The organism is Streptomyces sp. NPDC088766 (genome assembly GCF_044750845.1).
Taxonomy (GTDB): Bacteria; Actinomycetota; Actinomycetes; order Streptomycetales; family Streptomycetaceae; genus Streptomyces.
In genome coordinates, this window is the sequence record NZ_JBIVKQ010000014.1 from 1 (window position 1) to 113,592 (window position 113,592).

At 72.3% G+C, this 113,592-nt stretch carries 98 protein-coding genes, 3 tRNA genes, 1 pseudogene and 1 riboswitch (1 of these 103 only partly in view); of the genes and pseudogenes, 45 read left to right on the plus strand and 57 right to left on the minus strand.

What is annotated here, in order from left to right; genetic code table 11:
* Positions 1-146: 146 nt before the first annotated feature.
* Genes ACIP5W_RS20265 through ACIP5W_RS20275 form a run of 3 tightly spaced genes read right to left on the minus strand, consistent with a single transcriptional unit; the run spans position 147 to position 3,089 of the window.
* Complete coding sequence (locus ACIP5W_RS20265; protein ID WP_401475062.1) at positions 147-1,622, minus strand: hypothetical protein; 1,476 nt, start codon at positions 1,620-1,622, stop codon at positions 147-149.
* Entirely contained in the window at positions 1,597-2,412 is an 816-nt protein-coding gene (locus ACIP5W_RS20270) for a hypothetical protein (RefSeq protein WP_401475065.1), read from the minus strand. Before ACIP5W_RS20270 ends, ACIP5W_RS20265 begins: the two co-directional genes overlap by 26 nt.
* The gene (locus ACIP5W_RS20275) at positions 2,409-3,089 is read right to left on the minus strand and encodes a hypothetical protein (RefSeq protein WP_401475068.1); all 681 of its coding nucleotides are present in this window, start codon (positions 3,087-3,089) and stop codon (positions 2,409-2,411) included. Before ACIP5W_RS20275 ends, ACIP5W_RS20270 begins: the two co-directional genes overlap by 4 nt.
* 378 nt (positions 3,090-3,467) lie before the next feature.
* On the opposite strand from ACIP5W_RS20275, the gene ACIP5W_RS20280 reads away from it, so the two are divergent.
* On the plus strand, positions 3,468-4,151 hold the full coding sequence (locus tag ACIP5W_RS20280) for a 4Fe-4S single cluster domain-containing protein (RefSeq protein ID WP_401475071.1): 684 nt from the start codon (positions 3,468-3,470) through the stop codon (positions 4,149-4,151).
* 68 nt (positions 4,152-4,219) lie between these two features.
* On the opposite strand, the gene ACIP5W_RS20285 is transcribed toward ACIP5W_RS20280, so the two are convergent.
* Positions 4,220-5,326, minus strand: a complete 1,107-nt coding sequence (locus ACIP5W_RS20285; protein ID WP_401475074.1) for a macro domain-containing protein — start codon at positions 5,324-5,326, stop codon at positions 4,220-4,222.
* A gap of 367 nt (positions 5,327-5,693) precedes the next feature.
* On the opposite strand from ACIP5W_RS20285, the gene ACIP5W_RS20290 reads away from it, so the two are divergent.
* The 4 genes from ACIP5W_RS20290 to ACIP5W_RS20305 are packed head-to-tail and all read left to right on the plus strand — an operon-like array spanning position 5,694 to position 12,704.
* A complete protein-coding gene (locus ACIP5W_RS20290; protein ID WP_401475077.1) occupies positions 5,694-8,324 on the plus strand; it encodes a serine/threonine protein kinase in 2,631 nt (876 codons plus the stop codon).
* Positions 8,321-9,943 (plus strand): hypothetical protein, encoded by a 1,623-nt coding sequence (locus ACIP5W_RS20295; protein WP_401475080.1) that lies wholly within the window; start codon positions 8,321-8,323, stop codon positions 9,941-9,943. Before ACIP5W_RS20290 ends, ACIP5W_RS20295 begins: the two co-directional genes overlap by 4 nt.
* A gap of 35 nt (positions 9,944-9,978) precedes the next feature.
* Positions 9,979-12,048, plus strand: a complete 2,070-nt coding sequence (locus ACIP5W_RS20300) for an AAA family ATPase (protein WP_401475083.1) — start codon at positions 9,979-9,981, stop codon at positions 12,046-12,048.
* Positions 12,042-12,704: an FHA domain-containing protein gene (locus tag ACIP5W_RS20305; RefSeq protein WP_401475086.1), complete on the plus strand. Its 663-nt coding sequence runs from the start codon at positions 12,042-12,044 to the stop codon at positions 12,702-12,704. Before ACIP5W_RS20300 ends, ACIP5W_RS20305 begins: the two co-directional genes overlap by 7 nt.
* A 110-nt stretch (positions 12,705-12,814) precedes the next feature.
* On the opposite strand, the gene ACIP5W_RS20310 is transcribed toward ACIP5W_RS20305, so the two are convergent.
* From ACIP5W_RS20310 to ACIP5W_RS20350, 9 genes are all read right to left on the minus strand, one after another.
* Positions 12,815-13,477, minus strand: a complete 663-nt coding sequence (locus ACIP5W_RS20310; RefSeq protein WP_401475089.1) for an RES family NAD+ phosphorylase — start codon at positions 13,475-13,477, stop codon at positions 12,815-12,817.
* A complete protein-coding gene (locus ACIP5W_RS20315) occupies positions 13,474-14,280 on the minus strand; it encodes a hypothetical protein (protein WP_401475092.1) in 807 nt (268 codons plus the stop codon). Before ACIP5W_RS20315 ends, ACIP5W_RS20310 begins: the two co-directional genes overlap by 4 nt.
* Entirely contained in the window at positions 14,267-17,785 is a 3,519-nt protein-coding gene (locus tag ACIP5W_RS20320) for a CHAT domain-containing protein (protein WP_401475095.1), read from the minus strand. The genes ACIP5W_RS20315 and ACIP5W_RS20320 overlap by 14 nt, the downstream gene beginning before the upstream one ends.
* A 255-nt stretch (positions 17,786-18,040) precedes the next feature.
* Entirely contained in the window at positions 18,041-19,096 is a 1,056-nt protein-coding gene (locus ACIP5W_RS20325; RefSeq protein ID WP_401475098.1) for a UDP-N-acetylmuramate dehydrogenase, read from the minus strand.
* Between the two features lie 181 nt (positions 19,097-19,277).
* Complete coding sequence (locus ACIP5W_RS20330; protein ID WP_401475100.1) at positions 19,278-19,706, minus strand: MaoC family dehydratase; 429 nt, start codon at positions 19,704-19,706, stop codon at positions 19,278-19,280.
* Between the two features lies 1 nt (position 19,707).
* Positions 19,708-20,160, minus strand: a complete 453-nt coding sequence (locus ACIP5W_RS20335; protein WP_382794890.1) for a MaoC family dehydratase N-terminal domain-containing protein — start codon at positions 20,158-20,160, stop codon at positions 19,708-19,710.
* Positions 20,161-20,274: 114 nt separating this feature from the next.
* Positions 20,275-20,439, minus strand: coding sequence for a 50S ribosomal protein L33 (gene rpmG, locus ACIP5W_RS20340; RefSeq protein ID WP_003948671.1), 165 nt, complete (start codon positions 20,437-20,439; stop codon positions 20,275-20,277).
* Positions 20,440-20,528: 89 nt separating this feature from the next.
* A tRNA-Met gene (locus ACIP5W_RS20345) sits at positions 20,529-20,601 on the minus strand.
* Positions 20,602-20,647: 46 nt separating this feature from the next.
* Positions 20,648-20,720, minus strand: a tRNA-Thr gene (locus ACIP5W_RS20350).
* A 250-nt stretch (positions 20,721-20,970) separates the two neighbouring features.
* Between ACIP5W_RS20350 and ACIP5W_RS20355 the strand changes: the two genes are divergently transcribed.
* Positions 20,971-22,239 (plus strand): amidohydrolase family protein, encoded by a 1,269-nt coding sequence (locus ACIP5W_RS20355; protein ID WP_401475104.1) that lies wholly within the window; start codon positions 20,971-20,973, stop codon positions 22,237-22,239.
* Between the two features lie 130 nt (positions 22,240-22,369).
* Positions 22,370-23,026, plus strand: a complete 657-nt coding sequence (locus ACIP5W_RS20360) for an SDR family oxidoreductase (RefSeq protein WP_401475107.1) — start codon at positions 22,370-22,372, stop codon at positions 23,024-23,026.
* A gap of 18 nt (positions 23,027-23,044) precedes the next feature.
* Here ACIP5W_RS20360 and ACIP5W_RS20365 read toward each other — a convergent pair whose 3' ends face one another.
* Positions 23,045-23,257 (minus strand): hypothetical protein, encoded by a 213-nt coding sequence (locus ACIP5W_RS20365; protein WP_382795854.1) that lies wholly within the window; start codon positions 23,255-23,257, stop codon positions 23,045-23,047.
* A 98-nt stretch (positions 23,258-23,355) separates the two neighbouring features.
* Here ACIP5W_RS20365 and ACIP5W_RS20370 point away from each other — a divergent pair, with 98 nt between their 5' ends.
* On the plus strand, positions 23,356-23,679 hold the full coding sequence (locus ACIP5W_RS20370; RefSeq protein ID WP_401475112.1) for a hypothetical protein: 324 nt from the start codon (positions 23,356-23,358) through the stop codon (positions 23,677-23,679).
* Between the two features lie 348 nt (positions 23,680-24,027).
* On the opposite strand, the gene ACIP5W_RS20375 is transcribed toward ACIP5W_RS20370, so the two are convergent.
* Positions 24,028-25,332, minus strand: a complete 1,305-nt coding sequence (locus tag ACIP5W_RS20375; protein WP_401475115.1) for a hypothetical protein — start codon at positions 25,330-25,332, stop codon at positions 24,028-24,030.
* A gap of 431 nt (positions 25,333-25,763) precedes the next feature.
* Here ACIP5W_RS20375 and ACIP5W_RS20380 point away from each other — a divergent pair, with 431 nt between their 5' ends.
* Complete coding sequence (locus tag ACIP5W_RS20380) at positions 25,764-26,462, plus strand: hypothetical protein (protein WP_401475118.1); 699 nt, start codon at positions 25,764-25,766, stop codon at positions 26,460-26,462.
* Here ACIP5W_RS20380 and ACIP5W_RS20385 read toward each other — a convergent pair.
* Positions 26,420-27,658, minus strand: coding sequence for a DNA cytosine methyltransferase (locus ACIP5W_RS20385; RefSeq protein ID WP_401475121.1), 1,239 nt, complete (start codon positions 27,656-27,658; stop codon positions 26,420-26,422). The genes ACIP5W_RS20380 and ACIP5W_RS20385 overlap by 43 nt on opposite strands.
* A gap of 376 nt (positions 27,659-28,034) precedes the next feature.
* Between ACIP5W_RS20385 and ACIP5W_RS20390 the strand changes: the two genes are divergently transcribed.
* Both ACIP5W_RS20390 and ACIP5W_RS20395 read left to right on the plus strand, forming a co-directional pair.
* Positions 28,035-28,496: a GntR family transcriptional regulator gene (locus ACIP5W_RS20390; RefSeq protein ID WP_401475124.1), complete on the plus strand. Its 462-nt coding sequence runs from the start codon at positions 28,035-28,037 to the stop codon at positions 28,494-28,496.
* A gap of 1 nt (position 28,497) precedes the next feature.
* Positions 28,498-29,064: an HD domain-containing protein gene (locus tag ACIP5W_RS20395; RefSeq protein ID WP_401475127.1), complete on the plus strand. Its 567-nt coding sequence runs from the start codon at positions 28,498-28,500 to the stop codon at positions 29,062-29,064.
* On the opposite strand, the gene ACIP5W_RS20400 is transcribed toward ACIP5W_RS20395, so the two are convergent.
* Complete coding sequence (locus tag ACIP5W_RS20400) at positions 29,052-29,525, minus strand: NUDIX domain-containing protein (protein ID WP_401475130.1); 474 nt, start codon at positions 29,523-29,525, stop codon at positions 29,052-29,054. The two genes, ACIP5W_RS20395 and ACIP5W_RS20400, sit on opposite strands and share 13 nt — an antisense overlap.
* A 1-nt stretch (position 29,526) precedes the next feature.
* A complete protein-coding gene (locus tag ACIP5W_RS20405; RefSeq protein ID WP_401475133.1) occupies positions 29,527-30,294 on the minus strand; it encodes an XRE family transcriptional regulator in 768 nt (255 codons plus the stop codon).
* Between the two features lie 819 nt (positions 30,295-31,113).
* Here ACIP5W_RS20405 and ACIP5W_RS20410 point away from each other — a divergent pair.
* The 13 genes from ACIP5W_RS20410 to ACIP5W_RS20470 all read left to right on the plus strand — a co-directional run bounded on the left by ACIP5W_RS20410 (position 31,114) and on the right by ACIP5W_RS20470 (position 43,127).
* Positions 31,114-31,377, plus strand: coding sequence for a DUF6284 family protein (locus ACIP5W_RS20410; protein ID WP_401475136.1), 264 nt, complete (start codon positions 31,114-31,116; stop codon positions 31,375-31,377).
* Positions 31,377-31,664, plus strand: coding sequence for a DUF6303 family protein (locus ACIP5W_RS20415; protein ID WP_401475139.1), 288 nt, complete (start codon positions 31,377-31,379; stop codon positions 31,662-31,664). The genes ACIP5W_RS20410 and ACIP5W_RS20415 overlap by 1 nt, the downstream gene beginning before the upstream one ends.
* Positions 31,661-32,668 (plus strand): DUF2637 domain-containing protein, encoded by a 1,008-nt coding sequence (locus tag ACIP5W_RS20420; protein WP_401475552.1) that lies wholly within the window; start codon positions 31,661-31,663, stop codon positions 32,666-32,668. The genes ACIP5W_RS20415 and ACIP5W_RS20420 overlap by 4 nt, the downstream gene beginning before the upstream one ends.
* Positions 32,668-33,009 (plus strand): RRQRL motif-containing zinc-binding protein, encoded by a 342-nt coding sequence (locus ACIP5W_RS20425; RefSeq protein ID WP_401475142.1) that lies wholly within the window; start codon positions 32,668-32,670, stop codon positions 33,007-33,009. The genes ACIP5W_RS20420 and ACIP5W_RS20425 overlap by 1 nt, the downstream gene beginning before the upstream one ends.
* 79 nt (positions 33,010-33,088) lie before the next feature.
* Positions 33,089-34,648: a hypothetical protein gene (locus ACIP5W_RS20430; RefSeq protein WP_401475145.1), complete on the plus strand. Its 1,560-nt coding sequence runs from the start codon at positions 33,089-33,091 to the stop codon at positions 34,646-34,648.
* Position 34,649: 1 nt separating this feature from the next.
* Positions 34,650-36,761, plus strand: coding sequence for a hypothetical protein (locus ACIP5W_RS20435; RefSeq protein ID WP_401475148.1), 2,112 nt, complete (start codon positions 34,650-34,652; stop codon positions 36,759-36,761).
* Between the two features lie 221 nt (positions 36,762-36,982).
* Complete coding sequence (locus ACIP5W_RS20440; protein WP_401475151.1) at positions 36,983-37,297, plus strand: hypothetical protein; 315 nt, start codon at positions 36,983-36,985, stop codon at positions 37,295-37,297.
* A 90-nt stretch (positions 37,298-37,387) separates the two neighbouring features.
* Complete coding sequence (locus ACIP5W_RS20445; protein WP_401475154.1) at positions 37,388-38,665, plus strand: DNA cytosine methyltransferase; 1,278 nt, start codon at positions 37,388-37,390, stop codon at positions 38,663-38,665.
* A 90-nt stretch (positions 38,666-38,755) separates the two neighbouring features.
* Positions 38,756-39,661 carry a bifunctional DNA primase/polymerase gene (locus tag ACIP5W_RS20450; protein WP_401475157.1) on the plus strand — a complete coding sequence of 302 codons (906 nt, stop codon included), beginning with the start codon at positions 38,756-38,758 and terminating at the stop codon, positions 39,659-39,661.
* The gene (locus ACIP5W_RS20455) at positions 39,658-40,092 is read left to right on the plus strand and encodes a hypothetical protein (RefSeq protein WP_401475160.1); all 435 of its coding nucleotides are present in this window, start codon (positions 39,658-39,660) and stop codon (positions 40,090-40,092) included. Before ACIP5W_RS20450 ends, ACIP5W_RS20455 begins: the two co-directional genes overlap by 4 nt.
* The gene (locus tag ACIP5W_RS20460; RefSeq protein WP_401475163.1) at positions 40,089-41,342 is read left to right on the plus strand and encodes a DUF3631 domain-containing protein; all 1,254 of its coding nucleotides are present in this window, start codon (positions 40,089-40,091) and stop codon (positions 41,340-41,342) included. The genes ACIP5W_RS20455 and ACIP5W_RS20460 overlap by 4 nt, the downstream gene beginning before the upstream one ends.
* 157 nt (positions 41,343-41,499) lie before the next feature.
* Complete coding sequence (locus ACIP5W_RS20465) at positions 41,500-41,688, plus strand: helix-turn-helix domain-containing protein (RefSeq protein WP_366059640.1); 189 nt, start codon at positions 41,500-41,502, stop codon at positions 41,686-41,688.
* Positions 41,689-41,747: 59 nt separating this feature from the next.
* Positions 41,748-43,127: a tyrosine-type recombinase/integrase gene (locus ACIP5W_RS20470; RefSeq protein WP_401475166.1), complete on the plus strand. Its 1,380-nt coding sequence runs from the start codon at positions 41,748-41,750 to the stop codon at positions 43,125-43,127.
* Between the two features lie 174 nt (positions 43,128-43,301).
* Here the strand turns inward: ACIP5W_RS20470 and ACIP5W_RS20475 are convergent.
* Positions 43,302-43,383: transfer RNA gene (locus tag ACIP5W_RS20475), tRNA-Tyr, on the minus strand.
* Between the two features lie 225 nt (positions 43,384-43,608).
* Here ACIP5W_RS20475 and ACIP5W_RS20480 point away from each other — a divergent pair.
* Positions 43,609-44,097, plus strand: coding sequence for a YajQ family cyclic di-GMP-binding protein (locus ACIP5W_RS20480; RefSeq protein ID WP_401475169.1), 489 nt, complete (start codon positions 43,609-43,611; stop codon positions 44,095-44,097).
* A 176-nt stretch (positions 44,098-44,273) separates the two neighbouring features.
* Here the strand turns inward: ACIP5W_RS20480 and ACIP5W_RS20485 are convergent, their stop codons facing one another.
* Positions 44,274-44,540 carry a GlsB/YeaQ/YmgE family stress response membrane protein gene (locus tag ACIP5W_RS20485; RefSeq protein WP_401475172.1) on the minus strand — a complete coding sequence of 89 codons (267 nt, stop codon included), beginning with the start codon at positions 44,538-44,540 and terminating at the stop codon, positions 44,274-44,276.
* A gap of 176 nt (positions 44,541-44,716) precedes the next feature.
* Between ACIP5W_RS20485 and ACIP5W_RS20490 the strand changes: the two genes are divergently transcribed.
* On the plus strand, positions 44,717-45,988 hold the full coding sequence (locus ACIP5W_RS20490) for an APC family permease (protein ID WP_401475175.1): 1,272 nt from the start codon (positions 44,717-44,719) through the stop codon (positions 45,986-45,988).
* Positions 45,989-46,344: 356 nt separating this feature from the next.
* Here the strand turns inward: ACIP5W_RS20490 and ACIP5W_RS20495 are convergent, their stop codons facing one another.
* The 9 genes from ACIP5W_RS20495 to ACIP5W_RS20535 form a co-directional block, all read right to left on the minus strand.
* A complete protein-coding gene (locus ACIP5W_RS20495; protein ID WP_401475178.1) occupies positions 46,345-46,737 on the minus strand; it encodes a YccF domain-containing protein in 393 nt (130 codons plus the stop codon).
* Positions 46,734-47,594: a zinc metalloprotease HtpX gene (htpX, locus tag ACIP5W_RS20500; RefSeq protein WP_401475181.1), complete on the minus strand. Its 861-nt coding sequence runs from the start codon at positions 47,592-47,594 to the stop codon at positions 46,734-46,736. The genes ACIP5W_RS20495 and htpX overlap by 4 nt, the downstream gene beginning before the upstream one ends.
* Before the next feature lie 183 nt (positions 47,595-47,777).
* Entirely contained in the window at positions 47,778-49,295 is a 1,518-nt protein-coding gene (locus tag ACIP5W_RS20505) for an NADH-quinone oxidoreductase subunit N (RefSeq protein ID WP_401475184.1), read from the minus strand.
* A complete protein-coding gene (locus ACIP5W_RS20510; protein WP_401475187.1) occupies positions 49,292-50,866 on the minus strand; it encodes a NuoM family protein in 1,575 nt (524 codons plus the stop codon). The genes ACIP5W_RS20505 and ACIP5W_RS20510 overlap by 4 nt, the downstream gene beginning before the upstream one ends.
* Positions 50,867-50,872: 6 nt before the next feature.
* Positions 50,873-52,867 (minus strand): NADH-quinone oxidoreductase subunit L, encoded by a 1,995-nt coding sequence (locus tag ACIP5W_RS20515; RefSeq protein ID WP_401475190.1) that lies wholly within the window; start codon positions 52,865-52,867, stop codon positions 50,873-50,875.
* A complete protein-coding gene (gene nuoK / locus ACIP5W_RS20520) occupies positions 52,864-53,262 on the minus strand; it encodes an NADH-quinone oxidoreductase subunit NuoK (protein ID WP_401475193.1) in 399 nt (132 codons plus the stop codon). Before nuoK (ACIP5W_RS20520) ends, ACIP5W_RS20515 begins: the two co-directional genes overlap by 4 nt.
* A complete protein-coding gene (locus tag ACIP5W_RS20525) occupies positions 53,262-53,900 on the minus strand; it encodes an NADH-quinone oxidoreductase subunit J (protein WP_401475196.1) in 639 nt (212 codons plus the stop codon). The genes nuoK (ACIP5W_RS20520) and ACIP5W_RS20525 overlap by 1 nt, the downstream gene beginning before the upstream one ends.
* On the minus strand, positions 53,897-54,469 hold the full coding sequence (locus tag ACIP5W_RS20530) for a 4Fe-4S binding protein (protein ID WP_401475555.1): 573 nt from the start codon (positions 54,467-54,469) through the stop codon (positions 53,897-53,899). The genes ACIP5W_RS20525 and ACIP5W_RS20530 overlap by 4 nt, the downstream gene beginning before the upstream one ends.
* A gap of 110 nt (positions 54,470-54,579) precedes the next feature.
* Positions 54,580-55,524 carry an NADH-quinone oxidoreductase subunit H gene (locus ACIP5W_RS20535; protein ID WP_401475558.1) on the minus strand — a complete coding sequence of 315 codons (945 nt, stop codon included), beginning with the start codon at positions 55,522-55,524 and terminating at the stop codon, positions 54,580-54,582.
* On the opposite strand from ACIP5W_RS20535, the pseudogene ACIP5W_RS20540 reads away from it, so the two are divergent.
* Positions 55,459-55,626, plus strand: a pseudogene (locus ACIP5W_RS20540) (hypothetical protein); the annotation flags it as partial. The gene ACIP5W_RS20535 and the pseudogene ACIP5W_RS20540 sit on opposite strands and share 66 nt — an antisense overlap.
* Here the strand turns inward: ACIP5W_RS20540 and ACIP5W_RS20545 are convergent.
* From ACIP5W_RS20545 to ndhC, 3 genes are read right to left on the minus strand one after another with little or no spacing between them, the layout of a single operon-like run.
* On the minus strand, positions 55,545-57,176 hold the full coding sequence (locus ACIP5W_RS20545; protein ID WP_401475199.1) for an NADH-quinone oxidoreductase subunit C: 1,632 nt from the start codon (positions 57,174-57,176) through the stop codon (positions 55,545-55,547). The pseudogene ACIP5W_RS20540 and the gene ACIP5W_RS20545 sit on opposite strands and share 82 nt — an antisense overlap.
* Positions 57,173-57,832, minus strand: a complete 660-nt coding sequence (locus ACIP5W_RS20550; RefSeq protein WP_401475202.1) for an NADH-quinone oxidoreductase subunit B — start codon at positions 57,830-57,832, stop codon at positions 57,173-57,175. Before ACIP5W_RS20550 ends, ACIP5W_RS20545 begins: the two co-directional genes overlap by 4 nt.
* Entirely contained in the window at positions 57,823-58,218 is a 396-nt protein-coding gene (gene ndhC / locus ACIP5W_RS20555; protein WP_388710380.1) for an NADH-quinone oxidoreductase subunit A, read from the minus strand. Before ndhC ends, ACIP5W_RS20550 begins: the two co-directional genes overlap by 10 nt.
* A gap of 212 nt (positions 58,219-58,430) precedes the next feature.
* On the opposite strand from ndhC, the gene ACIP5W_RS20560 reads away from it, so the two are divergent.
* From ACIP5W_RS20560 to rarD, 7 genes are all read left to right on the plus strand, one after another.
* Positions 58,431-59,687, plus strand: coding sequence for a sensor histidine kinase (locus ACIP5W_RS20560; protein ID WP_401475205.1), 1,257 nt, complete (start codon positions 58,431-58,433; stop codon positions 59,685-59,687).
* Positions 59,688-59,882: 195 nt separating this feature from the next.
* Positions 59,883-61,301, plus strand: coding sequence for a sensor histidine kinase (locus ACIP5W_RS20565; protein ID WP_401475208.1), 1,419 nt, complete (start codon positions 59,883-59,885; stop codon positions 61,299-61,301).
* Between the two features lie 550 nt (positions 61,302-61,851).
* Positions 61,852-62,511 (plus strand): LuxR C-terminal-related transcriptional regulator, encoded by a 660-nt coding sequence (locus ACIP5W_RS20570; RefSeq protein ID WP_401475211.1) that lies wholly within the window; start codon positions 61,852-61,854, stop codon positions 62,509-62,511.
* 213 nt (positions 62,512-62,724) lie between these two features.
* A complete protein-coding gene (locus ACIP5W_RS20575) occupies positions 62,725-64,671 on the plus strand; it encodes a 2-oxoacid:acceptor oxidoreductase subunit alpha (RefSeq protein WP_401475213.1) in 1,947 nt (648 codons plus the stop codon).
* The gene (locus ACIP5W_RS20580; RefSeq protein WP_401475216.1) at positions 64,664-65,743 is read left to right on the plus strand and encodes a 2-oxoacid:ferredoxin oxidoreductase subunit beta; all 1,080 of its coding nucleotides are present in this window, start codon (positions 64,664-64,666) and stop codon (positions 65,741-65,743) included. Before ACIP5W_RS20575 ends, ACIP5W_RS20580 begins: the two co-directional genes overlap by 8 nt.
* Positions 65,744-65,988: 245 nt before the next feature.
* Positions 65,989-66,843 carry an NAD(P)H-binding protein gene (locus ACIP5W_RS20585; protein WP_401475219.1) on the plus strand — a complete coding sequence of 285 codons (855 nt, stop codon included), beginning with the start codon at positions 65,989-65,991 and terminating at the stop codon, positions 66,841-66,843.
* A gap of 115 nt (positions 66,844-66,958) precedes the next feature.
* Positions 66,959-68,053 carry an EamA family transporter RarD gene (gene rarD / locus ACIP5W_RS20590; RefSeq protein ID WP_401475222.1) on the plus strand — a complete coding sequence of 365 codons (1,095 nt, stop codon included), beginning with the start codon at positions 66,959-66,961 and terminating at the stop codon, positions 68,051-68,053.
* Positions 68,054-68,163: 110 nt separating this feature from the next.
* Here rarD and ACIP5W_RS20595 read toward each other — a convergent pair whose 3' ends face one another.
* Positions 68,164-68,820 (minus strand): CGNR zinc finger domain-containing protein, encoded by a 657-nt coding sequence (locus ACIP5W_RS20595; protein ID WP_401475225.1) that lies wholly within the window; start codon positions 68,818-68,820, stop codon positions 68,164-68,166.
* 21 nt (positions 68,821-68,841) lie between these two features.
* Here ACIP5W_RS20595 and ACIP5W_RS20600 point away from each other — a divergent pair, with 21 nt between their 5' ends.
* Both ACIP5W_RS20600 and ACIP5W_RS20605 read left to right on the plus strand, forming a co-directional pair.
* The gene (locus ACIP5W_RS20600) at positions 68,842-69,318 is read left to right on the plus strand and encodes a VOC family protein (protein ID WP_401475228.1); all 477 of its coding nucleotides are present in this window, start codon (positions 68,842-68,844) and stop codon (positions 69,316-69,318) included.
* A 160-nt stretch (positions 69,319-69,478) separates the two neighbouring features.
* Positions 69,479-70,432: a M28 family metallopeptidase gene (locus ACIP5W_RS20605; RefSeq protein ID WP_401475231.1), complete on the plus strand. Its 954-nt coding sequence runs from the start codon at positions 69,479-69,481 to the stop codon at positions 70,430-70,432.
* 109 nt (positions 70,433-70,541) lie between these two features.
* On the opposite strand, the gene ACIP5W_RS20610 is transcribed toward ACIP5W_RS20605, so the two are convergent.
* On the minus strand, positions 70,542-71,996 hold the full coding sequence (locus ACIP5W_RS20610; protein ID WP_401475234.1) for a tetratricopeptide repeat protein: 1,455 nt from the start codon (positions 71,994-71,996) through the stop codon (positions 70,542-70,544).
* 207 nt (positions 71,997-72,203) lie between these two features.
* Here ACIP5W_RS20610 and ACIP5W_RS20615 point away from each other — a divergent pair, with 207 nt between their 5' ends.
* From ACIP5W_RS20615 to ACIP5W_RS20625, 3 genes are all read left to right on the plus strand, one after another.
* On the plus strand, positions 72,204-72,725 hold the full coding sequence (locus tag ACIP5W_RS20615) for a DUF6668 family protein (RefSeq protein ID WP_401475237.1): 522 nt from the start codon (positions 72,204-72,206) through the stop codon (positions 72,723-72,725).
* Between the two features lie 107 nt (positions 72,726-72,832).
* Positions 72,833-73,930, plus strand: coding sequence for an amidase family protein (locus tag ACIP5W_RS20620; protein WP_401475240.1), 1,098 nt, complete (start codon positions 72,833-72,835; stop codon positions 73,928-73,930).
* Between the two features lie 44 nt (positions 73,931-73,974).
* Positions 73,975-74,562: a flavodoxin family protein gene (locus tag ACIP5W_RS20625; RefSeq protein WP_401475243.1), complete on the plus strand. Its 588-nt coding sequence runs from the start codon at positions 73,975-73,977 to the stop codon at positions 74,560-74,562.
* 68 nt (positions 74,563-74,630) lie between these two features.
* Here the strand turns inward: ACIP5W_RS20625 and ACIP5W_RS20630 are convergent, their stop codons facing one another.
* The 4 genes from ACIP5W_RS20630 to ACIP5W_RS20645 form a co-directional block, all read right to left on the minus strand.
* Positions 74,631-75,575: an ABC transporter permease gene (locus tag ACIP5W_RS20630; RefSeq protein WP_401475246.1), complete on the minus strand. Its 945-nt coding sequence runs from the start codon at positions 75,573-75,575 to the stop codon at positions 74,631-74,633.
* Positions 75,562-76,635: an ABC transporter ATP-binding protein gene (locus tag ACIP5W_RS20635; protein ID WP_401475566.1), complete on the minus strand. Its 1,074-nt coding sequence runs from the start codon at positions 76,633-76,635 to the stop codon at positions 75,562-75,564. Before ACIP5W_RS20635 ends, ACIP5W_RS20630 begins: the two co-directional genes overlap by 14 nt.
* A 34-nt stretch (positions 76,636-76,669) precedes the next feature.
* Positions 76,670-77,878, minus strand: a complete 1,209-nt coding sequence (locus tag ACIP5W_RS20640) for an outer membrane lipoprotein carrier protein LolA (protein ID WP_401475249.1) — start codon at positions 77,876-77,878, stop codon at positions 76,670-76,672.
* A 375-nt stretch (positions 77,879-78,253) separates the two neighbouring features.
* Complete coding sequence (locus ACIP5W_RS20645) at positions 78,254-79,264, minus strand: polyprenyl synthetase family protein (RefSeq protein WP_401475252.1); 1,011 nt, start codon at positions 79,262-79,264, stop codon at positions 78,254-78,256.
* 985 nt (positions 79,265-80,249) lie between these two features.
* Positions 80,250-80,430: riboswitch (cyclic di-AMP (ydaO/yuaA leader) on the plus strand.
* A 5-nt stretch (positions 80,431-80,435) separates the two neighbouring features.
* On the opposite strand from ACIP5W_RS20645, the gene ACIP5W_RS20650 reads away from it, so the two are divergent.
* Positions 80,436-80,918, plus strand: a complete 483-nt coding sequence (locus ACIP5W_RS20650) for a transglycosylase SLT domain-containing protein (protein WP_401475255.1) — start codon at positions 80,436-80,438, stop codon at positions 80,916-80,918.
* 67 nt (positions 80,919-80,985) lie between these two features.
* Here ACIP5W_RS20650 and ACIP5W_RS20655 read toward each other — a convergent pair whose 3' ends face one another.
* Entirely contained in the window at positions 80,986-81,810 is an 825-nt protein-coding gene (locus ACIP5W_RS20655; protein WP_401475258.1) for an HAD family hydrolase, read from the minus strand.
* A gap of 353 nt (positions 81,811-82,163) precedes the next feature.
* Between ACIP5W_RS20655 and ACIP5W_RS20660 the strand changes: the two genes are divergently transcribed.
* From ACIP5W_RS20660 to ACIP5W_RS20670, 3 genes are all read left to right on the plus strand, one after another.
* A complete protein-coding gene (locus ACIP5W_RS20660; protein WP_401475569.1) occupies positions 82,164-83,237 on the plus strand; it encodes a GNAT family N-acetyltransferase in 1,074 nt (357 codons plus the stop codon).
* 89 nt (positions 83,238-83,326) lie between these two features.
* A complete protein-coding gene (locus tag ACIP5W_RS20665) occupies positions 83,327-84,754 on the plus strand; it encodes a glycosyltransferase (RefSeq protein ID WP_401475261.1) in 1,428 nt (475 codons plus the stop codon).
* 47 nt (positions 84,755-84,801) lie between these two features.
* A complete protein-coding gene (locus ACIP5W_RS20670) occupies positions 84,802-85,557 on the plus strand; it encodes a polysaccharide deacetylase family protein (protein WP_401475264.1) in 756 nt (251 codons plus the stop codon).
* 28 nt (positions 85,558-85,585) lie between these two features.
* On the opposite strand, the gene ACIP5W_RS20675 is transcribed toward ACIP5W_RS20670, so the two are convergent.
* From ACIP5W_RS20675 to ACIP5W_RS20695, 5 genes are all read right to left on the minus strand, one after another.
* Positions 85,586-86,941, minus strand: a complete 1,356-nt coding sequence (locus tag ACIP5W_RS20675) for a glycosyl hydrolase (RefSeq protein WP_401475267.1) — start codon at positions 86,939-86,941, stop codon at positions 85,586-85,588.
* Positions 86,938-87,363 (minus strand): hypothetical protein, encoded by a 426-nt coding sequence (locus ACIP5W_RS20680; protein WP_401475270.1) that lies wholly within the window; start codon positions 87,361-87,363, stop codon positions 86,938-86,940. Before ACIP5W_RS20680 ends, ACIP5W_RS20675 begins: the two co-directional genes overlap by 4 nt.
* Entirely contained in the window at positions 87,360-89,132 is a 1,773-nt protein-coding gene (locus ACIP5W_RS20685; protein ID WP_401475273.1) for a glycosyltransferase, read from the minus strand. Before ACIP5W_RS20685 ends, ACIP5W_RS20680 begins: the two co-directional genes overlap by 4 nt.
* Positions 89,133-89,255: 123 nt before the next feature.
* On the minus strand, positions 89,256-91,853 hold the full coding sequence (locus ACIP5W_RS20690; RefSeq protein ID WP_401475572.1) for a lipopolysaccharide biosynthesis protein: 2,598 nt from the start codon (positions 91,851-91,853) through the stop codon (positions 89,256-89,258).
* Positions 91,854-91,929: 76 nt separating this feature from the next.
* Positions 91,930-93,309 carry a DegT/DnrJ/EryC1/StrS family aminotransferase gene (locus ACIP5W_RS20695; protein WP_401475276.1) on the minus strand — a complete coding sequence of 460 codons (1,380 nt, stop codon included), beginning with the start codon at positions 93,307-93,309 and terminating at the stop codon, positions 91,930-91,932.
* A 358-nt stretch (positions 93,310-93,667) separates the two neighbouring features.
* Here ACIP5W_RS20695 and fahA point away from each other — a divergent pair, with 358 nt between their 5' ends.
* Both fahA and ACIP5W_RS20705 read left to right on the plus strand, forming a co-directional pair.
* Positions 93,668-94,969, plus strand: coding sequence for a fumarylacetoacetase (fahA, locus tag ACIP5W_RS20700; RefSeq protein WP_401475575.1), 1,302 nt, complete (start codon positions 93,668-93,670; stop codon positions 94,967-94,969).
* Positions 94,970-95,105: 136 nt separating this feature from the next.
* On the plus strand, positions 95,106-96,044 hold the full coding sequence (locus ACIP5W_RS20705; RefSeq protein WP_401475578.1) for a M56 family metallopeptidase: 939 nt from the start codon (positions 95,106-95,108) through the stop codon (positions 96,042-96,044).
* Between the two features lie 54 nt (positions 96,045-96,098).
* Here the strand turns inward: ACIP5W_RS20705 and recQ are convergent, their stop codons facing one another.
* From recQ to ACIP5W_RS20770, 13 genes are all read right to left on the minus strand, one after another.
* Positions 96,099-98,210, minus strand: a complete 2,112-nt coding sequence (recQ, locus tag ACIP5W_RS20710; protein ID WP_401475279.1) for a DNA helicase RecQ — start codon at positions 98,208-98,210, stop codon at positions 96,099-96,101.
* A 260-nt stretch (positions 98,211-98,470) separates the two neighbouring features.
* On the minus strand, positions 98,471-100,120 hold the full coding sequence (gene nuoN, locus ACIP5W_RS20715) for an NADH-quinone oxidoreductase subunit NuoN (protein WP_401475282.1): 1,650 nt from the start codon (positions 100,118-100,120) through the stop codon (positions 98,471-98,473).
* On the minus strand, positions 100,117-101,688 hold the full coding sequence (locus tag ACIP5W_RS20720) for an NADH-quinone oxidoreductase subunit M (protein WP_401475285.1): 1,572 nt from the start codon (positions 101,686-101,688) through the stop codon (positions 100,117-100,119). Before ACIP5W_RS20720 ends, nuoN begins: the two co-directional genes overlap by 4 nt.
* Positions 101,689-101,693: 5 nt before the next feature.
* Complete coding sequence (gene nuoL, locus ACIP5W_RS20725) at positions 101,694-103,685, minus strand: NADH-quinone oxidoreductase subunit L (RefSeq protein ID WP_401475288.1); 1,992 nt, start codon at positions 103,683-103,685, stop codon at positions 101,694-101,696.
* A gap of 15 nt (positions 103,686-103,700) precedes the next feature.
* Positions 103,701-104,000 (minus strand): NADH-quinone oxidoreductase subunit NuoK, encoded by a 300-nt coding sequence (gene nuoK, locus ACIP5W_RS20730; RefSeq protein WP_003974374.1) that lies wholly within the window; start codon positions 103,998-104,000, stop codon positions 103,701-103,703.
* Entirely contained in the window at positions 103,997-104,839 is an 843-nt protein-coding gene (locus ACIP5W_RS20735) for an NADH-quinone oxidoreductase subunit J (protein WP_401475291.1), read from the minus strand. The genes nuoK (ACIP5W_RS20730) and ACIP5W_RS20735 overlap by 4 nt, the downstream gene beginning before the upstream one ends.
* On the minus strand, positions 104,836-105,486 hold the full coding sequence (gene nuoI, locus ACIP5W_RS20740; protein WP_401475294.1) for an NADH-quinone oxidoreductase subunit NuoI: 651 nt from the start codon (positions 105,484-105,486) through the stop codon (positions 104,836-104,838). Before nuoI ends, ACIP5W_RS20735 begins: the two co-directional genes overlap by 4 nt.
* Positions 105,479-106,840: an NADH-quinone oxidoreductase subunit NuoH gene (gene nuoH / locus ACIP5W_RS20745; RefSeq protein WP_401475297.1), complete on the minus strand. Its 1,362-nt coding sequence runs from the start codon at positions 106,838-106,840 to the stop codon at positions 105,479-105,481. Before nuoH ends, nuoI begins: the two co-directional genes overlap by 8 nt.
* Positions 106,837-109,344, minus strand: a complete 2,508-nt coding sequence (locus ACIP5W_RS20750; protein WP_401475300.1) for an NADH-quinone oxidoreductase subunit G — start codon at positions 109,342-109,344, stop codon at positions 106,837-106,839. Before ACIP5W_RS20750 ends, nuoH begins: the two co-directional genes overlap by 4 nt.
* Positions 109,341-110,687, minus strand: a complete 1,347-nt coding sequence (gene nuoF / locus ACIP5W_RS20755) for an NADH-quinone oxidoreductase subunit NuoF (RefSeq protein WP_382787252.1) — start codon at positions 110,685-110,687, stop codon at positions 109,341-109,343. The genes ACIP5W_RS20750 and nuoF overlap by 4 nt, the downstream gene beginning before the upstream one ends.
* Positions 110,687-111,559 carry an NADH-quinone oxidoreductase subunit NuoE gene (gene nuoE, locus ACIP5W_RS20760; RefSeq protein ID WP_401475304.1) on the minus strand — a complete coding sequence of 291 codons (873 nt, stop codon included), beginning with the start codon at positions 111,557-111,559 and terminating at the stop codon, positions 110,687-110,689. Before nuoE ends, nuoF begins: the two co-directional genes overlap by 1 nt.
* Positions 111,556-112,932: an NADH-quinone oxidoreductase subunit D gene (locus tag ACIP5W_RS20765; RefSeq protein WP_401475307.1), complete on the minus strand. Its 1,377-nt coding sequence runs from the start codon at positions 112,930-112,932 to the stop codon at positions 111,556-111,558. Before ACIP5W_RS20765 ends, nuoE begins: the two co-directional genes overlap by 4 nt.
* Positions 112,929-113,592 carry the 3' portion of an NADH-quinone oxidoreductase subunit C gene (locus tag ACIP5W_RS20770; protein ID WP_401475310.1) on the minus strand. The gene runs 92 nt beyond the window's last position, so the window shows 664 of its 756 coding nt (coding positions 93-756); its start codon lies beyond the right edge, outside the window — the gene reads right to left on this strand; its stop codon occupies positions 112,929-112,931. Before ACIP5W_RS20770 ends, ACIP5W_RS20765 begins: the two co-directional genes overlap by 4 nt.

Genomic DNA, 113,592 nt, shown 5'->3' on the forward strand with positions numbered 1-113,592 from the left:
GGGGGGGGGGGGGGGGGGGGGGGGGGGGGGGGGGGGGGGGGGGGGGGGGGGGGGGGGGGGGGGGGGGGGGGGGGGGGGGGGGGGGGGGGGGGGGGCCCCCCCCCCCCCCCCCCCCCCCCCCCCGCGCCCGGCGCCCGCCGGCCGGCTCAGAGTCCGGCCCGCGCCCGGGTGGGAACGGGTTCCGGCAGCAGCGGATAGCGGGCCGACAGCCGCATCGCGCCCTCGGTGACCGCCGGATCGTGCGAGGCCGCCTGCACACCGTCGAGGTAGGCGTGCGCGGCCGCCTCGAACACGGCGTCCACCGCGGCCAGTTCGGCGGCCAGTGCCTCGCCGCGCTCCCGGGCCCGTTCCGCCTGCGTCTCCTGCTCACGCCGGGCCCCCGCCGCCGCGGCCACGGCCCGCGAGAGTGCCGTCTCGGCCTTCTCGAGGTTGCGGTGGTGGTGGCGGTAGGCGGCGACGAAGGGATGTTCCTCGGACAGGGCCAGCAGGAAGGCGATCCCGCCGGAGAGCAGCAGCAGCGAGATGAAGGTGACGGCGACCGTGTGCTGGTCCAGGTGGAGCTGCTCCAGCACGGTGGGCGCCGGGGGCAGGTCGACGCCCATCTGGCGGGCTAGGTCCTCCATGCCCCCGTCGGGGGCATCCCGGAACACGATCCGTGCCCGCAGATCGCCCAGGTACCAGGCGGCCCAGCCCCACACCGACGCCAGCGCCGCCGCCACCGGCAGCACCACCCACAGCGAGGCGGTGGCCCCGCGCCGGCGCCACTGCCGGCCGGCCTGGAAGGGTCCGGCCGTCATGACGACCCCGACGGCGGCCGACAGCAGGTAGGCGCTCAGCCTGCCCTCCGGCGTCCCGTCGTGGATCGCCAGGAACAGCGTGACGTACACCGGGAGTTCGACGAGGACCAGCAGCGCGGCGAGGGCCAACCGGGGCCGGCGGGCCATGGCCGCGGTCTCGGTCAGGCCCTCCCAGTGCGCCGCCGGCGGCACGGCGACGGGCACGGGTTCCGGCTCGAAGTCGTCGTCCGGGTCGGAGGCGTACGGCGAGGCGGGCTCCGCGGCCGGGTCCCGGCCAAGGTCGCGGTCGGGGCCGCCGGGGGCGATGCGTCCCGCCAGCCGGGGCAGCACGCGGTCGCGGCTGTCCTCGCGGGCGGCGATCCGGGCGGCCGCCCGGTCCAGCCGGCCGGCGGCCGCGAGCCGGCGGCGCGTCTCCTCCGCCTGGGCGTCACGGGCCCGGCGGGCGTCCTCCTCGCGGGCCGCGGTGTCGGCGTACAGGCGTGCCGAGTCGCGCAGTTCGCGTTCCTCGCGCTCGTGGTGGCGGGCCACGGTCCGGTCCCGGGCGTGGCCGCGCAGTCCGGTCAGCCGGCCGAAGTAGGGCAGGCGGTGGACGGAGCCGAGGACGTACGGGTTGAGGGTGCCGTCGCCGGCGGCGCGGCGGCCGGCGTTCTCGGCCTGCGCGAGGAGCTGTCTGGCCTCTTTGGTCTCGGTCGGCGGGACGGGCCCGCGCGGTGCGGTGGCGCCGCCGGTACGGCCGAGGCCGGGGGCGCGGCCCCGGCCGCGCCGGAAGGGCAGGCCGTACCTGAGCCTGCGGGGCTCCTCAGGCCCCGTATCCGTCGTCGACACCGACCTTCACCTCCTTCTCCAGGACCTGCTGCCAGAACTGGCTCATCTGCTCGACGCGTTCGGGTGTGGTCCGGCCGCCGCGCATGGCGAAGCCGACGCGGTGGACGGTGGTGTCGGGCAGCTCGGGCAGTCCGCGTACGGCGACCAGGGCGGCGACGGCCTCGTCCCGCTGGGCGGGTGTCTCCAGCTCGAACCTGGAGAGCCGGAAGTCGGGGTCGGACTGGTCGAAGTCGCTGATCACCAGGACGTGGTAGGTGCCGTCGCCGTCGCGGGGCACCTTGGCGGCGCGTTCGAGTCCGCCGAGGACGTCCGAGCCGGGCTGGCGCCGGCGGGCGCAGTCCAGCATCTTCTCGGCGCCCGCCTCGGCGAGGACGCGGGTCTGTTCCCACAGGCTCTTGCGGTCGGAGCGCTGGTCGTCGTCCGGGTCGAGGTCCATCCGCGGCACCTGGCAGGAGGAGGCGGTGGAGGCCGCGGTGATGGGCGCGTAGGAGACGTAGCGGCATTTCTGGTCGGCCAGGAAGCCGGGCACGGTCGCCTTGAGTTTCTCCTTGGCGCGGAAGCCGTTCTCGCTGTCTGCTCCGGAGCCGGAGCCGTCGACGACGACCGTGCAGTCGGCGGAGAGCCGGTCGGGTCCGTCGAGCACCCCGCACCCCGTCAGCAGCAGGGCCGCGGCGCCCAGGGCGGCGGTCACCCGTGCGGTGCGCGTGGCGGCGTGGTGGGCGGTGCGGTGTGCGGCGTGGCCGGTGGCCTGCCGGGCCGTACGGCGTGCGGCGTGCTGTGCGGTGCTCATCGGGTCCCCCGTTCTCCCCGGCCGGCCGCCGCGGCCGCCGGCCCGATCCTCTGCTCCAGGATGTGCAGGGCCCTGCGGACCAGGGCGTCGTCGAGCATCCAGTCCGGTGCTCCCGTCCATATCTCGTCGGGTGCCGCCAGGGCCGGGCCGGCCGTGGCCCACTCGGGTGGGCCGGGCGGCTCGGGCACGTCGGGCGGCTCGGTCCGGTGGTCGCCGCGCGCGCGGGCCAGGCGTTCGGCGCGGCGCTCGGCCCGGCGACGGGCGCGTGCCCGGGCGCGCGTGTGGGCGGCTTCGTAGTGGGCGAGTTCCTGGTCGGCGCAGGCGGCGAGGGCCAGGCCGCGCTGCTGGCAGGCCGTCACCTCCGTGCGCCACTGCGACACCCAGCCGCCGAAGCGGGCCAGGGCCGCGGGCACGTCCTCGCGCCGGTGGTCGTACTCCGTCACGATCCGCGCGGACTCCGCGTGGACGCGGTCGATGTGGGCCGCGTGCCGTGTGACGAACCGGGACCGCAGGTCCTCCAGTGCCATCCGCAGCCCGTGTTCGAGCTGGCGGGCGTAGTGCTCGGGGCCGACGCCGGCCCGTCCGTCCCGCTTGCCGCGACGGGTGGCCCGCCAGCGGGTGCGCGCGGTGAGGCGGCTGCGGCCGTAGTCCGTCGGGACGGACTTCACCTCGCTCATGGGATCCCCCTCGTCGATGACCCGGATCGCCCCTGTGGGCCGCGTGCGGGCACGGCGACGGTGCCCTGGCCGGGGCGAAGGCCCCGCCGGAATCCGGGATTTGGCGCAGCCTAGGGGAAAAAAGAACGCCGGAGGGAGGGATTTCCGACACCGGATTTCCGGCCGTCCGGGAATCGACCGGAGATCGACCGGAGGGCGACCGGAGTGGTGTCGGCGTTCCTGGAAAACTTCCGAAAACACCGGTGGGGCGGGCGGGAACCGGAATAGTCTTCGCTTCCGCTTCGGGCCGCGGAGACCCGTACAAGCGAATAGATCTTCGAATGCATGCCGGTGCGCGCCGGATGCGTTCAGGGAGTACAGGGGCGCAAGGGGGGGCGCATGGCCGAGTACGACGCCGACACGGCGCGCGAGGTGCGGATCGCCGACGGGTACTTCCCCGTCGAGACGCTCGGCCCCGGCCGCCGGCTGGCCCTGTGGTTCCAGGGCTGCGCCCTCGCCTGCCCCGGCTGCATGTCCCGGCACACCTGGGACCCGGCGGGCGGGCGGACGGTCACCGTGGGCGAACTTCTCCGGCTGTGGCAGGCCGCGCTGGACCGTGGCGCGCAGGGCCTGACGGTCAGCGGCGGGGAGCCGCTGGCCCAGCCGGCCGCGCTGGCCGCGCTGCTGAGGGGCGCCGACCGGCTGCGCCGCCGCGGCGACGGCCCGCGCGCGGACCTGCTGGTCTACACCGGCCACGAACCGGGCGAGGTACCGGCGCGGGTGTGGTCGGCGCTGGCGGGCGCGGACGCGGTGGTGACGGGGCGGTTCCGGGTCGCCGAGCCGACCGACCTGGTCTGGCGCGGCTCGGCCAACCAGCGTCTGGTCCCCCGCACCCGCCTGGGCACCGCCCGCTACGGCCCTCACCTCACCCGCGCGTACGCCCCCGGCCCCCGGGTGACGCTGCGCGCCGACGGTACGGCCACCCGCCTGTACGGCGTCCCGGCCCGCGGTGAACTGCGCCGGCTGGAGCTGCGCCTGGCGGCGTCGGGCGTACGGCTGAGGGGGCCGAGTTGGCGGGGGTGAGGGAGCGGGCGGCGGTCGGCGCGCCCTTCGGCGGCACCGGTCCCCGCCCCGTGGGCCGGCTGCGTCTCCTACGCCCCCGGTGTCTGCGGAACCTTCGCGTCGAAGTGGCTCGCCGCATCCGGATACCGGGTCACGATGTGCACGGACCAGTCGGGGTCCGCGGTGAGGGCGTCCTCTATGGACCAGCGCAACCACTCGGCGCTGGTGCGGCGGTCCAGGCCGCCACGGCCCGCGCCCAGCAGGGGGAAACAGATCGAACGCAGGCCGGCGGCGCGTTCCTGGCGGGCCCTGGCGAAGCAGGCCGCGACCGCGGTGGCGATGTCCTGCGGGTCGACGCGGTAGCCGAGGCCGTCGGGTATCGCGAGGGCCGCGTGGTAGACGCGGCGCACCCCTCGCTCGGCGAGGGCACCGGGCCCGGTGGGCACCACGGTGCCGGGCCGCAGGGGCAGGACACCGGGCCTGGCGCGTACCCAGGCGGCGAGTTCCTCGGCCAGGACGTCGGTCGCCGGCCCCTCGGGGCTGCGGCCGACGACCGCCGACCGGCGCAGCGCCCCCGAGACGGTGGGCCGGAACGACTTGGACATCTCCAGGTGGATGTTCTCCGAGGAGACGAGGACATCGATGTCCCGCAGCAGTTCGATGGGCGAGACGTGCACGGTGACCGGCCGGCTCCCGGCCCGTCCCGGCAGCCCGGTGTGCGGCACCGGCGCGGGGCGTGCCCCGGCCGGGCGGGCGGCGGGGCGGGGGCCGGGCGCGGCGGGCCGGGGTGCGCGGACGACCGGTTCGCGGGCCTCGGCGAGGATGGCCCCCGCCATCTGCTCGACGACCCGCCGCTCCTGGCTGTGCCGGTAGCGCTCGTCGCTCACCCCGTACACCTGGGCCGCCGCCCGGCGCCGGTCCGCGGCCGGGTCGCCCCGGTGACCGGGCAGCAGACCGAAGGTGCACTGGGCGGCGCGGCCGATGAGGTCGTCGGTGCCGAGCCTCTCGGCGGCGGCGCGGACGAGCCGTTCCGCCCCGTCGGCCAGGTCGTCCTCGCCCTCGGCGTATCCGGCGTGCAGGGTGACCGCGCGCAGCCCTCGGGGCACCAGCGACTGCAGCGCGGGCAGGCCGCCACGGCGCAGGTTCCGCAGTTCCCGTTCGAGGTCGGCACGGTCCGGCAGACCGTCAGGGTTCATGCCGGTCAACATATCGGCGCCGGTGCCGCGACCGCCGGGTGTTCGGCAAGCGCGGGCGGTGCCGGAGCGGGGGCGGTACGGCGGTCGTGTTTCCGTTCCGGCGCGCTCCCCGGGACGCCTTCGCCCTGCCACGGAATTCCCCGTGGTCCGCACCGGCGACGAAATCGCATATCCATCCGAATTCTTTTTCGTCACGCCCGCACCGGCCGCCCTTCGCTTCCCGTTCTCACCGCACCAGCCGTTCTCACCGCACCAGCCGTTCTCACCGTGCCCGCCGTTCTCACCGTGCCCGCCGTTGCGCCTGTTCCGCCCGTTCCACCCGTCCGCACCCGGACCGCTCGGTCCTTTTAGTCCGCAGGTGAATTCCATGACGTTTCCTGCTGATCCCGGTGGCCCCGGCGAGGACCTCGTCCCGCCGACGCTCTACGAGCCGGAACCGGCGCCCGGCGGCCTGCCCGCGCCCGACCCGCGAGGTGATCCGGGCACACTGCCGCCCACCCTGGCCGCCCGCTTCGTGGCGCGCGAGCGCCTGCCGAGGCGCGGTGAGCAGACCGTGCACCGGGCCGGGGAGGAGGGCCGCTCCGCCGAGCTGCGCGCGGCCGTGTTCCGGGTGCTCGACCAAAGGGCCGCGGGCCCCGACACCGAGCGGGTGCTGAAGTGGTTCCACCCCGACGCGGCCCCCGACGACGAGGTGACCGCCCTGCTGTCCGAGCCGCTGCACGACGGGCTGTCGTACGTCCTGGAACGGGGCACGGCCGACGGGGCTCCCTTCCATGTGCTGCCCTCGCACGGGAGCACCGACTTCGCCACCTTTCTGCGCGACCGCGGAAAACTGTCGTCCGAGGAGATCCGCGGGCTGGTCGGCCGGCTGCACGGCGCCCTGACCGCGCTGCACGCGGCCGGCGTGGTGCACCGGGACGTGAAACCGTCCAACCTGGTCCTCGGCGACTACGCCCGGCCCACCGAGGACCTCGTCCTGATCGACTTCGGCATCTCGCTCGTCGCCCGCTCCCCGCGCGAGGCGTCCGGCGCCTGGGCCGCGACCCCGCGCTACGCCTCGCCGCAGGCGCTGCTGCGCAAGCCGATCGTGCGCGCGGCCGACGACTGGTGGTCGCTGGGCGTCCTGGTCGCCGAGGCCGCCCGCGGCCGGCACCCGGTCGAGAGGCACCACGAGCCGGCCTCGGTGATGGACGCGGTGCAGGCGGGCGCACTCGACCTCGGCGGCATCACCGACGGGCGGGTCCGGCTGCTGTGCCGGGGCCTGCTGGCCCACCATCCGCAGGACCGCTGGGGCTCGGCGCAGGTCGCCGAGTGGCTGGCCGGGCGCAGTCCCCGGGCCGTGTCCCGGCTGGGACCCGCCCCGCGCACGGCCGACGGCACCGCCGACGGCACGGCGGACCGGCCGGGCGCCGGGGCCGGTCCCGCCCCGGACCTGCCCCGTTTCGAGCACGCGGGCCGCACGTTCACCGATCCGGCACGGCTGGGCGAGGAGTTCGACGCCGACTGGCCCGCCATGGTGCGCCGGCTGGCCCGCGGCAGGGAGCGGGAACGGCTCGGCCGCTGGCTCGGCGAGTTCCGCCCCGAACGGGACCCCGTCCGCGCCGAGGCCCTCGACGGCCTGCTGCGGGAGGGGCTGCGGCACAGGCCGGACGCGGGCACGCTGATCGACCTGATCGGCTGGATGGCCCCGCAGCAGGAACCCGGCTACCGGGGCATCCCGCTCGGCGTCGGCGACCTGCCGGCCTTCGCGGGACGCGCGGCGGCCGGTGACCGGCAGTGCGTGGACGTGATGGGTGAGCTGCACCGGCACCGGCTGCTCGGCCGGCTGGCCGCGCGGCGCGGCGGCGAGGAGCTGGCCCACGTCGACCAGCGCTGGCAGGACCATCACGACCAGTGGGACGCGGCCGTCGCCCGGCTGTCCGCGATACCCGAGGTCGGCGACGACCGCGACGGCCTGCGCGCCGCGACCGGCACCGGACCGGCCCTGAGCGCCGAGCTCCTCCACCTGGCCGCCGCTCCGGCCCCGGCCACCCGCAGACTCCGCGCCGACCTGGAGCGGGCGGTGCACAGCCTGCCCGCCCACGTGTCCTGGTTCGTCCGGCTGGCCGAGGACGCCCGCGAGCCGGTGCCGCTGCTGCTCGCGCTGCGCCTGCATCCGCTGGCCCTGGAGCAGGCGCGGGCGATCCGGCGGGAACGGGAGCGCAACCGGCAGCTCGCGGCGACGGACGCCGCCTCGCGGCACTTCCGGCTGGTGCAGCGGCGGCTGGAGCTGCCGGTGGTGCTGGGCAGGGCCGCGGGCGGCGCGCTCCTGCTGTTCTTCCCGCACGCCTTCGTGGTCGGCCTGGCCGACGTCACCGGCCGCGCGCCGCAGCCGACCGTGCTGACGGCCTGGCTGCTGAGCGTCCCCTCGCTGGCGGCGCTGCTGGCCGTGGAGTGCTGGACGGCCTGGTACATCGGGCCGCGCTACCACCCCGACCACTCGCTGATGGGCCTGCTCACCCGCCGGTCCCTGCCGGTGACCCGCCGCATCACGCGCCGGGGGTGGCGGGGCCGGCTGTGGGCGGCGCTCGCCCTGGCCGCCGTGGCGGGGACGGTGGTCGGCACGTTCCTGCTCGCGGTGTGGATCTGGCCCGCGGCGACCGTGCTGGCCCTGCTGGTCTCGTCGGTGCTGCGGGTACGGGCCTGGAACGCCCGGCTCGCGGCGGCACGCGGGGCCGGGCGACCGCTCACGGGGGTGGCCGGGACGGGAGGCGGTACGGGCGGTGCCGGCGATACGGGCGGTGCCGGCGATACGGGCGGTGGGACGGTACCGGGCGCCAGGCGGCCCCTGCGCTCGCCGGAGCCCGGGGTGCCCTCCGGGGCCGGGACGCCCTCCGAACCGGGCCCGCCACCGCGGCCCGGCTCCGTTTCCGGACCCGGCTCCCCGTCCGACCCTCGTACCGGCTCCCGCGCCGGTACCCCTTCTGGTTCTGGTTCCCCCTCTGGAGGAGTGGCGTGAGCAGCGCGTTCGCCGGTACCGATCTGCTGACCGTGATGCCGGACGTCTCGGCGTACGGCTACCCGCTCGACCCGGCGGCCCTGCCCCTGGACACCGGCGTCCCGGACGTGACCGAGGTGACGGACACGGCGGCCGGGCACCTGACCGGTGCCGTCTCCGACCATGCCGGCGACGCCGCCGCGCATCTCGGCGACGCCGTCGGGCACGTCGCGGACCAGCTCCACGACATGATCGTGCCCGCCGTCCTCGGCCTGGCCGACCTCAGCGGGGCGCTGCTCGTCACGCGGCTGGCACTGCGGGGCACGGTGGCCCTGGCTGCGTTCAACAACAAGGTCGCCGCCGAACAGGAGGCCCTCTCCAGGCGCCAGGCGTCGCTGGAGACGGCCGGCGAGTGCTGGCGGCGCGCGGCGGAGGCCGCGGCCGGGCTCAACGCGCGGATCACCGTCCTGGGCCTGGACCCCTCGGGGCCCGGCGACCCACCGCTGCCCGCCCCGGTGCAGCCCGTCGGCGTCCCTCTCGACGTGCTGTGGAAGCGGCTGGCCGAGACGGAGTGCGCGCTGCGCCGCGCGGAGGCCCAGCGCGCGTCCCGGGCGACCGCCCGGCTGCCCTTCGACCACGCGCAGGACCCGGAGCACGCCGACTGGTACGACCGGCTGCGCGAGCGCCGTCGGCAGGCCCTGATCCGGTACGCGGAGGGCGGCCCCGAGCCCGAGGTGACGGCCGCGCGGCGCACCGGGGACACCGCGGCCGCCGAGGACACCGCGCCCACCGCACCCACCGCACCCACCGAGGACGACGTCCTGCGCGAGGGCGCCGAACTGCTGGCCGGGCTGCCGCTGGCGTTCACCTCCGCCGGCCGGGACCTGATCGACGACTGCCTGCGGGAGGCCCGCCGGGCGGTGGGACGGCGGCCCACGGCCGTACGGCGCTACCTCGACGAGGCCGCGCTGATCGCCCACAAGGAGTCGGAGCGGGCCCTGCTCGCCGAGCGGGCCCGCCGGGACGCGGCCCTGCGCCTCGGCGCGCTGCGGGCCCCGGCGCCCGAGGGGGTGGACCGGCTGCCGGACGCGTCGGAGGCCGTCGAGGTGCTCGAACGTGCCCTGCGGGACGGTGTCGCGCCCTCGGGGGCGGACGAACGCACCGTCCGGCAGGCCCTGGTGGCCCGCTCGGCAGCCCTCCAGCGGGCGTACCTGGTGGCGGCGCTGCGCCGGGCGACCGAACGGTGGGGCGAGGGCTCGGTGCACGCCCGGATGGACTCCGAGCACTGGGACTTCGCACCGGCGGCCTGGGGCGGCCGGTACTGGCTGCGGGTCCGGCTCACCTCGACGGGCCAGGCCCGTGTCTTCACCATGCGCCGGCCGCTGACTCCCCAGGAGGAGGCCGACCCGGCCACGGTGGCCCGCTGGGCGGCCTGGGACGAGGAGCGGTGTGCCGAGAGCTCCGGATACGTCGGGGAACTGGGCCGGCTCACCGAAGCGGAGGGCGTCCGCGCGGAGTTCACCTGGTCGCGGAGCCAGGTCCGCACGGGCGAACCGGCGCCCGGCCTGACCGAGTCCCGCCACAGGCCGGCGCGGCGGCAGGCCCCGCGCCGGCCCCTGCAACGCCACCACGACCACTGACCGGCGCCCGCGTCGCCGCCTTCCCCGGAGGACCCTTGACCAGCTTTCCCCTCCAGTCGCCGCCCCTGACCAAGGCGGCCGTCACCCGTACCGTCCAACCGCCCTTCGCCGCCGAGCTGTTCGCCACGCTCAGCGTCCACTCCCAGTACGTCCTGCACGGCAACGTCCGCGACGACCACCTGGTCGCCGACGTACGGGACGACGGCACCCGCCGCAACCGCGCGCTGTGCCTGGACGACCTCCTGTGGGAGGGCCTGCGACGGGCCGGCTACAAGTGCCTGCTGCGCTACGACCAGGTGGCCGGATTCACCGTCGCCCGCAGCGAGGACGGCCTCGACATGAACACCCTCCTCCAGCGCAACACCCGTCGGATTCCCGGCCGTCCGGACGAGGAGGACGGCAGCCAGGCGGCGCGGGTCTTCGAGTCCTTCGCCCGCGGCTGGGCAGGTGAGCGGCCCGGCCCCCCGAAGGACAATCCGCGCTACGACGACTACCAGAAACCGGTGCACGCGGCGCTGCTCGTCGACTTCGCCTCTCGCATCCCCACCCAGGCCAACCAGCTCAGCGACGAGGAACGGACCTTCTTCCTGCGCTGTCTGAAGATCGCAGAGGAGGCCCGGCCCTTCCCCCGTACCAAGACCGGACGTGCCCTGTTCAACCCGGTCATCTGGCTCGCCGACGGCGAACGGGACCTGCCCGCCTGGCTGGTGACCAGCAGCGTACGGGTGCGCAGCATCGGGGTACCGATGCCGGACCTGGGCCAGCGTCGCCGTATGGCGGAACTGCTCGCCGGGCAGGCCGGCGTCCCCGAGACCGCCACCGGGCTCGACGTGGGGCCGCTGCTGAAGGGGGCCGAGCGGGAGGAGCCGACGGACGAGGACGTCGTGCGGTTTGCGCGGGCCGCCGGCGGGCTCACGCTGCGCGCCATGCGGGAGAGCATGCGGCTGGCCCGGGCCCGCCGGCTGTCGTTCGCCGAGATGGACCAGGCGGTCCGCCTCTACGAACTGGGCGTCAGCCGCAATCCGTGGACCGGCGGCGCGGTCGCCGACAGCATCCGGGACGGTGAGACCGTCATCGGCGAGCGGGTGCGCGGCCAGGAGAAGGCGGTCACGCAGACCCTCGACGTGCTCAAGAGGGCGGCGCTCGGCCTCTCCGGCGCGCAGGCCGCCTCGACGTCCGTGCACCGGCCGCGCGGTGTGCTGTTCTTCGCCGGACCGACCGGTACCGGCAAGACGGAGCTGGCGCGGGCGGTGGCGACGACCCTGTTCGGCTCGGAGGACGCCTGTCTGCGCTTCGACATGAGCGAGTTCTCCGCCCCGCACTCGGCCGACCGCCTGGTGGGCGCCCCGCCCGGATACGTCGGCTACGAGGCGGGCGGCGAGCTGACCCGCGCGGTCCGCGAGGACCCGTTCCGGGTGGTGCTGTTCGACGAGATCGACAAGGCCGACAAGGGCGTCCTGGACAAGTTCCTCCAGGTCCTGGAGGACGGCCGGCTCACCGACGGCCAGGGCGTGACGACGTACTTCAGCGAGTGCGTCCTCATCTTCACGTCCAACCTGGGCGTGCACGGCCCGTCGGGCCCGGACGGGCGGCCCCTGTCCGCCCCGGCCGGGCGGGACCGGCTGCCCGAGACACCGGCGGAGCGGGCCGCGTTCGAGGAGGAGATCCTCGGCAACGTCCGCCACCACTTCGAGCACACCCTGAAGCGGCCCGAACTGCTGAACCGGCTCGGCGGGAACGTCGTCGTCTTCCAGTACATCGACGAGCCCACCGCCCACCTCATCTTCAAGGGACAGCTGCGCAACATCGCCGAGCACATGCGGCGCCAGGGCGGCCTGCGCCTGAAGGTCCTCCCCGAAGCCGAGAAGGTCCTCGCCGACGAGTGCACGCGCGACCGGCACAACGGCGGCCGGGGCATCGGCATGAAACTGGAGACCCACCTCATCAACCCGCTGGCCCGCGCGATGTTCGACCTCGGCGTGGAGCTGACGCCCGGCACGGTCGTCACCGTCTCGCGGGTCGCCGTCCAGCCGGACGGCGGCATCCGCCTGGACATCGACGCCGTACCGGGCGAACGGGCCCGGGACCGGCGGCCGCCGTGGTGACGGACGAGGAGGCACGCCCTCCGCGGTACGTCGACAAGGCCCTCGCGGAGGACGTGTTCCTCGACGACGAGCGGGAGGAGGGGGAGGAGGCGCAGACACCGCCCTGGCGGGACCGGGGGAGCGGGGACGGGGGCAACGGGGACGGAGGGGACGAAGAGGGCGACGAGGAGGACGAGGCCGGGGAGGAACGGGACGAACCGCCTCCCTGGCCGTCCGGCCCGCGGACCTCCGTCGTGCCCCGGACCCACCCCTGCTGGTCCTGCGCGGCGGACGTCCCCTCCGGTACGTCCGCCTGTCCGGAGTGCCAGGAGTCGGTACGCCATCTGCGGCTGATCAGCACCCGGCCGCCGGTCGACCTGCGGCACGGCAGCTGCGGTCCGCTGAACCTGGGCCGGCATCCGTCCTGGGCGGCACCCGCCGTGGCCGCCGCCCTCGACGGCGAGCGGGGGGTCTCGCGCCGCCACGCGAGCATCGAGATGACCCCGGACGGCGGCCTCTGGCTGACCGAACACCCGGCCGGCACTATGAACGGCACCTTCGTCAACGGCGAGCGCGTGCCGCCGGGCGACCGGGTCCCCGTGGCGGACGGGGACACGGTACGGCTCGGCACGTACTGCGCGTTCACGGTGCTGGTGGTGGAGGAGCCGCCCGCGTAGGACGGCCCCGCGCCGGCGCCGGCAGGCGTGATTGACCGTCGTGGAGCCAGCCGCCCGCGGGACGGCCCCGCACCGGCCGCCGTGGGAGCTGACCGGCGCGGGGGACGCCGTCAGTCCGCGGGCTCCGGCGGGACGATCACCGCGCGCAGCGGGGCCAGCAGCCGGTTCGCCGCGTCCACCCCGGCGAGCGTGGCGAGGTCGTGGGAGACCAGCGGCTCGTCGTGGAAGGGCACACCGTCGCAGCGGTCCCCGAACAGCACCAGCGCCTCGCGCGGCCGGTGCCGCCGGGACTGCCAGAGCAGGCCGTGGGCCTCCTTGGCCTGGCGCCGCAGCTCCCTCGCCCAGTACCGGGTGCGCGGGTAGTCGTCGGGCTCGGAGTCGAGCAGCCAGCTCGTCTGGCAGACGGCCGCCAGGTCCTCCTCGGTGCGCAGCGACACGAAGGTCAGATCGGTGTCGGTGACGACCTGGGCGAGCGTGTACCGGCTGGCCTGCGCCCACGGCACCAGCCGGGCGCCGACCACCGGGTCGAAGTCCATGGACCTCAGCAGGACCTCGGCCAGTGCGGTGGCGGGTTCACGGGTGGCGTACAGGTAGGGGTAGGGGTCCTCGGCCGTGCAGTCGAAGCGGCTGCCGCCGAACAGTGTGTGTGCCTCGACCGACTTGAAGCCGGTCGCCGGGTAGCGGCTGCGGTGGCAGCGCCAGAGCGCGGTGCCGGCGGGGAGCATCGTGACCCGGGGGACCATGGTGATCTCCGGGGGGATCTGCCGCGTCATCGGCCGCCCTCCTCGACGAGGGCCAGGGCGGCGTCCGCCAGCCGGTCGTCCGGCACCCGGCCGAGCAGCGAGGCCGGTGGCCCGCCCAGCCAGGAGTTGCGGCCCAGCCACCAGTCGGCGGCACCCCAGGGGTCGCGGTCGGCGAGCAGGATGCGGTTGATCCGTACGACGATGTCCCGGGGCCGCCCGGTGTCCGGGTCGAACTGGAAATCGGGGCTGCGCGGCCCGTCCTGCGGGTCGGCCAGCACGATGACGTCGGCGGGGCCCTCCCCCGCGGCCGTACTCCCGGCGGGCGCGGCGGCCCGGCACGGCACGGCGAGCAACCGCCGCCGCGCGGCGGCGAGGACGGCGGCGACCGGATCGGGGTCGACCGGATCAGGGGCGACCGGGCCGGGCTCGACCGGGCCGGGGTGAGCGGGCTCGACCGCGACGGGGTCGAGCCGGGTGGCGCGGTCCGCGCCCGCGCCCGTCGCGCCGGGGCGGTCCGCCTCCCCCGCCGCCGGTGCCGCGTACAGCTCCTCCAGGGCCGCGAGCACCGCCTCCGGCGCCGGTACGGTCGTCGCCGTGGCGATCGAGCGGCGGTCGGCGTGGAGCAACTCGGCCAGTACGCCCGCCTCGTCCGGGACGGGCCACAGGGAACGGACGATCGCCATCACGGCCATGCCGGCCCGCGCGGGGTCGTCGCCGACCTCGCGCAGCAGTTCCGTCATGGCCAGGAAGTGCCGGTACTGGTCCTCGTCCAGCCATTGCCGGAGCTCTCGCCGGTGTCTGACCAGAAGGGCCAGCAGTTCATTCGTGTCCAACGGTGTTCCCTTCGGGTCGGACCGGTCCGGGGTTGCCCTGATGGATGAAGGGGGCCCAGGCGTCCGCGGGCAGGGCCGGCTTGCCCTTGATCCGGGCGGCCAGCGGCCCGGGGAGGCCGGGCAGCGCGGGCCGGGCGGCGTCCAGTGCCCACAACTGGGCCCGCCGCAACGCCTGCGCGGGGTCCGCGCCCTCGGCGAGGAAGTGGTGCAGGGCGTACATGAGGACGGCCGAACTGGCGTCGGCTACCGACCACTTGGAGCCGATGACGTCGGCGGCCCCGCGTGCGACGAACGCGGTGGTGAGCGTGAGCGTCTCGTCGTGGTCCCGGGTGCTGAGGTCGGTCTCGCAGGCGCTGAGCACCACCAGCGGCCCGGCACCGCCGCCCCCGTCCGCGGCGGGCGCCCCGAGCAGCCGCCGTACGGTGAGCAGGCCCGCGGCATCGTCGACGGCGCCGCCGCGCGGCCGGTGCAGCAGCAGCCTCGACACGGTGGGCAGGTCTCCGGCGATCCCGTGGACGGCGAACTCGACCAGGGTGGCGGGGCGTTCGGCGGTGCCGCCGGGCAGCAGCGGCAGCAGTTCGTCGGGGGTGCCGTCGACGTCGAAGCCGTTCCGGCTGAGGAAGCCGAAGCAGCGGGCCCTCGGATAGAAGGCGGCGCGCAACGCCTCGACCTCGTGTTCCGCGTACGCCAGCGTGGCGCGCGGGTCGGCGACGAGGACCGGAGCCTCGGCCAGGGGCAGCCGGGGCCGGGCGGCGGACCGCACGAACTCCGCCCCGGACGCGGCGTAGCTGAGGACGGCGTGGTCCACGGCGTACACGGGCCGCTCCCCCGCCCGCGGTCCCGCACCGAGCCGGGCCGCGTGCCAGGGCACGACGCCGAGGTTCCCGGCGGGCAGCAGCACCAGCCGCACGGGATCGCCGGGGCGGGCCGGGCGGCCGGGCCGGGCCACGTCCAGGACGGGCCCCATCACGGCGGGCCCCGCCCAGTCGCACAGCTCCTCCAGGGCCGCCTCCCAGGCCGCCACCGCCGCCGCCCGGCCGGGCGCCGAGGACGGTACGTCGGGTGCGGTGAGGGCGGAACGGTCGTGTGCCGCGTCCAGATACCGGTCCAGGGGCGCGCGTCCGGCTGCCCCGAGTCCGGTCAGCTCCAGCGCGAGCGGCGCCAGTCCGGGCCGTACCACCAGCGCCCGGCCGGGCCCGTCGCCCTGTCCGACGAGCAGATGCACCACGGCGTCGACCCCGGCGGCCTCCGCCGCGTCGGACACCTCCTGCCATCCGGGCCCGGCCGCGATCCCGGCGGTGCGCAGCGCCCGCAGGGCCCGGCGCCGCAGGGTGCTGGGGATGAGGGTGCCGGCGTCCTTGCGTGCGGCGTCCGCACCGGCATCCGCACCCGCGCCAGCGTCCGCACCCGCGCGGGCGGCCTCGCGCCACTGGGCGGCGAGGTCCGTCTCGCCGTGCGCCTCCAGCTGTTCCGGCACGCTCGCCGAGGCCGCGACCGCGCGCAGGACGAGCGCGCGGCCCGCCTCGAGGACGCGCAGCGCGGTGGCGGCGTCGCCGTTCTCCGCCGCCCAGACGGCGGCCGTGACCCCGCGGTCGGCGGCCGCCCGGGCCGCCTCGAGACCGTGCTCGGCACCGATCTGGAGCAGCACGTCCTCGGCGACCCTCTCCAGCAGCCGTTCGGTCGCCTCCAGCGCGCGCCCGGTGTCGCCGGGGCCGCCGCGGCGGCGGTACTGCTCGGCCAGCTTGCGGTACACGTCCTGCGCGGTGCCGCTCCCGGTGTGGTCGCCGATCTCGGCGCGGGCCGCCTCCAGTTCGCGCAGTGCCGCCGCGAGGGCGGCCGGATCACCGCGCCGGTCGTACTCGACGTCGAGGACGAGGGCCATGCCGAGGCGCGCGCGGATGTCCTGGTCGGCGGCGACGCGGGGGCCGCCGAGCGCGGCCCGCAGCTCCTCCACGTCGTCCAGGAGGCTGGCGGCGGAGGGCTCGATGTACTGCTCCAGCGCCTTGCACAGGGCCGCGACGGGCGCCAGGACCCCCCGCAGCGCGATCGGCATGCCGGGGTGCTCCTTCGATTCGCGCAGGTACATCAGCGCCCGCCGCAGCGGCGGGGCCACCGCTCCGCCGGCCCGGCCGATGGCCATGGTCCGGCGCAGTTGCAGGAAGCCGAGGACGAAGAGGACGACGCTCGCCGAGCCGCTGTCCGCGGACAGTTCCTGGCGCATCGCCAGCAGGCGTTCGCCGATGTCGTCGAACGCGTCGAGGTCGTCCTCGGGCGCGTCGCAGACCCGCTGGTACTCCAGGAGGGCGCGGCCGGTCTCCAGGAAGTCCCGGCCTGCCGTGCCCGGGGTCATGCCGCCGGCGAGCGCCGCCAGGTCGATGTTCTCGGTGAGCAGGCGCTGCGCGGCTTTGGCGTCCTCGATGTTGCCGCCGTTGAGGGCGGCGCCGGACAGCAGCGCCGCCTGGAGGACGGCCGCCACACCGGCGGGGACGTCCTCGTCCTGTCCGGCCCGCAGCAGCGGCTCGGCCGCCTCCACCAGGTCCTCCGGGTCGCCCGAGCGCATCGCCATGCCGAAGCGGGCCAGGCCGGCGGTGACCTGTTCCTGCCAGGAGCCGCGCGGCAGGCCGTCGACCGCCTGCTCCAGTTCCTCCGGGCGCAGGATGCCGGGCGCGAACAGTTCCAGCAGCGGCAGCATGTCGTCCGCCGCGAGTTCCACCTGCTCGCGGATCTCCTGCCGCGAGCCGCCCAGGGGTGCGGGCGGGACGTCGGGCAGGTCCTTGAGCATCTCCAGCGCGGCGCCCATGAACATCCCGAGCTGCGGCGGCATCGCGCCGGTCGAGGTGGCGTAGTTCCCCAGTTCGAGCAGCGAGTCCCGGTCCCGGGCGGTCTGCAGCAGCCGCAGCAGCGTCGTCCAGTGTTCGAGGTCGGGACGGTCGGCCGGGTCGGCGGTCTCCGCGAGTTCCGCCAGCAGGGCGCCGACCTCGGCGAGATCCTCGCGCAGCACGCCGCCGTCGGGTGCCATGAAGGTGGCGCCGACCGTCAGTACGTCGATCATGTCCTGCCTGCCCCGGAAGGCGAGGTCCGGCAACTGCGGCACCAGCAGCCGGATCAGGAGTTTGGTGACGGCCGTCCGGGACTGCGTCTCCCGCTCGGTGACGGGTTCCGGCTCGCGGGCCTCCCGCAGCAGGACCAGGGCCTCGGCGCGGTCCCCCGCCGGGTCGGCGGCCCCGCCGTGCGTGGCGTCGGCCAGGTGGCGGACGGCGAGCAGTGTGCCGCGCGCCATCCGTAACGCCCGCCGTGCGGCCCCGTCCCTCTCCTGCTCGGCGTCCGCTAGTTCGCGCAGCATCCGTTCGGTCGCGGGACCGTCCGGCAGTCCGCCGCCCTCTCCGGCGCGGGCCCACTCCTGGCTGACGGCGGTAGCCCGCCGGAACAGCTCCCGTGTCCGGGCCTCCTGTTCGGCCCCGGCCTGTTCCGCCCCGGCCGCCCCCTGCGTCCCGCTCACCGTCACGCGCGCCTCCCCGGATCCCTTTCACCCACATGGTGGCGGCGCCGCAGGACCCGCGCGGGGGTTTCGGCCGTATTTCAGCCGCACCGACCGGGAAACAACCGTGCTGCGGGGGAGTCAGGAGATGTCCGGAGGGCCACCATCGAGTCAGGGGGCGTCCGCGGCGGCCGGGGCTACGGATCGGGGGAGGCCCTTGGCCCGCGGCCGCCCCCTGCCCACCGGCACCGCACCGCACCGCACCCGCGGCGGGCTCGGCTCCTACAGCCCGACCCCCACCATCACCGGCTCGTTGACCAGCGTGACGCCGAACGCCTCCCGCACCCCTGCCACGACCTCCCGGGCCAGTGCCAGCAGGTCCTCCGTGGTGGCCTCGCCCCGGTTGGTGAGGGCGAGGGTGTGCTTGGTGGAGATACGGGCGGGCCCGCCGCCGTAGCCCTTGGTGAAGCCGGCCTTGTCGATCAGCCAGGCCGCGGAGGTCTTGGTGCGCCCCTCCCCCGCCGGGTAGGCGGGCGGTACGGCGTCCTCGCCGAGCCGCTCCCTCACGCGCGCGTGGAACACCGCGAAGTCGGCGTCGGTGAGGATCGGGTTGGTGAAGAAGGACCCGGCGGACCAGGTGTCGTGGTCCTCGGCGTCCAGGACCATCCCCTTGCCCGCGCGCAGCTTCAGCACGGTCTCGCGGGCCTGCTGCAGCGGCACCCGGTCGCCGGGCGCCACGCCCAGGGCGCGTGCCGTCTCGGCGTACCTGAGCGGCGCGGACAGCCCGTCGGCGTCCTCCAGGGCGAAGCGGACGCGCAGGACGACGTAGCGCTCGGGGTCGGCCTTGAAGCGGCTGTGCCGGTAGGAGAAGGCGCACTCCTCGTTGCCGAGGGTGACCGTCTCGCCGGTGCGGCGGTCGTAGGCGATCACCTCGGAGATCGTGGCGGACACCTCCTGGCCGTACGCCCCCACGTTCTGGATCGGGGTCGCGCCGGCCGAGCCGGGGATGCCGGCCAGGCATTCGACGCCGGCCAGTCCGGCCTCGACGGTGCGGGCGACGGCGTCGGTCCACACCTCACCGGCGGCCAGCTCCAGGGCCGTGCCGGCGAGGTCGAAGCCGCTGGTGGCGATGCGCAGGGCGGTGCCCGCGAAACCCTTGTCGCCGATGACGAGGTTGGAGCCGCCGCCGATGACGAGCAGCGGCGTGCCGTCGGCGTCGGCCTCGCGCACGGCGGCGACCACCTCGGCGTCGGTCGTCGCGGTCACCAGCCGGGTGGCGGGGCCGCCCAGCCGGAAGGTGGTCAGCGGGGCGAGCGGGGCGTCGTGGAGTTCCAGCACGCGCCCAAGCCTACGAGACGGCACCGACAGCCCCGGCCGCGCACTCACCACGGGTAAGGGCTCCCCACGAGGGAGGACGCTCCTTACCCCAGCGGTGCCGGTGAGGACGTCTCCGGCTCCGGGCGGGCCTCGCCCGGAGCCGGCCACGCTCGCGCCGGCGGTCGTACGACCGGGTCCGGGCTCAGGCCAGTCGTACGACCGCCCGGGACATCCCCAGCACCTTCTGTCCGCCGCTGGTCGCGGTCAGGTCCACGCGGACCGTGTTGTCGTCGAGCTTGGCGCCGATCTTGCCGCTGACCTCGATGGTCGCGCCCTCGTCGTCGTTCGGGACGACGACGGGCCGGGTGAAGCGGACGCCGTACTCGACGACGGCGCCCGGGTCGCCGGTCCAGTCGGTGACGACCCGGACCGCCTCGGCCATGGTGAACATGCCGTGCGCGATGACGTCCGGCAGGCCCACCTCCTTGGCGAACTTCTCGTTCCAGTGGATCGGGTTGAAGTCCCCGGAGGCACCCGCGTACTGGACGAGGGTGGCCCGGGTCACACCGAACGACTGCGCCGGCAGCTCGGTGCCGACCTCGACGTCGTCGTAGGAGATCTTCGCGGTCATGTCAGCCCTCCTCCGCCGCGCGGGCGACGAGCTTGGTCCAGGCGGTCACGACGTGCTCGCCGGCCTCGTCGTGGACCTCGCCCCGGACGTCCACGATGTCGTTGCCCGCCATGGACTTGATCGCCTCGATGGTGGAGGTCACGGTGAGCCGGTCACCGGCCCGCACCGGGCGCCGGTAGGCGAACTTCTGGTCGCCGTGCACCACCCGGCTGTAGTCGAGACCGAGCTGCGGGTCCCGGACGACCTGGCCCGCGGCCTTGAACGTGATGGAGAACACGAAGGTCGGCGGGGCGATCACGTCGGGATGCCCGAGCGCCTTGGCGGCCTCCGGGTCGGTGTAGGCCGGGTTGGTGTCCCCCACGGCCTCCGCGAACTCACGGATCTTCTCCCGGCCGACCTCATAGGGATCGGTGGGCGGGTAGGTCCGCCCCACGAAGGACTGGTCGAGCGCCATCGGCTCGGCACCTCCTGCTGCTTGCTCTGCGTCGCTCTACTGACCGGTACTGGTCGCTCAACGACGCGAGGCCGCCCCCGATCACTCGGGGACGGCCTCGCGTACGAGCCTGAATTATCGCGTTTCGCGGTGCGCGGTGTGCGCGTTGCAACGCGGGCAGTGCTTCTTCATCTCCAGTCGATCCGGGTTGTTACGCCGGTTCTTCTTGGTGATGTAGTTCCGCTCCTTGCACTCCACGCAGGCCAGCGTGATCTTCGGGCGGACGTCGGTGGCAGCCACGTGAGTGCTCCTTGACGAACGGATGGGACATATATACGCAAGAAAGAGTAGCCGATCGAAGGACCGACCCCACAATCGGCTACTGTCAGTAGCGGTGACCGGACTTGAACCGGTGACACAGCGATTATGAGCCGCTTGCTCTACCGACTGAGCTACACCGCTTTGATGGGATCAGGTCCCGCCTCGCGACGGGAACCTCACCCACCAGAGCCCCAATACGGAATCGAACCGTAGACCTTCTCCTTACCATGGAGACGCTCTACCGACTGAGCTATTGGGGCGAGCGATGAAGACATTACACGGTCCGCAGCCGTTCACCCAAATCCGTTTGCCCGACCCCGCCGGCCCCCGTTCCGCCCAGGCGGCGCACCGCTCCTGAGCCCCTCCGGCCCACCGGACCACACCGGTACGACTATTGCGCTCCTCCCCGACAGCGCCGGACGGCAGCCCTAGGCTCGACTCACTCTGCGTGATCTTGCCCGAGCCCCCGGGCAGCGAGCCCCCCACTCTCTGCCGAGCCCCTGGAGCGCGATGCCCGACAGCCAGCCGCAGCCGCCCCCGCCGTCCGGGACGTCGGCTTCCCCGGACGGGCAGCCGGACCCCGGCACCCTCCTGCTGTGCGGCGCCCGCCTCACGGACGGCCGGACCGTGGACGTACGGCTGGGCCGCGGGCGCATCGAGGCGGTCGGCACCGCCGGCAGCCTGACGGCCGGCCCCGCTCCCGCCCCCGGCACCCGCGTGGACCTCGGCGGGTACCTCCTGCTGCCCGCCCCCGCCGAACCCCACGCCCACGCCGACACCGCCCTCTCCGCGGACACCGAAGGACCCGTCTCGTACGCCCCCGAGGACGTCCAGCGCCGGGCCACCGAGGCCGCCCTGCTGCAACTCGGCCACGGGGCGACGGCGTCCCGCGCGCACGTGCGCGTCGGCGACGTCCAGGGGCTCGGCTCGCTGGCGGCCGTCCTCCAGGCCCGGCGCTCGCTGCGCGGGCTGGCCGAGGTGACGACGGTGGCGATGCCCCGGCTGCTGACCGGGGCGGCGGGCGCGGACGGGCTCGCGATGCTGCGGGACGCCCTGAAGATGGGCGCCTCGGTGGTGGGCGGCTGCCCGGACCTCGACCCCGACCCGACCGGCTACGTGGAGGCCGTCCTGGAGGTCGCCTCCGAACACGGCTGCCCCGTCGACCTGCACACCGACGCCGCCGACCCGGCCCGTCTGGCCCGCCTGGCCGCGATGGCCGGCGGACTGCGCCCCGGCGTCACCCTCGGCCCGTGCGCCGCCCTCGCCCGCCTCCCCGCCGAGTCCGCGGCCCGCACCGCCGACCAACTCGCCGCGGCGGGCGTGACGGTGGTGTGCCTCCCGCAGGGCGGCTGCGGCGCCACCGACCGCCGCGACACGCCTCCGGTACGGCTGCTGCGCGCGGCCGGCGTCCGGGTCGCGGCCGGCAGCGGCACCCTCCGGGACGTCTCCAACCCGGTCGGCCGGGGCGACCCGCTGGAGGCGGCGTACCTCCTGGCCTCCCGCCACGGCCTGCGCCCCGAGGAGGCGTACGACGCCGTCAGCACGTCCGCGCGGGCGGCCCTGGGACTGCCCGAGGTGCGGGTGGAGGCGGGCTTCCCCGCCGACCTGCTGGCCGTCCGCGGCGACCGCCTGGCGGGCGCGCTGTCGCTGGCGTACAGCCGGATCGTGATCCACCGGGGGCGGGTGGTGGCCCGCACCAGCGCGGTGCGCGAGTACTGCGACTCGGCGGCGGCGGAGGAGCTGGGACTGCCACGACAGGGGCGGAGCACGTCGCCGTAGGCCGGGATCCGGCGTCCGCGGGACACGGCGTCCGCGGGACACGGCGTCCGTCGGGATCCGGCGTCCGCGGGACACGGCGTCCGGCACCGGTGACGCGCCGTACGGCCCGGCCGGGCGTACCGTCGAAGGCATGCGCATTGTCATCGCCGGAGGTCATGGTCAGATCGCGCTGCGGCTGGAGCGTCTGCTCACCGCACGCGGAGTCGAGGTCGCGGGCATCGTCCGCAAGGCCGAGCAGAGCGACGACCTGCGGGCCGTCGGCGCCGAACCGGTCGTGCTGGACCTGGAGTCGGCGTCGGAGCCGGAGGTCGCGGACGTCCTGCGGGGCGCGGACGCGGCGGTGTTCGCCGCGGGCGCCGGCCCGGGCAGCGGAACGTCCCGCAAGGAGAGCGTCGACAAGGGCGCGGCGGTCCTGTTCGCGGACGCGGCGGTCCGCGCGGGCGTACGCCGCTTCCTCGTCGTGTCCTCCTACGGTGCCGACCCCGACCGCCGGGGCGACGAGGTCTTCGACGTCTACCTGCGCGCCAAGGGTGAGGCCGACGCGCACGTCCAGGGGCTGGACGGTCTCGACTGGACGATTCTGCGCCCCGGTTCCCTCACGGACGACCCGGGCAAGGGCCTCGTCCGGCTGGAGGCGCAGACCGGGCGCGGGTCGATCCCGCGCGACGACGTGGCCGCCGTCCTCGCGGAACTGCTGGACACCCCGGCGACGGCCGGCCTGACCCTGGAGCTGGTCTCCGGGTCGACGCCGGTACCGGTGGCGGTGAGGTCGGTCGCGGGCAACTGAGCGCGCCGCCGGGCGCGTTCAGAACAAGGGCAGCTGACCGGGAATGTCGGACACCACGTACCCGTCCAACGATGGCTGGACGGCACCCAGTTGTGCCGCGCTGCGCGAGCCGGGGCAGGACGTCAGCCGGCCGTTCTCGCGCGCGCCGGGCGGGTCGTGCCGGGCGAACCGTCCGGCGACGACGGCGATCTCCCGACGGCACTCGGGGCAGGTTCTGCGACGGCTGGACATGCGCTCAGTCTGCCCCAGTGCGCCACGCGAGTACCGCACGGCAACGCACGCCCCGTTCGCCGCGCGCGACCGGCGTCCTCTCCCTAGCATCGCTACATATGGCACATACCTTCGAGGAACTCGTGGCGAAACAGCGAGCGGCCGACGAGGCGCACGCGAGGGTCCTGCACCTGCGGGACACCTACGGCGCACCCACGGCGGCCCCTTGGTCCCAGGCCCAGACCGACACCTACGAGACCGCCTGGCGCGCCTGGCGCGACCTCGCCCGCGACGCCCAGGCCGCGCTCACGGAGTACGCCAAGGACGAGAGCAGACCTCGTAACGACGTCGAGGAGGACGTGCGGAAAGCGACCAGGGCACGGGAACGGGAGGAGGCGTCGGGACCGGCAGCGGGGCCGCCGTCCGGGCCCGCAGCGGGGTAGGCAAGCGGAGCCGCCGTCCAGGCCCGCAGCGGGGGTGGCATCGGGGCCGTCGTCCATGCTCGGCCCATCGGTGGAATCGCTGTCCGGCGACCGATGAGCCGGGCGCCGTCCCCTACCGCCCGTCCGGACTGGAGAAAGCGGCCGGAAACGAAGCAGACCCCCTCCGCCCTGCGTTTCCGCAGTTCGGAGGGGGTCTTACTCAGCGTGGCGGCGCCAGGATTCGAACCTGGGAAGGCTGAGCCGGCAGATTTACAGCGGGCTCCATCTACCCTCTGCGACCAGCGAGTTCCCTGGCAGCTAGCGCCGCCGGGGGACGCCTGGGGGAACAGAAGGGTCAACGATCTCCAGCTACGAGAGCAGGAAATTGACAGCGCAGTTGATGCGCCGCGCCAGGTCACTATGCGTGTATGGCGCACTTACTTGAAGAGCGGAGACGCTCTTCCCCAGGCCGTACTGGACCCGTCGATGGTGAGCACCGACGCCTTGGAAGACCATCGGGACCATCTTGAGCATGCGAACATCGGTCCACCCAGGTGTGACGAACCAGTCGCCCGCTATCGGGAAGAAGCGGTCGAAGGCCTCGAGCGCCGTAGGGATCTCATCGGCTGGGATGCCGGAGTACGTGGACATCCACTCGAACTCCTCGTCCTTCCTATCTTCGAGGTAGAACCCTCCCCATCCCCAGAGAAACTGCTGCCAGAAGGTCGCGTAGCGTCGGAAGTTGGGCTGCTCCCGCAGCCAGTCCATGCCGATCTGGAACGATGCCGGAAGCGTGTGATACATCAGCCCTCGGAAGAAGAACCACTTCCCATCTTCCGACACTGGTTCTGGTGGCCCGTCCGGGTTCGCGAGTGCGTAGTCCACTGCAGCCTTGAGGATTGCGAGCCGGGCACGCTGCTCGAAGTACATACAGGCTTGCAGCTCCGGGTACTCGCCCTCTCGCAGGGCGGCCTGGTAACTCGAACTCTGAATCGTCGGCGTGTGGGGGTCGAAGGTTCCTCCATCGAGCTCAAGCGCGTAACCAAGCGTCAGCTTCGGGTGTTCCCTGTATGCCTCGTACAGCATCGCCAGAGACTCCTCTGGAGTCCTAGCGAAGAATGTGCCATTGTTGATCTGACGGTAGTAGGTCTTCGCTGACCGGGCGCCCTGAGCCCCAGCCTTGGCCCGGGCGAGGATGGTCTTGAAGAATTTGCGCTCGACCCCGTACGAGTGCCGCCACAGGTCAATGAGCTTAGGTTCCACAAAGGATCCAAAACCCTTGTTCTCGAAGTGTTGCGGAGCAGTGGTGAAGTCCTCAAAGCAGACAACGTCCAGGCCGAGCGGCTCCATACGGCCGGGCGCAGTCTCGCGGTCATCCCACTTCGTAACGAAAAAGGCCCCACGCTGAAGCTCAAGGTACTTCATCCAGCCGACTACCTTGAATAGGTCGGTGTACCCCCAGTTCCCGCCCTTTACCTCAATGAGCCGCTGCACCGTCTCCTCGGGCCCATAGTCGGTAGTGAAAATGTCGAGCTCAAGCACATCCGCTGGGTCGGACTCCACGATCTGCTTTTCCACGAAATGACCTGAGGCCTGAAATAGCGCCGCAATATAGTCCTCAAGTTCGTCACCCGCCTTGGGGATTTCCTGCAGCGTTACGACCTTTCCAGCCATCAGCAGCCTCCTTCAATGCAGCAGCGAATCAACCACCTACACGGACGGCGCGTCTTGGCCATGATGGCTGCACAACCTCTGCCGTCGCCCTTGTCAGCCTCTCGTCTTTAGTGGGCTGTGACCCTACCCCGGCGCATCGTGACCTCATGCACTTTCAGGTCATGGAAAGCCAGCGGCCGGGTAACGGCTCCGGAGGTCATAGCTGGACCGGCGAACCTGCCAGCAAGGGGGATGTCGCGCCCTGGCGAGGACGCCCTGTCCACCAATGGTCCACGCGCCTGTCAAGGCAGAGCCACTGCATGATCCGTCGAAGGCTAGACGACCCTTTTCACATCACGCCACGCCAATCACCCAAAAGAGCACAAATAGGTAATGTGGGGCGTATATGCAACCTGGCCTCATCAGGCTGCATAGGGTGCCATCATGCGATCATGAGCGTTCAGGACGACCAGCGCGAGAACCAGATGATCGACCGGTTCAACCTTGAGGTACCGGAGGACCGGAAGAGGTCAGACATCGATGCCTATCTGACCATTGACGGCCAGACAGTGGCTTTTGAGCTTAAGTCGGCCACGAGTAAGGGCGTATCGACTGTGCGCGATCTCGGGCCCAATCACTTTGCCAAGTGGAAGAACATCCACTGGATTTTCGGCGTATACAACCGAACTGGCACTCGCCTCCTGCACAGCTACTATGCGTCACCGGATGACATGGCTCCTTGGATTTCCAGCAAGGAAAGGTACGTTCGTCCGGACGTCGAGCTGGCTGAGCACGCCATGCGCGGTATTTCCGTCGACTCAGTGACCAACCTCTTCGGTGAGAAAGATTTCTACACCAAAGAAGAGGCCAAATTGATTATGAAGAATCAGTGGACAGCAGCACAATATGTGGAAGCTGCGGATCTGTCAGTAGGTAGGGAGCTGCGTTACTCACTGGATCGCATGGTCGAAATAATGCGATCGCGCTCCTACTACGTCATGTCTCGTGGCGCCACACTCAACAACCCGCACATCCCACTGTCCTATATCGAGAAGCTTCCGAGAATCACGACAGAGCCAGCAATCACCTTGCGTAATCTTGTGCGCGCCTACTTGGAGAGCACGTCGAGCACGGATGAGGCCACAGCGTAAGCAAGTGGCGGTGGCACGGCGTTGCCGATCTGGCCTAGGGCCATGTATGTGGCCCCAACAAAGGGCCAATCTTCAGGGAAGCCCTGGATCAGCGCAACATCAGGAACCGACAGGCGAAAGTGGCCATTCTTGGCCACGAAGGCTCGTGCGGAAGCACGATCGGCAGCGACCCCGTTAGGCCAAATCTGCAGGCTTTCAAACTTGCGTTGCGCTGCCACGCTATTAAGGATCGAGGTAGTGTGGCGCGGTCCAGTCAAGCTGCTGCGAATGGTCGGGGAGAGGTCGTCAACGCCGATATCCGGGAGGCCCAGGGCTTCCCGGAGGCCCATGCATCGCTCACCTCCCGTGATAGATGCATCCCCCCAGTAGTGGGTGGGTTGGGGAGCCTTCCACGCATTAGCCATCTTCTTCGTCCGGAAGCCGATGAAGAATACTCTTCGCCTGACCTGCGGAACTCCAAAGTCGCTCGCCTGCAGAATGATCTTCTGAATGTGATAGCTGCCCGACAATGGCGCCATAATGCTCGTAGAGACGTACTCTGAAAACTTAGGGCTGGCAAGCGCCGGAACGTTCTCCCCGATAAACGCCGCAGGGCGAATCTCCTTCACGGCCCTGACGAACTGCGGCCACATGTCTCGCTCGTCCAAGTGACCCTTTTGGCGTCCAGCGTTGGAGAACGGTTGACAGGGCGGTCCACCATGGAGCAGGTCCACCTCACCGCGCCACTGCTTGAAGTTGGCTCGCCGTACGTCGCCGTCTGTCTCGCCGCTGAAGACAGCCCAATCACTTCGTGCCTTCCGAAGCGTGTCACCGGCTTCGGACATGATCTCGAAAGACGCCGTATGGCTGAAGCCAGCGCGCTCGACTCCAAGATCGAGCCCCCCGCCGCCGCTGAACAAGGAAAGTGCGGATAGCCCCTTCCCGTCCCGCTCCGGCATGAGGTCTAGGGGGTGAAATTTCGGAATGTTGATTTCATGGAGAGGAGCTGGGCCTTCGCCGGCGAGCGCTGAACGTCGGGCCTCTCGGGACTCCCGCGACATCTGTCGGAACTTCTCCCGCTGGGCCTCCGTCAGATCACGAGGCTGGTGAAAAGGGGAGGTGCTGCGGATCCTGCTCGGCACGATTGGCCCCTCAGCCACCTCGGACTCGATAGAGGTGTCAAAGAGGCTGTGCTGCTGGATGGGGCGCTCGGGCATGCCGTGCATCCTACGAGACGCAAGAGCATTTGTCAGCTGTGTGCTGCGACGGGCGTCTGACCTGCTCATATACCCTCCTGGGTGCTTCCCCGTACCGTTCCTGGCCACAAGATGGCCGCGAAGGGTTAGGCGCCACGTCACCAGCGGCAGTAAGCCAGAGTCACCGCCCATCCACCTCGCGAGACGGTTGGATGCACACGCAGCGCGCCTGTATTCGTAGCCGCGTCATCGACGGTTCCGGGACATCAGAGAGCAAGTCGAGACCACGCCTAAAACCGGTCCCCCTGCGCCGTTTCTTGCCGTCGCGACGCCTCCGCGACGGTGGCGAGTCGTGGGAGTCTTGGGGTGACGCCGGGCGAGCGGAGAGGGAGAGCGAGTGTCACAGCAGGCCAACCCTCGGGGGACCTTCCTGAAGATTGCCGACTCAGTGAAGAGGCGGATCGAGGACGACCCGTCCATGACGGAGCTTCCGTCTCTGGCTGAGGTGATGAGCGACCACAAGGTCTCGCGCGGGGTCGCCCTCCGTGCGTTCGGCGTGCTGCGTCAGGAAGGCATGGCCGAACCGGTGCCGGGCGAGCGGTGGCGTGTCGTGCGCGCTGGCGCGCGTATCGACCGACGCCCGCTCGATCAGCGGATCGCAGACGTCATCACGACTGAGGAACTCCAAGTGGGGGAAGCGTTCCCGAGCGCTTCAGCCCTGGCCGAACGGTTCGGGGTGTCACGTCCCACCGTGACCAAGGCGCTGGAGAAGTTGGAAGCCGCCGGCGTGCTGGCGGGGGGAGGACAGGGCAGAGTGCGGACGGTCCGCGCCCTGCCGGCGCGAGAGGAGCGTTCCTAGCTTGCCGACGTTGACGGAGTGGGCGTATCCCCTGGCTGAGTCACTGCTTTCCGAGCCGCTGCCGCGGCGCTGGAAGCACTGCCTTGGGGTCGCTGAGAGAGCCCGTACGATCGCGCTCATTCTCGACCAGGACGCGGACCTATTGGAGGCCGCGGCGGTGCTGCACGACATCGGCTATGCGCCGGACCTGGCCAAGACAGGCTTTCACCCGCTGGACGGTGCGCGTTACCTCAGGGACGTGGCCGGCGCCGATGAACGAGTGATCAACCTGGTCGCTCACCACTCCTGCTCGTGGCTTGAGGCAGAAGCCCGCGGGCTGCACGCAGAACTGACGGGTGAGTTCCCCCGTGAGAGCGAGCGTCTGAATGACGCGCTCTGCTACTGCGACATGAACACGACCCCGGACGGCACGCCGACCAATCCCGTCGACCGAATCAACGAGATCACCGGCCGCTACGGGCCAGACAGCCTGATCGGCAAGTTCATCCGCCGGGCCGAGCCGGAGATCCTCGCCTGCACATGCCGTGTTCTCGAGCGAGTCGCCACCGCGAAGCGTCAGCCGATGTAGGGCGCCGTCCGCGTGCGGTCCATGGCGTGCTCGATCCGCAGCCGCATCGTGGGGTGTACGTCCAACGCCTTCAGGTCCGCTGGGTCGACCCAGCGGACCTGAGTCGTCTCGTCACTCGTGCGCAGTTCGCCACCGACCGGCCGCGCGCGGAAACAGATACTGAACTGCTGCCGGACCTCCCCGTCGTCGTACTGCATGACGTGCCCGGGGTCGGTGTAAAGCCCTGACACGTCGACCACTTCCGCCCAGATGCCGGTCTCTTCCCAGACTTCCCGCACGACGGTGTCACTGATGGATTCACCCACATCGTGACCGCCACCGGGAAGTGCCCAGCGCCCGTTATCGGACCGCTGGATCATCAGCACTTGCCCAACATCGTTCTGCACGAACGCAACGACTGACGGCACGACGGAGTTGGCCGGCGGTGCGTCGGGGTCGTGCAGGTAGTCAGTACGGCCCATGTCAGGCTCCCGTGATGCTCGCTACGTCCTGGTCAGTGATTGGTCTGGCGCGCTCCCAAGTGTGGTCGATGCTCTGCGCGTACGTGTCGAAGAGGCTCCCACCCGGGAGTCGTCGCAAGTGCAGGACGGGAGCCATGTACGCGCCGATCCCGTAGACATGCGGGTTGACGAGCATCTCGTCATCGGCCCGATAGATGGAGTTGTAGAGCGTCGATTCGTGCAGCCGGAAGCCGATGCCGGGGTGACTCCGCATGAGGGGCCGGTACAGCACGAGAGCGTTGCGGATCTTGCCGTCCATGATCTGGTGTCCCTCGTCGATGCCGCGCTGTCGGACGGCCGCGCATCCGGGATCACCGAGCAGAATCCGCACCTGCGCCCCCGCTTCCACCTTCGCTCTCAACAGGTCGTGGAACAGAGGGTCTTCAGAGAGGAACAGCCCAGAGTAGACAAGCACGTCCAGGTTTCGATCAGCGCGCTTGTACAGCTCTCGCCACAGCCCGGTCGGCACCGTGTGCCGGTGCGGGTAGACGGTCGCAATCTCGGCTTTTGTCAGGTCCGCCGCGCTGTCAACGGTTCGGCCGTCCTCCCACAGCGAGGTCACGTCGACCTTGAGCGCTGCCGCCGTCGCGTACTGGTGGCGCCGGTACGGCACCTTGCCCTGAGTGATCCAGCGTTCCACCGTCTTGGGGTTCACCTGGATCACTTCAGCCAGGTTCTGCACGGTCATGCCGCGGGCCAGGAGAGCGGAACGTAAACGCTCGTTCGACATCTGCACCCCCTGAGGGACTTCTAGGGACTTCTCGACCGTAGCCAGAAGTCCCGTAGCTGTCCACGGATGGGGTGACCAACTCCCCTGAGCTGGGGGGATTCTGAGAACGCGTCAAGACGTCCCGGCGAAGAACCAAGTGATTCCGACGGCACGCTTGACAGCTCACCATGCAGTACCTGTAAAACAGGTACTGCAAAGAGCGTCCGGAGGAAAGCCCCCTGCGGGTGAGTACGAAGCGAGCGCGTGCTGGTTGAGAACTCAACAGAGTGACGAGTTGGCGGGGTGAAAGTCCCGCCCCCGCAACGGCCCGGGTGACGGCCGTCGGCGGCCCCTTAGCGGTAGGAGAACCAGTCCTGCCCCGCGTGTCAGCACTGGAGAACAGCCCCGGGGATCATCCCTCCATCGCTGGAGGTCAACCCCGAGGTTGCCACCTGGTACGCGCCGCCCTGCTGGCGTCAGAGCAGCGACGATGACGCGCCCGATTTCCCGGCTCGGGACCGGTGCCCCGTGGCAACGGAGCACCGGTGAAAGCCGTGTCCCTGCGATCAGTTGGGGGTCGGTGTGAACCGACGAATACCAAGGCGCCGCCGCAACGGACCGGCCGGCGGCGCCCGCACAGCAAGCCCGGTCCGTCCTCGGTCTCGCAGCGCTGGCGCTGCGGCCGGCTGCCTCTCCCGCCCGTCCGTTCCCGCGCTGCGTGAGGACGTACGGACGGGAGCGCGGGGAGCCGGATCATCCGACTTCAACGGCGAGCGGCTCCCGGGTGGCACCCCGGGAGCCGCATTCGGGCCGTTCCACCTGCTAGGGAGACCACGACCCATGAACCACATCGTGACTGTTCAGGACGCTGTTACCGCGTTCGCCGACTTCATGGAACCGACGGCCGCGGAGCTGGACGCGATCGAGCTGGAGATGCCCGTGATCCTCGCGGACGTCGACCTGATCGACGCGCAGATCGCCACGCTGGACCGCACGCCGAGCGAGCTGGACGCCCGCCGCGTTCGCCGGGCCCGCCGTCGGGCGCTGGCCGCGCGGCGGGACCTGGCCAACCAGGGCGGCACCGACGAGCCGGTGGTGGCGTGATGGCGCGGGAGTTCACGGCGCAGATGTCCGTATACAAGGGGCGCTGGCGCCTGTACGTGGTCCTGATGAACACCACCGCCCGGTGGCCGGAGTACAGCTTTGACCGGGCCGCTCCGGTGCCGACGCTCTTGGAGCGCGTGAACGCGCTCAGCGTGCTCGGCTTCGAACCGGTGCCGGGCTCTGAGTGGCGGTGGACCGAGGACTTCGAGGGCCCCGACGACCCGGCCTCTGCGGTGATGCTGATCGCCGCCGTTCAGGTGCGTTCATGGACGGGGGCGGACGCGTGAACGGCGACCCGATCCGTTCGGCAGAACGCGCGCTGTCGGTCGGCACCTGGCTGATCGTGGCCGGCGCGATGCTGTACTCGATCCTGACCGTCACCCCGCTCGCCGCGGCGCACACCCCGCCCGAGTGGGACTGGACGGCCCCGATCCTGCCCCTGGTCGTGGACGCGGCCGTGGTCATCGTGGTCCGCCTCGATGCCGTTCTGGCCCGCCTGGGTGGGCACGGCGGGCGGTGGCCGGTGGTCCTGCGGTGGATGACCGGGGGCATGACGCTGGCCCTGAATGTCGCCGATTCCGCGCTGGCCGGGGACCTGGTGGGCGTGGCCGTGCATGCGGTCGCGCCGCTGCTGCTGATCGTCACCGCGGAGACCGGCCTGGCCTACCGCCGCGCCATCACCGCCGCCGTCACCGCGCGGGAAGCCCAGCAACGGGCCGAGCGCGAGGCAGCCGAGCAGGCGGCGCGGGAGCGGGCCGAAGCCGCCCACCGGCAGGCCCGCGAGGAGCGCGAGCACGCCGCCGCATTGGCGCGTGAACAGCGTGAACACGAAGCCGCCCTCGTCCGCGAACAGGCCGAGCGGGAGGAACGGGCCCGCCGTGAGGAGCGCGAGCGCGAAGAGGCCCGGGAACGGGCCGAGCGAGAAGAGCGCGCCCGCCGTGAACGCGAGCGTGAACAACGCGAGCGCGAGCGTGAACACGCCGAGCGCGAAGCGGCCGAGCGACGCGAACGCGAGCGCCGGGAGCGCGTGGAGCGTGAACGCCGTGAACGGGCCGAGCGGGAGGAGCGGGCCGAGCGTGAACGCGCCGCCCTGCTGGCCGCTGGCCCGGCCGTCGAGAAGTTCCCCGAGGACCGGGCCCGCCAGACAGTGCGGGCCGCGTTCGACGCCGGCCTGCCGGTGCGCGCCGCTGCCGAGTTGTGCGGCTGGTCGGTGGGGTGGGTCTCCGCCCGCTACGCCGAGCACCGCGGCGCGGACGCTGGCGGTGCGGAACTGGCGATCGTGAGCCGCTGATGGCCACCCTCCCCACCTACCCCTGGCGGCTTGCGCCGCAGGGGTTGGCCACCCGCCGTCAACTGCGGGCGATGAACCTGCGGCCGGGCGGTCAGGACGTGGCCGCGCAGATCGAGCGCCCGCGCCGTCGCCGCCCGCCGCTGGTCGCCTACCTCTACCGCGTCGACAACGCGAAGCCGGTCCGGCCGATGACCCCGGCCCGATGGGCGGCCCTGGCCAAGGCCAACGCCGCCCGCCGCAGGTGCCCGCAGTGCCGCCGGAATGCCGGCTACGTCATCCCCGCGGAGCTGGGCACGTGCGTGCCCTGCGCCTACCCCGACGACGAACAGCGCGCCGCCTGAAACCCCACATCAGCAGGCCCGGCCGACAACCTCCTACAGCCCCGGCCGGGCCCTACTCCCCAAGAGGAGTGCAAGCAGCATGACGGAAGTCAGCATCGAACCGGTAGCCGTTCCGGCACCGCCGGACACCCCGCCCCCGCAGGCACCCCCCGCCCCGGCCCCGGCCGTCGCGGAGGTGGACCACACGCCCGGTGGCTGGCCGGTCGTTCCGCTCGCCCTGTCGGGCACGAACACGACCGTGGGCATGGTTGCCGCCGCCTCCCTGGCCGGCGGTCCGATCGCCGCGGTCGTCGCCGCGACCGGCGCCGTCGTCCTCGGGGTGGCCGCCGCCACCCGCAGCCGCAAGCCGAACCCGCGCCGCGAGGCACGGCGGTCCGCCGCCCGCGCGGCCGGCCGGGCCGCGGCGGCCCGTGCCGCCGGGACGAGCGGCAACCGCGCTACTGGACACCGCGGGGCCCGCTCCGGGACCGGCGGGTCGGGCAGGGTGCCCGGTCAGCACCGCCGCGGCTCCACTGCCCGCCACACCGGCCCGGCCACCAGCACGACGGGCCGAACCGGCACCGGCGGGCAGTCGGGCCGCGCGTCGCAGGGCCGGGCCGGACAACGCTCCGGGTTCGGAAAGGCCGCGAGCCGGGCCGGGCAGGTGAAGGCGCTGCGGGCCGCGCAGCAGGCCGCGGGCGGCTCGCGGGCCGAGCGCCGGGCCCAGACCACCGCGGCCCGCCACGCCGTCGCGGACGCCCGCCGCAACTCCCACACCCCCGGCAGCAAGCACCGGTCGGGCGGCAAGGGCAGTCCGGTCGGGCGCCTGCTGGGCGGTACCGGGCGCAAGGTGCGCAACCTGCGGGATGCGGCCGTGGCCAAGCAGCGGGCGCAGCGGGACGCCGCGGCCGGCCGACAGGTGGACGCGAAGCGGAACGTGCTGCGCAAGGCGCCCGCCCGCAAGGCCGCCCGTCAGGCATTGCGCCGGTCGGCGGCCCGCTTCCACCGGCGCCGCCTGCTGGCCGCGCTGCTCGCCCTCCCGCTCGGCCTGCTGGGGTTCCTGACCAGTCCGATCGGGCGCAAGTTCAACCTGCCCTGGCTCGTCCACCCCGGCCGCCGCCTCTACCGCCGCCTCACCGGGGCCGCCGCCGAGGAGCGGGCGGCGCGGGACGAGACGATCCGCGCGCAGCAGCGCGACGCGGAGGCCGCGGCTGCCACCGATGGCGCCGAGGGCATCGCCGATCAGGTCGAGCGGCCTGCCGCCAGCACCCCCGCACCCATCCCGAGCACGTCCGGCATTGAGGGAGGACCGTCTGTGTCCGGTTTCAAGTTCGAGGAGCACGCCACCGACATGCAGGCCGCCGCGCTGCTGTACGAGCCGGACGGCTGCATGGAGATCCTCGCCATGGTCGAAGGCCTGCCCGAGGCGCTGCGCATGATCGCGCACGTCATGCAGATCCTCGCCGAGCGCTCCGACTCCGAGTTCCCGCTGGAGAAGGAAGTCGCGGGCGGCTTCAACGACATCCACGAGCTGCTGCGCAAGGCCGCCGAGGGCGCCGAGGAACTCCCCGCCGTCTTCCGTCGCGTCCACGCCCAAGACATCGCCCGCCACGAGGACCCCCGCAACGGCCACCAGGCAGAGAAGGGCTGGAACGTCTGAGATGAGCAGCACCGCCACGAAGCACACCAGCAGTGGCCCGGTGCTGGACTGGAGCGCCGGTCACGGACCCGTGACCGGCGCCCTGTCCGCCACCACCGGAGCCTTCGCCCTCGCCACCACCGGCGCCGCCACCGCCATGCCGCCCGGCTGGGCCCTGGCCGCCGGCGCCGCCGGCGCGATCGGCCACACCGTCGCCGGACTCCGCATCCGCAACGCCGGCCGCACCCTGGCCACCCGCGCCGCCTCCTGGCTCATCGGCGCCGGCTGGACGACGTGGGCCATGACGCACGGCCCGCTCACCTGGGCCGCCCTCGGGTCGCTGGCCACGATCGGCATCGGCATCGGCGCCGCCGCCCGCTCCACCGCCCTCTTCGAGGAAGCACGCGAGGAAGAAGCCCTTGCGGCCGAGCAGCGGCAGATCGCCGCGGAGCTGTCCGCGGAGCGCCGGGCGATCGCCGCGGAATGGGTGGAGCGCATTCAGCGGATCTGCGGCATCACCGTGCGGGTGCTGGGGGTGGAGCAGTGGCCGACCGGGGCCGGCTACTCCCTCGACCTCGAACCGGCCGGCGGGATCACCTACGACCGCATCGCGCAGGACTCCGCCCGCCTGTCCGCGGATGCCCGGCTGCCGCACGGCTGCACCGCGGTCGCCTCCCCTGGCATCCACCAGGGCCGCGTCATCGTCGACGTGACCACCGTCAACGTGCTGATGGAGGAACGCACCTACCCCACCGACTACGCCCCCCTGTCCCTGCTGTCGGGCATTCCGTGGGGGTACCGGACCAACGCGGAGAACGTCCTGACCTACCTGCGCGAGCAGTGCGCACTGGTGGTCGGTCCGACCGGGTCGGGCAAGACCAACATGGTGCACACGATCCTGGCCGGGTTCGCCCGCGCCGAGGACGTGCTGACGTGGGTGATCGACCTCAACGCCGGATCGGCCGGTCTGCCGTGGGTGCTGCCCGCGCTCAACGGTCAGTTGACGCGGGAGGACGGCAAGCCGGTCCGGCCGGGTATCGACTGGCTCGCCGGCACCTACGACGAAGCCGTCCTCATGCTGGACGCGGCGGTGAAGGTGGCCAAGCAGCGCAAGATGGCCTACCAGGACCTGCTCGCGCAGGCGAACACCGATCTGCTGCCGGTCAGCCGACAGATTCCGCAGATCATGCTGGTCATCGACGAGGGCGCCGAGATCCTGGCTTCCTCGGACCGGGCGATGCGCAAGCTGGCGGAGAAGATCCTGGAGGTCATCCGGATCGCCCGCGCCATGGGGGTGCGCACCGTGCTGACCGCCCTGGGGGCGACCGGGGCGGTGCTGGGCAACCTGATGATCCGCCGGGAGGCCAAGGTGCGCGTCGCCCTGACCGGCGGTGAGACCGAGGGCATGGACCTGGGGAAGATGTTCCCCGGCACTCGCGGCCTGCGCGTCGACCAGGCCCCCTACAAGGGCGCCGGATTCATGGGGACCCCCGAATCCCCGGCCGCCCTGTTCAAGGCGTGGCGGATCCTGCCCAACCAGATCCGCGACATCATCGCCGCCACCTCCGACCGCCACCCCCACCTCGACACCGTGTCCGCCACAGCCGCGGGCCCGGAGTACGCGCGGCGCTGGGACGCAGGGCGCACCGCGTGGATGCGCGACCACACCACCGCCGCCACCGGCCCGCGCCCCGACGCGGGGCCGCGGCCGGCCGGGGGCGGACTGAACCTGTCCGCCCTGCGCGAGCAGGCGCCGGTGTCGGAGGAAGAGGAGTTGGCGCGCCGCTTCCGCGAGCAGATCGACGCCCAGTTCGGCACCGCCCCCGACCCCGACGCTCGCCCCGCGGCGCCGCCGGCCCGGCCGGGCGGGCTGAACCTGTCGGCCCTGCGGGGCGAGCAGGACAACCCCGCGCAGCGCGCCGCGCTCAACGTCCTCATCGCCGCCGGGCCGGACGGGACGGGAGCATCCGCCATCGCCCGCGCCCTCGCCGACGACTACGGCACCACCCGACAGACGGTCGTCGGATGGCTCAAGGCCTGGGTGGACGACGGCACCGCCGTACGCGTCGGGGAAGGCACCAAGACCCGCTACGTCCACCGCCACCACTCCGACGGACAACCCCCGCAGGACTGATCGCTTGTCGCCTGTCAGCCCGCCCCAGGCAAGAGCCACTCTCCGGCCCGCAGAGGACCAGAAACGGCTTGTGACCTGGGAGGCGACAAGCGACAAGACAAGACAAGCGACAAGCCGCACGACAAGGAAGACGACAAGCAACGCGACAAGCCGACCCCCACCCGCACGGGCCCGCACCGACCTTCGGCGCAGGCCCGCGGCTCACCCCGAGGGAGCCCCAAATGGACCACCACCGCACCCCGCCCGGCACCATCGCCCCGCACATCCCCGCCGACGCCTACCGTCGTGCGCAGGCCACCGGACAGCCCGTCGTGGTCGTCGTCCACGACACCACCACGGCCGGTATTCCGTGGCGGCGCCTGCTCATCCCGTTCGCCATCGCCGGCGCTACCGTCGCCGGCGGCTGGGGACTGGTCGCCGCCCTCTGTGCCCTGCTCGACACCGTTGCCCACACCGCCACCGTCATCGTCGGCGCCGCCGGGCCCATCGGCATCGGCGGCATCACGTTGAAACTCGCCCGCAGCAAAGGCGCCTAGCTACGCCAAGGGCGGCCCCCTCGTCTCGCCAAAGTCGCGGGGCCGCCCTTGCCCAACCCGTCCTCATCAGACCTGTTGGAGGCATCCAGCATGACCCATCGCCCCGCCGCGCCGCTGGAGGGCGGCAACATCAGCCTGTGCACCGGATCCGGTGCGCTGGACCTGGCCGTGGAGGCCGTCACCGGCCTGCCTACGGTCGTGGTCGCCGAGAAGGACCCGGCCGCGTCCCGGCTGCTGGCCGCCCGCATGCCCCACGCCCGCAACGTCGGCGACGTCACGGCGGTCGACTGGGCGGCCCTGTCCGCCTCACTGCCCCGCCCAGCGGCACTGTCCGCCGGCTTCCCTTGCCAGGACATCTCCAACGCCGGACCTCGGGGAGGGATCGCCGGTGACCGCTCCGGACTGTGGAAAACCGTTGCCCACGCCATTCGCCATCTTCGACCCCGACTCGTGTTCCTGGAGAACGTCGCCGCCATCCGCAGCCGGGGACTCGACGTCGTCGCCGCCGACCTGGCCGCGATCGGGTATGACGCGCGGTGGATGTGCCTACGCGCTGGAGACCCCGAAGTCGGAGCCTGCCACCGCCGCGACCGCTGGTTCGCCGTCGCGTATCCCGCTGCTGAAGACCCCCACCTCACAGCTCGGCAGGAACGGCGGACCCCAGCACCCGGACAAGCGCAAAGCCGGGGGGCACGGGCCCACGCTGGAGGACGAAGTGGTTTTCTTGCTGCCCCCAACGGACTCCTGACGCTGCTGCCCACCCCGGCCGCCGCCGACGGGACCGGCGGCCCCGGCATCTCCCCCAAACGGCGGGGCGGGATGAACCTGCGCACCGCCGTCACCCTGCTGCCCACCCCTGCGGCCCGCGACTGGAAGTCCGGCGCCTCCAACCTGATCGGCGTCAACTCCCGCCCGCTGAACGAGGTGGTGGTCAACCTGCTGCCCACCCCGAAAGCCTCGGACGGACCGCACGGCGGGCCTAACCAGCGCGACACGGCCGGGAACTACTACCTGCCCGGCCCGGCCGTCCGCCTGGACGGCCGGTGGGTGGCCACCAACGGCACCGACTACGGCCCCGCCATCCGCCGCTGGGAGACGGTCCTGGGACGGCCCGCACCCGAGCCGACCGAACCGGGCGCCAAGGGCAACCGTCGCCTGTCACCGGCGTTCGTGGAATGGATGATGGGCGCCGATCCCGGCTGGGTGACCAGCCCGGACCTGGGTCTGTCCCGCTCCGACCAGCTCAAGATCCTCGGCAACGGCGTGGTCATCCACCAGGCCGCACTCGCCTACCGGACCCTGCTCGCCACCCTCGCACCTCAGGCGGCGGACCCCGCTCCGGCCCAGCTCGCTCTCGACATCGCCTGACCACGCCAAGGGCGGCCCCCTCGTCTCGCCAAAGTCGCGGGGCCGCCCTTGCCCAACCCGTCCTCATCAGACCTGTTGGAGGTATCCAGCATGACCCATGACGCCCGTTCCGCGCTGCTGCGCGCCGCGCTGGACGCCGCCGAACGCGGCTGGCACGTCTTCCCCTTACGGCCCGGCACCAAGCGGCCCGCCCTGCACGGCGAGACCACGTGTCCCGGCACCGGGCCCTGCGCGAGCGGCCATGCGAAGTGGGAGGACCGCGCCACCTGCGCCCCGGACCGCATCCGCGCCACCTGGTCGCACGGCGCGTACAACGTCGGTATCGCCACCGGCCCCTCCCGCCTGCTGGTCGTCGACCTGGACGTGCCCAAGGACAAGGGCAGTGCGGACGCGCCTTGCGGCGCGACAACCTTTGCAGCGCTCTGCGAGCGCGCCGGCCACGCCGTCCCGGCCACCTACCGGGTGCGGACCGCGAGCGGCGGAGTCCACCTGTACTTCACCGCCCCGCCCGGCATCCGGCTGGGCAACACCGCGGGCACCGTCGCCCCGCTGGTCGACACCCGCGGCTGGGGTGGCTACGTCGTCGCCGCCGGCAGCACCACCCCCACCGGCCCCTACACCGCCGCCGACGACGTCCCGGCGACCCCGCTGCCGGAATGGCTGCTGGCGCTGCTGCAACCGGCCCCCGCCGCCCGGCCGGTGGCCCCGCTACGGCTGCCCGCGGTCGACGGCAACCGGGCGGCCCTAGCCGCGCTGGAGGCCGAATGCGCGGTCGTCGCCGGGGCGTCGGAGCATCAGCGCAACATCACGCTGAACCGGTCCGCGTTCAAGGTGGGGCGCTTCGTCGCCTGGGGCGACCTCCCCCGGCACGTGGCCGAGGATGCCTTCCAAGGGGCGGGAGAGGCCGCGGGACTCACCGCTGCCGAGTGCCGCGCCACCATCCGCAGCGCCCTGGACAGCTCCATCCGCAAAGCCCGCCCCCGGGACGCGGCATGAGCACCCCACCCCGCTCCCCCTTGGAAGGCCAGACCCCCGCCGCGACCGGCCCGCACCCCGCCCAACCGGCCGTGCACCCGGCGGCCGTGGGCGAGCCGGAAGGCGCCGCCCGTCAGGGCGTCCTTTCAGTCCTTCCCCGTTCGAAGCGGTTCCCGGCCGGCGCCGCACGCCGCCGCAGCGAGAACCCGACGCCGGAGCGGCCCGGTATCCGCATCTACGCCCCGCCCCTCTACCGCGACCACGACGACGGGGCCCGCTGGTCCAAGCGGCCCGGCGGGACCCCCACCGCCGCCTACGCCTGCTCCTGCGGGCTGACCGGCACCGCCACCGGCCTGCCCAAGGTGGCCGGGCTGGCCGCCGAGTACGACGCCCACAAAGCCGCCTGCACCGGGGCGCCTGCCCCGCTCACCGAAGGGAGGACCGCCGCATGAGCACCACCAACGCCATCGACGGCGCCGCGCTGCTCGACGAGGTCGAAGCCTTCCACCGCCGCTTCAACGTCTTCCCCACCGAGCACGCCTACACCGCGGTTGCTCTGTGGGACGCGCACGCCCACCTCATCGACGCGCTCGACGGCACCGCCCGCATCGCCTTCCTGAGCCCCGAACCGGGGTCGGGGAAGTCCCGGGCTCTGGAGATCATCGAGACACTCACGCCGCGCGCGGCAACCACCGTCAACGCCTCCGCCAACGCCCTGTTCCGGCTGGTCGCTGCCGATGCGGGAACGCCGACGCTGCTGTTCGACGAGATCGACACCGTCTTCGGCCCCAAAGCCGGCGGGAACGAGGAGGTCCGCGGCTTCCTGAACTCCGGCTACCGGCGCGGCGCGAAGTCCCTGCGCTGCGTCGGAGAGGGCTCCGACCAGAAGGCAGGCTGGTTCGACTCGTTCTGCGCGGTCGCCATGGCCGGACTCGGCTCGCTGCCGGACACGATCCTGACCCGCTCGGTCATCATCCGCATGCGCAAGAAGGCACCCAACGAGACGTGCGAGCCCTACCGGCGCCGCGTCCACGAGAAGCAGGGACACGTCCTGCGGGACCGGCTCGCGGAGTGGACCGCCACCATTCACGACGAGATCGCCAACGCGTGGCCGGAGATGCCCGAGGGCGTCACCGACCGGCCGGCCGACGTGTGGGAGCCGCTGCTGGCGGTGGCGGACGCGGCCGGCGGGCACTGGCCCGAGCGGGCCCGCGCCGCCTGCGTCGCACTCATCAAGGCCGCATCCCAGGGCGATGAGGCATCGCTGGGGGTGCGTCTGCTGACGGACCTGCGCGACAAGGTGTTCTGCGGCGCCGACCGCATGCCGACCGCCGCCATCCTCGAAGTCCTCCTGGCACTCGATGACGCCCCGTGGGCCGACATGAGCGACGACGGGCAGAGCATCAAGCCGCTCACCGCGCGCGGCCTGTCCAAGCTCCTGAGCCAGTACGTGCGCCCCGACAACACCCCCATCAAGCCCCGCGGCATCCGGGTCGGCAGCGGCACCCCGAAGGGCTACTACGCGGAAGACCTCAGCGACGCCTGGACCCGCTACTGCCCCCCGCACCCCGAGAAGTCCGCAACATCCGCCACATCCGCAACACCGCAGGTCAACGGGGGTGAATCTGTGGCGGATACCCCTTCCGAGAGCCGCCACATGCTCGCGGAAACCGACACACGCCCACTCCGTATCGCCGGCTGACCGGCCCTGTCCGAAGGTCCCGCCGCGCGGCCCCGCGTGGCGGGACCTATCCGCAACAGAAACGGCATCCGCCACAGATCCAAGCCGCTGACCAGCAATGTTGCGGCGTGGCGGATGTTGCGGATTCCCCAGAAGGCCAAACCGAGGAGTCGCAACGATGGCTCGCCCCAAGATGCTCAAGCTCCCCGAAGTCCTCGAAGAGATCGACATGAGCCGCGCCGCCTTCTACCGGCTGCGCGCCCGGGGGAAGGCTCCGAAGCTCATCAAGCTCCCCAACGGACAGCTCCGTTGCCGCCGCGCCGATCTCGACGCGTGGTGGTCCTCCATGGAAGACGCTGCCGCCTGACCACCTCCCACACGCGAGACACGAGGGGCCCGCTTTCGGCGGGCCCCTCTGGAGTTCATATGGCACTGACCTACGACGTTCGTCTCTACTCCATCGAGGTTCGCAAGGACCGCCCGAAGCCCTACCGCCTGCGCTGGCTGGTCGGGGAGCGCAAGCACTCCAAGAGCTACACGCTCAAAGTTCAGGCCGAGGGGCGCCGATCGGAACTCATGTCGGCCGTGCGGTGTGGCGACCAGTTCGACGAGGAAACGGGCCTGCCCGTATCCGAGTTGCGCGCCAAACAGGGCTCCATCACGTGGTACGAGCACAGTCGCGCGTACGTCGACCGGAAGTGGGCGTTGGCCCCTGCGAAGTCGCGGAAGAACTACGCCGATGCCCTGGCAACCATCACCCCCGCGCTGGTGAAGACCAAGACGGGGATGCCCGACACCGCGCTCATGCGGCGCGCGCTGTACGGGTGGGCGTACAACCGGAACCGCTGGAGCGAGCCCCCGCCGGACGATGTGGCCCACGCCCTCGCCTGGATCTCCAAGCACTCCATGCCGGTCTCCGCGCTGGAAGACCCCGCGACTGTACGTCTGGCCCTGGATGCACTGTCCCTACGGCTGGACGGAAAGGAGGCGTCGCCGCGTACCGCGAAGCGCAAGAGGGCCTGCCTGAGCGACGTCCTCGGTCTCGCCGTGGAAGCGCAGTACTTCACCATGCCGGTCAACCCGATCACGGCCGTGAAGTGGACCGCCCCGAAGTCGGTGGAGGCAGTCGACCCCGAGAGCGTCGCCAACCCTCGCCAGGTCCGCGCACTGCTGGCAGGGGTACGTGAGCAGGGCCCCCGTGGGCGGCACCTGGAAGCGTTCTTCGGGTGTCTGTACTACGCGGCCATGCGTCCGGCTGAGGCGGCCGGCCTGCGTGTGAGCCAGTGCCATCTACCGGAAACGGGGTGGGGGATGCTCACCCTGCGCCAAGGGATCGTCCGAGCCGGACGGAACTGGACCGACGACGGGACGGCACATGAGACACGCCACCTCAAGGCCCGTGCCAAGAAGGACTCTCGTCCTGTCCCGATCCCGCCGCACTTCGTCCGTCTGCTGCGGCAGCACATCGCCGCGCACGGCGTAGCACCCGACGGCCGACTCTTCCGGACGAACCGCGGCGGCCTGCTGCAAGAGACCGGTTATGGAGAGGTGTGGGCGCGGGCCCGGAAAGACGTGCTGAGCGAGGCAGAAACAGCGTCTCTCCTGGCTCGCCGCCCCTACGACCTGCGCCACGCCGGCGTCTCGTTCTGGCTCAGCTCGGGGGTGGATGCGATGGAGTGCGCCCGACGCGCCGGCCACAGCATCGCGGTACTGCACAAGGTCTACGCCAAGGTGCTCGATCAGACGCGGGAGCACGCGAACAGCCGAATCGACGCGGCCCTTCGGGAGTGGAACGAGCCGGAGTGACCATGCTCACCCCCGGGGGACGCCTGGGGGACACGCACTGATCAAAGGTGGGATACGGGCGGTACGAGGTGAGACACGTCCACGCCCCGTCCGCGACGAATCGAACGAGGAGAGACAACAAGAAACCCCCTCTGAACAGGTAATTAACCTGATCAGAGGGGGCTTCCCTCAGCGTGGCGGCGCCAGGATTCGAACCTGGGAAGGCTGAGCCGGCAGATTTACAGTCTGCTCCCTTTGGCCGCTCGGGCACACCGCCGGGTTTGCCGCCGGTCGAACCGCTTTTCGGCGGTGCTCTCCGGCAACGACGTAAACGATACCCGATGGGGAGGGGTGCTTCGCCACCCGGATTCCTCACCGCCACGGCCGGGCCGGGTGGCTAGGCTTGTCCGGATGCGGCCCGCGTCCCACGCCGGGCTCGACGGCAGCCCACACACGCCGACACGCATCCGATACGCACCTCGATATCAAGGAGCCACAGGACATGGCCGACTCCAGTTTCGACATCGTCTCGAAGGTCGAGCGGCAGGAGGTCGACAACGCCCTCAACCAGGCCGCCAAGGAGATCTCCCAGCGCTACGACTTCAAGGGCGTCGGCGCCTCGATCTCGTGGTCCGGAGACAAGATCCTCATGGAGGCGAACTCCGAGGACCGGGTGAACGCCGTCCTCGACGTCTTCCAGTCGAAGCTGATCAAGCGCGGGATCTCGCTGAAGGCGCTGGACGCGGGCGAGCCCCAGCTCTCCGGCAAGGAGTACAAGCTCTTCGCGGAGATCAAGGAGGGCATCTCCCAGGACAACGCGAAGAAGGTCGCCAAGCTCATCCGCGACGAGGGCCCCAAGGGCGTCAAGGCCCAGGTCCAGGGTGACGAACTGCGCGTCAGCTCCAAGAGCCGTGACGACCTCCAGGCCGTCATCTCCCTGTTGAAGGGTCAGGACTTCGACTTCGCGCTGCAGTTCGTGAACTACCGGTAGGTCCTGGCTCCCCAGGACCTGGCAGCGGGACGGAAGGGCAGGCGCCTCGGCACCAGTCGCTCTGCCCGTCCGTCCCGGCGGACGGGCGGACGGGCGGACGGGCGGACGGGCGGACAACGGGTACGGCCGATGGGCTGGTGAGCTCGGTGCCGACGCCGGAACGACGGGTTCGCGGGTCAGTCCCGGGAGTTGCCGAACAGGATGCGGTAGACGATCAGGAGCACCAGCGACCCACCGATCGCCGCCGCCCAGGTGGCGCCGTCGTAGAAGTCCTTGGTGATGGGGTGGTCCAGCCAGCGGGCCGATATCCAACCGCCGATGAACGCGCCCGCCACGCCGATGACGGTGGTGCCGATGAAGCCGCCCGGGTCCCGGCCCGGCAGCAGTACCTTGGCGATGACCCCGGCCAACAGCCCCAGAATGATCCAGCTGATGATGCTCATGTCCTGACCCTGCCCTTCCGCGCTGTGCCCGCACCGTCCCGGTGCTGTGATCTCGCTCCGGTCAGGCTGTGCGTCCGCGCGTCGCCCACGGCCCGTTCGTGCGATTTCGTGCGATGTCGCCGGGGACGACGTCCTGGCGGCACCTGGTGGTTCCCCAGCTCAGTAGGGTGCGACCCATGACACAGTCCGGATCGGCGGCCGAGCTGCGGCGCACCCTGGGCGTCGGGGACGCCGTGGTCATCGGGCTCGGCTCGATGGTCGGCGCCGGCATCTTCGCCGCCCTCGCGCCCGCCGCCCGTGCCGCCGGCCCCGGGCTGCTGCTCGGACTCGCGCTCGCCGCCGTGATCGCCTACTGCAACGCCATGTCGTCGGCTCGTCTGGCCGCGCTGTACCCGGCCTCGGGCGGCACCTATGTGTACGGGCGTGAACGGCTCGGGCCGTTCTGGGGATATCTCGCGGGCTGGTCCTTCGTGGTCGGTAAGACGGCCTCCTGTGCGGCGATGGCGCTGACGGTCGGGGCGTACGTCTGGCCGGAGCAGGCGCACGCGGTGGCGGTCGCGGCCGTGGTGGTCCTGACCGCGGTGAACTACGGCGGCGTCCACAAGTCGGCCTGGCTGACACGGCTGATCGTGGTGGTGGTCCTGGCGGTCCTCGCTTCCGTGGTCGTCGTGTGTCTGGGTTCCGGGCAGTCCGACGCCGGCCGGCTGGACATCGGGACCTCCGGAGGGCTCGGCGGGGTACTGGAGGCCGCCGGTCTGCTGTTCTTCGCCTTCGCGGGGTACGCGCGCATCGCGACCCTCGGCGAGGAGGTGCGGGATCCGGCGCGGACCGTCCCCCGCGCGATCCCGCTCGCGCTCGGCATCGCGCTGACCGTGTACGTGTGTGTGGCGGTCGCCGTCCTTTCCGTGCTGGGATCGGGGGATCTCGGGCGGGCTGCCGCGCCGCTGGCGGACGCGGTGCGCGCCGCGGGCGTGCCGGGGCTGGTGCCGGTGGTGCGGGTGGGGGCCGCCGTGGCCGCGCTGGGTTCGCTACTGGCCCTGGTCCTGGGTGTCTCACGGACCGTACTGGCCATGGCCCGGGACCGGCATCTGCCCGGCGCGCTGTCGGCCGTGCATCCGCGCTTCCAGGTGCCGCACCGGGCCGAGCTGGCGGTGGGCGTGGTGGTCGCGGTCCTCGCCGCCACGGTGGACGTGCGCGGCGCGATCGGTTTCTCCTCCTTCGGTGTGCTGGTGTACTACGCGGTGGCCAACGCGTCGGCGTGGACCCTGGATTCGGCCCCGCCGAGGCGGGTCCTGCCGGCGGTGGGCCTCCTCGGCTGCCTGGTCCTGGCGTTCGCGCTGCCGGGAACCTCGGTGGTCGTGGGGGCGGGTGTGCTGGCGGTGGGCGTGGCCGCGTACGGGGTGCGGGCGCGGGTGGGGTCGGGGAGAGGCCGCGGGCAGGGCGGGTGAGGGCGTCGGCGGGCGGGACGCCCGCGTGGCAGGGATGTGGCGTAGCAGGGGGGGCAGTGGTCCCCATGGCTGCACCCGTGACGCCGGAGCACACCGGGCTCGGACCCGTATGACCGGGCCCGTTACGCGGTATGGACGCTCCGGCCGGGTATTCGGGACGCCCGGTGGGGTCGGGCGTGGGCCCGGGCTCCTGCGTGCGGTTTCCTCACCTGCTCGTTCTCCGTCATGTGTTCATGGTGCGGGCTGCCACTGACATCGGGGGCGGCCTGTGGAAAAGCAGCGGCCTGTGGACGACTCCGCTCCGACCACCGCGGCCAGCGGTCGGCGGTCGGCGGTCGGCGGTCGGCGGTCGGCGATCAGCGTGTGGCGAACGGCTGGTCCGTGGGCACGATTTCGCGGCCCAGCGGGAACAGCGAGACCGGGATCAGCTTGAAGTTGGCGATGCCGAACGGGATGCCGATGATCGTGATGCACAGGGCGATACCGGTGACGATGTGGGTGAGGGCCAGCCACCAGCCGGCGAGGACCAGCCAGAGGACGTTCCCGAGACAGGACGGAGCTCCCGCGTCACGGCGCTCGACCGTCGTGTACCCGAAGGGCCAGAGGGCGTAGACGCCGATGCGGAAAGCCGCCACGCCAAAGGGAATTCCGATGATGGTGATGCACAGCAGCAGGCCTGCGAACACGTATCCGAGGAACAGCCAGAAGCCGCTGAGGATGAGCCATATGACGTTCAGGATGGTCTTCACTGGTGTCCTGCCATCTTCTCGAGACGGGCGATGCGCTCCGCCATCGGCGGGTGCGTCGAAAACATCTTGGAGAGGCCCTGGCCCGGGCGGAACGGGTTCGCGATCATCATGTGGCTCGCAGTCTCGATGCGGGGCTCGGGCGGCAGCGGGAGCTGCTTGGTGCCCAGTTCGAGCTTGCGCAGGGCACCGGCGAGGGCCAGGGGGTCGCCGGTGAGCTGGGCGCCGGAGGCGTCGGCCTCGTACTCGCGTGAGCGGCTGATGGCCAGTTGGATGAGGCTGGCGGCGAGCGGGCCGAGGATCATGATCAGCAGCATGCCGAGGATGCCGGGGCCGTCGTCGTCGTTGGACCGGCCCACGGGGATCAGCCAGGCGAAGTTGACCAGGAACATGATCACCGAGGCGAGGGCGCCGGCCACCGAGGCGATGAGGATGTCGCGGTTGTAGACGTGGCTCAGTTCGTGGCCGATGACGCCGCGCAGTTCGCGCTCGTCGAGGAGGCGCAGGATGCCCTCCGTGCAACACACGGCGGCGTTGCGCGGGTTGCGGCCGGTGGCGAAGGCGTTGGGGGCCTCGGTCGGGGAGATGTACAGGCGGGGCATGGGCTGGCGGGCCTGGGTGGAGAGCTCGCGGACCATGCGGTACAGGCCGGGGGCCTCGAACTCGCTCACGGGGCGGGCGCGCATGGCGCGCAGGGCCAGCTTGTCGCTGTTCCAGTACGCGTACGCGTTGGTGCCGAGCGCGATCAGGACCGCGACGAAGAGCCCCGTGCGGCCGAAGAAGCTGCCGATGACGATGATGAGTGCGGACAGTCCCCCGAGGAGTACTGCGGTCCTGAGCCCGTTGTGCCGGCGGTGCACGGTACGCCCTCCAAGTCGTGCGGCAGGGGAACCCTTCGCTTGCGGATCTTGCCTTCTGATCTGCGGTTCCGCTGGTGTCGTGGTGCCACGTCCAGTGGAACCTCCCGTTTTGGACAACGCCAGACGAGGGCCCCGGGTTCCCTTGTGCTCCCGGCGGCGGGCGTGGGCCGTCCGGGTGACGGCTCAGAAGAGGGCGGTGTCGGCGAAGCGCAGAACCAGTTGCGGGGCGCCGGAGAGGGCGATGCCGAGGACCGCGGTGAGGGTGATCGCGGCGGTGAGGGGCGCGGGGACGGGGTGCTTGCCGGTCTCGCCCTCGGGGGCGCGGAAGAGGAGCGCCGTCCAGCGGAGGTAGTAGTACAGGGCGATCACGACGTTGGCCGCCATGACGACGGCGAGCCAGCCGAGGCCGGCGTCGACGGCGGCCGAGAAGACGGTGACCTTGGCGAAGAGTCCGATGATGCCGGGCGGCAGTCCGGCGAGGCAGAGCAGGAAGAAGGCCAGGACGAGCGCGGAGAGCGGGTTCCTCGCGTACAGGCCCTGGTAGTCCGTGACGCGGTTCGCGGCGTGCGTACGGCCGACCAGGGCCGCGACGGCGAAGGCGCCCAGGTTGACGGCGGCGTACATGAGGGCGTAGGCGACGGTGGAGCCGACGGCGTGCTCGGGGTCGTCGGAGTACGCGGCGGCGGCGATCGGGACGAGGAGGTAGCCGGCCTGTCCGACGGAGGACCAGGCGAGCAGACGTACGGCACTGTACGCGCGCGTGGCCTGCTGGCGGAGGGCGCCGACGTTGCCGACGGTCATGGTGAGGGCGGCCAGGGCCGCCAGCGCGGGACCCCAGACGTCGGCGTACGACGGGAAGGCGACGACTGTGACGAGGATGAGGCCGGAGAAGCCCACGGCCTTGCCGACGACCGACAGGTAGGCGGCGATGGGGAGGGGGGCGCCGACGTAGGTGTCGGGGACCCAGAAGTGGAAGGGGACGGCGGCCGTCTTGAAGGCGAAGCCGATGAGGGTGAGGACGACGCCGGTCTGGGCGAGGGTGTGCAGTTGCCCGTCGACGTGCTGGAGGCGGTCGGCCACCTGGGTGAGGTACAGGGTGCCGGTCGTGGCGTAGACGAAGCTGATGCCCAGGAGGCTGACGGCGGTCGCGGTGACGGACGACAGGAAGAACTTCAGGGCCGCCTCGGAGGAGCGGCGGTCGCCGTGCCGGATGCCGACGAGGGCGAAGGCGGGCAGGGAGGCGACCTCGAGGGCGACGACGAGGGTGGCGAGGTCGCGGGAGGCGGGCAGGAGGGCCGCGCCCGCGGCGGAGGACAGGAGCAGGAACCAGAACTCGCCCTCGGGGAGCCGTCCGCGCTCGTCCTTCAGGGCGGTGACCGACAGGAGGGCGGCCAGCAGCGCTCCGCCCAGCACCAGGAACTGGATGACGAGGGTGAAGTGGTCGGCCGTGTAGCTGCACACGCGTGTGCCGCCGGTCAGGCAGAAGGTGGAGCGGTCGCCGTCCAGGAGTGGCAGCAGGAGGGCCGTGGCGGCGGCGAGGCCCGCGACGGAGAGCCAGCCCAGGAGCGGCTTGCGGCTGTCGGGCACGAACAGGTCGGCGACGAGGACGACCAGTGCGACGACCGCGGTGAGGGTGGGTGGGGCGATGGCGAGCCAGTCGACGGACTGGACGAGCGAGGGGGCGGCGGCGAGGTGGCTCATCGGTTGCCTCCTGCGAGGAGCTGCTGCACGGCCGGGTCGGTCAGGCCGAGGAGTGCCTTGGGCCAGAGGCCGGCGACGACGGTGAGGACGACGAGCGGTGTCCAGGCCGCGAACTCGTAGGTGCGGACGTCGGTGAGGCGGGGGGCGTCCTGCGGGAGGGCGCCCATGCAGACGCGGCGGACCACGACGAGGAGGTAGGCCGCGGTCAGGAGCGTCCCGAAGGCGGCGATCGCGGTGAAGGTGAGGAAGGCGGGGCGGCTGAGGTCGTCGGCGGGGTCGAAGGCGCCGAACAGGGCCAGCATCTCGCCCCAGAAGCCGGCGAGGCCGGGCAGGCCGAGCGAGGCGACCGCGGCGAAGGCGAGGAGGCCGCCGAGGCGGGGGGCCTTGCCGTAGAGGGCGGCTCCGGTGTCCTGCGCGAGGGTGTCCAGGTCGGTGGTGCCGGTGCGGTCCTTCAGGGCGCCGACCAGGAAGAACAGCAGGCCGGTGATGAGGCCGTGGGCGATGTTGGCGAAGAGGGCGCCGTTGACGCCGGTCGGGGTCGTGGAGGCGATACCCAGCAGGACGAAGCCCATGTGGCCGACGGAGGAGTAGGCGATCAGACGCTTGAGGTCACCCTTGGCGCCCTCTTTGGCGAGGGCGAGGCAGGCCAGGGAGCCGTAGATGATGCCGACGACGGCGAGGGCGGCGAGGTAGGGCGCGAAGGTGTGGAAACCGTCGGGCGCGACCGGGAGGACGATCCGGACGAACCCGTACGTGCCCATCTTCAGCAGGACGCCGGCGAGCAGGACCGAGCCGACGGTCGGGGCGGCGGTGTGGGCGTCCGGCAGCCAGCTGTGCAGGGGCCACATCGGGGTCTTCACCGCGAGCCCGATCCCGATCGCCAGAACGGCGGTGACCTGCACGGATGTGGTCAGGGACCGGCCGTTGTCAGTGGCGAGTGCCACCATGTCGAAGGTGCCCGCCCTGAGTCCGATCAGGAGCAGGCCGAGCAGCATGACCACGGATCCGAGCAGCGTGTACAGGATGAACTTCCAGGCCGCCCGGGTCCGGCCCGCGCCGCCCCAGCGTGCGATGAGGAAGTACATCGGGATCAGGACCATCTCGAAGGCGAGGAAGAACAGCAGTAGGTCGAGGACGGCGAAGGTGGCGAGGGTGCCGGCCTCGAGGACGAGCAGGAGCGCGACGAAGGCCTTCGGGCTCGGGCCCGCGGGCAGGTTGAAGTACGAGTAGAGCGCGCACAGGAAGGTCAGCAGCGCGGTCAGGACCAGAAGGGGGAGGGAGATGCCGTCGATGCCGAGGTGGATGCGCACGTCGAGTGCGGGGATCCAGCTGATGTCGGTCGTGGCCTGCATCTTCGACGGCTGGTCGTGGTCGAAGCCGAGTGCGAGGACGATCGCGGCGATGAGGATCGCGCCGGTCACGGTGACACCGTGCCGCAGGACGGCCTGCTCGGGTGACTTCCCCTTCAGCCCGGGCGGGGCGGGCAGGAGAGCGGCGGCCGCGCCGAGGAGCGGGCCGGCCACGATCAATGCCAGAAGGAACTGCATCAGGGACTCACTGATATCGATCACGCCTGCTCACGCTCCTGTGGCGACGAGGACTGCGGCGACCACCAGGACGACGGTGCCGGCGAGCAGCGCGCTCACATAGGTCTGGACGTTGCCGGTCTGGGCGCGCCGCACGGCGGCGCCGAGCCAGCGGGGCAGGGTGCCCGCGCCGCGTACGTAGGTGTCGACGACCTCGCGGTCGAGGAACCGGACGAGGCTCGCTGCGGCCTGCACCGGGCGGACGAACAGGGTGGTGTAGAGGGCGTCCAGGTGGAAGCCGGTGGCCGCGTGGCGGTGCAGGGGGCCGAGCAGGAGCCGTCCGGGGTCTGCCGGGTCGGGTGCGGAGGCCACGTCTCCGTAGGCGGGTGCATGGGTCGCGATGGCCTCGGCCTCGACGAGTCCGGCGTCGCCCTCGGGGTGGGCGGCGACGGCGCCGAGCGGGAAGCGGGCCGTGAGTGCGGTGGTGTGCCGCCATGCGCTGTAGAGGAGCAGGCCGCCGGCGAGGGCCAGGCCGGTACCGAGGACGGAGGTGGTGAGGGTCGGGGCGAGGTCACGGCCGTCGAACCAGTCGGGCAGCGAGCGGTAGGCGAACCCGCCGAGGGCGAGGGACGGGATGGCGAGCACCCACAGCACCACGGTCATCGTCAAGGGCTGGCGGCCGTGGTCGGGGGCCTCGGCGCCGTGGCCGCGGAAGGCCAGCAGCCACAGCCGGGTCGCGTAGGCGGCGGTGAGGACGGCGGTGAGCAGGCCGGCGACGAGGACGATCCAGCCGGCTGCGGCGGGGGCGTGCTCGGTGTGGCCGGTGGAGACGTGCTCGGCGGCGCCGAGGACGGTCTCCTTGGAGAAGAAGCCGCTGAAGGGCGGGATTGCGGCGAGTGCGAGGAGGGCCACGGTCATCGTCCAGAAGGCGTCCGGGACGCGGTCGCGCAGTCCGGTCATGCGGGACATGGCGGCCAGCGAGTTGGTGCCGGCGGCGTGGATGATCACGCCGGCCGCGAGGAACAGCAGGGCCTTGAAGGCGCCGTGGGAGAGGAGGTGGAAGACGGCGGCGCCGCGGTCTCCGACGGCGAGGGCGCCGGTCATGTAGCCGAGTTGGCCGATCGTCGAGTAGGCGAGGACCCGCTTGATGTCGTCCTGGGCGAGCGCGGCGAGACCCGAGCCGGCCATGGTGACGGCGGCCATGACGGCGAGGACGACCATCGCGGCCCGGGAGGCCTCGAACACCGGGAGGAGACGGGCGACGAAGTAGACACCGGCGGCGACCATGGTCGCGGCGTGGATGAGCGCGGAGACGGGTGTCGGGCCGGCCATCGCGTCCGGGAGCCAGGTGTGCAGCGGAAACTGCGCCGACTTGCCGGCCACACCGGCCAGGAGCAGCAGGGCGATGGGCGTCGGGTGGTCGAGTCCGCCGTGGGCGACCGTGCCGAGGACCTCGGTGATCCGGAAGGAGCCGGCGTCGCTGGCGAGGGCGAGCAGACCGATGAGGAAGGGGACGTCGCCGAGCTTGGTGACGAGGAAGGCCTTGATGGAGGCGGCGCGGGCCTCCGGGGTCTCCCAGTAGTGGCCGACCAGGAAGTAGGAGCAGATGCCCATCACTTCCCAGCCGACCAGCAGCACGATCAGGTCGCCCGAGTAGACGACGAGGAACATCGCGGAGGTGAACAGGGAGACGAGGGCGGCGTACGAGGGGTAGCGCGGGTCGTCGCGCAGGTAACCCGTCGAGTAGATCTGCACGCAGGTGGCGACGAGGCCGACCAGGGTGGCGACGAGGGCGGCGAAGCCGTCGATGTGCAGGGCGAGTTCGATCGGGACGGAGCCGGTGGGCGTCAGCTCGGTGGCGGCGTCGACGGCCGCGTCCCCGCCCTGGTGTACCGCGACGGTCGCGGCCAGTACGAGGGAGGCGAGCGTCGGCAGGACGGCGAGCGGGCGCACGAAGCCGGGGGCGGTACGGCCGAGGAGCAGACCGGTGACGGCACCGAGGAACGGCAGGAGGGGGACGAGGACGGCGAGGGTGGTCGTGGTCACGCGGTGGCCTCAGCCTTCTCGGCCGTGGGGGCGGTGCCGTCGTCGCCGGCGGGCTCGTCGCCCCCGGCGCTCTCGTGGCCCTCGGCGGTGTCGCGGAGCTTGTCGATGTCCGCGGTGCCGCGGTTGCGGTGGACGGCGAGGACGATCGCCAGGCCGATGCCGATCTCGGCGGCGGCGATGGCGATGGTGAACAGGGTGAGGGCCTGACCGGAGTGCAGGGTCTCCTCGGCGGTCCGGCTGAGCCAGACGTCGAAGGCGACGAGGTTGAGGTTGACGGCGTTGAGCATCAGCTCGACCGACATCAGGACCAGGATCGCGTTGCGGCGGGCGAGGACGCCGTACAGGCCGGTGCAGAAGAGGAGGGCGGAGAGGACGGCGGGATAGGCGAGGTGCATCAGCGGGCGCCTTCCTGCTCGGCCGGATTTTTCCGGGCATCCGGGACGGACGGGGAACTCTTGCCGGTGGCTCGGGAGTTCAGAGGGGGAGAGCTCGACTCCGCCTTCGCCTTGCGGGACAGGACGATCGCGCCGACCAGGGCCGCGAGGAGCAGGACGGAGAGAGCCTCGAAGGGGAGGACCCAGTTCTGGAAGAGGCTCGCGCCGGTGGCCTCGGTGGAGCCGGCGGCCGGGCCGTCGAGGTCGATCCAGGTGGCGCGGAAGGCGTCGACGACGACCCAGACGAGGGTGGCCGCGGCGGCGACGGCGACCGTGAGGGCGGCCCAGCGGTTGCCGGAGTCCGCGTCCGGGGAGCGGCCGATGGGCGCTCTGGTGAGCATCAGACCGAAGAGAAGGAGGACGACGACGGAGCCCACGTAGATCAGCACCTGCACCCAGGCGATGAACTCCGCGGTGAGCAGGAGGTACTCGACGGCGAGGCCGCCGAGGGTCACCACCAGCCAGAGAGCGGCGTGCACCAGCTGCTTGGTGGTGACGGTGACGAGGGCGGCGCCGAAGGTCACCAGGCCGACGAGGACGAAGGCGATCTCCACGCCGGTCGGGGAGAGGAAGCCGTGAGGTGCCTGAGCAAGGGTCACGCCTCGCCTCCCTGGGGGTTGTCCGGTCCGGGCGGAGTGTCCTGGCCTGCCTGGGTGTCCTGCGTCGCCGGGGTGGTCCGCGTCTCCGTCTCCGGGGTGGTCCGAGCGGCAGCCAGCTTCTCGGCCGTCTTGCGGGCGGCGGCGATCTCCTTCGGTTCCTCCGCGCCGGGGTCGAGGGCGGGCGGGGCCGGCACGGTCCACATCCACTCGCGGAGCTTGTCCCGTTCGTGGGTGAGTTCGCGGATGTCGGTCTCGGCGTACTCGAACTCCGGGGACCAGAACAGCGCGTCGAAGGGACAGACCTCGATACAGATGCCGCAGTACATGCACAGGGAGAAGTCGATGGCGAAGCGGTCGAGGACGTTGCGGCTGCGCTCGCGGCCGCCGGGGGTCGCCGCCGGGACCGTCTCCTTGTGGGAGTCGATGTAGATGCACCAGTCCGGGCACTCGCGGGCGCACAGCATGCACACCGTGCAGTTCTCCTCGAACAGGCCGATCACACCGCGGGTGCGGGGCGGGAGGTCGGGCTGTGCGTCCGGGTACTGCTCGGTGACGGTCTTCCGCGTCATCGTGCGGAGGGTGACGGCCAGGCCCTTGGCGAGGCCGGAGCCGGGAATCGACAGACGGGGCCGCGCGGAGGGCGTCGTCGAGGGGCGGTGGTCGGGTGACGGGCGGGACATCAGGAGATCACCACCTTGACGACGCCGGTGAGGGCGATCTGGGCGAGGGAGAGGGGGACGAGGAGAGTCCAGGACAGCTTCTGGAGCTGGTCCTCGCGCAAGCGGGGATAGGTGACGCGCAGCCAGATCACGACGAAGGCGAGGACGGCGGACTTCAGCAGGGTCCAGACCCAGCCGAGGCCGTCGGCACCCCAGGGGCCGTGCCAGCCGCCCAGGAAGAGGACGGTGGTCAGACCGCACAGGACGACGATTCCGGCGTACTCGGCGAGGAGGAACAGGGCGAAGCGGAGGCCGGTGTACTCGGTGTAGGCGCCGAAGATGATCTCCGAGTCGGCTACGGGCATGTCGAACGGGGGGCGCTGGAGTTCGGCGAGGCCGGCGACGAAGAAGACGATCGCGCCGACGATCTGCCAGGGCAGCCACCACCACTCGAAGGCGTCGACGATTCCGGGGAGGGACACCGTGCCGGCCGCCATGGCGACGGAGGCGGCGGTGAGCAGCATCGGAAGCTCGTAGGCGAGGAGCTGGGCGGCGGTGCGCAGACCGCCGAGAAGGGAGAACTTGTTGGCGCTGGCCCAGCCGGCCATGAGCGAGCCGAGGACGCCGACGCCCATCAAGGCCAGGACGAAGAAGACACCGGCGTCGACCACCTCTCCGACGGCGCCCTCGCCGGGGCCGATGGGGATGGCGAGGAGGACCAGAAGGTACGGGAGCAGGGCGACGGCGGGGGCCAGCTGGAAGATACGGCGGTCCGCGCCCGCGGGGACGATGTCCTCCTTCTGTGCGAACTTCACACCGTCCGCGATGAGCTGGGCCCAGCCGTGGAAGCCACCGGCGTACATCGGGCCGAGGCGGCCCTGCATGTGGGCCATCACCTTGTGCTCGGCCTGACCGACGATCAGGGGGAAGGTGAGGAAGACGACGAAGACGACCAGGAGTCGCAGGGCGACGTCGAGAGCGTCGTTCACTGCGGGCCTCCCTGGGGGTTCGCGGGGGTGTCGTTGTCAGGGGCGCCGTTGTCGGAGGCGTCGTTGTCGGAGGCGTCGTTGTCGGAGGCGCCGTTGTCGGGGGCGCCGTTGTCGGAGGCGTCGTTGTCGGGGCTGGCAGTCTCGGGACGGTCGTTCCCCGGGCGGTCGTTCCCGGGGACGGGTGCGGCGTCCGGGGCGTCCGGGTGATCCGTGTCGGGTTCGGGATGCCTCGGGTCCCGTTGCGGAGCGTCGAACGCGGGGCGGGCGTGGTGCCAGGGGGCGTCGGCGCTGCGGGGGGTCTGCGCGCGGCGGGACGCCCCGCTGCCGGTGGCCGACCGACGGCCGGCGGAGCCCTCGGACGCGGCAGACGGGGCGGAGGATGCGGACGACGCCGCGTCGCGCGGGACCGCCGGGGGTTCGGGCGCCGAGGAGCCCGGAGCGGCAGGGGCGGCACCCTTTCGGTCCGGGGGCGTCCCGCCTGAGGCCGGGGACTCCGGGAGCGGGGACTCCGGGGCCGGGGATTCCGAGGCCGGGGACTCGTCGCCCGCGGACGTCTCCCCTGGAGACACGTCCGCTGCCCGCTGAGAGGCCGACCCCTCGCTCGCGCTTCGGGAACGGCGGGGGCCGGCGCCGGAGGCGCTCCGGGGAGTGGCCGGAGCCGGAGCGTCCTCGGTTCCGGCCGCCGACGGGGTTCGCGGTCGGGCGGTGGGCTGGGGCGGGGTCCGGTCGGGCGCCTGGCTCGCCGAGCCCTCGGCGGCCGTCCGCGCTCGTCGTGCGGGGCGTACGGGCGCGGTGGGTGGCGCCTCCGCGGCCCCGGCAGGCCGGCCTGCCGCTTGGCTCGCCGCTTCGCCCGCCGCTCGGCCCGCTTCCCGGCTCACTTGCAGGTCCGCTCCCTGCTCTGCCGTCTCTGCCGTCTCTGCCGTCTGATCCGCCTTCTGGCTGGCCGAGCCTTCGGACGCCGTTCGCGCGCGCCGGGCCGGGCGCTCGCCTGCCGGGCGGGCCGGGCGGTCGCCGGGGGCTGTGCGGGGAGCTCGGACGGGGCGGGCCGGGGCAGGGGGGAGCTGGCCCTTCAAAGGACCCCATTCGTTGGGGTCGGGGACTCCCGGGGGGAGCATCTGGCGGCGCTTGGGACCGCCGTGCTCGGACTCGCCGGGTTCCTTCGCGCCGGGCCAGGCCTTGGCGACGCGGGCGGCGAGGACGAAGTCCTTGCGGAGGGGGTGGCCCTCGAAGTTCTCGGGGAGGAGGAGGTGGTCCAGGGCCGGATGGTTGGCGAAGACGACGCCGAACATCTCGTGGGTCTCGCGCTCGTGCCAGGCCGCGCCCGCGTAGACGTCCACGGCGGAGGCGAGCGTCGGGGCCTCGTGCGGGACCGTCGTGCGCAGCAGCAGTCGGCGGACCGGCGCCAGGGCGACGACGTGGGCCGAGACGTGGAAGCCGGTGCCCGGTTCGTCGACCGCGCTCAGCCAGTCGAAGTAGGTGCAGGACAGCCGGTCGCGGGCCGCGAGCAGTGCCGCGGTCCAGGACCGCGGCGGTACGTCGACCGTCAGGACCTCGTACGACTCCTCGGCGGTGGCCTCCGGACCGAAGAGTTCCTCGGCGGGGGCGGGGAGCCAGCCGACGGTGGTCATCGGGCGTCCCCCTCCGCGGCCGGCGGCCGGACGAGCCCGCTCTGGAGGGCCGCCGTCGAGGGACGGTCGGCGCCGGTGGCGTAGCGCTCCCCCAGCGACTCGCGGGCGATCTTCTCCTGGAGCTTGAGGATTCCCTGGAGCAGCGCCTCGGGGCGCGGCGGGCAGCCGGGGACGTACACGTCGACGGGGATGATCTGGTCGACGCCCTTGGTGACGGAGTACGAGTCCCAGTACGGGCCGCCGCAGTTGCTGCACGCGCCGAAGGAGATGACGTACTTCGGCTCGGGCATCTGCTCGTAGAGGCGCTTGACGGCCGGGGCCATCTTGTCCGTGACCGTGCCGGAGACGACCATCAGGTCGGCCTGGCGCGGGCCCGGCGCGAAGGGGATGACGCCCAGGCGGATGAAGTCGTGGCGTGCCATGGACGCGGCGATGAACTCGATCGCGCAGCAGGCGAGGCCGAAGTTGAAGACCCAGAGCGAGTAGCGGCGGCCCCAGTTCAGGACGACCTTCATCGGCTCCGGGGCGAGACGGGCGAGGGCGCCGAGCTTTCCCGGCTCCCGGCTCTGCCCGGTCGGGGGGATCCTCACCGGATCGGGGAGCAGGACCGGCTCGGGAGTCGCCACCGGCTCGGGGGTGGGCGGGTTCACGTCCATGTCAGGACGCCCTTCTTGTAGGCGTACAGCAGGCCCACGGCCAGGAAGCCGAGAAAGACGAACATCTCCACGAGCGTGGCCGCGCCGTAGCCGGGGGCGGCGAAGATCGTCGCCCAGGGGAACAGGAAGATCGAGTCGACGGCGAAGATGACGTAGAGGAAGGCGTAGACGTAGTAGCGGACCTGGGTGTGGGCCCAGCCCTCGCCGACGGGGTCGACGCCGCACTCGTACGTCAGGAGTTTCTCGGGGGTGGGGACCACGGGGCGCAGCAGGCGGCCCGCGCCGAACGCGACCGCGACGAAGAGCACGCCGATGACGGCGAGGAGTCCGACGACCGCGTAGGAGTCGAAGTAGTCCGACGCCACGACGACCGTCGGTTCCCTCAGCGCTGCTTGCGACGACTGCGGCACGGTCCGTCCCTCGCTCCCCGACCCGACCTCGGTCTGTTCGACGATCTGTACGCACGGGAGTCTAGGGCCTGATAAAGACACGGTAAGCAGGCCGTCACAGCCGGGGCGAGGGGGGTGGGGTTTTCCCCAGGGCCTCCCGGCGGCGAACTCCATGGCGCGGGGGCGCGTCGCGCGGCACGCTGGCACACATGACCGTATCCAAAGCCGCTCCCACGGCCGTGCGTCCGCGCACCGTGCCCGTCGTGCCCGCCGTGGGCCCGGGTGCACCGGGTGCACCCGGTGCGCCGGGGCGCGACGAGCCGTTGCCGCGCGTCCGGTTCGCCTACGACCCGCAGACGTGGAAGGAGATCGCCCACCTTCTGACGAACCTGCCCATGTCGGTCGTCGGCTTCGTCTACGTCATGACGGTGCCGTTCATCGGCGCCACCCTGACGCTCACGGTGGTCGGCCTGCCGCTGCTGGCGGTCGGTCTGCTGGGGGCGCGGCTGATGGGGCGGTTCGAGCGGGGCCGGGCGCGGATGCTGCTCGCGGTGCGGGTCGACGAGCCGAGCCCGCTGCCGCTGCGCCGGGCGGGCAACGTCTTCCAGGGCATGTGGCTGGTCCTGAAGGATCCGGTGGCCTGGCGGACGGTGCTGTACGACTTCGTCCGGCTGCCGTGGGGGATCCTCACCTTCACGGTGACGCTGACGTCGTTGTTCGTGCTGTGGCCGGTGCTGCCCTTCCTGGCGCGGGGGCTGACCAACGCGGACCGGGCGATGGTGCGGGCCCTGCTGTGCCCCTCGGACGAGCTGGAGCGGCGGATCGCCGAACTCGAGTCCGACCGCGGGGTCGTGGTGGACACGGCCGCGGCCGATCTGCGGCGGATCGAGCGGGATCTGCACGACGGCGCGCAGGCGCGGCTGGTCAATCTGGCGATGGGGCTCGGCCTGGCCAAGGAGAAGCTGCTGGAGGACCCGGACGCGGCGTCGGTGATGGTCGAGGAGGCGCACGGCGAGGTGAAGCTCGCCCTCCAGGAGCTGCGGGACCTGGCGCGGGGGATCCATCCGGCCGTGCTGACCGACCGGGGGCTGGACGCGGCACTGTCGTCGGTGGCCTCGCGGTGCACGGTACCGGTGCAGGTGACGGCCGAACTGCCGGCACGGCCGGCGCCGGCCATCGAGGGCATCGCCTACTTCACCGTCTCCGAGCTGCTGCAGAACGTCAGCAAGCACAGTGGGGCGAGGTCGGCGTCCGTGGACGTGTGGCGGGCGGAGAACCGGCTGCTCATCCAGGTGTCCGACGACGGCCGGGGCGGTGCGCGGCTCGACGGCGGGTCGGGGATGCGGGGGCTGGCGGACCGGCTGGGCGCCGTGGACGGGCTGTTCATCGTGGACTCCCCGGTCGGGGGGCCCACGACCGTGACGGCGGAGTTGCCCTGGCGGGACCGGACGGAGCCGGCGCAGTAGGTGACCCCGCCGCGGGGCCGCGCGGCGCTGTGCGGCCCCGGCCGCCCCCGAGGTCCGGCCGTCCCCGAGGTCCGGGGTGGGGAAAACCCCCCTTCCAAGACGCCGACGGACTCCATGGTCCGCACGGCCGGCGCCGAGGAGGGTGGAGGTAGGGGACGACACCTGCGGACGAGACGAGCGGAACGGACGACGCCGATGGCCACGCAGTACGGGCAGTACGGGCAGTACGGGGACTACCAGGACCACGGGGACCACCTGGGCCACGGGAGCCACGGGGACCGTTCGCGGCACGGAGGGACGCCCGGCGCCGGGGCCGGTGAGGGCCGGCGGCATCGGCTGCCGGCCGCGCTGCGGGCACCGGTCGAGGCGCGTGCCTGGCGGGAGTTCGCCTACGTGCTGCTGAGCCTGCCGATCGGCATCGTGCTGTTCACCTTCGCGGTCACGATGCTGTCGGTGGGGGCCGGCCTGCTGGTGACGTTCCTCGGGGTTCCGGTACTGGCGGCGGGGCTGGCGGCGTGCCGTGGCCTCGGGGCGGTGGAACGGGCGCGGGCGCGGGGGCTGCTCGGGCTGGACGTGGCCACGCCGGAGCCGTTGCGGCCGCGGGGCCCCGGGGCGCTGGCCTGGATGGGCGCGGTACTCAGGAGCGGCACGTCCTGGCGCCACGTCCTGTACGCGGTGCTGCACCTGCCGTGGGCGGTGTTCTCCTTCTCCGTCGCGGTCGTGTTCTGGGTGTACGGCTGGACGACGCTGACGTATCCGCTGTGGTTCTGGCTCTTCCCGCTGTACGGCGGGCAGGACGGCCTTCAGCTGTACGGCGACGAGGGGCACCGGGTGTACCTGGACAACCCGTTCGAGATCACTGTGACGGCGTTGGTGGGGCTGTTGTTCACGCTGGCCACGCCGTGGATCGTGCGGGCGCTGACGACGGTGGACCGGGTGATGGTGCACGGGCTGCTCGGGCCGTCGCGGCTGGCGTCGCGGGTGGTGGAGCTGGAGTCCGACCGGGGGGTCGTGGTCGACACGGCGGCCGCCGACCTGCGGCGGATCGAGCGGGATCTGCACGACGGGGCGCAGGCGCGGCTGGTGGCGTTGGCGATGGATCTGGGCCTCGCGAAGGAGAAGCTGCGGGAGGATCCGCGGGAGGCGGCGCGGATGGTGGACGAGGCGCACGGCGAGGTGAAGACGGCGTTGCAGGAGCTGCGGGACCTGGCGCGGGGCATCCATCCGGCCGTGCTGACCGACCGGGGGCTGGACGCGGCGCTGTCGTCGGTGGCCTCGCGGTGCACGGTGCCGGTGCAGGTGGAGGTGGACCTGGTGGAGCGGCCGGCCGCGGCGATCGAGGGGATCGCCTACTTCACGGTGTCCGAGCTGCTGCAGAACGTCAGCAAGCACAGTGGGGCGAGGTCGGCGTCCGTGGACGTGTGGCGGGCGGAGGACCGGCTGCTGGTGCAGGTGAGCGATGACGGTGTGGGCGGTGCGGATGCCTCCGGCGGGTCGGGGCTGGCGGGGCTGGCCGGGCGGCTCGACGCGGTGGACGGGATTCTGGTGGTGGACTCCCCGGCCGGCGGGCCCACGCGGGTGACGGCGGAGCTGCCCTGGCGGGGTGGGGAGTAGGGGTTTCCCCGCGCCCGCCGCACCCGCCCTGCCCTTCCCTTCCCTTCCCTTCCCTTCCCTTCCCTTCCCCCAGAGGCTCCGCCCCTTGCGTCCCGCCGAGCCTGCCGAGGGCTCCGCCCTGAACCCCGGCGGGACTCCCCCTTCACCCCGTACGGGATCCCGGCGGGAATCCCCCTTCACCCCGTACGGGATCCCGGCAAAACTCGCCCCCGCCCCGCGTGGGACCCCGCCCCGCGCCCCGTACGGGACCCGGACAGGACTCCAGCCCCCGCACCCCGCGTCGGGTTCCGCCCCCGCACCCCGTGCGGATCCCGCACGGGCCTCGGCCGGGGCACCACCCCCGGTCCAGTCGGGCGCTGTGTCTCCACCAGCCGTTTGTGGTCGGCTTCGGACCGGGCCGGGGGATTCGGCAGGCCTGAGGGCGCCCCCTGTCGAAGATTTCCTGTCGTCGTCGCCGGACTCGCCCGGCGCGGGGCGATTGCTGGGATGCTGGGGCTGTTCCGTGGACGGACGGGTTGTGGCTGGGGGGCCGGAGAACGTGGAGGTCAGGGTGCGGGTGGTCATTGCCGAGGACTCGGTGTTGCTGCGGGAGGGGCTGACGCGGTTGTTGACGGACCGTGGGCATGACGTGGTCGCCGGGGTCGGGGATGCCGAGGCGCTGGTGAAGACGGTCACCGAGCTGGATGCGGAGGGGGCGTTGCCCGACGTGGTCGTGGCCGACGTACGGATGCCCCCGACGCACACCGACGAGGGGGTGCGGGCCGCGGTACTGCTGCGCAAGTCGTATCCGGGGCTCGGGGTGCTGGTGCTGTCGCAGTACGTGGAGGAGAGGTACGCCACCGAACTGCTGGCCGGTTCCAGCCGCGGGGTGGGTTATCTGCTCAAGGACCGGGTGGCCGAGGTCCGGGAGTTCGTGGACGCGGTGGTGCGGGTGGCCGAGGGGGGTACGGCCCTGGACCCCGAGGTGGTCGCGCAGCTGCTCGGGCGCAGCCGTAAGCAGGACGTGCTGGCCGGGCTGACCCCGCGGGAGCGGGAGGTGCTGGGGCTGATGGCCGAGGGGCGGACGAACTCGGCGATCGCCAAGCAGCTGGTGGTGAGCGACGGCGCGGTGGAGAAGCACGTCAGCAACATCTTCCTGAAGCTCGGGCTGTCACCGAGCGACGGGGATCACCGGCGCGTTCTCGCGGTCCTCACCTATCTGAACTCCTGAGGACGGTGAAAGAGCGCTTTTTCTTCGTCGTGCCTTCTCGCACATCCCGGGCGGTCGGAAATCATGGCTCGTCGGGGCGCCGGGCCGGCTCAGGGCGGTGACCGTCGTGCGAATGGCCGAGGAAGGCGACCCTTACAGACGTAGGGTTGATCCAGGGAGGGTCTGTGGGAAGGCCGCTCCCCCGGACAGCCGCTTCGAGGGAGGTCCAGTTCAGTGACCAGTCAGGTCAGCAGCCCAGCGGAACAGGCCGACGGCAGCGACGGAACGGACGCAGCCGTCGTGGGAGAGCAGCGCAAACCGGGCGGAACGAAGGACGTACGCCGTCTCGACCGGGTGATCATCAGGTTCGCGGGGGACTCCGGTGACGGCATGCAGCTCACCGGTGACCGTTTCACCTCGGAGACGGCGTCGTTCGGCAACGACCTGTCGACGCTGCCGAACTTCCCCGCCGAGATCCGGGCGCCCGCCGGCACCCTTCCCGGCGTGTCCTCGTTCCAGCTGCACTTCGCCGACCACGACATCCTCACACCGGGTGACGCGCCGAACGTGCTGGTCGCGATGAATCCGGCGGCCCTGAAGGCGAACATCGGCGATGTGCCGCGCGGTGCGGAGATCATCGTCAACACGGACGAGTTCAGCAGGCGGGCGATGCAGAAGGTGGGGTACGCGGCCTCGCCGCTGGAGGACGGGTCCCTCGACGGTTACCAGATCCACCCGGTCCCGCTGACCACGCTGACCGTCGAGGCACTCAAGGATTTCGACCTCACCCGCAAGGAGGCCGAGCGCAGCAAGAACATGTTCGCGCTCGGCCTCCTTTCGTGGATGTACCACCGGCCGACCGAGGGGACCGAGAAGTTCCTGAGGTCGAAGTTCGCGAAGAAGCCGGACATCGCGGCCGCCAACATCGCGGCGTTCCGGGCGGGCTGGAACTTCGGCGAGACGACCGAGGACTTCGCGGTCAGCTACGAGGTGGCCCCGGCGGCGAAGGCGTTCCCCGTCGGCACCTACCGGAACATTTCCGGGAACCTGGCGTTGGCGTACGGGCTGATCGCCGCGTCCCGGCAGGCGGACCTTCCGCTGTTCCTCGGCTCGTACCCGATCACGCCGGCCTCGGACATCCTGCACGAGCTGAGCAGGCACAAGAACTTCGGCGTGCGCACCTTCCAGGCCGAGGACGAGATCGCGGGGATCGGCGCGGCGCTGGGGGCGGCGTTCGGCGGCTCCCTCGCCGTCACCACGACCTCGGGTCCGGGCGTGGCGCTGAAGTCGGAGACCATCGGGCTCGCCGTGTCGCTGGAACTGCCGCTGCTGGTCGTCGACATCCAGCGGGGCGGGCCCTCGACCGGGCTGCCGACCAAGACCGAGCAGGCGGACCTGCTGCAGGCGATGTTCGGGCGCAACGGCGAGGCCCCGCTCCCGGTCGTCGCGCCCCGCACGCCCGCCGACTGCTTCGACGCCGCCCTGGAGGCGGCCCGGATCGCGCTGACGTACCGCACGCCGGTGATGCTGCTCTCGGACGGCTACCTCGCCAACGGCTCCGAGCCCTGGCGGATCCCCGAGCTGGACGAACTGCCGGACCTGGCGGTGCAGTTCGCGCAGGGTCCCAATCACACCCTTCAGGACGGCTCCGAGGTCTTCTGGCCGTACAAGCGCGACCCGCAGACCCTCGCCCGGCCGTGGGCGGTGCCGGGCACGCCGGGTCTGGAGCACCGGATCGGCGGGATCGAGAAGCAGGACGGCAGCGGCAACATCTCCTACGACCCGGCCAACCACGACTTCATGGTCCGCGTCCGGCAGGCCAAGATCGACGGCGTCGACGTGCCGGACGTCGAGGTGGACGACCCGCACGGGGCGAGGACCCTGGTCCTGGGCTGGGGTTCCACCTACGGGCCGATCACCGCGGCGGTACGGCGGCTGCGGGCGGCCGGGGAGGCGATCGCGCAGGCCCACCTGCGGCATCTGAACCCGTTCCCGAAGAACCTGGGCACGGTGCTGGAGGCGTACGACAAGGTCGTGGTCCCGGAGATGAACCTGGGCCAGCTCGCCACCCTGATCCGGGCGAGATACCTGGTCGACGCCCGCTCGTACAACCAGGTCAACGGCATGCCGTTCAAGGCGGAGCAGCTCGCCTCGGCTCTCAAGGAGGCCATCGATGGCTGAGACGTCCACGGAAGGCACGGGCACGATCGGGGCGCTTTCGCTCGTCCCCAGGGCCGAGGGCCGCCAGTCCATGAAGGACTTCAAGTCCGACCAGGAGGTCCGCTGGTGCCCCGGCTGCGGTGACTACGCGATCCTGGCCGCCGTCCAGGGCTTCATGCCGGAGCTGGGGCTGGCCAGGGAGAACATCGTCTTCGTCTCGGGCATCGGCTGCTCCTCGCGCTTCCCGTACTACCTGAACACCTACGGGATGCACTCGATCCACGGGCGGGCCCCGGCGATCGCGACCGGGCTCGCCACCAGCCGGCGCGACCTGAGCGTGTGGGTGGTGACCGGGGACGGGGACGCCCTGTCCATCGGCGGCAACCACCTCATCCACGCCCTGCGGCGCAACGTGAACCTGAAGATCCTGCTGTTCAACAACCGGATCTACGGGCTGACCAAGGGGCAGTACTCGCCCACCTCCGAGGTCGGCAAGATCACCAAGTCGACGCCGATGGGTTCGCTGGACGCGCCGTTCAACCCGGTGTCGCTGGCGCTCGGCGCGGAGGCGTCGTTCGTGGCGCGCACGATCGACTCCGACCGCAAGCACCTGACGGAGGTGCTGCGGCAGGCCGCCGCCCATCCGGGCACGGCGCTGGTGGAGATCTACCAGAACTGCAACATCTTCAACGACGGCGCCTTCGACGCGCTGAAGGACCGCGAGTCGGCCGAGGAGGCGGTGATCCGCCTCGAGCACGGGCAGCCGATCCGGTTCGGCGCCGACCGGTCCCGGGGGGTCGTGCGGGACCGTGCGACCGGCGATCTGAAGGTGGTGGCGGTGACCGCGGAGAACGAGTCCGAGGTCCTGGTCCACGACGCGCACTCCGCGTCCCCGACCACCGCGTTCGCGCTGTCCCGCCTCGCCGACCCGGACACCCTGCACCACACGTCGATCGGCGTCCTGCGCTCCGTCGAGCGGCCGGTCTACGACACCCAGATGTCCGACCAGCTCGACGCGGCCGTCGACCGCCACGGCAAGGGGGACCTGGCGGCGCTGCTGGCGGGCGGGGACACCTGGACGGTCGTCGGCTGAGCGGCGGCGACGCACCGCACACGTCGCACGAAGGCCCGGAACCGCGACGGTTCCGGGCCTTCGTGTTCACCCGTACGGATGCCGGCGGTACTCACCCGGGCCGTGCGGCGGCACCGCCCGGCTCGGCCCCCCGGAACCAGCACTTACCTTGACACCAGTACCTTACTTCAAAGTGGGTACTTTCCCTTAGTTAGCGCACGCCCTAGGGTTAGTTGCAGACCGCACCTCTCAAGGAGTTCTGCATCATGAGCATCGTCGTCACCGGAGCCACCGGACACCTCGGCCGTCACGTCGTGGAGCAGTTGCTGGAGAAGGTCCCCGCCGAGGGGATCACGGCCGTCGTGCGCGACAGGGCCAAGGCCGCCGACCTCGCCGAGCGCGGCGTGAAGCTCGCGGTCGCCGACTACAACGCCCCCGAAACCTTCGACGGCCTGTTCGCCGCCGGCGACAAGGTCCTGCTGATCTCGGGCAACGAGTTCGACAAGGGCCGCCCGGCCCAGCACCAGGTCGTCATCGACGCCGCGGCGGCGGCGGGCGTCGCGCTGCTGGCGTACACGAGCGCGCCCGGCAGCCTGAGCGCCGCGCTGGCCGACGACCACCGCGCCACCGAGAAGGCCCTGCTGGCCTCCGGTCTCCCCTACAGCCTGCTGCGCAACGGCTGGTACCACGAGAACTACACCGAGAACCTGGCCCCGGTGCTGGCGCACGACGCCGTCGTCGCCGCCGCCGGTGACGGCCGCGTCTCCTCCGCCTCCCGCGCCGACTACGCCGCCGCCGCGGTCGCCGTACTGACCGGCGAGGGGCACGAGAACACGACGTACGAACTGGGCGGCGACGAGGCGTGGAGCTTCGCGGAGTACGCGGCCGAGCTGAGCCGGCAGACCGGCAGGGAGATCGCCTACAACGCCGTGTCCACCGAGGCCCTGGTCGGCATCCTGACCGGCGCCGGGCTGCCCGGGCCGTTCGCCGCGATCCTGGCCGGCGTGGACGCGTCCATCGAGAAGGGCGAGCTGGTCGTCACCACCGGCGATCTGTCCCGGCTGGCCGGACGCCCGGCCACCCCGCTGTCCGAGGCGATCGCCGCCGCGCTCAAGGGCTGACCTCCCGCCTGTCACGACCGTATGGCGATACGGACATGACAGACGGGGGTGTCCGGCGTTACCTTCGACCTCGCACGCCTTCACGAGGCGGTGCGGTCGTCAGAAGGAGGGGCCCGTGGCCGGGAAGTCCAAGGCTGGTGAGGGCCGGACAGGCCTGCTGAACGGTTTCGCCGCCTACGGGATGTGGGGTCTCGTCCCGCTCTTCTGGCCACTGCTCAAGCCCGCCGGCGCGGGCGAGATCCTCGCCCACCGCATGGTGTGGTCCCTCGCCTTCGTCGCCGTCGCGCTGATCGTCGTACGGCGCTGGAAGTGGGCCGGTGAGCTGCTGCGCCAGCCGCGCCGGCTCGCGCTCGTCACCGTGGCCGCCGCCGTCATCACCGTGAACTGGGGCGTCTACATCTGGGCCGTGAACAGCGGCCATGTCGTCGAGGCGTCCCTCGGCTACTTCATCAACCCGCTGGTCACCATCGCGATGGGCGTCCTGCTCCTGAAGGAGCGGCTGCGGCCCGTGCAGTGGGTGGCGGTCGGTGTCGGCCTGGCCGCCGTCCTCGTGCTGACCGTCGGATACGGCCGTCCGCCGTGGATCTCGCTCTGCCTCGCCTTCTCCTTCGCCGTCTACGGGCTGGTGAAGAAGAAGGTCAACCTCGGGGGGGTCGAGTCGCTGGCCGCCGAGACCGCGATCCAGTTCCTGCCGGCGCTCGGCTATCTGCTGTGGCTGTCGGCGCACGGTGGCTCCACCTTCACCGGTGAGGGTGCCGGGCACTCCGCGCTCCTCGCCTCCACCGGCATCGTCACCGCGCTCCCGCTGGTCTGCTTCGGCGCGGCGGCGATCCGGGTGCCGCTGTCCACGCTGGGTCTGTTGCAGTACATGGCGCCGGTCTTCCAGTTCCTGCTCGGCGTCCTGTACTTCGGCGAGGCCATGCCGCCCGAGCGCTGGGCCGGCTTCGCGCTGGTCTGGCTGGCGCTGGTGCTGCTCACCGGGGACGCGTGGCGCACCTCGCGCCGGACCGCCCAGGCGCTGCGGGCGTCCCGGCTGCTCGCCGCCGAGGCCGGGATGCCCGGGGTCGCCGGGATGCCCGGGGCCGCCGCGACGGGCGGCGCCTCCGCGACGGGCGGCATCGCCGACGCCGTACGGGAGGACCACACCGCGCGGTCCGCGTCCGCGCCCGCCGCCGAAGTGCCGGAGGTCTCCCCCCTCGCCAAGCAGTAGCCGGCGGTCACCGCGGGGCGCCCGTCACCGCCGGGGTCCCCGTCACCACGGAGATCCCGGTGGCCGAACGCGCCCGGCGGGGCCACCGGCGGGATCCGGACGAAAGGCCCTCAGTCGAGCCGTCCGCGGGCCCGGTGTGCCCGCACCTTCTCGCGGTTGCCGCAGTGTTCCATCGCGCACCAGCGGCGGCGGCCGGGGCGGGAGGTGTCGACGAAGAGGAGTCGGCAGTCGTGCGCGCCGCACTCGCGGACGCGGTGCGCGTACGGGCCGGTGAAGAGGTCGATCGCGTCGCGGGCGACGGTCGAGAGCAGTTGGGTGCCGGTGGCGCCGGGGGCCCAGGAGCGGGTGCCGTCCGGGGTGAGGCGGGGGACGAGCGGGGCCTCGGCCGCGGCCGCGTTGAGGGCGTCCAGGTGCTCCGGCCGTTGCGGGCGGCCGTGGGCCCGGTCGGCCGTGAGGAGGAAGAGGGCGTCGCGTACGGCGCGCACCCGGCTCAGCTCCGCCTCCGAAACGGTGGGTTCCAGTCCTGCGGGCAGGCGGCTGCGGGCGGCCCAGTCGACGAGGTCGGCGGGTTCGTGCAGCACCTCGTAGCGGGCGAAGGCGCCGGGGCCGCCGGTGACCAGCAGCTCCAGGCAGAGGGCGCCCGGGTCGAAGCGGTAGGGCCGGCCGTCGTGCGAGACCAGGGTCAGGCCGGGGAGCCGACCGGTCGGCGATCCGGGACCACCTGGCGTTTCCGGATGCTCCGGCGTTTCCGTTGCGCGCACGCTCATGTAACTACTATAACTGGTTACATGAGCGAGACACCCACAGCGGAACCCACCCCCGTCCACTGGAAGCTCGTCGTCGACTCCCTCGACCCGCACGCCCAGGCGGACTTCTGGGCCGCCGCGCTGCACTACGCGGTCGAGGACAACGCTGCGCTCGTCGAGCGCCTGCTGGGACTCGGCGCGCTGCCCGGCGCGGCGACGGTGGAGCACCACGGCCGCCCCGCCTTCCGGGACCTGATCGCCGTACGGCATCCCGCGGACCCCTTCGACGCGGACACCGGCACCGGGCTGGGGCGGCGGCTGCTGTTCCAGCGGGTGCCGGAGGAGAAGACGGTCAAGAACCGGCTCCACCTCGACCTGCACCCCGGCGCGGGGCGGCGGGAGGCGGAGGTCGAGCGGCTGACCACGCTCGGGGCGAGCGTACTGCGGGAGGTGAAGGAACCGTCCGGGGCGTGGGTGGTGATGGCGGACCCGGAGGGGAACGAGTTCTGCGTGCACTGAGCCAGAGCGGCGGCGACGGGATCCGGTAGGTGAACTCGCTGTCCTGATAGCACTCTTGACGGAGAGTTGGCCACAGCTTCACCATCCAGGCACCCCATTCACTGTGGGTTCCCTGTGGCCACCCCGCGGGGAATCCCTCTGGAACTCGGAGCCCCCCACCATGAAGCTCTCCGTTTCCGGGCGGGCGACGGCGACCGCCGTCGTCGCGGCCGTCTCGCTGCTCGCCACCGGCTCCATAGCCGGCGCGGCCCCCGCCCCCGAGCCCGTCGCGATCGCCGCCGCGCCCGACATCCCGGTGGCGAACGTCAAGGCACACCTGACCCAGCTCCAGTCGATCGCCACCGCCAACGGCGGCAACCGCGCCCACGGCCGCACCGGCTACCGGGCCTCCCTCGACTACGTGAAGGCCAAGCTGGACGCCGCCGGATTCACCACCACGATCCAGCAGTTCACCGCGTCCAGCCGGGTCGGCTACAACCTGGTCGCCGACTGGCCGGGCGGCGACTCCAACCAGGTCGTCATGGCCGGTGCGCACCTCGACAGCGTCACCTCCGGCGCCGGCATCAACGACAACGGGACCGGCTCCTCGGCCGTCCTGGAGGCGGCCCTCACCGTCGCCCGCACCGGCTACCAGCCCACCAAGCACCTGAGATTCGCCTGGTGGGGCGCGGAGGAACTCGGCCTGGTCGGCTCCAAGTACTACGTCAACAGCCTGTCCTCCACGAACCGCGCCCGCATCAGCGGATACCTCAACTTCGACATGATCGGCTCGCCGAATCCCGGCTACTTCGTCTACGACGACGACCCGGCCATCGAGAAGACCTTCAAGGACTACTTCGCGGGCATCGGCGTCGCCACGGAGATCGAGACCGAGGGCGACGGCCGCTCCGACCACGCGCCCTTCAAGAGCGCGGGCGTCCCGGTCGGCGGCCTGTTCACCGGGGCGAGCCGCACCAAGACGGCGGCCCAGGTCACCAAGTGGGGCGGTACGGCCGGACAGGCCTTCGACCGCTGCTACCACTCCTCCTGCGACACCACCGCCAACGTCGACGACACGGCGCTCAACCGCAACGCGGACGCGCTCGCGTACGCGGTGTGGACGCTGTCGCAGTAGGCATGTGCCCCGCGGGTCCGGTGCACCGGACCCGCGGGCTCGCTCCCCGGCCCCGCGGATCCGGGTCCGGGCCCTGCCGGCTCGTCCCCCGGTCCCGCCCGCTCGTCCCCTAACCCTGCGGGCCCGCGCCCGCGTCGTGGGCCCGTCGGGCCAGCCGGGTCATCCGGGACCGGGCCGACTCCAACTCCTCGGCGTCGTCGGCGGCCGGACCGTCCTCGGCGACCAACTCGTTCCACAGACCCAGGAGTTCGGTACCCAGGTCCAGGCCCTGGAAGGGGTCGCGCACGGCACGCCAGGCCGTCGCCGCGCTCTGCACGTTGCCGTACGCGGCCTCCGCGTCCCGGTGGCGGCGGTGGATGCCGGCCAGGTCGAGCGAGAGGTGGAAGGAGCGGACCGGGTCACCGGCCAGGTAGGCGATGTACGCGGCGAGTTCGCGCAGCCGGAGCACCTCGGGGTGCTCCGGTCCCAGCGTCGCCGAGGCCTCGGTCACGGTCCGCTCCGCGAGCGCCGCGGCCGTGTCCGTACGCCCCGCCCGCACGGCCTCGTTGATCCGCGCCATCGGCTCACCGAGCAGGGCGGGCGCCCCGTCGGCGCCGGGGAGCGAGCGCGGGTCGTCCCCGAGCACGGCCTCCGCCACGGCGTCGAAGCCACGGGCGGGGGTCGGCCTGGGCTCGGGATCGGGCTCGAAGCCCCGGGCCACCTCGGGGTCGAGGAGCGGCACGGGGTCGGTCGCCGGGCGCGGCACGGCGTCGGACACCGGATGCGGCACGGCGTCGGACACCGGATCCGGGATCGGGTCGGAGGCCGGGGACGGCCGGGAGACCTGAACCGGCTCTTGAACAGGCTCCTGAACCGGAACCTGAACCGTTTGCGGGGCCGGGACCGGGACCGGGACCGGCCGGGAGTCCTGGAGCGGCTGCGCGTCCCGGTGCGGCTGCGCGTCCAGGTGCGGCTGCGCGTCCAGGTGCGGCTGCGCGTCCCGGGCCGGCTCCGGGACGGGACCGGGGCGGGCGTCCTGCGGGGTACGGTCCATCACCGGCGGTGGGCCGAAGACGCCCGTCGGGGCGGCTGCGGCGCCCGGGACCTCGTCCCGCGGCTCCGCCGGCTCGCGGCGCAGGAAGTGCGTGGGCTGGTCCGGTCCGGTGGGTGCCCGCCCCTCGGCGCGCGGTGCGGGCGGCACGGGCGGTGTCGGCGGGGTGAGCGGGGTGAGCACCTCGGTGGGCCGGGCCGACGGCCGGCCGTCCGGCTCCACCGGCGGGGCCACCCGCAGGGGCTCGCCCGCGAAATGGCTGGAACCGTCCAGCTCGACGCGCAGCGGGACGACGTAGCCGATGCGCTCGTCGTGGACCGTGGCGAGCACCGGGTGCCCGGTGGCGAGGGCGATGCGGTGGAGGTGGCCGAGAACGGCCTGCTGGAGTTCCTGCCCGTCGGCGGCGGCGACGGCAACGCCGCCGATGCTCGCCGGCCCGCCCCCCGGGACGCGCACGTCGAGCGGCGCCACCGCGACGGCCCGCCCCCCGTCGTACTGCTGTGCCCGCTTCTTCTCGCGGCTGAGTCGAGACATCGGTTCCTCACCCTGACACGTCGCCGTGCACGTACGTTGCGCTCGTCACCCGTGCACCCAGGCGTACACGTACTGTTGAGTCTCTCCGGCCACGCCCGTCCGCACGTCACCGCGGCGTCACAGCCTCGTTCCAAGGACCCGCGGCCGCGGGGATCCGGCGGTGGTCCGGCCGCGCGGCGGGCGGTGGCGACGACGAGGGGTGCGGGCATGCGGACGACGGACGGGCGGCGGCCGGGACCGGAGATCTGGATCCGCGGTCCGGTGCCCGCGCCGGAGCCGCCGCCGTGGCCGTACGGCGCGGCGGCCGGGCCCCGTCGCTTCTCCTGGCTCGGCACGCACGGCGGGGCCGGCGCCTCCACGCTCGCCGCGGTCTACGGTGGCCACGACTGCGGACGTGACTGGCCCGGTCCGCACGACCCGCCGTCCGTGCTGCTCGTGGCCCGGACCCACGCGGCCGGACTGGAGTCGGTGCTGCGGGTCCTGGAGGTCTTCCGGCGCGGGCAGGCCCCGGCGGGCCTCGATCTGGACGCGGTCGTGCTGGTCGCGGACGCGCCCGGCCGGCTGCCGCGCCCGCTGGCGCAGCGGGTACGGCTGATCGAGTCGGTCGTCGACGTGTACCGGGTGCCGTGGGTCCAGGAGTGGCGCCTGGGTGACCTGTCGGGCCCGCCGCCCCGCGGGACGGAAACCCTGGTCCGCCTCACGGACACGGCCGCCCGGCGGACGCGCTGAGCGCGGCTCCGTCCGGGTCGCGGGAGCCCCCGCCCGCGTCACCGCCCGCCTCCTCGGCCGTCGGGCTCGCGGCCGCCGTACGGGAGGGGCGGCTACGGGCCGTCGACGTGGTGCGCGGGGCTCTGGAGCGGATCGAGCGGGCGGACCGTGCGCTGGGGGCGTTCGCCGAGGTGTGGGAGGACGCGGCGGCTGAGCGGGCGGCCGAGGTGGACGCGCGGGTCGCCGCCGGTGAGCGGCTGCCGCTCGCGGGGGTGCCGATCGGGGTCAAGGGGCGGCACGGGCTGCGGACGGCGGGGCCGCTGGTGGCCGCCGGCTGCGTACCGGTGGGTGCGACGGCCGTGCCCGGGCCCGGAACCCCCTGGCGGACCTGGGGTCTCGGCGCCCACGGCCGTACCGTCAACCCCTGGCGGGCCGACCGCACACCGGGCGGCTCCTCGGCCGGTTCGGCGGCGGCGGTCGCGGCCGGCCTGGTGCCGCTGGCGACCGGCAGCGACGGCGCGGGCTCGGTGCGCATCCCGGCCGCCTGGTGCGGCGTCCTCGGGCTGAAGGTCACGAACGGCCGCTTCCCGTCCCCCGACCGTACGGGGCTGGCGGCACCGGGCGTCCTGGCCCGGCACGCGGCGGACGCGGCGGCGTACTGGGCGGTGCTGTCCGGAGCGGGGCCGGGGCGACGACTCGGGCCGCCCACCGCCGTCTTCTCCCCCGGTCTCGGGTTCGCCGACCCCCGCCCGGAGCCCCTGGCCCTCGCCCGGGCCGCCGTGGACCGCCTCGCCGACGCCGGCGTCGTACGGCTGCTGCCGTCCGGGGTGCCGGTGCGGCTGGAGGATCCCGCACCCGCCTGGCTCGCGTTGCGCGGGCCGGGTGCCACCTCGGCGGTCCGGGGGCCGCGGGGCGTCAACGACCGTCGGCTGGCCGCCCTCTTCGACCGGGCGGACCTGTTGCTGACCCCTACGACCCCTGATCCGGCGCACGGCCACGACGGCCCCGGCGATCGTTACTCGACGGCGCTGACGTGGGCGTTCAACCTGAGCGGGCATCCGGCGATCAGCATTCCGGCGGGGGTCGGCGCGGACGGCTGCCCGGTGGGGCTCCAGGCGGTGGCGGCGCACGGGCGGGAGAGCGTGCTGCTGGCCCTGGCGGCGGACGCGGAGGCGCTCACGGGGTTCCGGGCACCCCCTGGCATCAATTATTGCACGTACATATAATGCAGATGCGCATATCGACCGCACGCCGACCGTTTGGGGGATCCATGAGCACCCGCCGATTCCTGTTCGTACTGGGCAGCAGCCGTCCCGACGGCAACACGGAGCGACTGGCCCGCGCGGCCGCCGAGCAACTGGCCGCCGACGTGCAGCAGGAGTGGATCAGCCTCGCCGAGCATCCGCTGCCCGACTTCGAGGACCGGCGCCACGACACCGACCACGTCCGTCCCACCGACGGCGACGAGGCCCTGCTGCTCGACGCCACGCTCGCGGCGACGGACATCGTGATCGCGTCGCCGCTGTACTGGTACACGCTGTCCGGCCAGGCCAAGCGCTACCTGGACCACTGGTCCGGCTGGCTGCGCACCCCCGGCATCGATTTCGGGGCGACCCTCGCCGGGCGCACCCTGTGGGGCGTCACGGTGCTCGCCGAGGAGGAGCAGGCGGTGGCGGATCCGCTGGTCGGTGCGCTGCGGAACTCGGCCGCGTACCTGCGGATGCGGTTCGGCGGGGTGCTGCTGGGGAACGGCAGCAAGCCGGGCGACGTGATGACCGACACGCAGGCACTGACCCGCGCGAAGACCTTCTTCGAGCGGCCCGCGCCGCTCGCCCGCCACACGTTCGAGACCGACTGACGGCCCGCGCCCGTCCGCCTCGGGGCGGTCGGCGGGCGCGGCCGTCACGCCGTCACGCCGTCACGCCGTCACGCCGTCACGCCCTTCGCCGTGAACCGCGCCCAGGCCGCCGACCCGAACACGGCGACGTACACCGCCTGGAGACCGAGGTTCTTGCGGAGTTCCTCCCAGTAGACCGGGTCGCGCACGAGGTCGGCGAAGGACAGCCAGTAGTGGGAGAAGAGGTACGGCTGGATCGCGTGCAGCTGCGGGATCTGGTCGAGGATCTGCACGGTGATGAGCAGGCCCACGGTCGTCGCCATGGCCGCGATGCCGCTGTCGGTGAGTGTGGAGACGAACACTCCGAGCGCGGCCACGCCGAGCAGCGAGGCGGTGACGGCCAGGGCGATCAGCAGGGCCCGCCCCAGGCCGTCGGCGAAGGAGATGCGGGTGCCGGAGATGGTCGTGAGGTCGCCGAGCGGGAACAGCAGCGCACCGACCGCCAGCGCCGACACCGCGACGACCAGGGTGGCCAGCAGGCAGAAGGTGATCGTGGCCGCGTACTTGGCGAGCAGCAGGCGGGTACGGCCGGCGGGGGCGACCAGGAGGTAGCGCAGGGTGCCGGAGTTCGCCTCGCCGGCGACCGCGTCCCCCGCGACGACGCCGACGGCCATGGGCAGGAAGAACGGGAGCGTCGCGGCCAGCGCCGTGAACACCAGGAACAGGCCGTTGTTGGTGATCTGCGCCATGAAGGCCGGTCCCTCACCACCGCCGCCGCCCCGCTGACCGCCGGTCGATCCGTCACCGGTCTCGATCTTCACGGCGATCCCGACGAGCACCGGTACGGCGGCCAGCACACCGAGCAGGGCGAGGGTGCGCCAGCGGCGCAGGGTGACGGCCAGTTCGCTGCGGAAGAGTCCGAGGCTCCACAACGGGTTCACCCGCCGGACGCCGTCCCCGTCCTGCGGTACGGCTTGCGGTACGGCCTCCGCTTCGGCATGCGCGGCCCGCTCAGCCCGCTCAGCCCGCGACATCGAAACCCTCCCCCGTGAGTGCGACGAACGCGTCCTCCAGAGAGGCCCGTTCCACGCCGAAGCCGCGCACCCGGACGCCTGCCGTCACCAGCGCCGCGTTCAGATCGGCGAGTTCGCGGTCGGCGGGCTCGCCCGTCACCCGGTCCTCGGTGACGACGACGTCCGCCACGCCCTGTTCCTTCAGCACCCGGGCCGCGTCCGCCGTGTCCGGGGTGGTCACGGCGAGCCGGCCGCGCGCCCGGGCCGCCAGCGCCGACACCGGCCCCTGGGTGAGGAGCCGCCCACGTGCCATGACGGCCGCGTGCGTGCAGACCTGCTCGATCTCGTCGAGGAGGTGGGAGGAGAGGAAGACGGTGGTGCCGTCCGCCGCCAGCTCCCGCACCAGGACCCGGATCTCGCGCATGCCCTGCGGGTCGAGACCGTTGGTCGGCTCGTCCAGGACCAGCAGCCGGCGGGGCTGGAGAAGGGCGGCGGCCAGGCCCAGCCGCTGCTTCATGCCGAGCGAGTACGCCTTCGCCTTCTTGCCGGCGGCGGTCGTCAGACCCACCCGGTCCAGTGCCCCGGCCACGCGGACGCGCCGGGTGCGGGGGTCGGCGGTCGGATCGGCGGCGTCGTAGCGCAGGAGGTTGTCGCGGCCGGAGAGGAAGCCGTAGAGGGCGGGACCCTCGATGAGGGCGCCGACGTGCGGCAGCACGGCGCGGGACGCGCGGGGCATGGGGTGCCCCAGCACGCGTGCCGTGCCGGAGGTGGGCGCGATCAGGCCCATCAGCATGCGGATGGTGGTGGTCTTGCCGGAGCCGTTCGGACCGAGGAAGCCGAAGACGCTGCCCGCCGGGACGGCCAGGTCGAGGCCGTCGACGGCGAGCTGTCCACCGCGGTAGCGCTTGGTGAGGGCGCGCGTGCGGATGACGGCGTCACTGTCGGCGATGCCGTCGCCGTCGGTGATGCCGTCGCCGTCGCTTTCGGTGATGCCGTACGCGCCGGCAGCACCGACACCGCCCGGAACACCGCCCGGAGCGGGCGTGCGGGGCAGCGCGCGCGCCGCCGACTCGTCGTCCATCGGCTCCCCCGATCGTCGGTTCACGTCAGGGTACTTACTGCCCCGCGTCCGCCGCCTTCACGAGGGCGTCCTTGGTGACGGCGCCGACGTAGAGCTTGCCGTCGTCCGTGACCAGGGCGTTGACCAGGCGGGTGGAGAAGACGGTGCCCGAGCCGAACTTGCCGTCGACCTTGTCGCCGAAGGAGTCCAGGAACCCGCCGAGACCGCCCGCGTCGGGAAGGTCACCGGCGGAGGGGACGCCCTCGCCGCCGGTGTCGAAGGTGGCGACGGAGGTCCAGCCCTCGCCCAGGACGTCGAGCCCGGCCAGGTCCTTGGCGAAGCCCTCTTCCGCGCCCTTGGGCGGCATGGGTACCTCGCTCGCGGCGTCCGCGCTGTCCCCCTCGGTCACCTTGGCCCCCTTGGGCGGGGTGAAGTCGAAGGTGGCGGCACTCGGCTTGGCGAAGCTGACCTGCGTGAAGCCCGCGTCGACGACGGCGGCTCCACCGCTCGCCGGGGTCAGCGTGAACTTGAGCGGCAGTCCCGTCCTCGCGTCCACGGCCACACTGATCGCGCCGACGGTCGAACCGGACTGCTTCGGCTCGATCAGCAGCTTGTAGGCGTCGCGGCCGGCCACCTGGACGGTGCCGTCCACGGTCACGGACGTGGTGTCGTCGACGGCCTTCAGGGCCTCGTCGGTGAGGTCCTTGGGCGTGGCCGGGACGGGCTCGGCCGCCGCGCCCTGCTCGGTGGTGGAGTGGTGGACCTCGTTGGAGGCGCTGTCGTACCCCCACACGTCCTTGCCGTTGTGGATGAGGCTGTACTCGGCTGCGCTCTCCAGGAGCGACAGCTTCTGCCGGTCCGGGCCGTCGGCGGCGACGCGCAGGGTGTGCGTGCCGGAGGCGAGTTCGGTGAGCCTGGTGGAGGGGTCGGCGGAGGACCCGCCGTCGTCGCCCCCGGTGGCTCCGGAGAGCAGCCCGCTCTCCAGGCCGCCCAGGTCGGGCAGGCCGAGGTCGGTGGTGATCTTCACCGTGCCGGACAGCTGCTGTACGTCCGACGCGGCGATCTTCTCGATGAGCTGCTGTGCGGTGATCTTCGGCAGGTCGGGGTCCCCCGAGTCGGCGAGCGCCGGGACCAGCCCGATCGTCGCCGCCGCGACACCCACCACGGTGACCGGAACGATGTACCGCACCGCCCTGCGCCGTCCGACCCGCAGATCGTCGGCCTCCCCGGCGTGCGTGCTGTCGTCGGATGCGTACGGTGCCATGTGTGCCTTACCTCCGTCGTCGGCGGCGGCCGGTCGTCGCGCGGGTCAGCGTCCCCCACCCGAGCCGCCATTCTCACCCGAATCGGTGAGGAGTGGTGATTTCCGTAGCTCCCATCTGACCAAATCAGCCACTCGCTTACGTCAGCCCGAGGACCCAAGTCGACGTACGCCTGGGGTATGACGCGGGGGCCGGGGTGTCAGGGTGGGGTGAGGGGTGGAGCCCCGGTGAGGCGGGGCGGAGACCGGGGTGGGACGGCGACCGGGACGGGGCGGGGACAGGGACGGGGCGGGGACAGGGACGGGCGGGGCGGAGACCGGGGTGGGGTGGGCGGGGCCGGCCCCGTACGCGTCACCCTCCCGGTGGACCACCGCGTCTCATCCCGCCCGGTGGACCACCGCGTCGCACAGCTCCATCAGCGCCACCTTCGCGTCGCACTCCCGCAACGGCACCAGCGCCGCCCGGGCCTCCTCGGCGTACCGCACGGTGTCCCGCCGGGCCTGCTCCAGCGCGGGGTGGCCGCGCAGCGCGGTGAGCGCCTCGGCGAGCCGGGCGTCGTCGCTCAGGTCGGAGTCGAGCAGCTCGCACAGCCCGATGTCCTCGGGCAGGGCCAGCCGGGCGGCCCGCTCGCGCAGCCGCAGCACCGGCAGCGTGGGGATGCCCTCCCGCAGGTCCGTCCCCGGCGTCTTGCCCGACTCGTGCGAGTCCGACGCGATGTCGAGCACGTCGTCGGCGAGCTGGAAGGCGACGCCCAGCCGCTCGCCGTACTGGGTGAGCACGTGCACGACCGTCTCGTCGGCGCCGGCCATCATCGCGCCGAACCGGCACGCCACCGCGACCAGCGACCCGGTCTTGCCGCCGAGCACGTCGAGGTAGTGGTCGACGGGGTCCCGGCCGTCGGTCGGCCCGGCCGTCTCCAGGATCTGTCCGGTGACGAGCCGCTCGAACGCCTCCGCCTGCACCCGCACCGCCTCGGGCCCGAGGTCGGCGAGGATGTGCGAGGCACGGGCGAACAGGAAGTCGCCGGTGAGGACGGCGACCGAGTTCCCCCAGCGGGTGTTCGCGCTGGGGACACCGCGCCGCACCTCGGCCTCGTCCATCACGTCGTCGTGGTACAGCGTGGCCAGGTGGGTCAGCTCCACCACCACGGCGGAGGGCACGATACCGGGCGCGTACGGGTCGCCGAACTGTGCGGCGAGCATCACGAGCAGCGGCCTGAACCGCTTCCCGCCCGCCCGGACGAGGTGCTGCGCGGCTTCCGTGATGAACGGGACCTCGCTCTTGGTGGCCTCGAGCAAGCCTTCCTCGACAGCCGTCAATCCTGCCTGGACATCGGCTTCCAGAGCCTGGTCCCGCACGCTCAGCCCGAACGGCCCGACGACGGTCACGAGGGGTCTCCTGTCTGCTGGTGTCTTCTGGCGATTACGCGGTTTGTCGATAGGTCGCTGCCCTCACTCAAGTCAGCGTATCCGGTCACGTTTCGATCACCGACAGGCCCCACGTCCCCCCGTCTCGAACTTCGCCCGACCGGGAGGCGCGCCCCGAGCGGCCGGAGGGCGCCGGATCATGCCCGGTGTGTCGCCGATCAGCCGGTACGGGCGGCCTGGGCGGGCGGCGGAACGGACCGGCGGTCCCGCCCGGCCGCCCCCGTCACCCTCCCGGACCCTCCCGGGCCCTCCCGGCCGCAGCCGTCGGACACATCCTCCCCGCCGGCCCCACGGGGCCACGCAGCTGCGCATCCGCTCGCCCTCCCGCCATGAGACCGCCACGAGGACCTCCGCATCCGTCTGCCCGACGGAACCCTCCCGTACGCCCGCGCGTGGCGCCCACCGACGGACGAGCCCGCGCCGGCCGCTCCTGGAGCACACCCCGGTCCGGCTCCGCGACCGCACCGCGGCACGCGACCGGCAGCGCCGCCCCGGCGCGCGAGCCACGGCCACACCGCCGTACGCGTACACCGCCGTACACGTGGACGCGCACGGCGACGGCGACCGCGAGGACCTGCCCGGCTCCGGCACGCGCCCGCACACGGCGGCAGCGGCAAGGCGGCGTTCCACGAGATCCGGCGAAGGCTCACCCCACGCACGCCCCTTTAAAAGGGACTTGGCGCTCAATGACCGTTTTACCCCTCTTGTGGACGCTGGTGAGTTGGCTCACTGCGCGCACATACGGCCGACCCATTGCGGAAGTTGTGATTCCGCTTTGCCCGTCGGTGAGTTGACGCCCGGCGAACGCAAAGGATCAAGCAGGCATAAGCCACTGATCAAGGTCAATAGGTGTCATCTGTGAATCCGGCACTTGTTCCGGACATGCGCTCTCGCATACGTTCCCGGCCTGTCGGGCAGACGCCTAATCCTGCCGCCGCCCGGCACCCATCGACCGACACTCACGCACGGCAGGAGCGGGGGACCCAGGTAAGTCGCCGGACCGTACGTCACGCACGTGCCGGGCCGGCTCGGGGTGAAGTCGCGTCGCCGCACCCCTGCGGCGGCCGGCCGGGCACTTTCCAGTCCGAACCCGACAGCTCACCTCGCAGGCGCCGGAGAGGAACCTTTCGCCATGCCTGCCGCCGTTCAGCACCGCCGCACCCGCCTCGCCCGCACCCTCGCCGTCGCCGCCACCGGCGCCGCCGCGCTGGCCCTCCCGCTCATCGGCTCGACCAGCGCCTCCGCGGCCACCACGACGTCGGCCACCACGGCCGCCACCACCACGGCCGGGTACACCAACAACCTCGACGGCTGGATCCGCGAGTCCCTCGCGATCATGGCCGAAAAGGGCATTCCGGGCACCTATGACGGCATCTACCGCAACGTCATGCGCGAGTCCTCCGGCAACCCGAACGCCATCAACCTGTGGGACTCCAACGCGGCCGCGGGCATCCCGTCCAAGGGCCTGCTCCAGGTCATCGACCCGACCTTCGCCGCGTACCACGTGGACGGCACCGCCTTCGACCCGTACGACCCGGTCGCCAACATCACCGCCGCCTGCAACTACGCGGCCCACCGGTACGGCTCGATCGACAACGTCTTCGGCGCCTACTGACGGCCGCTCCCGCCGGCCCACCGGGGGGGGAGGGAAACGAAGGCCCCGGTGACAGGGCCCCGCCGGACTAGGGAAACAGTCTTTCGAGGACGACGGCCACGCCGTCGTCCTCGTTCGACGTCGTCACCTCGTCGGCCACCGCCTTGAGTTCCGGATGGGCGTTGGCCATCGCCACGCCGTGCGCCGCCCAGTCGAACATCGGGAGGTCGTTGGGCATGTCGCCGAAGGCGATCGTGTCCTGCGGCCGCAGCCCGAGGTGCTCGGCCGCCAGGGCCAGTCCGGTCGCCTTGGTGACGCCGCACGGCTGGAGCTCCACCGTGCCCGGCCCGGACATCGTGACGGTGGCCAGCGAGCCGACCACCGAACGGGCCGTCGCCGCCAACTCGTCGTCGGACAGGGTGGGATGGCGCAGCAGAACCTTGCTGATCGGCTCGCACCACAGGTCGTCGCGCGCTCCGACGCGCAGGGCCGGCAGCGTCGGGTGCGGCATCAGATAGCCCGGTTCGATGAGCGTGAGCCCGTCGACGCCGTCCTGGTCGACCGCCGCGTACACCTCGCCCACCTCGGCCTCGATCTTGCCGAGCGCCGTCTCGGCCAGCTCCCGGTCCAGGGCGACCGACCACAGCAGACGGTCCGCTCCGGCGTCGTACAACTGCGCGCCCTGTCCGCACACCGCGAGCCCCCGTCCGCGCAGGACGTCCAGCAGCGGCCGTACGCGGGGGGCCGGCCGGCCGGTCACCACGAGGTGGCGGGCGCCTGCGGCCGCCACCCTCGCGAGCGCGTCGAGCGACCGGTCGGAGAAGGTGTCGTCGCCGCGCAGGAGCGTTCCGTCCAGGTCGGTGGCGACGAGGGAGTACGCGCAGCGCGCGGCGGGTGCGGTGGGTGCGGCCATGATCAGAGAATACGGACCGCAGGGGGCTCCGACTCACTTCCGGTCCGGCGCCCGCTCCCTTGCCGTCCGGGCCCCGGGGCTTCCCGCGTCCGACCCCCGGGCCATCCCGCTCCGGCCCGCTCCGTCCGGCGTCCAGGCCCGCTCCGTCCGGGGTCCGGCGCCGCCCCGTCCCGTTCGGCACCGTTCATGCGGGAAACGGCTTTCCGCCGCAACGCCGGGTACAGGGACGTTGAAGGCCTATGCACCGGTTGGCAACAACATGGTCCGCTACCTACCGCCCCGGTACCTGGAGCGGTACCGTCCAGACAGTCCAGGGGGGACTTGATCGGGGGGTCAGGTTGAGCGGCGGACGTATTCGTGTGCTGAATCCGGAGGATCTCGGCGAGGGGGAACGGGAGCGGTGGCGCGCGCTGCGCGCCGCGTCGACGGCTCCGCGCAACCCGTTCATGGAACCGGAGTTCACCGAGGCCGTGGGCCGCGTACGGCCCCGCACGCGCGTGGCGGTGGTGTACGAGGGGCGCGAGCCGGCCGGCTTCCTGCCCCACGAGCGGGGCCGGTTCGGCCGGGGCCAGGCCCTCGCCCACGGTGTCTCGGACTCCCAGGGAGCCGTACTCGGCCCGGGGCTCGGACTGGACGCGGACGAACTCCTGCGGGCCTGCTCCCTGTCGAGCTTCGCCTTCGACAACCTGGAGGCGGAGCAGGAGCTGTTCGTCCCGCACGCGGCGGCCGAGTACACCTCCTACGTCATCGACGTGGAGAAGGGGTACGAAACCTACGAGTCCGTCCTGCGCGCACAGTCCCCGAAGTTCCTCAAGACGACGCTCGCCAAGGAGCGCCGGCTCGGCCGCCAGGTCGGTGACCTGCGGTTCGTGTTCGACGAGCGGGACCCGGCCGCGCTGCGCACGCTGATGGCGTGGAAGTCCGCGCAGTACCGCAGGACCGGCCGCCGGGACCGGTTCGCGCAGGAGTGGATCACCCGGCTCGTGCACCTGCTCGCCCGGGAGACGCGCGGCCCGGACTGCTCCGGCACCCTGTCCGTCCTCTACGCCGGCGGGCAGCCGGTCGCCGCGCATTTCGGGCTGCGCTCGACGACCGTGCTGGCCTGCTGGTTCCCCGCCTACGATCCGGAGTTCGCGAAGTACTCGCCCGGTCTGGTGCTGCACCTGCGGATGGCCGAGGCGGCCGCCGACGAGGGCATCGGCCTGCTCGACCTGGGCCGGGGGGCCGCCGAGTACAAGGACTCGCTGAAGACGGGCGAACTGCCGGTCTACGAAGGTGCGTGGACGCGTCCGGGGGCGGGCGCCGTGCTCCACTGGCTCAGCCGGGAACCCTCGCGCCGGGCACACCACTTCGTGCGCAACCGGCCGCGGCTCGCGGCGACGACGGCACGGGCGCTGAGGGGTGTCGGGCGGCTGCGCCGGCCCTGAGGCGTTCCTGACGCATCCGACGGGTTCCGGCGAATTCCAGCAGTTTCCGACGGGTTCCGACGGGCCATGGGAGTGGAGGGGGAGGATTCGTGTCCCACGCGACACGTGTACGGCGGGAGATCCAGAGGTACCTCGCCATCGAACCGGTGCAGGTCGCCGAACTGGAACTGGAACCAGGACCGGAGCCGGAGCCGGGACCGGGACCGGACGGCGGCGGCGGTGTGCTGAGACCCGGTCCGGGCAGCCCGCCCGTGACACACGGTGAGGTGTTCCTCCTGGTCCGCAGGGGCGGTCGGCCGGTCGCCGCACTGCTCGGGCGGGTGCCCGAGGGCGCCGACCCGAGAGCGGTCCTCACCGAACTCGCCCGGCGGCACCCGGACAGCGGACCGGCACCGGCACCGGCCGCCACGGGAAGCACCGTCCCGTTCACCACCGTCGTCATCGCCACCCGCGAGCGCGCCGACCGGCTCGCCCACGCGCTCGACTCGATGCTCTCCCAGGACCACCCCGACTTCGAGATCGTCGTCGTCGACAACGCCCCGGTGACGGACGCGGCCCGCGACCTGGTCGGACGCAAGTACGCCGAGCGCGTGCGGTACGTGACCGAGCCCGTTCCCGGTCTCGCCGTCGCCCACAACACCGGCCTCGCGGCCGCGCGCGGCGACGTGGTCGCCTTCACCGACGACGACGTGGTGGCCGACCCGCGCTGGCTGACCGAACTCACCGCGCCCTTCGCGGCCGACCCCGGCCTCGGCTGCGCCACCGGGCTGATCCTGCCGGCCCGGCTGTGCACCCCCGCCCAGGTACTGCTGGAGAGCCACGGCGGCTTCGCGAAGGGCTTCACGCCACGGACGTACGACCCCGTCGAACCGCCCGCCGACGAGCCGCTGTTCCCGTTCACGGCGGGCCGGTTCGGGTCCGGCGCCAACATGGCGTTCCGGACCGGCGTGCTGCGTGCGGTCGGCGGCTTCGACCCCGCGACGGGGGCGGGGACGCTCGCGCGCGGCGGCGACGACCTCTACGGCTTCGTCCGCGTGCTCGCCCAGGGACACCGCCTGCACTACACCCCGCAGGCCCTGGTCTGGCACCACCACCGCGAGACCTGGCAGGACCTGGAGACGCAAGCGTACGGCTACGGGGCCGGGCTGACCGCCTACCTCACCGCGCTCCTGGTCAACCGGCCCGCACTGCTTCCGGCGTTCCTCGCCCGGCTCCCCCGCGGCCTCGCGCACGCCCGCACGCTGACGGCGGCCCGGAACACGGACGCCCGAGGCACGGACACCCGAGGCACGGAGGGCGTGCCTGGTGCTTCGGGTGTTCCGGGTGTTCCGGGCGGGCACGACGGCCGTGGTCATCCGTGGCCACGCCGGTTGTCCCGGTTGCAGCGGAAGGGAATGGTGTACGGGCCGTTCGGCTATCTCCGCGCCCGGCGTGCGCTGCGCGCGGTGCCGGCGTCCGAGGTGGCCGGGATGGCCGGGATGGCCGGGATGGCCGGGATGGCCGGGAGGTCGCGGTGACGGGGGCGGGCGGCGAGGCCATCCCGGTTTTCCTGTACCACGCCGTGATGGAGGAACCGCCTGTCTGGATCGCGGAGTTCACCGTCACCCCGAAGGAGTTCGCGGCGCATCTCGACGCCGTCGTCGACAGCGGCCGTACGCCCGTGACGGTGAGCGCGCTCGCCGACCACCTCGCGGGGCGGGCGCCGCTGCCCGACCGGCCCGTGCTGCTGACCTTCGACGACGGGTTCGCCGACCTGCCCGGACCGACCGCCGAGGCGCTGACCGCGCGGGGCCTGGCCGCCACCGCCTACCTCACCACCGGCGCGATCGGCCCCGGCGGGCGCAGTCTGCTGCCGCCGGCGCCGATGATGACGCTGGCCCAGGCCGCCGGGCTGGAGCAGTCCGGCATGGAGGTCGGCAGCCACACCGTCACGCACGCCCAGCTCGACACCCTGCCGTCCCGTGACCTGGCCCGCGAACTGCGCGATTCACGGGCCGTGTTGGAGGACGCCCTCGGGCATCCGGTGCGCCATCTCGCCTATCCGCACGGCTACAACAGCGGGCGGGTGCGGCGCATGGCGGCCGCCGCCGGGTACGAGACGGCCACCGCCGTGCGGCACGCGCTGAGTTCGGAACGGGACGAGGCGTACCGCATCGCCCGGCTCATCGTGCGGCGCTCCCACACCGTCGCCGATGTGGAGAGCTGGCTGGCGGGCGGGGGCGCACGGGTCGCGCCGTACCGGGACGGTCCGAGGACGGTGGGGTGGCGCTGGTACCGGCGGGCCCGCGCGGTGCTGCGCGGGCCCGTGTTCGCGGGCTAGGAACCGCCCGGTCCACGGCTCGTCCGGGCTATCCGAACGGCTGGTTGAGATAGGGGTCGGAGACCGCCTTGCGCAGGCCGGCCCAGGCCTCGTCGCCGGCCAGCGCGAGGTCGCAGTGCGGGCCGGGGTCGCGGTAGTTCCACTGCAGCGCGGCCTTGACGCCCGTCAGGCCCTTCAGGACCGCCGGCACCTGCGCGTACCACCGGGCCTGCCGGCCCGGCCGGGACGGGTCGTCGGCCGTACCGAACTCGGAGAGCATCAGCGGTTTGTCGTCGGAGATGTTCTCGCGGATCCACTCGTGCGTGGCCCGCTGGGTCTCGGCGAAGGAGAGCCAGCCCGCGTTGTGACACCGGTAGTAGTTGTACTGGTTGTAGGCGACCCAGTCGACGTAGTCGTCGCCCGGGTACATCCGCTTGATCAGGTCGGCGTGCTCCAGGTAGCCGGTGGTGATCCACGTCCACACCACGTTGGTCACGCCCAGCTCCCGGAACCGGTCGTGGATGTGGCGGTGGGCGCGCACGTAGTCCTCGGGGGTGCCGTTGGCGGGTGTGCGGGTGTCCATCTCCAGGTCGAAGGAGAGGAAGACCTTCTCCCCGAACTCCTTGACCCGCGCGGCCTGGACGTCGATGACCGAGGCGTCCAGGTCACCGTCCGCGATCTGCTTCCAGGTGGGCTGCTGCGCCTTCGTGCCGCCCCACCACTTGCTCTCCCAGGACAGCAGCAGCAGATGTTCCTCGCCGGCGACACGCTGCTCCTGCGGGGTGAGCAACTGCCCTTCCAGGCGGTCCCCCTGGACCAGGGACATGTCGTGGTACGTGTACACGATGTCGAGCTTGCGGCCGATGCGCCGCTCGTAGCCGCGGACCTTCTCCGCGAGGTCGTCCTTGCTGTGCGGCACGAACGCGCCGAACCAGGCCCCGCAGGGCGGTTCGAGCAGCGCGGTCGGCGCGCACCTGCCGCCGAGGGCGGGGGGCCGCGACCCGCCCGGCACCGGCCCGGAACCGGAGTCGTCCAGGCCGGTGCCGTCCCGCAGGAGGAGGGCGACGATCAGGACGGCACAGGCGACCGCGGCGACGGTGAGGAAGCGGGGTCGGGGTCCGGGCTGGGGACGGGGGCCCGCGGAGCGGGGTGCGAGGGGGCGGGGAGCAGGGCCGGGGCCACGCGGACGCCGGTGCCGCTGAGCCCGGCCGTCGCCGGGGGACGGGTGGCCGTCTCCGCCAGGCGGGCGGCCGCCCTCGCGGAGCGGGCGGCCGTCGTCACGGGGCGGGCGGCCGTCGTCACGGGGCGGGCAGCCGTCGTCACGGGGCGGGCAGCCGTCGTCACGGGGCGGGCAGCCGTCGTCACGGGGCGGGCGGCCGTCGTCGCCGGGGTGGAGCAACCTCACAGAGCAGAACCCTTCGCAGTCCTCGGTGGGGCGGCGCGCAGCCGCGGGCAGAACGCGGCGACCGTGGTGAGCAGCGTGAGCGTCAGCAGGACGCGCTGCGCGCTGAAGGCGTGCGTGGCGATGAACACCGTCCCGGCGAGCAGCACGAGGGCCACGCTGACGAAGACGGCCAGCATCAGCCGTTCGAGCAGGTCGGAGTGGCGCTCGAAGGCCGGGTCCCGGCGCTCCACGGGCCCCGTGGCGGGCACCACGGCCAGCGCGGGACCGCAGATCCTCAGCACGGCGGCACCCGGCCCCGCCGCCAGGAAGGCGACCATGGCCGCGCCCCGCAGCACGGAGCCGTCGGGCAGCGCGAGTGCGGACAGCGCCAGCCAGCCGCCGAGCGGTGGCAGTGTCCGTACGACCAGTTCCCGCGGTGTCATCGGCCCGTCTCCTTCAGAACGTAGGCCACCCCGGCGTCGTTCCCCGCCACCCGCTCGAACAGGGGCGAGGCGTCGACGGACCGCCGGATGCGGTCCAACTGGCCCTTTTCGAGCAGCCCGTTCATCTCGGCGTCGGCGAACTGGCCGCGGGTGAACAGCAGATAGGCCCGGCCCGGTGACTCCACGACGGACATGTCGCGGGCCAGCGTGGCCGCCGGATCGCGCAGGACGGCGTCGACGTGCTCGCGGCCGTCGTCGAGGAACCAGTAGTGGTCCACTCTCCAGTAGTCGGCGAAGGCCAGCGGGTAGTTGCGGTCGGCCGCGACGACGAGGGAGTCGTCCGGCGCCCGGTCGACGACCTGCCGCACCAGGTCCACCTCGGCCGGCGGGAAGTAGCTGATGCGGTCCTTGCCGGAGTAGCTCGGCACGAAGGCGAGCGTGCCGACGAGGAGGGCGAGCGGCGGCAGCCACAGGTAGCGGCGGGGCTCGGTCCGGCCGGACTTCTCCATCGCCGTCGGCGTGCGCACCTGCGGCAGCAGGGCCGCCGCGGCGAAGAAGGCCGCGCCGGGCAGCATGAACATCAGCACCCGGAAGATCATCTCGCTGCCGTAGCTGCTCGCCCCGAGCATCGGCAGGGGGGCCGCCGCGATCAGCAGCAGCGGCATCGCGCGGTGGCGCAGCACCGGCCGGCGCAGCGCGCCCACCACCGCGAGCAGCAGCACCGAGGCCGACAGCAGCCGGGCCGCCCAGGACGTGGTCACCGCGCCGGTGCCGGTCGGGGTGGCGCCGTAGCCGGTGGAGACGTTGCCGCCGATGTCGCCGATCGAGCGGATCATGTCGGGCATCGTCGCGGAGAGGAAGGGCAGGGCGGCCGTGAGGCACCAGGCCAGGAAGATCACGACGGCCGTGATCAGCGGGATCTTGTCGCGGTAGCCCCGGGTGAGGAAGAGGGCTGCCAGCGAGACGATCAGCATGCCCGGGGTGAGCTGGTGCGTGATGACGACGGCCACGATCAGCAGGGTGAGCAGCACCGTCCACACGGCCTGCCGCTGCCGCCCGGCGGACCGGCCGGGGCGGCCGTAGCGGCGCAGGACGACGGCCAGCACGCCGAGGTGCAGGGCGAAGGCCACGGACTGGGGGGAGAAGTAGTCCTGGCCGACCCAGTTGGCGACGCAGAAGAGCCAGACTCCGGTCCAGATCAGCCGCCGGTCCTCGGTGAACGTGCGGTAGAGCAGCAGCAGCGGGAGCAGCAGCATCAGGCCGGACACCAGCGGCCACCACGCCATGACGTGCGCGGCGGAGTCCACGCCCAGCAGCCGCACCAGCGTGGCCTGGGCGGCGAAGAAGCCCGGCCACTGGTCGTAGACGGCCATGTCGCCGATCGCGTCCGCGCTCTCCAGCCGGCCCACCGTGAGCAGGTGGTCGACGACCGCGTCGTGCTTCCACGCCCAGGCGTACAGGGGCGTCGGGTACAGCACCGCCTGGGTGGCGCGCTCCATCACCAGCAGGGCCACGACGTACGCCGGTGCCCAGAGGGGGTGGCGGCGCGGGCCGCGCAGCGTGACCCAGAAGCCGACGGTGAGCAGTGTCAGTCCCGCCCAGAAGGCGGGATGCACGGCGGTGACGAGACCGAAGTCGTCGAGGTCGGAGACGTCGGTGCGGGCCACCGCCCAGCCCCACAGGGTGAGCGCGACGAGGAGTACGGACGCGGGGTGCAGCGCGGCGTGCCACCAGGGGCGTCCCGGTGGCAGGTCGGAGAGATCGGTCACGGGTTCACCGCCCGCCGGACCCGGCGCGTCCGCAGCGGTCGCGGGCTCCGGCTCGGATCTCTCCCGTGGAGTGGTTGGCGGACGCACGACGGTTCCCCCCTGGCGGTTCGGCTCTGAGCCTGATCAGTCGCGGGACGGCTCGCTGGGTGTGTTCGGGGCGTCTCGGCCGCCTCTGTCGTCCCTCGGTGACAGGTGCGGATCCGGCGCGGGCTCCGACGGCGGTTCGGCGCGGCGGAGCGACAGGAGCAGGACGAGCAGGAACAGCAGGCCGAGCGTCGGCGGCGCGGCGGGCGCGAGCGCCTCTCTCCCCGCCCAGCCCCCCACGGCGGCGAGATAGACGATCCCCCAGCGCGCCGCCCACGGCAGCCGCCCGAGCGGCCGGTCGCCGAAGCGCCGGCCGGCGCGGTCGAGCAGCAGCCACAGCAGCACGAGGCACAGCAGCTGACAGACCGGCGGCACCCAGCGCAGCAGCGGGTCGGGGCCGGGAAGACCCAGGGTCCGCGCGAAGAAATCCGCCGTCTGCGTGGAGAACGTCCCGCCCAGTGCCCGTGGTTCCCGTCCGAGGGCCACGGGTACGGCGTACAGCGCGAGGACGACGGCTCCCAGTGCGGTGCCCGGCAGCCACACCTCGCGCCGCGCCACCAGTGTCACGGCGGCGACGAACAGCAGGAGCAGCGCTCCCCCGGCGAACAGCGCCGGGCCGGGCAGCAGGCCCAGCATCCCGCGTCCGCTCAACGGCTCGGCGAGACCGCCCGTGAGCCGGCCGCCGAGCCACGGCAGGTTCCGCAGCGCCACGACGTAGGACACCGTGGCGACGCCGAGGAGGCCCCACAGTCCGGCGCGCAGCCGGCGCTGTCCGCGCTCGGACCGGAGGCCGTCGCCCCCGGGGTCGGGCGCCGGCGCGCCCGGCCCCTCGCCGGGCCCGGCCGGCGGTGCGCCCCGGTGCGGTCGGACGATCACCGCGAGGGTGTCCGCCTGGAGGGCCTCGCGCTCGTAACCGGGGCGGCCTATGAACAGCGCGACGGTGTCCTCGTCGCAGGCCCCGTGCCCGTACGCCGCCCGGCGCGCCCAGCTCGTGCCGTACCCGGCGGTGGCGTTCAGCCGGGTCCCGCGCGCGCCGCCCCCCTCGACCGTGCCGTCGGTCCTGTTCGCGGCCGCGGCCGCGGTGCCGGTGGCAGCCGCGGTGCCGGTGGCGGCCGCGGCTGCGGTGCGAGTGACGGTCGCGGCGGCCGGGGTGGAACGGTCCGCGGGCGGGGCGTCGGCCGGCACGGTGGCGGGCACCCGGCCGCCCTCACGGAGCGCCGCCCGCAGCCCGGCGACCGACACGACGGCGATCAGCGACATGCTCAGCAGCACCGCCCAGCCCGCGCCCGCGATCCCGGCCGGGGTGAACAGTACGGCCGCGCTGCCCAGCACCAGCGTGCACATGGTGCCCTGGAGCGCGGCGAGCACGCCGGTGCGGCCCTGCACGCGCAGCACCCCGATGTACAGCTCCACCACGACCCGCGGCAGCGCACCGGCGGCCAGCAACCGCAGCACGGTGGTGCCGTGTTCGGCGTAGTCCTCGTCGAACGGCAGCAGGATCTGCGGCGCGAACACCACCAGCACCAGCACCACCGGCACCAGCAGCAGTGTCATCCGGCGCAGCGCCCCGCGGACGCCGTCGGCGAGCCGGCGCGGGTCGTGCGAGGCGTGGGCGGTGAGGGAGGAGGCCATGTTGATGGCCATGAACTCCATCGTGCCGCCGACGGTGTACGCCACGTAGAAGTAGCCGTTCTCCGCCGCGCTGAAGCGGACGGCGACCATCACCGGCAGCAGGTTGATCATCGCCAGGCTGAACAGCGCACCGAGCGAGTCCCCGGCAAGGAAGCGGCCCATCTCGCGGACCCCGGGCGGTTCCAGGTCCCGGTCGGCCGCGGCCTGGCGCGGGATGAGCCTGCGGAAGATCAGCCAGCCCAGCGGCACCGTCGACAGGGCGATGGCGGCGGCCCAGGACACGAAGATCCCGAGCGTCGGCAGTGCGGTGGCGAGGACGACCAGCAGGATCAGCTTGCCGGTCGAGAACACCGCGTTGCCGACCGGGACCCATCCGGATCTGCGCAGTCCGGTCAGCACCCCGTCCTGGAGGGTGAGCAGTGCCCAGGCCACGCACGCGACGACGAACGCCGCCCCGGCGACCGGCGTGCCGAGCGGCGCGTACGACGTCCCCCACGTGTCGAGCGTGAGCAGGAAGCCGGCGGCGGCGACGACGACCACCACCGAACTCGCCGCGTACGCCCGCCACACCAGGGAACCGGTCGCCCGTCCCGCGCGCGGGACGAAGCGGACGACCGCGCCGATCATCGTCGTCGCCGTGATGCTGGCCAGCAGACGCATCGCGGCGATCGCGGCGGAGCCCTGCCCGACGGCCTCCTCGGTGTAGTAGCGGGCGGCCACGAGCCAGAAGCCGAGGCCGAGCACGGCGGAGACACCGGTGCTGAGCATCAGGAAGTAGGCGTTCCGGAACAGCGAGTCGGAGTCCCGCCCACCACCGGAGCCACCCGCCTGCGCCGGGGGCGGGGCCGGGGCCTCCGCAGGGGAGGGGGCCGGGGCCTGCGTCTCGGGACCGGCCCCGGTGCGCTCCCCGGTTCCGGTCCCGGCGGGTGTCCCGGTGCCGGTCCCGGCGGACGCCCCGGGTCCGGCGGACGCCCGGGTCCCGGGTCCGGGTCCGGCGGACGCCACGGCTCCGGCGGGCGCCACGGCTCCGGCGCCGGCCCGTGCCTCGGCCGAGGTCGCGGCGTGTGTTCCGGCCTGGGTGTCAGCCACGGGTCGGCGCCGGCCCTCCCGGCGCCTCGGCCGGCCGCGCGCCGGACTCCTCCAGTACGTCGACGACCTGACGTGCCCGCAGCGGATCGACCGGCAGCGCATGCCGGGCGAACCACCGGGCCCCCGTCGGGTCCGGCGAGAGGTCGGTGAAGTCGGCACCCGCGTAGTCGTCGAGAGGCGGATCGTAGAGGTACCCGACGACGATGTCCCGCCGCGCGAGAGCCGCGATCGCGGCGTCCCGGTCGGCGACGAACAGGGGAACCCTGAAGAGGGGTTGGGGGTCCCGCCGGACGCCGACGGAGGCGACGGGGGTGACTGGCCGGTGGACGGGCCGGTGGACGGCCCGGCCGACGGCCGCCGGTCCGGATCCCTGCCCGGCGCCGGGTGAGTCGCCCGACGCCTCGGCCCGGACGCCCGCCTCCCCCTCCGCGCCACCGCACGGGACCGGCCGTGCCCACCGCGTGGACAGCAGTTGCTCCGTGCCGGCCCGGCAGGCTGCCAGGACCTCGTCGAGACGGTCGAGTCTGCGGCCGATCCGGCCCAGGCGCAGGCCTCCGGAACGCAACCGGTAGTCGTGCATGTCGACCCGGACCCAGGAGTCGCTCGCGGTGAGGTCCGGCGCCGCACCGACCGCCCCGGCAAGTGCCTCGGGCCGCAACGGCATCCGGATCTCCTCGCGCTCCGTCAGCCCGAGCAGCCGCATCGTGGCCCACGCGGCCCGCCGCAGCCGCAGCCCCCGCACCGCCGCCTCCGCGTACGGCCGGACGGTGTAGGCCAGTTCGGCCGTGAGCCGGCCGGGCAGCAGCAGGTCCTCGCAGGTCTTCTCCAGGGCCTCGCGCAGGCCCGGGTCGGCGCAGGACAGGAAACCGCCCGCCTTGGCGCCGACGTGCTTGGACAGGCTGAAGACGGAGGCGTCGCCCCAGGCCCCGACCGGTCGGCCGCCCACCTCACTGCCGATGGCGTGCGCCCCGTCCTCGAACAGCGGAATCCCCGATGCGTCGCACTTCGCACGCAGCCGCGGCGCGTCGTCCGGATTGCCGTACAGGTTCGTCGTCAGCACCGCGGACAGCGAACCCCACAGGTCGTCCGGCACCGCGTCGACGTCGATCGACGCGTCCAGCGGGTTCAGCGGCGCCTGCACGGGTCTGAGTCCGGCCGCGAGCACGACGAAGAAGATCACGTCGTCGTTCACCGGCGACATCAGCACCCGTCCGCCCGGCGGGCACCAGTGGCGCAGGGCCACGAACAGCCCGAACCGGCACGACGGCACGTACACGCATTCCCGGCCGAGTCTGCCGCGCATGGTCTCTTCCAGCCGTTTCGGCCGTGGAACATGCCGCGCCGACGCGAGACCGGCCTCCCCTGTGGCCATCCGCCCCCCAAATGTGCCGTGGGAACGCCCCCTCCCCGAGGCCTTCCGGCACCCGCCCAGAGTCTCCCCTTTCGCACCGCTCCGTCAAGATTGCGGACCGGGCCGTGGACGACTTCCCGTGTCCGGACGGACGCGGAGCGCTCCGGCCGGACCGCCCGGTCTCCGGCCTCCTGTGTCACTCCCGTGCCGCCGCGGTGTCCCTCCCGCGAGGTCAGCCGTAACGTGTGCCGCGGCTCGGCGCACCCGCAGAGCACCGCGGAGCACCTGCGCACGGCCGGCACCCGGCCGTGGCGAGCGCAGGTGCAGACCTGGCGAACAGATGGCGAGCACGAAAGTGAGGCAGCACCCGATGCCCCCCTTGGCCCCCTTCGACCTCCCCGAGGGCGACCCCTTCGGCCCGCACAACCTCCCGTACGGCGTCTTCTCCCTGTCGGCCCCTGCCGCCGACCCCGACCCCGGCTCCGACCCCGGCTCCGACCCCGGCTCCGGCTCCGGCTCCGGCTCCGGCTCCGGCTCCGGCTCCGGCTCCGGGCAGCGGACCGTCGGCGTCCGGCTCGGCGACCACGTGCTCGACGCCGGCGCGGCGGCCCGGGCCCTCGGCTCCCCGCACGCCGCCCTGCTCGGCCGCCCGACCCTCAACCCGCTGCTGGCGGCGGGCCGTACGGTCTGGTCCCAGGTGCGCCGAGCCCTGACCGAGTGGGTCACGGAACCCTCCCACCGGCAGACGCTGCTCCCCTTCCTGCACCCCCTTTCCTCGGTGACCCTGCACCTGCCGTTCGAGGTGGCCGACTACGTCGACTTCTACGCCTCCGAGCACCACGCCCGGAACGCGGGCGCCATCTTCCGCCCGGACGCCGCGGACACCCTCCTGCCGAACTGGAAGCACCTTCCGATCGGCTACCACGGCCGCGCCGGCACGGTCGTGGTCTCCGGCACGGACGTCGTCCGCCCGTCGGGCCAGCGCAAGGCGCCCACCGATCCGGTCCCCGTCTTCGGCCCGACCCGACGGCTCGACATCGAGGCCGAGGTCGGCTTCGTGGTCGGCACGCCGTCCCGGCAGGGGCACCCGGTCCCGCTGACCGGCTTCCGCGAGCACGTCTTCGGCCTGTGCCTCCTCAACGACTGGTCCGCACGCGACATCCAGGCCTGGGAGTACGTCCCCCTCGGCCCCTTCCTCGGGAAGTCCTTCGCCACCTCGGTGTCGGCGTGGATCACCCCGCTGGAGGCGCTGGAGGAGGCGCGGCTGTCACCCCCCGAGCGCACCCACCCCCTGCTGCCCTACCTCGACGACTCCGCCACCGAGCCCGCCGGCTACGACCTGCGCATCTCGGTCGCCGTCAACGGCCACGTCGTCTCCGAGCCCCCCTTCTCCACCATGTACTGGACGGCCGCCCAGCAACTCGCCCACCTGACGGTCAACGGCGCCTCCCTGCGCACCGGCGACCTCTACGGCTCCGGCACGGTGAGCGGCCCGGCCGAGAACCAGCGCGGCTCCCTGCTGGAGCTGACCTGGAACGGCCGCGACCCGCTGGAACTCCCCGACGGCAAGCGGACGTACCTGGAGGACGGGGACGTGGTGACGCTGTCGGCCTGGGCCCCCGGTCCTGACGGGCTGCGGGTCGGTCTGGGCGAGGTGAGCGGGCGGGTCCGCACGGGCTGACTCCGGCCGTTCCCGCCGTCATACTGACGGCGGGAACGGTCCCCGCACCGGGCCCGCCGCACCCGCCGTCCCGGAGCACGGAACCGCCCGCCGCCACCGACCCGTTCTCCCCGACCAGGATCCGGAGCCCATGGCAATGACCCTCTGCCTGCTCCTGCTGAGCGTCGTCGCCCTGACCGCCGCCGTGCCGGTCCCGCGCGCGCTGACCCGGGCCGAGTGGCCCGAGCGGGAGCCGGTGGTGGCGCTGTGGGTGTGGCAGTGCCTGGTCGCCACGGTGCTGCTGTGCTGTCTGACGGCGCTCGTGCTGGGGGCGGCCGCCGTCTTCCACACCGTCCGCACCCAGGTCTTCGCCCCGGCGCCGCCGGCCGTGACAGAGGCCTACGACCTCTCCACCGCCCCGGTGTGGGCGACGGCTCTCACGCTGCTGCTGGCCTGCGGTGCCGCCTGGACCACCGCGATGCTCGCCCGCGAGCTGGTCGAGGTCCGCCGGCGCCGCGGCCTGGCCCGCGCCCATCTGCGGGAGCGCGCACCCGACCTGCCCGCGGGACTGCCCTCCGCCCGGGGGCCCCTGCTGGTGCTCGAGGACGACTACCCGGACGCCTGGTGGATGCCGGGCAGCCCGTCCCGGCTGATCGTGACCACCGGTGCCCTGCAGCGCCTCACCTCGCACCAGATCGACGCGGTCCTCGCCCATGAACGAGGTCACGCCCGCGCCCACCACGACTGGCTGCTGCACCTGTCGACGGCGCTGGCCACCGGATTCCCGCGCGTCCCGCTGTTCGCCCACTTCTGCGACCAGACCCACCGCCTGGTCGAACTCTCCGCCGACGACACGGCGTCCCGCCGCTGCGGTCACCTCACGACGGCGCTCGCGCTGATCGAGCTGAACCAGCACCGGGGCGTCCTGTCCTGCGCGTCCTCCCACCGCCTGCTGGGCGAACGCGTGGACCGTCTCCTCCAGCCGCCCCCACGGCTGCTGCGCAGGCACCGGGCCCTGACGACGACCGTGGCGGCGCTGGTCCCCCTGCTCCCGCTGCTGATCACCTTCGCCCCGGGGCTGACCGCACTGAGCTGAACGCCGGCCGGGGACGACTGGAACCCGGAGCTCCGGTCCCCGGTGTCCGGGCGCCTATCTCCAGTCCTCGGGCTCCGGTTCCTCATCCATCTCGGGCCAGTGGTCGTCGGCCCCCTCGGCAGGGGGTGCCCCGCCCGCGGCGGACACGGCGTCGGAGGCTCTCCCGGAGCCCGAGGCCCTCCCGGAGCCCAGGTCCGTTCCGGAGCCCGGGTCCGTCCCGGCGTCGGGGGCAACGCCGGATGCCGGGACAACGCCGGACGCCGGGGCCGGGGCCTCGCCCAGGGACGCCAGCACGCCGATCACTCCCTCCCCGTACGTCGTCAGCTTCTTCTCGCCGACTCCGCTGATCCCGCCCAGCTCCCGCACGGACGTCGGCCAGGCCGTGGCGATCTCCCGCAGCGTGGCGTCGTGGAAGATGACGTACGCCGGCACGCCCTGCTCGCGGGCCTGTTCGGCGCGCCAGGCGCGCAGGGCCTCGAAGGCGGGGAGCAGTGCCTCGGGCAGTTCGACCGCGGCGGCCTTCGCCTTGCCCCTGCCGGTGGAGGAACCCGACGTCTTCGGCGTGACCGGCTTCTCCGGTTCCTTGCGCAGCGGCACCTCGCGCTCGCGGCGCAGCACCTCCCCGCTGGAGTCCGTGAGCACCAGCGTGCCGTAGTCCCCCTCGACGGCGAGCAGCCCCTGGGCCAGCAACTGCCGCACGACGCCGCGCCACTCGCCCTCGGACAGCTCCTCGCCGATGCCGAACACCGACAGCTGGTCGTGGTCGAACTGGATCACCTTGGCCGTGCGCTTGCCCATCAGGATGTCGACGATCTGCACCGCGCCGAACTTCTGGCCGCGCTCCCGCTGCAACCGCACCACCGTCGACAGCACCTTCTGCGCCGCGACCGTGCCGTCCCAGGTCTGTGGGGGTGCGAGGCAGGTGTCGCAGTTGCCGCAGCCCTTCGGGTCCGGTTCCTGGCCGAAGTAGGCCAGGAGCTGCCCGCGACGGCACCGGGCGGTCTCGCACAGTGCCAGCATCGAGTCGAGGTGGGCGGCGGCCCGGCGCCGGAACGCCTCGTCGCCCTCGCTCGACTGGATCATCTTGCGCTGCTGTATGACGTCGTTGAGGCCGTAGGCCATCCAGGCCGTCGAGGGCAGTCCGTCACGGCCCGCGCGGCCCGTCTCCTGGTAGTAGCCCTCGATCGACTTGGGCAGGTCGAGGTGGGCGACGAACCGCACGTCCGGCTTGTCGATGCCCATGCCGAAGGCGATGGTCGCGCACACGACCAGGCCTTCCTCCCGCAGGAACCGCGACTGGTGTGCCGCACGCGTGCCCGAGTCCAGACCGGCGTGGTACGGCACGGCCTCGATGCCGTTGCGGGAGAGGAACTCGGCGGTCTTCTCGACGGAGTTGCGCGACAGGCAGTAGACGATGCCCGCGTCGCCCGCGTGCTCCTCGCGCAGGAAGCTCAGCAGCTGCTTCCTGGGGTCGGCCTTCGGCACGATCCGGTACTGGATGTTGGGCCGGTCGAAGCTCGCCACGAAATGCCGGGCCGTCGGCATGCGCAGCCGCTGCGTGATCTCCTGGTGCGTCGCGTGGGTGGCCGTGGCGGTGAGCGCGATCCGGGGGACGTCGGGCCAGCGCTCGCCCAGCAGGGAGAGGGCGAGGTAGTCGGGGCGGAAGTCGTGCCCCCACTGGGACACGCAGTGGGCCTCGTCGATGGCGAAGACGGCGATCTTGCCGCGCGACAGCAGGTTCAGCGTGGCGTCCAGGCGCAGCCGCTCCGGCGCCAGGTAGAGCAGGTCCAGCTCGCCGGCCAGGAACTCGGCCTCGACCGTGCGCCGCTCGTCGAAGTCCTGCGTGGAGTTCATGAAGCCGGCCCGCACGCCCAGTGCCCGCAGCGCGTCCACCTGGTCCTGCATCAGCGCGATCAGCGGGGAGACGACGACGCCCGTGCCCGGTCGGACCAGGGAGGGGATCTGGTAGCACAGCGATTTGCCGCCGCCGGTCGGCATGAGGACGACCGCGTCCCCGCCGGCCACGACGTGCTCGATGACCTCGCCCTGCTCGCCCCGGAAGGCCTCGTACCCGAAGACCCGATGGAGCGTGGCCAGGGCCTCGCTCTCCGTGCCCGGCATCTCGGTGGTTCCTGGCATCTCCCTGATCCCGCCCGTCCCTCGCATCGTCCCGTCCCCCGTACGTCGTCCCTCGACCGCTGCGTCCACGATAGGGGTCCGGACCGACACCGCCGGAGTTGTCCACAGGCCCGCGACGATCCGTCGCCCGCACGGTGCCGCTTCCGCACGGTCCGGCCGGCCGCCCACCGGATGCCGGCCGCCGCCGGACCGGCCCGCCGGACGTGCCCGCCGCACCCGCTCCGGCGCATACGACGGCCCCGGTTCCCTCCGCGGGAAACCGGGGCTCGTCGCACACGCTCCGCAGGTCAGCGCACGAACACCCCGGCCTGGCTCGCCAGGTCCAGGAAGTACTGCGGTGCCACGCCGAGCACCAGGGTGACCGCCACGCCCACCCCGATCGTCGTCATCGTCAGGGGGGACGGCACGGCGACGGTGGGGCCCTCGGGCCGCGGCTCGCTGAAGAACATCAGGACGATGACGCGGATGTAGAAGAACGCGGCGATCGCCGACGAGATCACACCGACCACGACGAGCGGCGCCGCACCGCCCTCCGCCGCCGCCTTGAACACGGCGAACTTCCCGGCGAACCCGGAGGTCAGCGGGATGCCGGCGAAGGCCAGCAGGAACACCGCGAACACGGCCGCCACCAGCGGCGACCGGCGGCCCAGCCCGGCCCACTTGGACAGGTGCGTCGCCTCGCCGCCGGCGTCCCGCACCAGCGTCACCACGGCGAACGCGCCGACCGTCACGAACGAGTACGCGCCCAGGTAGAACAGGACGGACGAGACACCGTCCGGCGTGGTCGCGATGACACCCGCGAGGATGAACCCGGCGTGCGCGATCGACGAGTACGCCAGCAGCCGCTTGATGTCGGTCTGGGTGATCGCGACGATCGCGCCGCCCAGCATGGTGACGACCGCGACGCCCCACATGACCGGCCGCCAGTCCCAGCGCAGGCCAGGCAGCACGACGTAGAGGATCCGCAGCAGCGCGCCGAAGGCGGCCACCTTGGTGGCGGCGGCCATGAAGCCGGTGACGGGGGTCGGCGCGCCCTGGTAGACGTCCGGCGTCCACATGTGGAACGGCACGGCGCCCACCTTGAACAGCAGCCCCGTGACGATCAGCGCGGCGCCGACGAGCAGCAGCACGTCGTTGCCCATGGTGTCGGCGAGGGCCGGGCTGACGTTGGTGACCGTACCGTCGACGACCTGCGCGATCGTCGCGTACGACACCGAGCCGGCGTACCCGTAGAGCAGGGCGATGCCGAACAGGGTGAACGCGGAGGCGAAGGAGCCGAGCAGGAAGTACTTGACCGCCGCCTCCTGGGACAGCAGCCGCTTGCGGCGGGCCAGCGCGCACAGCAGGTACAGCGGCAGCGAGAAGACTTCCAGGGCGATGAAGAGGGTCAGCAGGTCGTTGGCCGCCGGGAAGACGAGCATGCCCGCGACGGCGAACAGGAGCAGCGGGAAGACCTCGGTGGTGGTGAAGCCCGCCTTGACGGCCGCCTTCTCGCTGTCGCTGCCCGGCACGGAGGCGGCCTGGGCGGCGAAGGAGTCGACGCGGTTGCCGTGCGCCTCGGGGTCGAGCCGCCGTTCGGCGAAGGTGAACAGGCCCACCAGGGCGGACAGCAGGATCGTGCCCTGGAGGAACAGGGCCGGTCCGTCGACCGCGATCGCGCCCATCGCCGCGATGTGTGCCTTGGTGGTGCCGTATCCGTCCGCCGCCAGCGCCACCACCGCGGCGAACGCGGAGATCAACGCGACGACGGACAGGAACAGTTGTGCGTGGTAGCGGGACCTGCGCGGCACGAACGCCTCGACCAGGATCCCGACGACGGCCGCGCCCACGACGATCAGGGTGGGCGACAGCTGTGCGTATTCGATCTTCGGCGCGTCGATCTTCGAGATCGGGTCGGCCGCGGTTGTCCACAGGCTGTGGACGACTGCTGTGCTCACTTGGCCGCCTCCACCTCGGGCCGGGGGTCCTTCTTGTGTACGTCGGACAGCGTCTGCTTGACCGCCGGGTCGACGATGTCCGTGACGGGCTTCGGGTAGACGCCCAGGAAGATCAGCAGAACGATCAGCGGGGCGACGACCATCAGCTCACGCGCGCGGAGGTCCGGCATCGTGGCGACCTCGGGTCTGACGGGACCGGTCATCGTCCTCTGGTAGAGGACGAGGGTGTAGAGCGCGGCGAGGACGATGCCGAACGTGGCGACGATGCCGATCGCCGGATAGCGCGAGAACGTCCCCACCAGGACCAGGAACTCGCTCACGAACGGCGCCAGTCCCGGCAGCGACAGGGTCGCGAGGCCGCCGATCAGGAAGGTGCCGGCGAGCACGGGGGCGACCTTCTGCACGCCGCCGTAGTCGGCGATGAGCCGCGAGCCGCGCCGCGAGATGAGGAAGCCGGCGACCAGCATCAGGGCGGCCGTCGAGATGCCGTGGTTGACCATGTAGAGCGTCGCGCCGGACTGGCCCTGGCTGGTCATCGCGAAGATGCCCAGGATGATGAAGCCGAAGTGCGAGATCGACGCGTACGCCACCAGCCGCTTGATGTCCCGCTGCCCGACGGCGAGCAGCGCGCCGTAGATGATGCTGATCACGGCGAGGACGAGGACCACGGGCGTGGCCCACTTGCTGGCCTCCGGGAAGAGCTGGAGGCAGAAGCGCAGCATCGCGAAGGTGCCGACCTTGTCGACGACCGCCGTGATGAGGACGGCGACCGGGGTGGTGGCCTCCCCCATGGCGTTGGGCAGCCAGGTGTGGAGCGGCCACAGGGGCGCCTTCACGGCGAAGGCGAAGAAGAAGCCGAGGAACAGCCAGCGTTCGGTGTTCGTCGCCATGTCGAGCGAGCCGTTGGCCCGGGCCTCGGCGATCTCCGTCAGCGAGAAGTTCCCCGCGACCACGTACAGCCCGATCACCGCGGCCAGCATGATCAGTCCGCCGGCCAGGTTGTAGAGCAGGAACTTCACGGCCGCGTAGGACCGTTGGGTGGACGCCGTCTCCTCGCCGTGCTCGTGGGCCCGGTCCCCGAAGCCGCCGATGAGGAAGTACATCGGGATCAGCATGGCTTCGAAGAAGATGTAGAAGAGGAAGACGTCGGTGGCCTCGAAGGAGATGATCACCATCGCCTCGACGGCGAGGATCAGGGCGAAGAAGCCCTGCGTCGGCCGCCACCGCCGGCTGCCCGTCTCCAGTGGGTCGGCGTCGTGCCAGCCCGCGAGGACGATGAACGGGATCAGCAGCGCCGTGAGCGCGATGAGCGCCACCGCGATGCCGTCCACGCCGAGTTCGTACCGGACGCCGAACTCGGCGATCCAGGAGTGGGACTCGGTGAGCTGGTAGCGGTCGCCGTCCGGGTCGAAGCGGACCAAGACGACGATCGCGAGGACGAGCGTGGCGAGGGAGAACAGCAGGGCCAGCGTCTTGGCGGCGTTGCGCCGCGCGGCCGGGACGGCGGCCGTGGCGACCGCCCCGATCGCGGGGAGCGCCGCCGTCGCTGTCAGCAGAGGAAAGGACATCGGTATCAGACCGCCCTCATCAGCAGGGTCGCGGCGACGAGGACCGCCGCACCGCCGAACATCGAGACCGCGTACGACCGCGCGAAGCCGTTCTGGAGCTTGCGCAGGCGCCCGGAGAGGCCGCCGACCGAGGCCGCCGTGCCGTTGACGACGCCGTCGACCAGGGTGTGGTCGACGTACACCAGGGACCGGGTGAGGTGCTCGCCGCCGCGGACCAGGACGACGTGGTTGAAGTCGTCCTGGAGGAGGTCGCGCCGGGCGGCCCTGGTGAGCAGGGAACCGCGCGGGGCGACGACCGGGACGGGGCGGCGGCCGTACTGGAGGTAGGCGGCCGCGACGCCGATCACCAGCACCACCATGGTGGCGAGGGTGACCGTGAGCGCGCTGACCGGGGCGTCGCCGTGGCTGTGTCCCGTGACGGGCTCCAGCCAGTGCAGGAAGCGGTCGCCGATGCTGAAGAAGGCGCCGGCGAAGACCGATCCGAAGGCCAGCACGATCATGGGGATCGTCATGGACCTCGGGGACTCGTGCGGGTGCGGCTCCCCCGTCGCGGCAGCGGCGTGACCGGACGCGGCCCCGCCGTCGTGTGCGGCGGCGGGCTCGGCGCCGGGCGCCTCGGGCGAGCGGGTGGGCCGGTTCTTCCAGCGCTCCTCGCCGAAGAACGTCATCAGCATCACGCGCGTCATGTAGTACGCCGTGATGGCCGCGCCCAGCAGCGCGCAGCCGCCGAGGATCCAGCCCTCGGTGCCGCCCTTGGCGAAGGCGGCCTCGATGATCTTGTCCTTGGAGAAGAAGCCGGACAGGCCCGGGAAGCCGATGATGGCGAGGTAGCCGAGGCCGAAGGTGATGAAGGTGACCGGCATGTACTTCCGCAGGCCGCCGTACTTGCGCATGTCGACCTCGTCGTTCATGCCGTGCATGACCGAGCCGGCGCCGAGGAACAGGCCGGCCTTGAAGAAGCCGTGCGTCACGAGGTGCATGATCGCGAAGACGTAACCGATGGGGCCGAGGCCGGCGGCCAGCACCATGTAGCCGATCTGCGACATGGTCGAGCCGGCCAGGGCCTTCTTGATGTCGTCCTTCGCGCAACCGACGATCGCACCGAACAGGAGCGTGACGGCGCCGACGATCGTGACGACGAGCTGCGCGTCGGGCGCCAGGTTGAAGATCGCCGCGGAGCGGACGATCAGGTAGACGCCGGCGGTCACCATCGTGGCCGCGTGGATGAGGGCCGAGACGGGCGTCGGGCCCTCCATGGCGTCCCCCAGCCAGGACTGCAACGGCACCTGGGCGGACTTGCCGCAGGCCGCGAGCAGCAGCATCAGGGCGATCGCGGTGAGCGTGCCCTCGCTCGCACCGCCGGCGAGCCCGGCCTCCTCGGGCGTGCCGAGCAGGGGACCGAAGGCGAAGGTGCCGAAGGTGGTGAACATCAGCATGATGGCGATCGACAGGCCCACGTCACCGACGCGGTTGACCAGGAAGGCCTTCTTCGCCGCGGTGGCGGCGCTGGGCTTGTGCTGCCAGAAGCCGATCAGCAGGTAGGAGGCGAGGCCGACGCCCTCCCAGCCGACGTACAGCAGCAGGTAGTTGTCGGCGAGGACCAGGAGGAGCATCGCCGCCAGGAACAGGTTCAGGTAGCCGAAGAAGCGGCGGCGGCGCTCGTCGTGCTCCATGTACCCGATCGAGTACAGGTGGATCAGCGAGCCGACGCCCGTGATCAGCAGGACGAACGTCATCGACAGCTGGTCGACGCGGAAGGCGACGTCCGCCTGGAAGCCCTCGACCGGGATCCAGCTGAACAGGTGTTGCGTGAGTGTCCGGTCGTCGGCGTTCCTGCCGAGCAGGTCGGCGAAGAGGACGAGGCCGATCACGAAGGAGACGGCCGCCAGCAGTGTGCCGAGCCAGTGGCCGACGGCGTCGAGCCGCCGGCCGCCGACCAGGAGGACGGCCGCTCCGAGCAGGGGCGCCGCGATCAGCAGCGCAATCAGGTTCTCCACGATTCTTCCGACCCCTTACAGCTTCATCAGGCTGGCGTCGTCGACCGAGGCCGAGTGGCGGGAACGGAACAGCGACACGATGATCGCGAGTCCCACCACGACCTCCGCTGCGGCGACGACCATCGTGAAGAAGGCGATGATCTGGCCGTCGAGGTTGCCGTGCATGCGGGAGAAGGCGACGAACGCGAGGTTGCAGGCGTTGAGCATCAGCTCGATGCACATGAACACGACGATCGCGTTGCGCCTGATCAGGACGCCCGTCGCGCCGATCGTGAACAACAGGGCGGCGAGATAGAGGTAGTTGACGGGGTTCACTTCGACGCCTCCTCGGCCCGCTTGAAGGTAGGCGGCTCGATCGGGGTGCGTTCCAGGCGCTCCGTGGCGCGCTGCTCGATCGCCTTGAGGTCGTTGAGCGCCTCGGCGGACACGTCCCGGACCTGGCCGCGCTCCCGCAGCGTCTTGCTGACGGTGAGGTCGGAGGGGGTGCCGTCGGGCAGCAGGCCGGCGATGTCCACGGCGTTGTGCCGCGCGTACACACCGGGCGCGGGCAGCGGCGGCAGGTGGACGCCCTCGCGGACGCGCTGTTCGGACAGCTCGCGCTGGGTCTTGGCCCGCTCGGTGCGCTCGCGGTGGGTGAGCACCATGGCGCCGACGGCGGCCGTGATGAGCAGGGCGCCGGTGATCTCGAAGGCGAAGACGTACTTGGTGAAGATGAGGGCCGCCAGGCCCTCCACGTTGCCGCCCGCGTTGGCCTCCGTGAGACCGCCGAACTCGGTCAGGGAGGCGTTGCCGATGCCGGCGAGCAGCAGGATGCCGAAGCCGAGGCCGCAGACGAGGGCCAGCCAGCGCTGGCCCTTGATGGTCTCCTTCAGGGAGTCCGCGGCGGTGACGCCGACGAGCATCACCACGAACAGGAACAGCATCATGATCGCGCCGGTGTAGACGACGATCTGCACGACGCCCAGGAAGTAGGCGCCGTTGGCGAGGTAGAACACCGCCAGGACGATCATGGTTCCGGCGAGGCAGAGCGCGCTGTGCACGGCCCTCCTCATGAAGACGGTGCACAGGGCGCCGATCACCGCGACGGTGCCCAGCACCCAGAACTGGACCGCCTCGCCGGTGGAGGTGGAGTAGGCGGCGAGCTGAGCGCTCATCGGCCGATCACCTCCCCGGAGGCGGGCTCGCCCTCGCCGGACGTGGCGGCGGCCTCCTGCGGGACCTCGCCCTTGGAGAGCGCGACCTGCCGCTCGGTGCCGGGCGCGGCCTCCGTCACCAGGCCCCGGTAGTAGTCCTGTTCGTCCATGCCGGGGTAGATGGCGTGCGGGCTGTCGACCATGCCCTCGTCCAGGCCGGCCAGCAGCTGCTCCTTGGTGTAGATCAGGTTGGCGCGGCTGCTGTCGGCCAGTTCGAACTCGTTGGTCATCGTCAGCGCGCGGGTGGGGCACGCCTCGATGCACAGGCCGCACAGGATGCAGCGGGCGTAGTTGATCTGGTAGACGCGCCCGTACCGCTCGCCCGGGGAGTAGCGCTCCTCCTCGGTGTTGTCGGCCCCCTCGACGTAGATGGCGTCGGCCGGGCAGGCCCACGCGCACAGCTCGCAGCCGACGCACTTCTCCAGACCGTCCGGATGGCGGTTGAGCTGGTGCCGTCCGTGGAACCGGGGAGCGGTGGTCTTCTCCTGCTCGGGGTACTGCTCGGTGAGCCGCTTCTTGAACATGGCCTTGAAGGTCACGCCGAAACCGGCTACCGGGTTCTGGAAGCCGGGCTTCGACCGCCCGGCCTCCTGGGGCTCCTCAGCCATCGGACGCCTCCTTTCCCTCCAGAGATCCGTCACTGTGAGTATCGGGCCCACCACTGACAATCAGCTCCCGCTCCCGGCGCGGACGGCGCCTGGGCACGGGCGGCAGCTCCTGTCCCGGCAGCGGCGGTACGGGGAAGCCGCCCGCCATCGGGTCGAAGGCGGCGGGCTCGGCCGGGGCCGGCTCCTCCTTGCCGCCGCCGCGGAACATGTCCGCGACGAAGGAGAGCAGCAGCAGGACCAGGACGCCGCCGCCGACGTAGAGGGCGATGTCGGCGAAGTCGTAGTTCTCGTTGCGCAGGGTCCGCACGGTGGCGACGAGCATCAGCCAGACGACCGAGACCGGGATGAGGACCTTCCAGCCGAGCTTCATGAGCTGGTCGTAGCGGACCCGGGGCAGCGTGCCGCGCAGCCAGATGAAGAAGAACAGCAGCAGCTGCACCTTGACGACGAACCAGAGCATCGGCCACCAGCCGTGGTTCGCGCCCTCCCAGAAGGTGCTGACCGGCCAGGGGGCCCGCCAGCCGCCGAGGAAGAGCGTGGTCGCCACGGCCGAGACCGTCACCATGTTCACGTACTCGGCGAGCATGAACATCGCGAACTTGATCGACGAGTACTCGGTGTTGAAGCCGCCGACCAGGTCGCCCTCGGACTCCGGCATGTCGAACGGGGCGCGGTTCGTCTCGCCGACCATCGTGACGATGTAGAGGACGAAGGAGACCGGCAGCAGGAGGATGTACCAGCGGTCCTGCTGCTGCTCGACGATGGTCGACGTCGACATCGACCCGGAGTAGAGGAACACCGAGGCGAACGCGGCGCCCATCGCGATCTCGTACGAGATCATCTGCGCGCAGGAGCGCAGGCCGCCCAGGAGCGGATAGGTGGATCCGGAGCTCCACCCCGCCAGGACGATGCCGTAGATGCCGACCGAGGCGACCGCGAGGATGTAGAGCATCGCGATCGGCAGGTCGGTGAGCTGCATCGTGGTGCGCTGTCCGAAGATCGAGATCTCGTTGCCGGCCGGACCGAAGGGGATCACCGCGATCGCCATGAAGGCCGGGACGGCGGCGACGACCGGCGCGAGGACGTACACCACCTTGTCGGCGCGTTTGACGACGAGGTCTTCCTTGAGCATCAGCTTGATGCCGTCGGCGAGCGACTGGAGCATGCCCCAGGGGCCGTGCCGGTTGGGTCCGATGCGCAGCTGCATCCAGGCGACGACCTTGCGTTCCCAGACGATGGAGAACAGCACGGTCAGCATCAGGAAGGCGAAGCAGAACACCGCCTTGATCACGACCAGCCACCAGGGGTCGCGGCCGAACATCGAGAGGTCTTCAGCGGCGAGGTACGGGCTCATGCCTCCACCTCCTTGGGGGCCTCGGCGGCGAGCGTCGCCGGGCCGATGCGGACGAGGGAACCGGGCCGGGCCCCGGTGTCGGAGGCGACGCCCCCGCCCGTGGAGTTCAGCGGGAGCCACACCACCCGGTCGGGCATCTCGGTGATCCGCAGGGGCAGTTCCACCGTCCCCGCGGTACCGGTCACGGCGAGCGTGTCGCCGTCCTTGACGCCGGCCTCGGCGGCCGTGGCGGCGGACACGCGCGCGTGGGCGGCGTGCCGGGTGCCGGCGAGCGCCTCGTCGCCCTGCTGGAGGAGGCCCTGGTCGAGCAGCAGGCGGTGTCCGGCGAGCACGGCCTCACCGGCGGCGGGCCGCGGCAGGACGCCGGCGGTGTCCAGCGGTGCGGCGGCGCGCGGCCCGTCCCAGGCGCCGAGCCGGTCCAGCTCCGCGCGCGTGGTGCGCAGGTCCGGCAGGCCCAGGTGGACGTCCATGGCGTCGGCGAGCATCTGCAGCGCGCGCGCGTCGGTCGGTGCCGGACGGCGCGTCATCTGGTCGGGCTTGAGCGCGGCCTCGAAGGAGCGCACCCGGCCCTCCCAGTTGAGGAAGGCCCCCGCCTTCTCGGCGACCGCGGCGACGGGCAGGACGACGTCGGCACGGTCGGTGACCTCGCCGGGGCGCAGCTCCAGCGACACCACGAAGCCGGCCTCGGCGAGCGCCTCACGCGCGCGCTGCGGGTCGGGCAGGTCGGCCACCTCCACCCCGGCGACGAGCAGTGCCTGCAGTTCGCCGCTCGCGGCGGCCTCGATGATCTGCCCGGTGTCCCGGCCGTGGCGCGGCGGGAGTTCGGCGACGCCCCAGGCGGCGGCGACCTCCTCCCGCGCGCGCGGGTCGGTGGCCGGACGTCCGCCCGGCAGCAGCGACGGGAGCGCGCCCGCCTCGACGGCGCCCCGCTCCCCCGCCCGGCGCGGGATCCACACCAGGTCCGCCCCGGTCGCGGTGGCCGCCCGTACGACGGCGGTGAGGCCGCCCGCGACGGCGGCGAGCCGCTCGCCGACGACGATCACCGCGCCGCCGGCGCGCAGCGCCTCGGCGGCCCTGCTCCCCGGCTCGTCCTCCAGGCCGACGCCGCTGGTCAGCGCGTCCAGCCACTCGGTCTCGGTGCCCGGAGCGGCCGGCAGCAGTGTGCCGCCGGCCTTCTCCAGGCCGCGGGTGGCGTGGGTGGCCAGCGAGAACACCTTCTGCCCGTGCTTGCGCCAGGCCTTGCGCAGCCGCAGGAAGACGCCGGGCGCCTCCTCCTCGGACTCGAACCCGACGAGCAGGACGGTGGGCGCCTTCTCCAGCGTCGTGTACGTGATGCCGCTGCCGTCGAGGTCACGGCCGCGGCCCGCCACCCTGGACGCCAGGAAGTCGGCCTCCTCGCTGCTGTGCACGCGCGCGCGGAAGTCGATGTCGTTGGTGTCGAGCGCCACGCGCGCGAACTTGCTGTACGCGTAGGCGTCCTCGACGGTCAGGCGGCCGCCGGTCAGGACGCCGGTCCGGCCGCGCGAGGCGAGCAGCCCCTGGGCCGCGATCTGCAACGCCTCCGGCCAGGAGGCCGGTCGGAGGTCGCCCTCGGCGTTGCGCACGAGCGGGGTGTCGAGCCGGTCGCGCTGCTGGGCGTACCGGAACCCGAACCGCCCCTTGTCGCAGACCCACTCCTCGTTGACCTCGGGGTCGTCTGCGGCGAGCCGTCGCATGACCTTGCCGCGCCGGTGGTCCGTGCGCGTCGCGCAGCCGCCGGAGCAGTGCTCGCAGACGGACGGCGTGGAGATCAGGTCGAAGGGCCGCGAGCGGAACCGGTAGGCCGCCGAGGTGAGCGCGCCCACCGGGCAGATCTGGATGGTGTTGCCGGAGAAGTACGACTCGAAGGGGTCGCCCTCGCCGGTACCGACCTGCTGGAGCGCGCCCCGCTCGATCAGTTCGATCATCGGGTCGCCCGCGACCTGGTTGGAGAACCGGGTGCAGCGGGCGCACAGCACGCAGCGCTCACGGTCGAGCAGCACCTGCGTGGAGATCGGGACGGGCTTGTCGTAGGTCCGCTTGCGGCCCTCGAAGCGGGACTCGGCGTTGCCGTGCGACATGGCCTGGTTCTGCAGGGGGCACTCGCCGCCCTTGTCGCAGACCGGGCAGTCCAGCGGGTGGTTGATGAGGAGCAGCTCCATCACACCGTGCTGCGCCTTCTCGGCCACCGGGGAGGTGAGCTGGGTCCTGACCACCATCCCGTCGGTGCACGTGATCGTGCAGGACGCCATCGGCTTGCGCTGGCCCTCGACCTCGACGATGCACTGGCGGCAGGCGCCGGCCGGGTCGAGGAGCGGGTGGTCGCAGAAGCGCGGGATCTCGATGCCGAGCTGTTCGGCGGCCCGGATGACCAGGGTGCCCTTGGGCACGCTGATCTCCACGCCGTCGATGGTCAGCGTCACGAGCTCCTCCGGCGGGAGAGCCGCCTCTCCGCCCCCGGAGGGAGCGCTGGTGGTCACCGTCATGCGTTCACCTCCGTGCGGTCGGCCCAGGCCGTCGACTTGGCCGGGTCGAAGGGGCAGCCGCGGCCCGTGATGTGCTGCTCGTACTCCTCGCGGAAGTACTTGAGCGAGGAGAAGATCGGCGAGGCGGCACCGTCGCCGAGGGCACAGAAGGACTTGCCGTTGATGTTGTCGGCGATGTCGTTGAGCTTGTCGAGGTCGGACATGGCGCCCTTGCCGGCCTCGATGTCCCGCATCAGCTGCACCAGCCAGTAGGTGCCTTCGCGGCAGGGTGTGCACTTGCCGCAGGACTCGTGGGCGTAGAACTCGGTCCAGCGGGTCACGGCCCGCACCACGCAGGTCGTCTCGTCGAAGCACTGGAGTGCCTTCGTGCCGAGCATGGAACCCGCGGCGCCCACTCCTTCGTAGTCGAGAGGGACGTCGAGGTGCTCGTCGGTGAACATCGGGGTGGAGGAGCCGCCCGGCGTCCAGAACTTGAGGCGGTGGCCCGGCCGCATGCCGCCGCTCATCTCGAGGAGCTGACGGAGGGTGATGCCGAGGGGGGCCTCGTACTGGCCGGGGCTGGCGACGTGGCCGCTGAGCGAGTAGAGCGTGAAGCCCGGGGACTTCTCGCTGCCCATCGACCTGAACCATTCCTTGCCGTTCTGCAGAATCGCGGGAACCGACGCGATCGACTCGACGTTGTTCACCACGGTCGGGCACGCGTAGAGGCCCGCGACGGCAGGGAAGGGGGGACGCAGCCGCGGTTGGCCGCGGCGGCCTTCGAGCGAGTCCAGCAGCGCGGTCTCCTCACCGCAGATGTACGCGCCGGCGCCGGCGTGCACGGTGAGTTCGAGGTCGAGTCCGCTGCCCAGGATGTTCTCGCCGAGGTAGCCCGCCGCGTATGCCTCGCGCACGGCCTCGTGCAACCGCCGCAGAACGGGGACGACCTCGCCCCGCAGATAGATGAAGGCGTGCGACGACCTGATGGCGTAGCACGCGATCACGATGCCCTCGATGAGGCTGTGCGGGTTCGCGAAGAGGAGCGGGATGTCCTTGCAGGTTCCCGGCTCCGACTCGTCGGCGTTGACCACCAGATAGTGCGGTTTCCCGTCCCCCTGGGGAATGAACTGCCATTTCATTCCCGTCGGGAATCCCGCGCCACCGCGGCCGCGCAGACCGGATTCCTTGACGTACGCGATCAGGTCGTCCGGCGACATGGCGAGCGCCTTGCGGAGCCCCTCGTATCCCTCGTGCCTTCGGTACACGTCCAGCGTCCAGGACCTGTCCTCGTCCCAGAAGGCCGACAGCACGGGTGCCAGCAGCTTCTCGGGGCCGGTGTCTTTCAGCTCGGGTGCCAAGGTCATCACTCCCCCTCCTCGGCGGTGGGCCCTGCCGGGTGGGCCGGGTCGGAGGCCGACGTGTCCTGCGGCGCGTCGTGCGAACTGAGGTGCTGCGTGGGTGACGGGTCGTGCACGGTCCGGTCCTGCGGCGCGTCGTGCGGTCCGCCGTCGCGTGGATGGACCACGCGCGCGGGTGCGGCCTCCCCCTTCGCCAGGCGAAGGCCCACCAGCGACGCCGGTCCCGCGCTGCCGCTCGCGTCGACGGCGCCCTCGCGCTCGTCGGGGAATCCCGCCAGGATCCGGGCGGTCTCCTTGAAGGTGCACAGCGGCGCCCCGCGCGTGGGCGAGACGGTACGGCCGACCCGCAGGTCGTCCACCAGCCGCTTCGCGCTCTGCACGGTCTGGTTGTCGAAGAACTCCCAGTTGACCATCACGACCGGCGCGTAGTCGCAGGCCGCGTTGCACTCGATGTGCTCCAGGGTGACCTTGCCGTCGTCGGTGGTCTCGCCGTTGCCGACGCCCAGGTGGTCCTGGAGCGCTTCGAAGATGGCGTCCCCGCCCATCACCGCGCAGAGGGTGTTGGTGCACACGCCCACCTGGTAGTCACCGCTCGGCCGGCGCCGGTACATGGTGTAGAAGGTCGCGACCGCGGTGACCTCGGCGGTGGTCAGGCCGAGGACGTCCGCGCAGAACCGCATTCCGGTGCGCGTGACGTGTCCCTCCTCCGACTGCACGAGGTGCAGCAACGGCAGGAGCGCGGAGCGGGAGTCGGGGTAGCGGGCGATGATCTCGCGTGCGTCGGTCTCCAGCCGGGCCCGGACGTCGTCCGGGTAGGCGGGCGCGGGCAGCTCGGGCATGCCCAGGCTGACGCCCCGCTCCGAAGAAGAGGTGGTCACCGGTCGACGCCTCCCATCACGGGGTCGATGGACGCCACGGCGACGATCACGTCGGCGACCTGGCCGCCCTCGCACATCGCCGCCATGGCCTGAAGATTGGTGAAGGACGGGTCGCGGAAGTGGACCCGGTAGGGGCGGGTGCCGCCGTCGGACACGGCGTGCACCCCGAGTTCGCCCTTGGGGGATTCGACGGCCGCGTACGCCTGCCCCGGCGGGACCCGGAAGCCCTCGGTGACCAGCTTGAAGTGGTGGATCAGGGCCTCCATGGAGGTGCCCATGATCTTCTTGATGTGGTCGAGGGAGTTGCCCAGGCCGTCCGGGCCCAGGGCGAGCTGGGCGGGCCAGGCGATCTTCTTGTCGGGGACCATGACCGGGCCGGGCTGGAGCCGGTCCAGGCACTGCTCGACGATCCTGAGCGACTGGCGCATCTCCTCCAGGCGGATCAGGAAACGGCCGTAGGCGTCGCAGGAGTCGGCGGTCGGGACGTCGAAGTCGTACGTCTCGTAGTCGCAGTAGGGCTGCGCCTTGCGCAGGTCGTGCGGCAGGCCGGTGGCGCGCAGGATCGGGCCGGTGGCGCCGAGGGCCGTGCAGCCCGCCAGGTCGAGGTAGCCGATGTCCTGCATGCGGGCCTTGAAGATGGGGTTCCCGGTGGCGAGCTTGTCGTACTCCGGGAGGTTCTTCTTCATCTTCTTCACGAACTCGCGGATCTGGTCCACCGCGCCGGGCGGCAGGTCCTGGGCGAGTCCGCCGGGGCGGATGTACGCGTGGTTCATCCGCAGGCCGGTGATGAGTTCGTAGATGTCGAGGATGAGTTCACGATCACGGAATCCGTAGATCATGATCGTGGTGGCGCCGAGTTCCATGCCGCCGGTGGCGATGCACACCAGGTGGGAGGACATCCGGTTCAGCTCCATCAGGAGCACCCGGATGATCTTGGTTCGGTCGGTGATCTGGTCCTCGATGCCGAGGAGCTTCTCGACGGCGAGGCAGTAGGCGGTCTCGTTGAAGAAGGACGTCAGGTAGTCCATGCGCGTCACGAAGGTGGTGCCCTGTGTCCACGTACGGAACTCGAGGTTCTTCTCGATGCCGGTGTGCAGGTAGCCGATGCCGCAGCGGGCCTCGGTGACCGTCTCGCCGTCGATCTCCAGGATCAGGCGGAGCACCCCGTGGGTGGAGGGGTGCTGGGGCCCCATGTTGACGACGATGCGTTCGTCGTCGGCGCGGGCCGCGGACTGGACGACCTCGTCCCAGTCGCCACCGGTGACCGTGTAGACGGTGCCTTCGGTGGTCTCGCGTGCGGATGCCGTCGAGGAGGTGGTCCCGGAGGGACTCGATGAGGGGTGGTGGCCGGGCGACGGGTTGGGAGTGCTCACGAGTACGACCTCCGCTGGTCCGGAGCCGGGATCTGGGCGCCCTTGTATTCGACGGGGATGCCGCCGAGGGGGTAGTCCTTGCGCTGCGGGTGGCCCTGCCAGTCGTCCGGCATCATGATCCGCGTCAGGGCCGGGTGACCGTCGAAGACGATCCCGAAGAAGTCGTAGGTCTCGCGCTCGTGCCAGTCGTTGGTCGGATAGACGGAGACCAGGGACGGGATGCGGCGGTCGGAGTCCGGAGCGCTCACCTCGAGCCGGATCAGCCTGTTGTGGGTGATCGAGCGCAGGTGGTAGACGGCGTGCAGTTCGCGGCCCTTGTCGTTCGGGTAGTGGACGCCGCTCACCCCCGTGCAGAGTTCGAAGCGCAGGGCCGGGTCGTCTCGCAGGGTGCGGGCGACCCGGACGAGGTGTTCGCGTTCGACGTGGAAGGTGAGTTCGTCGCGGTCGACGACCGTCTTCTCGATGGCGTTCTCGGGGAGGAGACCCTGCTCCTCCAGCGCGCCCTCGAGTTCGTCGGCGACCTCGTCGAACCAGCCGCCGTAGGGGCGGGCGCTCGCACCGGGCAGGCGCACCGAGCGGACCAGGCCGCCGTAACCGGAGGTGTCGCCGCCGCCGTCGGCGCCGAACATGCCGCGCTGGACGCGGATCTCCTCGCCGCCC

Excerpts from the sequence above, each read along its gene's own strand:
- ACIP5W_RS20270 (WP_401475065.1), bottom strand. The coding sequence starts at position 2,412 with ATGAGCACCGCACAGCACGCCGCACGCCGTACGGCCCGGCAGGCCACC.
- ACIP5W_RS20275 (WP_401475068.1), bottom strand. The coding sequence starts at position 3,089 with ATGAGCGAGGTGAAGTCCGTCCCGACGGACTACGGCCGCAGCCGCCTC.
- ACIP5W_RS20280 (WP_401475071.1), top strand. The coding sequence starts at position 3,468 with ATGGCCGAGTACGACGCCGACACGGCGCGCGAGGTGCGGATCGCCGAC.
- ACIP5W_RS20285 (WP_401475074.1), bottom strand. The coding sequence starts at position 5,326 with ATGAACCCTGACGGTCTGCCGGACCGTGCCGACCTCGAACGGGAACTG.
- ACIP5W_RS20290 (WP_401475077.1), top strand. The coding sequence starts at position 5,694 with ATGACGTTTCCTGCTGATCCCGGTGGCCCCGGCGAGGACCTCGTCCCG.
- ACIP5W_RS20310 (WP_401475089.1), bottom strand. The coding sequence starts at position 13,477 with ATGACGCGGCAGATCCCCCCGGAGATCACCATGGTCCCCCGGGTCACG.
- ACIP5W_RS20330 (WP_401475100.1), bottom strand. The coding sequence starts at position 19,706 with ATGACCGCGAAGATCTCCTACGACGACGTCGAGGTCGGCACCGAGCTG.
- ACIP5W_RS20335 (WP_382794890.1), bottom strand. The coding sequence starts at position 20,160 with ATGGCGCTCGACCAGTCCTTCGTGGGGCGGACCTACCCGCCCACCGAT.
- ACIP5W_RS20355 (WP_401475104.1), top strand. The coding sequence starts at position 20,971 with ATGCCCGACAGCCAGCCGCAGCCGCCCCCGCCGTCCGGGACGTCGGCT.
- ACIP5W_RS20360 (WP_401475107.1), top strand. The coding sequence starts at position 22,370 with ATGCGCATTGTCATCGCCGGAGGTCATGGTCAGATCGCGCTGCGGCTG.
- ACIP5W_RS20365 (WP_382795854.1), bottom strand. The coding sequence starts at position 23,257 with ATGTCCAGCCGTCGCAGAACCTGCCCCGAGTGCCGTCGGGAGATCGCC.
- ACIP5W_RS20370 (WP_401475112.1), top strand. The coding sequence starts at position 23,356 with ATGGCACATACCTTCGAGGAACTCGTGGCGAAACAGCGAGCGGCCGAC.
- ACIP5W_RS20375 (WP_401475115.1), bottom strand. The coding sequence starts at position 25,332 with ATGGCTGGAAAGGTCGTAACGCTGCAGGAAATCCCCAAGGCGGGTGAC.
- ACIP5W_RS20380 (WP_401475118.1), top strand. The coding sequence starts at position 25,764 with ATGAGCGTTCAGGACGACCAGCGCGAGAACCAGATGATCGACCGGTTC.
- ACIP5W_RS20385 (WP_401475121.1), bottom strand. The coding sequence starts at position 27,658 with ATGCCCGAGCGCCCCATCCAGCAGCACAGCCTCTTTGACACCTCTATC.
- ACIP5W_RS20400 (WP_401475130.1), bottom strand. The coding sequence starts at position 29,525 with ATGGGCCGTACTGACTACCTGCACGACCCCGACGCACCGCCGGCCAAC.
- ACIP5W_RS20405 (WP_401475133.1), bottom strand. The coding sequence starts at position 30,294 with ATGTCGAACGAGCGTTTACGTTCCGCTCTCCTGGCCCGCGGCATGACC.
- ACIP5W_RS20410 (WP_401475136.1), top strand. The coding sequence starts at position 31,114 with ATGAACCACATCGTGACTGTTCAGGACGCTGTTACCGCGTTCGCCGAC.
- ACIP5W_RS20415 (WP_401475139.1), top strand. The coding sequence starts at position 31,377 with ATGGCGCGGGAGTTCACGGCGCAGATGTCCGTATACAAGGGGCGCTGG.
- ACIP5W_RS20425 (WP_401475142.1), top strand. The coding sequence starts at position 32,668 with ATGGCCACCCTCCCCACCTACCCCTGGCGGCTTGCGCCGCAGGGGTTG.
- ACIP5W_RS20430 (WP_401475145.1), top strand. The coding sequence starts at position 33,089 with ATGACGGAAGTCAGCATCGAACCGGTAGCCGTTCCGGCACCGCCGGAC.
- ACIP5W_RS20435 (WP_401475148.1), top strand. The coding sequence starts at position 34,650 with ATGAGCAGCACCGCCACGAAGCACACCAGCAGTGGCCCGGTGCTGGAC.
- ACIP5W_RS20440 (WP_401475151.1), top strand. The coding sequence starts at position 36,983 with ATGGACCACCACCGCACCCCGCCCGGCACCATCGCCCCGCACATCCCC.
- ACIP5W_RS20445 (WP_401475154.1), top strand. The coding sequence starts at position 37,388 with ATGACCCATCGCCCCGCCGCGCCGCTGGAGGGCGGCAACATCAGCCTG.
- ACIP5W_RS20450 (WP_401475157.1), top strand. The coding sequence starts at position 38,756 with ATGACCCATGACGCCCGTTCCGCGCTGCTGCGCGCCGCGCTGGACGCC.
- ACIP5W_RS20455 (WP_401475160.1), top strand. The coding sequence starts at position 39,658 with ATGAGCACCCCACCCCGCTCCCCCTTGGAAGGCCAGACCCCCGCCGCG.
- ACIP5W_RS20460 (WP_401475163.1), top strand. The coding sequence starts at position 40,089 with ATGAGCACCACCAACGCCATCGACGGCGCCGCGCTGCTCGACGAGGTC.
- ACIP5W_RS20465 (WP_366059640.1), top strand. The coding sequence starts at position 41,500 with ATGGCTCGCCCCAAGATGCTCAAGCTCCCCGAAGTCCTCGAAGAGATC.
- ACIP5W_RS20470 (WP_401475166.1), top strand. The coding sequence starts at position 41,748 with ATGGCACTGACCTACGACGTTCGTCTCTACTCCATCGAGGTTCGCAAG.
- ACIP5W_RS20480 (WP_401475169.1), top strand. The coding sequence starts at position 43,609 with ATGGCCGACTCCAGTTTCGACATCGTCTCGAAGGTCGAGCGGCAGGAG.
- ACIP5W_RS20485 (WP_401475172.1), bottom strand. The coding sequence starts at position 44,540 with ATGAGCATCATCAGCTGGATCATTCTGGGGCTGTTGGCCGGGGTCATC.
- ACIP5W_RS20490 (WP_401475175.1), top strand. The coding sequence starts at position 44,717 with ATGACACAGTCCGGATCGGCGGCCGAGCTGCGGCGCACCCTGGGCGTC.
- ACIP5W_RS20505 (WP_401475184.1), bottom strand. The coding sequence starts at position 49,295 with ATGAGCCACCTCGCCGCCGCCCCCTCGCTCGTCCAGTCCGTCGACTGG.
- nuoK (WP_401475193.1), bottom strand. The coding sequence starts at position 53,262 with ATGCACCTCGCCTATCCCGCCGTCCTCTCCGCCCTCCTCTTCTGCACC.
- ACIP5W_RS20530 (WP_401475555.1), bottom strand. The coding sequence starts at position 54,469 with ATGACGCGGAAGACCGTCACCGAGCAGTACCCGGACGCACAGCCCGAC.
- ACIP5W_RS20545 (WP_401475199.1), bottom strand. The coding sequence starts at position 57,176 with ATGACCACCGTCGGCTGGCTCCCCGCCCCCGCCGAGGAACTCTTCGGT.
- ACIP5W_RS20550 (WP_401475202.1), bottom strand. The coding sequence starts at position 57,832 with ATGGACGTGAACCCGCCCACCCCCGAGCCGGTGGCGACTCCCGAGCCG.
- ACIP5W_RS20560 (WP_401475205.1), top strand. The coding sequence starts at position 58,431 with ATGACCGTATCCAAAGCCGCTCCCACGGCCGTGCGTCCGCGCACCGTG.
- ACIP5W_RS20565 (WP_401475208.1), top strand. The coding sequence starts at position 59,883 with ATGGCCACGCAGTACGGGCAGTACGGGCAGTACGGGGACTACCAGGAC.
- ACIP5W_RS20580 (WP_401475216.1), top strand. The coding sequence starts at position 64,664 with ATGGCTGAGACGTCCACGGAAGGCACGGGCACGATCGGGGCGCTTTCG.
- ACIP5W_RS20585 (WP_401475219.1), top strand. The coding sequence starts at position 65,989 with ATGAGCATCGTCGTCACCGGAGCCACCGGACACCTCGGCCGTCACGTC.
- ACIP5W_RS20595 (WP_401475225.1), bottom strand. The coding sequence starts at position 68,820 with ATGAGCGTGCGCGCAACGGAAACGCCGGAGCATCCGGAAACGCCAGGT.
- ACIP5W_RS20600 (WP_401475228.1), top strand. The coding sequence starts at position 68,842 with ATGAGCGAGACACCCACAGCGGAACCCACCCCCGTCCACTGGAAGCTC.
- ACIP5W_RS20605 (WP_401475231.1), top strand. The coding sequence starts at position 69,479 with ATGAAGCTCTCCGTTTCCGGGCGGGCGACGGCGACCGCCGTCGTCGCG.
- ACIP5W_RS20610 (WP_401475234.1), bottom strand. The coding sequence starts at position 71,996 with ATGTCTCGACTCAGCCGCGAGAAGAAGCGGGCACAGCAGTACGACGGG.
- ACIP5W_RS20615 (WP_401475237.1), top strand. The coding sequence starts at position 72,204 with ATGCGGACGACGGACGGGCGGCGGCCGGGACCGGAGATCTGGATCCGC.
- ACIP5W_RS20625 (WP_401475243.1), top strand. The coding sequence starts at position 73,975 with ATGAGCACCCGCCGATTCCTGTTCGTACTGGGCAGCAGCCGTCCCGAC.
- ACIP5W_RS20630 (WP_401475246.1), bottom strand. The coding sequence starts at position 75,575 with ATGTCGCGGGCTGAGCGGGCTGAGCGGGCCGCGCATGCCGAAGCGGAG.
- ACIP5W_RS20635 (WP_401475566.1), bottom strand. The coding sequence starts at position 76,635 with ATGGACGACGAGTCGGCGGCGCGCGCGCTGCCCCGCACGCCCGCTCCG.
- ACIP5W_RS20640 (WP_401475249.1), bottom strand. The coding sequence starts at position 77,878 with ATGGCACCGTACGCATCCGACGACAGCACGCACGCCGGGGAGGCCGAC.
- ACIP5W_RS20650 (WP_401475255.1), top strand. The coding sequence starts at position 80,436 with ATGCCTGCCGCCGTTCAGCACCGCCGCACCCGCCTCGCCCGCACCCTC.
- ACIP5W_RS20655 (WP_401475258.1), bottom strand. The coding sequence starts at position 81,810 with ATGGCCGCACCCACCGCACCCGCCGCGCGCTGCGCGTACTCCCTCGTC.
- ACIP5W_RS20670 (WP_401475264.1), top strand. The coding sequence starts at position 84,802 with ATGGAGGAACCGCCTGTCTGGATCGCGGAGTTCACCGTCACCCCGAAG.
- ACIP5W_RS20680 (WP_401475270.1), bottom strand. The coding sequence starts at position 87,363 with ATGACACCGCGGGAACTGGTCGTACGGACACTGCCACCGCTCGGCGGC.
- ACIP5W_RS20695 (WP_401475276.1), bottom strand. The coding sequence starts at position 93,309 with ATGGCCACAGGGGAGGCCGGTCTCGCGTCGGCGCGGCATGTTCCACGG.
- ACIP5W_RS20705 (WP_401475578.1), top strand. The coding sequence starts at position 95,106 with ATGACCCTCTGCCTGCTCCTGCTGAGCGTCGTCGCCCTGACCGCCGCC.
- recQ (WP_401475279.1), bottom strand. The coding sequence starts at position 98,210 with ATGCGAGGGACGGGCGGGATCAGGGAGATGCCAGGAACCACCGAGATG.
- ACIP5W_RS20720 (WP_401475285.1), bottom strand. The coding sequence starts at position 101,688 with ATGTCCTTTCCTCTGCTGACAGCGACGGCGGCGCTCCCCGCGATCGGG.
- ACIP5W_RS20735 (WP_401475291.1), bottom strand. The coding sequence starts at position 104,839 with ATGAGCGCTCAGCTCGCCGCCTACTCCACCTCCACCGGCGAGGCGGTC.
- nuoI (WP_401475294.1), bottom strand. The coding sequence starts at position 105,486 with ATGGCTGAGGAGCCCCAGGAGGCCGGGCGGTCGAAGCCCGGCTTCCAG.
- nuoH (WP_401475297.1), bottom strand. The coding sequence starts at position 106,840 with ATGAGCCCGTACCTCGCCGCTGAAGACCTCTCGATGTTCGGCCGCGAC.
- ACIP5W_RS20750 (WP_401475300.1), bottom strand. The coding sequence starts at position 109,344 with ATGACGGTGACCACCAGCGCTCCCTCCGGGGGCGGAGAGGCGGCTCTC.
- nuoF (WP_382787252.1), bottom strand. The coding sequence starts at position 110,687 with ATGACCTTGGCACCCGAGCTGAAAGACACCGGCCCCGAGAAGCTGCTG.